The 115,343-nt window shown below is 54.5% G+C and carries 109 protein-coding genes, 2 tRNA genes and 3 pseudogenes (1 of these 114 running past the window's edge); 56 read left to right on the forward strand and 58 right to left on the reverse strand.

The genetic code is table 11. The features are described 5' to 3' along the window. Positions 1-325: 325 nt before the first annotated feature. Positions 326-1,201, reverse strand: a complete 876-nt coding sequence (locus WH277_RS11415; RefSeq protein WP_133845739.1) for a LysR substrate-binding domain-containing protein — start codon at positions 1,199-1,201, stop codon at positions 326-328. Positions 1,202-1,408: 207 nt separating this feature from the next. Between WH277_RS11415 and WH277_RS11420 the strand changes: the two genes are divergently transcribed. The 7 genes from WH277_RS11420 (at position 1,409) to WH277_RS11450 (ending at position 7,547) form a co-directional block, all read left to right on the forward strand. Next, entirely contained in the window at positions 1,409-2,113 is a 705-nt protein-coding gene (locus tag WH277_RS11420; protein WP_133845738.1) for a hypothetical protein, read from the forward strand. Positions 2,114-2,166: 53 nt separating this feature from the next. Continuing rightward, positions 2,167-2,565 carry an NUDIX hydrolase gene (locus WH277_RS11425; protein ID WP_212815877.1) on the forward strand — a complete coding sequence of 133 codons (399 nt, stop codon included), beginning with the start codon at positions 2,167-2,169 and terminating at the stop codon, positions 2,563-2,565. After that, positions 2,565-3,440 (forward strand): DUF6024 family protein, encoded by an 876-nt coding sequence (locus WH277_RS11430; RefSeq protein ID WP_133845736.1) that lies wholly within the window; start codon positions 2,565-2,567, stop codon positions 3,438-3,440. Before WH277_RS11425 ends, WH277_RS11430 begins: the two co-directional genes overlap by 1 nt. Next, positions 3,437-4,339, forward strand: a complete 903-nt coding sequence (locus WH277_RS11435; RefSeq protein ID WP_133845735.1) for a DMT family transporter — start codon at positions 3,437-3,439, stop codon at positions 4,337-4,339. Before WH277_RS11430 ends, WH277_RS11435 begins: the two co-directional genes overlap by 4 nt. A 93-nt stretch (positions 4,340-4,432) precedes the next feature. Beyond that, a complete protein-coding gene (gene adk, locus WH277_RS11440) occupies positions 4,433-5,077 on the forward strand; it encodes an adenylate kinase (protein WP_133845734.1) in 645 nt (214 codons plus the stop codon). A 116-nt stretch (positions 5,078-5,193) separates the two neighbouring features. Further along, positions 5,194-6,153, forward strand: a complete 960-nt coding sequence (hemH, locus tag WH277_RS11445) for a ferrochelatase (RefSeq protein ID WP_339505689.1) — start codon at positions 5,194-5,196, stop codon at positions 6,151-6,153. A gap of 89 nt (positions 6,154-6,242) precedes the next feature. After that, a complete protein-coding gene (locus WH277_RS11450) occupies positions 6,243-7,547 on the forward strand; it encodes an inosine/guanosine kinase (RefSeq protein ID WP_339506339.1) in 1,305 nt (434 codons plus the stop codon). A gap of 134 nt (positions 7,548-7,681) precedes the next feature. On the opposite strand, the gene ybaL is transcribed toward WH277_RS11450, so the two are convergent. Together ybaL and WH277_RS11460 are read right to left on the reverse strand one after the other, a co-directional pair. Continuing rightward, positions 7,682-9,364 (reverse strand): YbaL family putative K(+) efflux transporter, encoded by a 1,683-nt coding sequence (ybaL, locus tag WH277_RS11455; protein ID WP_133845732.1) that lies wholly within the window; start codon positions 9,362-9,364, stop codon positions 7,682-7,684. Positions 9,365-9,699: 335 nt separating this feature from the next. Further along, positions 9,700-10,899 (reverse strand): MFS transporter, encoded by a 1,200-nt coding sequence (locus WH277_RS11460; protein ID WP_339505690.1) that lies wholly within the window; start codon positions 10,897-10,899, stop codon positions 9,700-9,702. A 191-nt stretch (positions 10,900-11,090) separates the two neighbouring features. Here WH277_RS11460 and ushA point away from each other — a divergent pair, with 191 nt between their 5' ends. Next, positions 11,091-12,854, forward strand: coding sequence for a bifunctional UDP-sugar hydrolase/5'-nucleotidase UshA (gene ushA, locus WH277_RS11465; RefSeq protein WP_421504859.1), 1,764 nt, complete (start codon positions 11,091-11,093; stop codon positions 12,852-12,854). An 87-nt stretch (positions 12,855-12,941) separates the two neighbouring features. On the opposite strand, the gene WH277_RS11470 is transcribed toward ushA, so the two are convergent. Further along, the gene (locus WH277_RS11470) at positions 12,942-13,391 is read right to left on the reverse strand and encodes a multidrug/biocide efflux PACE transporter (RefSeq protein ID WP_159337503.1); all 450 of its coding nucleotides are present in this window, start codon (positions 13,389-13,391) and stop codon (positions 12,942-12,944) included. 88 nt (positions 13,392-13,479) lie between these two features. On the opposite strand from WH277_RS11470, the gene WH277_RS11475 reads away from it, so the two are divergent. Next, positions 13,480-14,346: a LysR family transcriptional regulator gene (locus WH277_RS11475; protein ID WP_133845728.1), complete on the forward strand. Its 867-nt coding sequence runs from the start codon at positions 13,480-13,482 to the stop codon at positions 14,344-14,346. Positions 14,347-14,353: 7 nt separating this feature from the next. Here the strand turns inward: WH277_RS11475 and ybaK are convergent, their stop codons facing one another. From ybaK to copA, 3 genes are all read right to left on the reverse strand, one after another. Beyond that, positions 14,354-14,836 carry a Cys-tRNA(Pro)/Cys-tRNA(Cys) deacylase YbaK gene (ybaK, locus tag WH277_RS11480; RefSeq protein WP_133845727.1) on the reverse strand — a complete coding sequence of 161 codons (483 nt, stop codon included), beginning with the start codon at positions 14,834-14,836 and terminating at the stop codon, positions 14,354-14,356. A 178-nt stretch (positions 14,837-15,014) separates the two neighbouring features. After that, the gene (locus tag WH277_RS11485; protein WP_133845726.1) at positions 15,015-15,818 is read right to left on the reverse strand and encodes a TraB/GumN family protein; all 804 of its coding nucleotides are present in this window, start codon (positions 15,816-15,818) and stop codon (positions 15,015-15,017) included. Between the two features lie 87 nt (positions 15,819-15,905). Continuing rightward, positions 15,906-18,428 (reverse strand): copper-exporting P-type ATPase CopA, encoded by a 2,523-nt coding sequence (copA, locus tag WH277_RS11490; protein ID WP_339505691.1) that lies wholly within the window; start codon positions 18,426-18,428, stop codon positions 15,906-15,908. Between the two features lie 219 nt (positions 18,429-18,647). Between copA and WH277_RS11495 the strand changes: the two genes are divergently transcribed. Then, positions 18,648-19,283, forward strand: coding sequence for an OB-fold-containig protein (locus WH277_RS11495; RefSeq protein WP_133845724.1), 636 nt, complete (start codon positions 18,648-18,650; stop codon positions 19,281-19,283). A 38-nt stretch (positions 19,284-19,321) separates the two neighbouring features. Beyond that, the gene (locus tag WH277_RS11500) at positions 19,322-21,100 is read left to right on the forward strand and encodes a flotillin family protein (RefSeq protein ID WP_212813835.1); all 1,779 of its coding nucleotides are present in this window, start codon (positions 19,322-19,324) and stop codon (positions 21,098-21,100) included. A 34-nt stretch (positions 21,101-21,134) separates the two neighbouring features. Here the strand turns inward: WH277_RS11500 and WH277_RS11505 are convergent, their stop codons facing one another. After that, positions 21,135-21,614 (reverse strand): DUF2938 domain-containing protein, encoded by a 480-nt coding sequence (locus WH277_RS11505; protein WP_339505693.1) that lies wholly within the window; start codon positions 21,612-21,614, stop codon positions 21,135-21,137. Positions 21,615-21,800: 186 nt separating this feature from the next. Between WH277_RS11505 and cueR the strand changes: the two genes are divergently transcribed. Then, positions 21,801-22,211: a Cu(I)-responsive transcriptional regulator gene (gene cueR, locus WH277_RS11510; protein ID WP_133845721.1), complete on the forward strand. Its 411-nt coding sequence runs from the start codon at positions 21,801-21,803 to the stop codon at positions 22,209-22,211. On the opposite strand, the gene WH277_RS11515 is transcribed toward cueR, so the two are convergent. The 9 genes from WH277_RS11515 to tesA form a co-directional block, all read right to left on the reverse strand. Further along, a complete protein-coding gene (locus tag WH277_RS11515; protein ID WP_133845720.1) occupies positions 22,208-22,660 on the reverse strand; it encodes an NfeD family protein in 453 nt (150 codons plus the stop codon). The two genes, cueR and WH277_RS11515, sit on opposite strands and share 4 nt — an antisense overlap. Next, a complete protein-coding gene (locus tag WH277_RS11520; protein ID WP_133845719.1) occupies positions 22,657-23,574 on the reverse strand; it encodes an SPFH domain-containing protein in 918 nt (305 codons plus the stop codon). Before WH277_RS11520 ends, WH277_RS11515 begins: the two co-directional genes overlap by 4 nt. 177 nt (positions 23,575-23,751) lie before the next feature. Beyond that, positions 23,752-24,615, reverse strand: coding sequence for a hypothetical protein (locus tag WH277_RS11525; RefSeq protein WP_339505696.1), 864 nt, complete (start codon positions 24,613-24,615; stop codon positions 23,752-23,754). A 122-nt stretch (positions 24,616-24,737) separates the two neighbouring features. Further along, positions 24,738-24,983, reverse strand: a complete 246-nt coding sequence (locus tag WH277_RS11530; protein WP_133845717.1) for a hypothetical protein — start codon at positions 24,981-24,983, stop codon at positions 24,738-24,740. After that, positions 24,980-25,249, reverse strand: a complete 270-nt coding sequence (locus tag WH277_RS11535; RefSeq protein WP_159337498.1) for a hypothetical protein — start codon at positions 25,247-25,249, stop codon at positions 24,980-24,982. Before WH277_RS11535 ends, WH277_RS11530 begins: the two co-directional genes overlap by 4 nt. Positions 25,250-25,322: 73 nt before the next feature. Then, entirely contained in the window at positions 25,323-26,288 is a 966-nt protein-coding gene (locus WH277_RS11540) for a hypothetical protein (RefSeq protein WP_339505697.1), read from the reverse strand. A 512-nt stretch (positions 26,289-26,800) separates the two neighbouring features. Then, positions 26,801-27,658: a co-chaperone YbbN gene (locus tag WH277_RS11545; protein WP_133845714.1), complete on the reverse strand. Its 858-nt coding sequence runs from the start codon at positions 27,656-27,658 to the stop codon at positions 26,801-26,803. Positions 27,659-27,727: 69 nt separating this feature from the next. Beyond that, entirely contained in the window at positions 27,728-28,498 is a 771-nt protein-coding gene (locus WH277_RS11550; protein ID WP_159337495.1) for an SDR family oxidoreductase, read from the reverse strand. Positions 28,499-28,529: 31 nt separating this feature from the next. Then, positions 28,530-29,153 (reverse strand): multifunctional acyl-CoA thioesterase I/protease I/lysophospholipase L1, encoded by a 624-nt coding sequence (gene tesA / locus WH277_RS11555; RefSeq protein ID WP_133845712.1) that lies wholly within the window; start codon positions 29,151-29,153, stop codon positions 28,530-28,532. Between tesA and ybbA the strand changes: the two genes are divergently transcribed. Together ybbA and ybbP are read left to right on the forward strand one after the other, a co-directional pair. Next, entirely contained in the window at positions 29,124-29,810 is a 687-nt protein-coding gene (ybbA, locus tag WH277_RS11560) for a putative ABC transporter ATP-binding protein YbbA (RefSeq protein ID WP_339505698.1), read from the forward strand. The two genes, tesA and ybbA, sit on opposite strands and share 30 nt — an antisense overlap. Further along, on the forward strand, positions 29,807-32,224 hold the full coding sequence (ybbP, locus tag WH277_RS11565; protein ID WP_159337493.1) for a putative ABC transporter permease subunit YbbP: 2,418 nt from the start codon (positions 29,807-29,809) through the stop codon (positions 32,222-32,224). The genes ybbA and ybbP overlap by 4 nt, the downstream gene beginning before the upstream one ends. 41 nt (positions 32,225-32,265) lie before the next feature. Here the strand turns inward: ybbP and WH277_RS11570 are convergent, their stop codons facing one another. From WH277_RS11570 to ppiB, 5 genes are all read right to left on the reverse strand, one after another. Continuing rightward, positions 32,266-33,018, reverse strand: coding sequence for a helix-turn-helix transcriptional regulator (locus tag WH277_RS11570; RefSeq protein WP_339505699.1), 753 nt, complete (start codon positions 33,016-33,018; stop codon positions 32,266-32,268). 364 nt (positions 33,019-33,382) lie between these two features. Next, positions 33,383-34,450, reverse strand: coding sequence for a 5-(carboxyamino)imidazole ribonucleotide synthase (gene purK, locus WH277_RS11575; protein ID WP_339505700.1), 1,068 nt, complete (start codon positions 34,448-34,450; stop codon positions 33,383-33,385). Continuing rightward, positions 34,447-34,956: a 5-(carboxyamino)imidazole ribonucleotide mutase gene (gene purE / locus WH277_RS11580; RefSeq protein ID WP_159337488.1), complete on the reverse strand. Its 510-nt coding sequence runs from the start codon at positions 34,954-34,956 to the stop codon at positions 34,447-34,449. Before purE ends, purK begins: the two co-directional genes overlap by 4 nt. Before the next feature lie 148 nt (positions 34,957-35,104). Further along, a complete protein-coding gene (gene lpxH / locus WH277_RS11585; RefSeq protein WP_133845706.1) occupies positions 35,105-35,821 on the reverse strand; it encodes a UDP-2,3-diacylglucosamine diphosphatase in 717 nt (238 codons plus the stop codon). A gap of 2 nt (positions 35,822-35,823) precedes the next feature. Beyond that, positions 35,824-36,315 (reverse strand): peptidylprolyl isomerase B, encoded by a 492-nt coding sequence (gene ppiB / locus WH277_RS11590; protein WP_133845705.1) that lies wholly within the window; start codon positions 36,313-36,315, stop codon positions 35,824-35,826. A gap of 344 nt (positions 36,316-36,659) precedes the next feature. Here ppiB and cysS point away from each other — a divergent pair, with 344 nt between their 5' ends. Next, positions 36,660-38,048 carry a cysteine--tRNA ligase gene (gene cysS / locus WH277_RS11595; RefSeq protein ID WP_339505701.1) on the forward strand — a complete coding sequence of 463 codons (1,389 nt, stop codon included), beginning with the start codon at positions 36,660-36,662 and terminating at the stop codon, positions 38,046-38,048. An 85-nt stretch (positions 38,049-38,133) separates the two neighbouring features. Here the strand turns inward: cysS and ybcJ are convergent, their stop codons facing one another. Continuing rightward, positions 38,134-38,346, reverse strand: coding sequence for a ribosome-associated protein YbcJ (gene ybcJ / locus WH277_RS11600; protein ID WP_133845703.1), 213 nt, complete (start codon positions 38,344-38,346; stop codon positions 38,134-38,136). Continuing rightward, positions 38,346-39,212 (reverse strand): annotated as a pseudogene (gene folD, locus WH277_RS11605) (bifunctional methylenetetrahydrofolate dehydrogenase/methenyltetrahydrofolate cyclohydrolase FolD). The gene ybcJ and the pseudogene folD overlap by 1 nt, the downstream one beginning before the upstream one ends. A gap of 244 nt (positions 39,213-39,456) precedes the next feature. On the opposite strand from folD, the gene WH277_RS11610 reads away from it, so the two are divergent. Both WH277_RS11610 and WH277_RS11615 read left to right on the forward strand, forming a co-directional pair. Beyond that, entirely contained in the window at positions 39,457-39,774 is a 318-nt protein-coding gene (locus tag WH277_RS11610; RefSeq protein ID WP_133845700.1) for a hypothetical protein, read from the forward strand. A 234-nt stretch (positions 39,775-40,008) separates the two neighbouring features. After that, positions 40,009-40,085, forward strand: a tRNA-Arg gene (locus WH277_RS11615). 15 nt (positions 40,086-40,100) lie between these two features. Here WH277_RS11615 and WH277_RS11620 read toward each other — a convergent pair. The 4 genes and pseudogenes from WH277_RS11620 to WH277_RS11635 all read right to left on the reverse strand — a co-directional run. After that, a pseudogene (locus WH277_RS11620) lies at positions 40,101-40,335 on the reverse strand (integrase); the annotation flags it as partial. Between the two features lie 52 nt (positions 40,336-40,387). Next, entirely contained in the window at positions 40,388-40,702 is a 315-nt protein-coding gene (locus WH277_RS11625) for a hypothetical protein (protein WP_339505702.1), read from the reverse strand. Positions 40,703-40,913: 211 nt separating this feature from the next. Continuing rightward, positions 40,914-41,249, reverse strand: a complete 336-nt coding sequence (locus WH277_RS11630) for a DUF1294 domain-containing protein (RefSeq protein WP_133845698.1) — start codon at positions 41,247-41,249, stop codon at positions 40,914-40,916. A gap of 136 nt (positions 41,250-41,385) precedes the next feature. Beyond that, positions 41,386-43,104: pseudogene (locus WH277_RS11635) on the reverse strand (flagellar biosynthesis protein FlhA); the annotation flags it as partial. 160 nt (positions 43,105-43,264) lie between these two features. Here WH277_RS11635 and WH277_RS11640 point away from each other — a divergent pair. Together WH277_RS11640 and WH277_RS11645 are read left to right on the forward strand one after the other, a co-directional pair. Continuing rightward, positions 43,265-43,855, forward strand: a complete 591-nt coding sequence (locus WH277_RS11640; RefSeq protein ID WP_159337485.1) for an OmpA family protein — start codon at positions 43,265-43,267, stop codon at positions 43,853-43,855. Positions 43,856-44,029: 174 nt separating this feature from the next. Then, a complete protein-coding gene (locus WH277_RS11645; RefSeq protein WP_339505704.1) occupies positions 44,030-44,758 on the forward strand; it encodes a YoaK family protein in 729 nt (242 codons plus the stop codon). A 68-nt stretch (positions 44,759-44,826) separates the two neighbouring features. On the opposite strand, the gene WH277_RS11650 is transcribed toward WH277_RS11645, so the two are convergent. From WH277_RS11650 to WH277_RS11665, 4 genes are read right to left on the reverse strand one after another with little or no spacing between them, the layout of a single operon-like run. Beyond that, entirely contained in the window at positions 44,827-45,516 is a 690-nt protein-coding gene (locus WH277_RS11650) for an amino acid ABC transporter permease (protein ID WP_159337483.1), read from the reverse strand. Then, a complete protein-coding gene (locus tag WH277_RS11655; protein WP_133845693.1) occupies positions 45,506-46,291 on the reverse strand; it encodes an amino acid ABC transporter permease in 786 nt (261 codons plus the stop codon). The genes WH277_RS11650 and WH277_RS11655 overlap by 11 nt, the downstream gene beginning before the upstream one ends. Continuing rightward, complete coding sequence (locus tag WH277_RS11660; RefSeq protein ID WP_133845692.1) at positions 46,288-47,118, reverse strand: amino acid ABC transporter ATP-binding protein; 831 nt, start codon at positions 47,116-47,118, stop codon at positions 46,288-46,290. The genes WH277_RS11655 and WH277_RS11660 overlap by 4 nt, the downstream gene beginning before the upstream one ends. A gap of 17 nt (positions 47,119-47,135) precedes the next feature. Next, entirely contained in the window at positions 47,136-47,978 is an 843-nt protein-coding gene (locus tag WH277_RS11665) for an ABC transporter substrate-binding protein (RefSeq protein ID WP_159337480.1), read from the reverse strand. A 283-nt stretch (positions 47,979-48,261) separates the two neighbouring features. Between WH277_RS11665 and WH277_RS11670 the strand changes: the two genes are divergently transcribed. Continuing rightward, positions 48,262-48,558, forward strand: coding sequence for a hypothetical protein (locus tag WH277_RS11670; protein ID WP_159337479.1), 297 nt, complete (start codon positions 48,262-48,264; stop codon positions 48,556-48,558). Positions 48,559-48,613: 55 nt separating this feature from the next. Here the strand turns inward: WH277_RS11670 and WH277_RS11675 are convergent. The 6 genes from WH277_RS11675 to WH277_RS11700 all read right to left on the reverse strand — a co-directional run bounded on the left by WH277_RS11675 (position 48,614) and on the right by WH277_RS11700 (position 55,722). Next, positions 48,614-48,687: transfer RNA gene (locus tag WH277_RS11675), tRNA-Gly, on the reverse strand. A 142-nt stretch (positions 48,688-48,829) separates the two neighbouring features. After that, entirely contained in the window at positions 48,830-49,591 is a 762-nt protein-coding gene (locus WH277_RS11680; protein WP_197931284.1) for a hypothetical protein, read from the reverse strand. Then, positions 49,554-51,074 carry a dGTP triphosphohydrolase gene (gene dgt, locus WH277_RS11685; protein WP_242462146.1) on the reverse strand — a complete coding sequence of 507 codons (1,521 nt, stop codon included), beginning with the start codon at positions 51,072-51,074 and terminating at the stop codon, positions 49,554-49,556. The genes WH277_RS11680 and dgt overlap by 38 nt, the downstream gene beginning before the upstream one ends. A 572-nt stretch (positions 51,075-51,646) precedes the next feature. Then, on the reverse strand, positions 51,647-52,672 hold the full coding sequence (locus tag WH277_RS11690) for a sensor domain-containing diguanylate cyclase (RefSeq protein WP_133845688.1): 1,026 nt from the start codon (positions 52,670-52,672) through the stop codon (positions 51,647-51,649). A gap of 240 nt (positions 52,673-52,912) precedes the next feature. Then, the gene (locus tag WH277_RS11695; protein ID WP_133845687.1) at positions 52,913-54,532 is read right to left on the reverse strand and encodes a methyl-accepting chemotaxis protein; all 1,620 of its coding nucleotides are present in this window, start codon (positions 54,530-54,532) and stop codon (positions 52,913-52,915) included. Positions 54,533-54,648: 116 nt separating this feature from the next. Next, positions 54,649-55,722: an alpha/beta fold hydrolase gene (locus WH277_RS11700; protein WP_339505705.1), complete on the reverse strand. Its 1,074-nt coding sequence runs from the start codon at positions 55,720-55,722 to the stop codon at positions 54,649-54,651. A 330-nt stretch (positions 55,723-56,052) separates the two neighbouring features. On the opposite strand from WH277_RS11700, the gene WH277_RS11705 reads away from it, so the two are divergent. Then, entirely contained in the window at positions 56,053-56,388 is a 336-nt protein-coding gene (locus WH277_RS11705) for a cupin domain-containing protein (protein ID WP_339505706.1), read from the forward strand. Here the strand turns inward: WH277_RS11705 and WH277_RS11710 are convergent. The 7 genes from WH277_RS11710 to WH277_RS11740 form a co-directional block, all read right to left on the reverse strand. Beyond that, positions 56,361-57,032, reverse strand: a complete 672-nt coding sequence (locus WH277_RS11710; RefSeq protein WP_339505707.1) for an SDR family oxidoreductase — start codon at positions 57,030-57,032, stop codon at positions 56,361-56,363. The genes WH277_RS11705 and WH277_RS11710 overlap by 28 nt on opposite strands. A gap of 126 nt (positions 57,033-57,158) precedes the next feature. Next, a complete protein-coding gene (locus WH277_RS11715) occupies positions 57,159-57,662 on the reverse strand; it encodes a protein disulfide oxidoreductase (protein ID WP_339505708.1) in 504 nt (167 codons plus the stop codon). Next, on the reverse strand, positions 57,659-58,378 hold the full coding sequence (locus WH277_RS11720) for a DsbA family protein (protein WP_339505709.1): 720 nt from the start codon (positions 58,376-58,378) through the stop codon (positions 57,659-57,661). The genes WH277_RS11715 and WH277_RS11720 overlap by 4 nt, the downstream gene beginning before the upstream one ends. After that, positions 58,375-60,405 carry a protein-disulfide reductase DsbD family protein gene (locus WH277_RS11725; protein ID WP_339505710.1) on the reverse strand — a complete coding sequence of 677 codons (2,031 nt, stop codon included), beginning with the start codon at positions 60,403-60,405 and terminating at the stop codon, positions 58,375-58,377. Before WH277_RS11725 ends, WH277_RS11720 begins: the two co-directional genes overlap by 4 nt. A gap of 45 nt (positions 60,406-60,450) precedes the next feature. Continuing rightward, positions 60,451-60,813: a copper resistance protein gene (locus WH277_RS11730; RefSeq protein WP_133845680.1), complete on the reverse strand. Its 363-nt coding sequence runs from the start codon at positions 60,811-60,813 to the stop codon at positions 60,451-60,453. A gap of 89 nt (positions 60,814-60,902) precedes the next feature. Further along, entirely contained in the window at positions 60,903-62,291 is a 1,389-nt protein-coding gene (locus WH277_RS11735) for an amidohydrolase family protein (protein WP_339505711.1), read from the reverse strand. After that, positions 62,284-62,925: an ankyrin repeat domain-containing protein gene (locus WH277_RS11740; protein ID WP_133845678.1), complete on the reverse strand. Its 642-nt coding sequence runs from the start codon at positions 62,923-62,925 to the stop codon at positions 62,284-62,286. The genes WH277_RS11735 and WH277_RS11740 overlap by 8 nt, the downstream gene beginning before the upstream one ends. 146 nt (positions 62,926-63,071) lie before the next feature. On the opposite strand from WH277_RS11740, the gene WH277_RS11745 reads away from it, so the two are divergent. The 3 genes from WH277_RS11745 to WH277_RS11755 all read left to right on the forward strand — a co-directional run bounded on the left by WH277_RS11745 (position 63,072) and on the right by WH277_RS11755 (position 64,965). After that, complete coding sequence (locus WH277_RS11745) at positions 63,072-64,013, forward strand: LysR family transcriptional regulator (protein ID WP_167864109.1); 942 nt, start codon at positions 63,072-63,074, stop codon at positions 64,011-64,013. Beyond that, the gene (gene ymcF, locus WH277_RS28705; protein WP_420361215.1) at positions 63,961-64,233 is read left to right on the forward strand and encodes a cold shock small protein YmcF; all 273 of its coding nucleotides are present in this window, start codon (positions 63,961-63,963) and stop codon (positions 64,231-64,233) included. Before WH277_RS11745 ends, ymcF begins: the two co-directional genes overlap by 53 nt. A gap of 84 nt (positions 64,234-64,317) precedes the next feature. Next, the gene (locus tag WH277_RS11755) at positions 64,318-64,965 is read left to right on the forward strand and encodes an SMI1/KNR4 family protein (RefSeq protein ID WP_212813857.1); all 648 of its coding nucleotides are present in this window, start codon (positions 64,318-64,320) and stop codon (positions 64,963-64,965) included. Between the two features lie 2 nt (positions 64,966-64,967). Here the strand turns inward: WH277_RS11755 and WH277_RS11760 are convergent, their stop codons facing one another. Continuing rightward, positions 64,968-65,066 carry a YoaK family small membrane protein gene (locus tag WH277_RS11760; RefSeq protein WP_227535840.1) on the reverse strand — a complete coding sequence of 33 codons (99 nt, stop codon included), beginning with the start codon at positions 65,064-65,066 and terminating at the stop codon, positions 64,968-64,970. Between the two features lie 168 nt (positions 65,067-65,234). Between WH277_RS11760 and WH277_RS11765 the strand changes: the two genes are divergently transcribed. The 14 genes from WH277_RS11765 to WH277_RS11830 all read left to right on the forward strand — a co-directional run bounded on the left by WH277_RS11765 (position 65,235) and on the right by WH277_RS11830 (position 81,399). Further along, positions 65,235-66,248, forward strand: a complete 1,014-nt coding sequence (locus WH277_RS11765; protein WP_133845675.1) for a LacI family DNA-binding transcriptional regulator — start codon at positions 65,235-65,237, stop codon at positions 66,246-66,248. 355 nt (positions 66,249-66,603) lie between these two features. Further along, positions 66,604-67,329 carry a gluconate 2-dehydrogenase subunit 3 family protein gene (locus WH277_RS11770; RefSeq protein ID WP_159337470.1) on the forward strand — a complete coding sequence of 242 codons (726 nt, stop codon included), beginning with the start codon at positions 66,604-66,606 and terminating at the stop codon, positions 67,327-67,329. Between the two features lie 171 nt (positions 67,330-67,500). After that, complete coding sequence (locus tag WH277_RS11775) at positions 67,501-69,270, forward strand: GMC family oxidoreductase (RefSeq protein ID WP_339505712.1); 1,770 nt, start codon at positions 67,501-67,503, stop codon at positions 69,268-69,270. Between the two features lie 4 nt (positions 69,271-69,274). Continuing rightward, complete coding sequence (locus WH277_RS11780) at positions 69,275-70,534, forward strand: c-type cytochrome (protein ID WP_339505713.1); 1,260 nt, start codon at positions 69,275-69,277, stop codon at positions 70,532-70,534. A gap of 213 nt (positions 70,535-70,747) precedes the next feature. Beyond that, the gene (locus tag WH277_RS11785; protein ID WP_339505714.1) at positions 70,748-71,812 is read left to right on the forward strand and encodes a hypothetical protein; all 1,065 of its coding nucleotides are present in this window, start codon (positions 70,748-70,750) and stop codon (positions 71,810-71,812) included. Between the two features lie 23 nt (positions 71,813-71,835). Continuing rightward, complete coding sequence (locus tag WH277_RS11790; RefSeq protein WP_339505715.1) at positions 71,836-72,267, forward strand: OsmC family protein; 432 nt, start codon at positions 71,836-71,838, stop codon at positions 72,265-72,267. A 168-nt stretch (positions 72,268-72,435) separates the two neighbouring features. Next, complete coding sequence (locus WH277_RS11795; RefSeq protein ID WP_133845669.1) at positions 72,436-72,888, forward strand: RcnB family protein; 453 nt, start codon at positions 72,436-72,438, stop codon at positions 72,886-72,888. Between the two features lie 245 nt (positions 72,889-73,133). Then, positions 73,134-73,502 (forward strand): DUF1640 domain-containing protein, encoded by a 369-nt coding sequence (locus WH277_RS11800; protein ID WP_212815912.1) that lies wholly within the window; start codon positions 73,134-73,136, stop codon positions 73,500-73,502. A gap of 141 nt (positions 73,503-73,643) precedes the next feature. Then, a complete protein-coding gene (locus WH277_RS11805; protein ID WP_212815913.1) occupies positions 73,644-74,546 on the forward strand; it encodes a homocysteine S-methyltransferase family protein in 903 nt (300 codons plus the stop codon). A gap of 62 nt (positions 74,547-74,608) precedes the next feature. After that, the gene (locus tag WH277_RS11810; RefSeq protein WP_339505716.1) at positions 74,609-76,153 is read left to right on the forward strand and encodes an ABC transporter substrate-binding protein; all 1,545 of its coding nucleotides are present in this window, start codon (positions 74,609-74,611) and stop codon (positions 76,151-76,153) included. Between the two features lie 6 nt (positions 76,154-76,159). Next, on the forward strand, positions 76,160-77,149 hold the full coding sequence (locus WH277_RS11815) for an ABC transporter permease (protein ID WP_133845665.1): 990 nt from the start codon (positions 76,160-76,162) through the stop codon (positions 77,147-77,149). Positions 77,150-77,219: 70 nt separating this feature from the next. After that, positions 77,220-78,029 (forward strand): ABC transporter permease, encoded by an 810-nt coding sequence (locus WH277_RS11820; RefSeq protein ID WP_133845664.1) that lies wholly within the window; start codon positions 77,220-77,222, stop codon positions 78,027-78,029. A 3-nt stretch (positions 78,030-78,032) separates the two neighbouring features. Further along, positions 78,033-79,625, forward strand: coding sequence for an ABC transporter ATP-binding protein (locus WH277_RS11825; protein WP_339505717.1), 1,593 nt, complete (start codon positions 78,033-78,035; stop codon positions 79,623-79,625). Between the two features lie 118 nt (positions 79,626-79,743). Further along, positions 79,744-81,399 carry a methyl-accepting chemotaxis protein gene (locus WH277_RS11830; protein ID WP_339505718.1) on the forward strand — a complete coding sequence of 552 codons (1,656 nt, stop codon included), beginning with the start codon at positions 79,744-79,746 and terminating at the stop codon, positions 81,397-81,399. Between the two features lie 253 nt (positions 81,400-81,652). Here the strand turns inward: WH277_RS11830 and WH277_RS11835 are convergent, their stop codons facing one another. The 3 genes from WH277_RS11835 to WH277_RS11845 form a co-directional block, all read right to left on the reverse strand. Continuing rightward, positions 81,653-82,072 carry an RcnB family protein gene (locus WH277_RS11835; protein ID WP_133845661.1) on the reverse strand — a complete coding sequence of 140 codons (420 nt, stop codon included), beginning with the start codon at positions 82,070-82,072 and terminating at the stop codon, positions 81,653-81,655. 164 nt (positions 82,073-82,236) lie between these two features. After that, positions 82,237-83,379 carry an iron-containing alcohol dehydrogenase gene (locus WH277_RS11840; protein WP_133845660.1) on the reverse strand — a complete coding sequence of 381 codons (1,143 nt, stop codon included), beginning with the start codon at positions 83,377-83,379 and terminating at the stop codon, positions 82,237-82,239. A gap of 19 nt (positions 83,380-83,398) precedes the next feature. Next, the gene (locus WH277_RS11845; RefSeq protein ID WP_133845659.1) at positions 83,399-83,779 is read right to left on the reverse strand and encodes a hypothetical protein; all 381 of its coding nucleotides are present in this window, start codon (positions 83,777-83,779) and stop codon (positions 83,399-83,401) included. Positions 83,780-84,296: 517 nt separating this feature from the next. Between WH277_RS11845 and pqqU the strand changes: the two genes are divergently transcribed. Together pqqU and WH277_RS11855 are read left to right on the forward strand one after the other, a co-directional pair. Next, entirely contained in the window at positions 84,297-86,405 is a 2,109-nt protein-coding gene (gene pqqU / locus WH277_RS11850) for a TonB-dependent receptor PqqU (protein WP_425268930.1), read from the forward strand. Between the two features lie 156 nt (positions 86,406-86,561). Next, positions 86,562-88,943 (forward strand): glucose/quinate/shikimate family membrane-bound PQQ-dependent dehydrogenase, encoded by a 2,382-nt coding sequence (locus WH277_RS11855; RefSeq protein WP_339505719.1) that lies wholly within the window; start codon positions 86,562-86,564, stop codon positions 88,941-88,943. A gap of 281 nt (positions 88,944-89,224) precedes the next feature. Here WH277_RS11855 and WH277_RS11860 read toward each other — a convergent pair whose 3' ends face one another. The 3 genes from WH277_RS11860 to WH277_RS11870 form a co-directional block, all read right to left on the reverse strand. Continuing rightward, positions 89,225-89,689, reverse strand: a complete 465-nt coding sequence (locus tag WH277_RS11860; protein ID WP_133845657.1) for a pyridoxamine 5-phosphate oxidase — start codon at positions 89,687-89,689, stop codon at positions 89,225-89,227. A gap of 19 nt (positions 89,690-89,708) precedes the next feature. Further along, complete coding sequence (locus WH277_RS11865) at positions 89,709-90,713, reverse strand: LacI family DNA-binding transcriptional regulator (protein WP_234472221.1); 1,005 nt, start codon at positions 90,711-90,713, stop codon at positions 89,709-89,711. A gap of 87 nt (positions 90,714-90,800) precedes the next feature. Then, the gene (locus tag WH277_RS11870) at positions 90,801-91,331 is read right to left on the reverse strand and encodes a D-lyxose/D-mannose family sugar isomerase (RefSeq protein ID WP_339505720.1); all 531 of its coding nucleotides are present in this window, start codon (positions 91,329-91,331) and stop codon (positions 90,801-90,803) included. Positions 91,332-91,552: 221 nt separating this feature from the next. On the opposite strand from WH277_RS11870, the gene WH277_RS11875 reads away from it, so the two are divergent. The 14 genes from WH277_RS11875 (at position 91,553) to fetB (ending at position 106,980) form a co-directional block, all read left to right on the forward strand. Further along, on the forward strand, positions 91,553-92,587 hold the full coding sequence (locus WH277_RS11875) for an NAD(P)-dependent alcohol dehydrogenase (RefSeq protein WP_159337457.1): 1,035 nt from the start codon (positions 91,553-91,555) through the stop codon (positions 92,585-92,587). 3 nt (positions 92,588-92,590) lie between these two features. Continuing rightward, positions 92,591-94,105: a xylulokinase gene (gene xylB / locus WH277_RS11880; protein WP_167864122.1), complete on the forward strand. Its 1,515-nt coding sequence runs from the start codon at positions 92,591-92,593 to the stop codon at positions 94,103-94,105. Next, positions 94,102-95,607, forward strand: a complete 1,506-nt coding sequence (locus WH277_RS11885) for a sugar ABC transporter ATP-binding protein (RefSeq protein ID WP_133845653.1) — start codon at positions 94,102-94,104, stop codon at positions 95,605-95,607. Before xylB ends, WH277_RS11885 begins: the two co-directional genes overlap by 4 nt. Before the next feature lie 90 nt (positions 95,608-95,697). Beyond that, positions 95,698-96,675 (forward strand): ABC transporter permease, encoded by a 978-nt coding sequence (locus tag WH277_RS11890; RefSeq protein WP_374760155.1) that lies wholly within the window; start codon positions 95,698-95,700, stop codon positions 96,673-96,675. A 97-nt stretch (positions 96,676-96,772) separates the two neighbouring features. After that, entirely contained in the window at positions 96,773-97,729 is a 957-nt protein-coding gene (locus WH277_RS11895) for a substrate-binding domain-containing protein (protein ID WP_407647798.1), read from the forward strand. Between the two features lie 434 nt (positions 97,730-98,163). After that, entirely contained in the window at positions 98,164-99,303 is a 1,140-nt protein-coding gene (gene arnB, locus WH277_RS11900; RefSeq protein ID WP_159337453.1) for a UDP-4-amino-4-deoxy-L-arabinose aminotransferase, read from the forward strand. 3 nt (positions 99,304-99,306) lie between these two features. Beyond that, positions 99,307-100,284 carry an undecaprenyl-phosphate 4-deoxy-4-formamido-L-arabinose transferase gene (gene arnC / locus WH277_RS11905; protein ID WP_133845649.1) on the forward strand — a complete coding sequence of 326 codons (978 nt, stop codon included), beginning with the start codon at positions 99,307-99,309 and terminating at the stop codon, positions 100,282-100,284. After that, positions 100,281-102,263: a bifunctional UDP-4-amino-4-deoxy-L-arabinose formyltransferase/UDP-glucuronic acid oxidase ArnA gene (gene arnA / locus WH277_RS11910; RefSeq protein WP_339505721.1), complete on the forward strand. Its 1,983-nt coding sequence runs from the start codon at positions 100,281-100,283 to the stop codon at positions 102,261-102,263. Before arnC ends, arnA begins: the two co-directional genes overlap by 4 nt. After that, a complete protein-coding gene (arnD, locus tag WH277_RS11915; protein WP_339505722.1) occupies positions 102,260-103,153 on the forward strand; it encodes a 4-deoxy-4-formamido-L-arabinose-phosphoundecaprenol deformylase in 894 nt (297 codons plus the stop codon). The genes arnA and arnD overlap by 4 nt, the downstream gene beginning before the upstream one ends. 6 nt (positions 103,154-103,159) lie before the next feature. Continuing rightward, positions 103,160-104,821: a lipid IV(A) 4-amino-4-deoxy-L-arabinosyltransferase gene (gene arnT / locus WH277_RS11920; RefSeq protein ID WP_133845645.1), complete on the forward strand. Its 1,662-nt coding sequence runs from the start codon at positions 103,160-103,162 to the stop codon at positions 104,819-104,821. Then, positions 104,818-105,141 carry a 4-amino-4-deoxy-L-arabinose-phosphoundecaprenol flippase subunit ArnE gene (gene arnE, locus WH277_RS11925; protein ID WP_159337450.1) on the forward strand — a complete coding sequence of 108 codons (324 nt, stop codon included), beginning with the start codon at positions 104,818-104,820 and terminating at the stop codon, positions 105,139-105,141. The genes arnT and arnE overlap by 4 nt, the downstream gene beginning before the upstream one ends. Then, complete coding sequence (arnF, locus tag WH277_RS11930) at positions 105,141-105,527, forward strand: 4-amino-4-deoxy-L-arabinose-phosphoundecaprenol flippase subunit ArnF (protein WP_133845642.1); 387 nt, start codon at positions 105,141-105,143, stop codon at positions 105,525-105,527. The genes arnE and arnF overlap by 1 nt, the downstream gene beginning before the upstream one ends. A gap of 42 nt (positions 105,528-105,569) precedes the next feature. Further along, the gene (gene fetA, locus WH277_RS11935) at positions 105,570-106,235 is read left to right on the forward strand and encodes an iron efflux ABC transporter ATP-binding subunit FetA (RefSeq protein WP_133845640.1); all 666 of its coding nucleotides are present in this window, start codon (positions 105,570-105,572) and stop codon (positions 106,233-106,235) included. Then, a complete protein-coding gene (fetB, locus tag WH277_RS11940; protein ID WP_133845638.1) occupies positions 106,222-106,980 on the forward strand; it encodes an iron efflux ABC transporter permease subunit FetB in 759 nt (252 codons plus the stop codon). Before fetA ends, fetB begins: the two co-directional genes overlap by 14 nt. A gap of 74 nt (positions 106,981-107,054) precedes the next feature. Here fetB and WH277_RS11945 read toward each other — a convergent pair whose 3' ends face one another. The 5 genes from WH277_RS11945 to WH277_RS11965 form a co-directional block, all read right to left on the reverse strand. Continuing rightward, on the reverse strand, positions 107,055-108,302 hold the full coding sequence (locus WH277_RS11945) for a carbohydrate porin (RefSeq protein ID WP_339505724.1): 1,248 nt from the start codon (positions 108,300-108,302) through the stop codon (positions 107,055-107,057). Between the two features lie 157 nt (positions 108,303-108,459). Beyond that, a complete protein-coding gene (locus WH277_RS11950) occupies positions 108,460-108,807 on the reverse strand; it encodes a carbohydrate porin (protein ID WP_339505725.1) in 348 nt (115 codons plus the stop codon). Positions 108,808-108,962: 155 nt separating this feature from the next. Then, positions 108,963-109,217 carry a CsbD family protein gene (locus WH277_RS11955; protein ID WP_133845634.1) on the reverse strand — a complete coding sequence of 85 codons (255 nt, stop codon included), beginning with the start codon at positions 109,215-109,217 and terminating at the stop codon, positions 108,963-108,965. Between the two features lie 205 nt (positions 109,218-109,422). Next, positions 109,423-110,430, reverse strand: coding sequence for a cytochrome d ubiquinol oxidase subunit II (gene cydB, locus WH277_RS11960; protein ID WP_133845632.1), 1,008 nt, complete (start codon positions 110,428-110,430; stop codon positions 109,423-109,425). Between the two features lies 1 nt (position 110,431). Continuing rightward, positions 110,432-111,856: a cytochrome ubiquinol oxidase subunit I gene (locus WH277_RS11965; protein WP_133845630.1), complete on the reverse strand. Its 1,425-nt coding sequence runs from the start codon at positions 111,854-111,856 to the stop codon at positions 110,432-110,434. A gap of 754 nt (positions 111,857-112,610) precedes the next feature. On the opposite strand from WH277_RS11965, the gene WH277_RS11970 reads away from it, so the two are divergent. Then, positions 112,611-113,234 (forward strand): LysE family translocator, encoded by a 624-nt coding sequence (locus WH277_RS11970; RefSeq protein WP_339505726.1) that lies wholly within the window; start codon positions 112,611-112,613, stop codon positions 113,232-113,234. A 25-nt stretch (positions 113,235-113,259) separates the two neighbouring features. Here the strand turns inward: WH277_RS11970 and WH277_RS11975 are convergent, their stop codons facing one another. After that, on the reverse strand, positions 113,260-114,348 hold the full coding sequence (locus tag WH277_RS11975) for a malate/lactate/ureidoglycolate dehydrogenase (protein ID WP_339505727.1): 1,089 nt from the start codon (positions 114,346-114,348) through the stop codon (positions 113,260-113,262). A 239-nt stretch (positions 114,349-114,587) separates the two neighbouring features. Here WH277_RS11975 and WH277_RS11980 point away from each other — a divergent pair, with 239 nt between their 5' ends. Further along, positions 114,588-115,343, forward strand: the 5' portion of a protein-coding gene (locus WH277_RS11980; protein WP_238337072.1) for a hypothetical protein. It continues 354 nt past the right edge of the window; only the first 756 of its 1,110 coding nucleotides appear in the window; the start codon lies at positions 114,588-114,590; the stop codon falls past the right edge of the window.

Here is a 115,343-nt window from a genome sequence, read left to right on the forward strand (position 1 = left end):
TTTCGGAGTAAATATTGTCATTACGGCTCGCAAAAAAACGGGCGAGGCATGCCTCACCCCTACGATATACCGCGATGCTGTATCGGGCGAGGCATGCCTCACCCCTACGATATACCGCGATGCTGTATCGGGCGAGGCATGCCTCACCCCTACGATATACCGCGATGCTGTATCGGGCGAGGCGTGCCTCACCCCTACGCTATGCTGCGATGTTGTCTCGGGCGAGGCGTGCGTTAAGCCGCAATAATCTGTAGGGGTCGGCCCCCCCCCCCCCGGCCGGATGTTGTTGATGATTTTTGTAGGGGTCAGGCATGCCTGACCCGTTTTATCCCGCGATCGACGCCTCTTCTAACAACCACCGCCGAAACAACTCAATCTCAGCTTCTTCTTTACGGGCGGTTTTGACCATCATCCATGTCGCGCGATCCACCTCTGCAAACCCCAGCGGAGCAATCAAAGACCCGTCACGTATCTCTTTTTTGACCAGAATCTGCGGGGTCATAATAATTCCCATTCCGTTACGTGCCGCCTGAATCGCCAGCGTCAGATTATCGAAATGACGTCCCGCCCAAAAATCGCCTCTTGCCCCGGTTTTCTTTGCCCACTCCGCCCAGGCATGCAGTTTGGTATCGGCATGTAGCAGTGGCAGAGTGGAAAAATCTGTCTCGTAGGTAAAGCGATGACTGAACTTCGGGGCGCATACCGGACCAATATAGTCGACGGTAATCAGCGTGGCGGTAATATCCTCCTGCAACGGCTGCTCGTGGCTGACAATCAGCACATCGGTATGCTCGCTGCGCACCCGCTCAATATCAACATGGGTCTGAAAGGTGAGGGCAATATCGCTGTGCCGTTCTGAGAAACGACTGATACGCGGGATCAGCCACTGTGCCAGAAAGCTGGGGGCACAGGAGATGGTCAGGCTGTGCAAATTGCGTGCGCGAATTTTCTCACAGGTCAATTCGATCTCGCGAAAGGTCTGTATGCAACACACTTTTAGCCGTTCGCCATCCGGGGTCAACTGCACCCGTCCGTTCACCCGTAAAAATAACGGTTTGCCTAGCCACTCTTCTAACTGTTTGATTTGGTGGCTAACAGCGCTGTGCGTCACGTTTAGCGATTGCGCCGCCAGGCTGAAGCTTTGATGCTGTGCTGCCTGATGAAAGTAGCGCAGGGCACGCAGTGAAGGAAGGCCAGACATAATCATACCTTGTTAGAAAAAATAACAAGGAGTGTCTGTTTATATCATTTTCAAGTCCAGCATAATTTCCCTACTCTGGCTTCCAGGTCGGGGTGCTGTCCTGTCAGCCACCAGCAAACGCCCCCTTCTGGTTTCTCTCGTTACACAGCCGTATTTTCCCCTTGTCAGCCCACGATTACATTCATCATCAATGCGAAGGAAAGGAAAATGACAAATCAGCATTCTGTAAAAACACAGCTCGTCATGTTTACCGGCGGTCGTGATAGCACCCTGGCAGCGTGTTATCTGATGTTACAGGGTATCCCTGTACACCTCTGGTCAGGAAACAGCGGATGTTCACTGCATCGTGGCATTTTGTCGCACCGTGTTGATGAATTGAAAAGCCGGTTTGGCGACTTAGTCGTCGCCCATACCATTGCCGATATCAGCGGTGCTTTCCGTTCAATTGCGATTGAACACCTGGAAAGTGACATTCTGAAATATCGTAAAAACCTGGTGCTGCTGGGAGAGAAACTGGCAATCCATGCCCATCTGGTCGATTTCTGCCACCGCAACGACATTAACACCATTAATGATGGCATCACCCATTATCAGATGGAATTCCCGGAGCAGCGTCAGGTCGCGAAAACCTTCCTGATGGAGATGATGGCGCAGTACGACATCAACTACCAGTCGCCGATTTATGAGTTTGCTCAGTCAGCGGATGACGTGAAATACCGCCTGCTGCAGCTGGGTATTTCGACCAAATCGCTGGAAGGGATCAGCATTTTCGCCGACAGCTTCTCGACGCCGAATGATGATGTGATCCTCGCTTATCTGCATGACAAAGCGCCACTGGCACACAACATCGTTCGTTTCCTGTCAGGTGAAACCCTGATGACGCCTGTGCTGAAAACCAGCGCTGCTGCCTGAATCTGAACGTCAGAGGTGGCGTAGCCTGCGGGTTACGTCACCCGGAGTCTGAGATGAAAATAATCGTTAAATGCGCGGCCATTATTATTTATCAGCGTTCGCTGTTATTGACCCGTAAACGCGGCACCGAGATTTTTATCTCCCCCGGCGGTAAGCCACATGCGGGAGAAGACCATCTGAGTTGCCTGAAGCGTGAGCTTCAGGAAGAGCTGGGTGTGCAGATTAAAGGCTTCCGGCCTTTTGGCCTGTTTCATGGTCAGGCCGAATTTGAAGCCATGGCGATAGAGAACCATGTCTACCACGTTGAAATCGACGGGCAGCCGCGCGCAGGCAACGAAATCGAAGAGATTGCCTGGGTGAATTATCGCAGGCCCCCCTGTGAAATCGCGGTTGGATCGATCTTCCGTGACAACGTTATGCCACTGCTTTTCCAGCAAGAGTTGATAAATTAATGGACGCATCCTCACTTTCCCCTCAGTTACAGCAGATCCATGGCGATCGGTTTTATAAGCGAGTTTCTATGCTGAAAGATGAACTCCGGGAAGAGTTAACCCGCATATATCAGCTGCAAGAGTACGATCTGTTTTTTGTTCAGTCGGTTCGCGTTGGACTGGTGATCTTATCGCATCTGTTTCATAAGCAGGAAACCACGCTGTGCCTGGCCAAACATGCGCACTATCAGCCCATCACTGAGCTGTTTAGCCCTCCGGCCTCACATTTTACCGAGCCTGGCAGCGTGCGTATCATTACTCACGTCAATCCGTATACCGGTGAACTCAACAGTCTAAAAAACAGTAAAGGTAAAGGCGTAGTGGATGCCTCGCACAGTTTTGCCACCAACCGCCACGGTGAGCTGATTGCGGACAGTTCCATTTTTGTCGCCCCTCTCCATAAACATGCCTCGTTAACCATCGGTCTGGCGATTATTGCCCTGCGTCCCGAGGACTTTAGTACCCTGATGCGCAGTGAGTTGCGTTTGTTTGAAGAGTCCACCTCGTCGGCAAAACCACTGGAAGAAGCACTGCAAAACATCCGTAGCACCCAATGGCAGCCGTATAACGTGGCGCAGGTTGGGCCTGTGCAGCTGAACGATGTCGCAGGTATGGATTTCACCTCAATCAGTGCACCGGATTTGCCCTTTAGCTGTTTCCCGGTACCTGCGCTCAGCGAGAGTCTGCAACAGCAGGTGAAAGCAGCAGGGGCCAGCTATTTCCCTCATGCCAAAACCCTGCGTTTGTCGTGCTGGGTAAGGGGTGACGGCAGTGAGCCTGTCGATATGACGGAACAGGTAGAAAACAAACTGAGCACCCTGTGGGAGGCAAAATGAAAAGTACCTTTGCCGTGAATGGCAATATGATTGGCATCATGGGCGGTGTGATTCTCAGTACGGATTCGGTGTTTATCCGCATGATGGGCATTGAAAATTCCTGGCTGATTGTGGCCCTGCGCGGCCTTTGCATGTGGGGTGTCTGCCTGCTGATGTGGGCCTTTTGGCGCCAGAGCCGCTCCACTCTTGGCACGCCGTGGCTGACCAAAGACAATGTGCTGTCGGCGCTGTTTTTTTGCATCGCTTCCGCCTGCTTCGTTAATGCACTGAACCGGGGCAATGTGGCCACGGTACTGGTGATTATCTCTTCAACGCCGTTTATTTCGGCCCTGATTACCCGGCTGTTCTTCAAAGTGGCTATCGATCGCAGCGTGATGCTGGCATCACTGGCGGGCATTGTTGGCGTGGTGATTGTGATGTCAGGCCGTGGTCTGGGCCATAATGGCATCGCCAATGTTTATGCGCTGGGCACGGCAGTCTCTATGGCACTGGCGTTTATCTTTACCTCACGCGTTAGTGGTGGCTCGGCGGGTTTACCGTCATTGGGGGCGGTGCTGGCATCGGTGTTGATTGTGCTGTGGCCGGACTCAAACATGGTCGATAGTCTGAAAGTGTTGTCGGCTGCGCAATATGGGTGGGTGATCGCGGAAGGGGCGTTAATTATGCCGCTGGCGATGGGGTTAATCACGTTATCCACGCGTTTTGTCTCTCCGGCCAATGCCGGGCTGTTTTTACTGCTTGAAACTGCGCTGGCGCCATTGTGGATGTTTCTATTTATGGACGAAATCCCAACAATTCAGGCAGTTATTGGTGGTGCGATTATTATCGTTGCGGTGATTTCTCAAACGCTGTATGCCCGCCGACAGGTATCGCTACAACGTTACGCGGATGCAGGATAACCGCGCCCTTCCTTGTGGATAGCGGGCCAAAATGGTATGTTCTTGCCCTCAGATAAAGTGATCAATTAAGCGATTCGCAAGGGGATTTACGCAATGCGTATTATTCTGCTCGGAGCTCCGGGTGCAGGTAAAGGGACTCAGGCTCAGTTCATTATGGAGAAATACGGTATTCCGCAGATCTCTACGGGTGACATGCTACGCGCCGCTGTTAAAGCGGGCTCGGAGTTGGGTCAGAAAGCCAAACAGATTATGGACGACGGTAAACTGGTGACTGACGAACTGGTTATCGCGCTGGTCAAAGAGCGTATTGCTCAGGAAGACTGCCGTAATGGTTTCCTGCTGGATGGCTTCCCGCGCACCATTCCTCAGGCTGATGCCATGAAGGAAGCGGGCATTAAAGTTGACAACGTGCTGGAATTCGCCGTCCCTGACGAACTGATCGTTGATCGCATCGTCGGTCGCCGTGTCCATGCGCCGTCTGGTCGTGTCTACCACGTCACCTACAATCCGCCAAAAGTGGAAGGTAAAGACGATGTGACCGGTGAAGAACTGACCATCCGTAAAGATGACCAGGAAGCGACCGTACGTAAACGTCTGGTGGAATACCATGAGATGACGGCTCCGCTGATTGCTTACTACAGCAAAGAAGCGGCCGAAGGTAACACGGCTTACCACAAGATCGACGGCACCCGTAAAGTGGCTGAAGTTAGCGCAGAGCTGGCCAAAATCCTCGGTTAGTGCTTTTTGAGCCAGGGATAACCTGGCTCAATGACAGCAATTGGTTTATCCCCCGCTTTTTTCCGCTAGAATAAGTCTCGTTTTCATCTCCGACGATGCCGTAAAAAGGAATAACAATGAGGCAAGATAAGCTTGGCGTATTACTGGTTAACTTAGGCACACCTGATGCCCCAACGACACCTGCCGTAAAACGTTATCTTAAACAGTTCCTTAGCGATAGACGAGTGGTCGATACCCCGCGCTGGTTGTGGTGGCCGATCCTGAATATTGGCATTCTGCCGCTGCGCTCTCCGCGAGTAGCAAAACTGTATGCTTCCGTCTGGATGGACGAAGGTTCTCCGCTGATGGTTTACAGTCAGCGTCAGAAAGCAGCGCTGGCCGCGCGGTTGGATATGCCGGTGGAGCTGGGGATGAGCTATGGCAATCCGAGCCTGAAAAGTGCTATCGATAGTCTGATGCAGCAAGGGGTGAATCGCCTTATTGTCCTTCCGCTCTATCCGCAGTTCTCCTGTTCGACCGTCGCGGCGGTATGGGATGGTATTACCGACGTGTTCGCCGGTTACCGCAGCCTGCCAACCGTGCAGTTTATCCGTGATTATGCGGAACATCCGGCCTATATTGCTGCCTTGAAAGCCTCGGTAGAACGCTCTTTTGCCCAGCACGGCAAGCCTGACCTGCTGGTCACCTCGTTCCACGGTATCCCGCAACGCTTCGCCGATGAAGGTGATGATTATCCCGAGCGTTGCTATGACACCTTTAACGCGCTTACGGCCTCACTGGGGCTGGGCAGCAGCGAAGCGATGCTGACGTTCCAGTCACGTTTTGGACGTGAGCCGTGGCTGATGCCTTATACCGATGAAACCATGAAATCCCTGCCCGCCAAAGGCGTGAAGCATGTGCAGATTATGAGCCCGGGCTTTTCATCTGACTGCCTGGAGACGCTGGAGGAGATTAACGGTGAGAACCGTGAGATCTTCCTCCATGCGGGGGGGACGCGTTTTGAATACATTCCGGCGCTGAATGATGATGAAGCTCATATCACCATGATGCTGGAGCTGGTCAACCAGTACCGCTAAAACAGGGGAGGCCATGTCCTCCTCTGTGATCGTCACAGAGCGCAATTGTGCTATGATTGCGCTCTGAGCCCCTTCTGTAGCCTGCAATGATGAAATTACCCGGTAAACGTAAATCCAAACATTATTTCCCCGTCAGTGCGCGTGATCCCTTACTACAGCCGGTTCAACCGGAAAACGATGCGGCCAACAGCTGGATTGTCGGTATTGATCAGATTCTCGTCGATATTGAAGCCAAAGTGGATGATGGCTTTGTGGCGCGTTATGGCCTGAGCCTTGGGCATTCGCTGGTGATTGAGGATGATGTGGCCGAGGCGCTGTATGCCGAGCTGGTTGATAATAACCTGATCACCCATCAGTTTGCCGGTGGCACAATTGGCAATACGCTGCACAACTATTCGGTACTGGCGGATGACCGCTCGGTGCTTCTGGGCGTGATGTGTAATAACGTGCAGATTGGCGGTTACGCTTACCGTTATCTGTGTAATACCTCCAGCCGAACCGATTTGAACTATTTGCAGGGTGTGGACGGGGCGATCGGCCGTTGTTTCACGCTTATCGGCGATAACGGTGAGCGTACCTTCGCCATCAGCCCGGGGATGATGAACCAGTTGCGCCCACAAAGCATTCCCGAAGAGGTGATTGCCGGAGCATCTGCACTGGTGCTGACCTCTTATCTGGTGCGCTGCAAGCCTGGCGAGCCGATGCCGGAAGCGACCATGCAGGCCATCCACTGGGCAAAGAAACATAACGTCCCGGTGGTGCTGACGTTGGGAACCAAGTATGTGATTGCCGATAATCCGCAGTTCTGGCGTGATTTCCTGCGTGATCATGTCTCTGTGGTGGCCATGAATGAAGATGAAGCTTTCGAGCTGACCGGTGAACGCGATCCGTTGCAGGCGGCGAATAGTGCCCTCGACTGGGTGGATCTGGTGCTGTGTACTGCCGGACCAAACGGCCTGTATATGGCGGCCTTTACTGAGGAATCTGGTAAGCGTACCACGCAGCATCCGCTGTTGCCGGGGGCGATCCCGGAGTTTAACCAGTATGAGTTCAGCCGCGCCATGCGCCATCAGGACTGCACCCAGCCGCTGCGTATTTTTTCCCATATCGCACCTTATATGGGCGGGCCGGAAAAGATCATGAATACCAATGGTGCCGGGGATGGCGCACTGGCGGCGCTGCTGCACGATATTACCGCCAACAACTTCCACCGTTCGAATGTGCCGAACTCCAGCAAGCATGGACGGAGTTACCTCACCTACTCCTCGCTGGCACAGGTATGTAAATACGCTAACCGGGTAAGCTATCAGGTGCTGAACCAGCATGCACCGCGCTTAACCCGTGGGTTGCCGGAGCGGGAAGACAGTCTGGAAGAGTCATACTGGGAACGATAGGGCAGGGAAAAACCAAACGGCTGAAAACGCATTTCGTCGGGTGCCAATCATCGGCAGGGGGCGACCGGAAAAAAGGGTCGCACCCGACAATACTCTGTAGGGGCCGATCTTCTACATCGATCGGCCCGTAGTATTTAAATAGGGCATTCCGCCGGGGTTTCTACCGGGCTCAACAGCAGCAAATTCAGCATACTGTTGGCAATTTCCCGCTCGCCCATCACCACACGGTCTGCGCCACGCTCCATAATATAATCCACCTCGTCGTCATAATGCGCACGGGCGATAATCTCAATATTCGGGCGCGTTTCGCGAGCAGCAATGACAATCTCTCCGGCTTCATAACCGTTAGGAATGGTCAGCAACAGCCAGCGTGCACAGTCCAGACGCGCCAGCTCCATAATATCGCCACGCGCGGCATTGCCCAGTACCGCTTTGATCCCTTGCTCACGCAACGCCTCGACGCGTGGACGGCTGTTCTCCACTACCACAATCGGAATACCGGCTTCCATCAGGCGGCTGCCCAGCAGGCTGCCTACGCGACCAAAACCGACAATCACCGCGTGATTGCACAAATCCACCGGGATCTGCTTCTCTTCTTCGATGGCTTCTTCCATCGTCTGTTCTTCAATGGTCTCAGTCTTTTTCAGGTAGCGTTCCAGCAGCACAAACAGAATCGGATTCAGCATAATCGACAGAATTGCCCCTGCCAGCACCAGATTGCGCCCGCTGTCCGGCAGCAGATTCAGGGAGATACCCAGGCCGGCAAGAATAAAGGCGAATTCACCGATCTGCGCCAGGCTGACGGAGATGGTCAGCGCGGTGCGCTTGGAGTGACCGAACAGCATCACCAGGAACAGCGCCACTAATGACTTGCCTAAGACGATAATCGCCAGCGCACCCAGCACCGCCAGTGGCTGCTGGATCAGGATCATTGGGTCAAACAACATGCCAACGGACACGAAGAACAGCACGGCGAAAGCATCACGCAGCGGCAACGTATCGTGCGCGGCCCGGTGGCTCAGCTCCGATTCGTTCAGCACCATACCGGCAAAGAAAGCCCCAAGTGCAAAGGAGACATCAAAGAACTCGACGGCACCGAAGGCAATACCCAGCGCCAGCGCCAGCACGGAAAGAGTGAACAGTTCGCGTGAACCGGTCGCAGCACTGCGCGCAAGGATCCACGGCACCACGCGTTTTCCCACCACCATCATCAGCACCATAAACGCCGCCACCTTGCCGATGGTAATCAGCAGGTCGAACAGCACCATCGTGACGCTGGCTTTACCTTCTTCAAACAGCCCGGCAATCGCAGGCAGCAGCACCAGTGCCAGCACCATCATTAGGTCTTCCACGATCAGCCAGCCGATAGCAATCTGCCCGCGCTGACTGTCAATTAACTGTCGCTCTTCCAACGCACGCAGCAGCACCACGGTACTGGCGGTTGAAAGGCAGAGTCCGAATACCAGACCCGTCATCATTGGCCACCCCAGTGCCCACGACAGCCCCATGCCTAACAGTGTGGCAGCGGCGATTTGTGCAATGGCACCCGGGATGGCGATGGACTTTACAGCCATCAGATCTTTCAGGGAGAAGTGCAGACCCACACCGAACATCAGCAGGATCACACCCAGTTCGGCCAGTTCCGGTGCCAGATTGGTATCAGCAACAAAACCTGGGGTAAAGGGCCCGGCGAGCACGCCAGCTAACAGATAACCGACAAGAGGAGAGATGCGCAGGCGATTAGCCAGCATACCGAAGAGGAAGGCCAGAACTAAGCCTCCTACAATGGTGGTGATAAGCGGGGTGGTGTGGTGCATGCCTGTCTCCTTTTGTGTGCATACTCAAGAGACTTCAAGTTGTAACGACGTTGGCAGTGCCGGCTCACAGGACTGACTATGCTCCAGGAGACCCGCAGGCTTGCCGTTTTTCAGCAACTTAAATTATCCAGAGTGTAAATGTGTCCAGTTGTAAGTTTTCAGTGTATGGCATATTACAGGATGACGCTTGTCATTATTGGTTATAACGGCAAAAAATCTGAATCATTGAGAGAAAGTTCGCACAGAGTGCGATTTTAGACAGTTATCAGTGTGCAGGTCAGACGTTACAAGCCGGTGACCCGGTGCCAATTGCATTGATTCGCACCGGGATGGGACTATTTATGTCGGTTATCAGGCAGGAAAGCCGTCAGAATTCCAAGAAGTGGCAGATAAGCGCAGATTTGATAGACCAGTTCAATGCCCTGATGATCGGCGACCACACCCAATACGGCGGCACCCAGCCCACCCATGCCAAAGGAAAAACCGAAAAATAGCCCGGAAACCATACCGATACGGCCCGGCATCAATTCCTGGGCGTAGACCATAATGGCGTAAAACGCCGACGCCAGTACAAAGCCAATCACGACTGACAGCGCACCGGTCCACCACAAGTTGGCATAAGGTAACATCAACGTGAAGGGGGCAACGCCAAGAATAGACACCCAAATCACTCTTTTTCGACCGATTTTATCGCCAATCGGGCCGCCAATGACCGTGCCCGCCGCGACGGCAAACAGGAAGATAAACAGATGTAGCTGGGCATTCTGCACGGAAAGCCCGAATTTATGCATCAGATAGAAGGTGTAGTAGCTGCTCAGGCTGGTGAGATAGAAATATTTTGAGAAAACCAGCACCAGCAAAATCGTGATGGCAAAGGCCACCTGACGACGAGGCAGCAGGCTCACTGCCGGGGCAGTCTGACTTTTGGCAACGCGGTTCTGGTTCTGATACCAGCGGCTAATCTGCAACAGTACGACAATCCCCAGCAGGGCGGCCAGCGAGAACCAGGCGACATTACCGCGACCATAAGGGGCGATAATCAATGCAGCCAGCAGCGGCCCAAGAGAACTGCCAAAGTTACCGCCTACCTGAAACAGTGACTGTGCAAGCCCATGGCGTCCACCGGAGGCCATTCTTGCCACGCGCGAAGATTCTGGATGGAACACCGAGGAGCCAGTGCCAACCAGCGCTGCTGCCACCAGGATCATCGGGAAAGTACTGGCCATCGACAGCAGCACCAGCCCACAAAGGGTGAATCCCATACCCACAGGCAACGACCAGGGTTGCGGGTGTTTATCGGTAAAGTGGCCAATCAGTGGCTGTAGCAGCGAGGCTGTCATCTGATAGGTCAGGGTGATCATACCGATCTGCACAAAACTCAGCGAAAAGTCTTCGCGTAACAGAGGATAAATCGCCAGAATCAACGACTGAATCATATCATTAAGCAAATGGGCAACGCTGATCGCGCCAAGTATGCCAAATGAGGTACGCCGGACCGGCGTCTTTGAAGAGGAAAGGGTGTGTTCGCTTGCCATTAAGTTAACCTGTCATTGTCTTGTGTTTTTATAGGGTGCAGAAAGCCCTTAGCTTGCTAATAACATAAGGTACAGTAATTATCTTTTAGCGTTAAGCCTGCGGCATAATCATACCCGTCAAATATTTTGGGTATCAGCCATTCATTTTCTGTTGTCAGAGTTGTTCAACAAGGAGGGTCACAGTGCCATTATTGAAAAGAAGTTTCGCCAGCGTTCTGACGGTGGCGTTATTAAGCACCCCATTGATGGCCCAGGCGTGGGTGAAAGACCGGACTTATAAGTTCACGGTGCTTCACACCAACGATCATCACGGGCGTTTCTGGAATAACGAACAGGGCGAATATGGCCTGGCGGCGCAAAAAACCATGATGGACCAGATCCGTTATGACGTGCAGGCGCACGGCGGTGCTGTCCTGATCCTCTCGGGCGGTGACATTAATACCGGCGTGCCGGAATCTGATTTGCAGGACGCGGAACCCGATTTTCGCGGGATGAATCTGATTGGCTATGACGCAATGGCGATTGGAAACCATGAGTTCGATAATCCGCTCTCCGTGCTGCGTCAGCAGCAGAAATGGGCTAAATTCCCGCTGCTCTCCGCCAATATTTATCAGAAAAGCACCGGAAAGCGGCTGTTCCAGCCTTACGCCCTGTTTAACCGTATGGGGCTGAAAATTGCCGTTATTGGCCTCACCACCGACGATACGGCGAAAATCGGCAACCCGGAAAACTTTACCGACATCCTGTTCCATAAACCGGCAACCGAAGCAAAAGCGGTGGTCGAACAGCTGCGGGCGAAAGAGAAGCCCGATGTGATTATCGCGGCCACACATATGGGCCATTACGACAACGGTCATCACGGATCGAATGCGCCGGGTGATGTGGAAATGGCGCGTGAACTGCCAGCCGGTTACCTCGATATGATCGTGGGAGGGCACTCGCAGGATCCGGTGTGCATGGCGAAAGAGAATGTGAAGCAGGCTGACTATGTGCCCGGAACACCCTGTACGCCCGATCGCCAGAACGGTACCTGGATTGTCCAGGCTCACGAGTGGGGGAAATACATCGGCCGTGCGGACTTCACCTTCCTGAACGGCAAGCTGACGCTGGATCACTATGAGCTGGTGCCGATTAACCTGAAGCATAAAGTGAAGAATGCTGACGGCAGCACCACCTGGGTCAATTACACCCCCGAGATCGCGAAAAACCCGGCCATGCAAAAACTGCTGACTCCGTTCCAGAAAAAGGGTGAGGCGCAACTGGGCGTGAAAATCGGCAGTGTTAACGGACGGCTGGAGGGCGATCGCAGCAAAGTGCGTTTTGTGCAGACCAGCATGGCGCGTCTGATTCTGGAAGGACAGATCGAACGGACCAAAGCTGACTTTGCCATCATGAGCGGCGGCGGTGTGCGTGACTCGATTGAGGGCGGTGCCATCACTTATAAAGATGTCCTGAAAGTGCAGCCTTTTGGTAATACGCTGGTGTATGTCGATATGAAAGGCAGCGAAGTTGAGAAGTATCTCGCAGTAGTGGCCAATAAACAGGTTGATTCAGGTGCCTATGCACAGTTTGCGCGCGTCAGCCTGACGGCAGACGGCACCGGCGTCAGTAACATCCTCATCAACGGTAAACCGCTGGAAGCGGATAAAACCTATCGCATGGCCACCCTGAGTTTTAATGCCACGGGTGGTGATGGTTATCCGCTGGTGGATAAGCTGCCTGGCTATGTGAATACCGGTTTTGTGGATGCCGAAGTGCTGAAACAGTACATCCAGAGTCACTCTCCGCTCGATGTGGCAAAGTATCAGCCTGCCGGGGAAATTGTCTATCAGAAAGCAGAAGCTAAAGCAGAAGCGAAATCAGAAGAGAAGGCACCGGAGAAAGCAGCGGAAAGTGAGAAACCGGCAGACCCTAAACAGTGGCGTCCGGCGAAACTGGATACGGCGAAGCAATAACGGTGTTACCCATGGGGTCGACTATTTTTCTGGTCGACCCCAGCAACTTTTCCGATCGACCCCAGCAACAACGCCTGCACAGTGCCATTAACCATGTTTGTTCACTGGCTGTGGCTGGTGTGAATTCACTATGCGCTCACGGACTTTGTCATAGACCCAGTTATACGCCATGGTGTAGGGCAGGAAGAACAGGAAGAAGGCGATTTCAATGATCAACGCCTGCCACAGACTGATACCCAACATCCAGGCTGCCAGTGGCAGACCGATCAGAATAAAGCCGCCCTCAAAGCCCAGTGCATGCAGAATACGTAGGCCGATACCGCGAGTCACTTTTTCGCGCGGCCACAGACGATCAAATCCGGCGTTATAAATCATGTTCCATATCATCGCTACCGTCGACAGCATGATGGCCAGCGCACCCATCTGAAACAGGGGTTTATCCATAATCCACGCGGCTAAAGGTGACACCAGTGCAATCGCCAGCACTTCGAAACCTGCGGCATGGAAAAAACGTTCTTTTAGCGTACGACCAGACATACATCCTCCTTAATTTTCTATGGACGCTATTTTCCACGTTTTATTTGCTAAGATAAAATGACTATCCATCGATAAAAGCGATACATCTTTGCGTTACTCACCGGAATCACTGGAAGCTTTTGTGCAAACCGTGGAAAGCGGATCCTTCTCGGCGGCGGCGCGTGCGCTGCGCAAAAGCCAGTCAACCATCAGTACGGCGATAGCGAATCTTGAAAACGATCTGGGCTTTACACTGTTCAGCCGTGAGCTACGTAACCCGGTATTGACTGAAAACGGGCAGCGTGCGCTGGCGCAGGTCAAAGAGATCCTCAATGCATCAGCAAAATTGGACGAGCTGGCTATTCGGCTTTCCGGCGAAATAGAGCCCTGTCTGCGGCTGGCGATCTCCGATTTCTGGCAGGCTGATTATCATGAGTCACTGCTACAACGCTTTGATAGTCGCTATCCGGATATCGAATTCGAATGCATGATTGCCGAAGATGCCGACGTAATTGATCTGTTAAACAGCCAGCGAGCCCATATCGGCGTGGTGCGGGTGCAGGAGCATTATCCGTCGGACATTTGCGTGAAACGCCTGCAAGTAGAAGCGCAGATGGCGATTTTTCTCCATCAGGATCATCCGCTGGCGCAGCAGGATAAGGTGACTGAGCAGGAGCTGAAAGGGCTGCGCCAGCTTCGGCTAAATACCTGGGTGGAGCGCACGCCTGCGCCGACCGGAAAAGTGTGGCTGGCGCAGTCTTATCTGTTGTTGCTGGAAATGGCTGAACAGGGATTCGGCTGGAGTATTCTGCCGCGCTGGCTGACCCAGCAGTTTGGTCACCAGACACTGCGTGAACTGCCGGTGGACGGCTGGCCGCAGAGTATTCAGGTTGATGTGATCTGGTCACGCCGTACGCCACCCGGCCCTGCAGGGCGCTGGATGATCGATCAGTTGCTGGCCCAGCGCTCTGCGTAAAGCCGCGTTAATCGCCGCGTTTGGCGATATCGGCAAAGCTGGCATTAAGCAGTTGCGCCAGATCCTGCGGCTTCAGTTCAATATCCAGCCCGCGCTTGCCGCCGGAGACGAAGATCGTAGCAAACGGCTGCGCAAGGTGGTCAATCACCGTTGGCAGGCGCTTTTTTTGCCCTAAAGGACTGATGCCGCCAAGTAAATAACCCGTGCTGCGCTGGGCAAACAATGGGTCAGCCATCTCGACCTTTTTCGCTCCCAGCGCTTTGGCGACTTTCTTTAAATCGAGCTGCCCGGCCACCGGCGTCACCGCCACGGCCAGCGTTTTATTATCGCCATTCAGCGCGACCAGCAGGGTTTTATACACCTGATCCGCATCGAGATTCAGCTTGCGTACTGCTTCGTCTCCGAAGTGGGTTTCGCTGCTGTCATGCTCATAAGAATGCAGCGTAAAGGCGACTTTTTGCTTTTCCAGCAGTTTTACCGCAGGTGTCATAGTCACTAACCTTCTGTCGTATTTTCCATGAACGAGTGAACAATTGATGAACAAAAATGCTGGCGAAATATTACGCTTTGAGCGACAATCTTGCCCGCGTCAGCGTAACCGCTGAGACGATAACAAAAATCATAAATATGTCCTTATTGACGGGCCGATAGAGATATCGGCCTTTTTTTTATCGCTGAATCAGCAGACCTGGCAGATTTCCCTCGCCGTAAAGGTGCAGGGCACCCACCGCAACCACATAGCGCCCGGGTGGCAGCTGGCGTAAAAACTGGCACCACTGTTGATTACGCTGATGCATTAACAGGTCATTCAGACTGCTGCTGAACGTGCTGGGCAAGGCCAGTTTTCCGATGCTGCCCGGTGGGGCTTCCAGCCACCAGCTCACCATGGTTTGCAGCAGGCGTGCATTGGTTTGCCAGTGCTGTAGCGTATCTTCGAGTAACGGCAGGCCGTTGTCCGGCAGCGATTTCAGCAGTGCCAGCTGGGTTTCCGGCCCTTCCAGCTCAATCACTTTTTTCTGCCGTTCACGCGCCGCCTGCAGCAGTTGATAGTCGATACCGCAGTCGGCGCGTAGCCCAAGACGTTGCGCCTGTTGCGCCTGAAGCATGAGCGCCACCTGCCAGGCGGGCAGCGTATCGACGCGCTCCGGGTCGATGCTTAACTCTTCACAGCGGCGTTGCAGTTGCGGCCACTGCTCCGCGGAGAGCCGTTCAGCCAGCGGCGGACAACTCTCACTTTCACTGAAGGGGGATGCCCCGCCGGTGATATCCGCTTCAACAATCAGAGCATCGGCCTGCTGTAGCCGTTCATACAGCACCGCTGGCAGGGGCATCATATTGCGGGTACCCATATGAATGCTGCCCACCAGATGCAGATGTCGCTGACCCAACGTGATATCGAGGGCCGGGTAGCGGTAACTTACCGACCACAGCCTGCGCCACAACATCTGAAATCTGTGCAAAAGATTTGCCATCGTTTTCTGCCTCATGCTGTCAATCACACTATGCTAGCGTGATAAGTCGCTGACGGACAGGGCAAAACGCAGCACTCATTAGCCGACTTACGATTGCGGCGGGCGGTAGCGGATCAGACGATTAGCATTACTCACCACGGTAATCGATGAAAGTGCCATCGCCGCGCCCGCCACCACGGGACTGAGCAGGGTCCCCGTCAGGGGATACAGCACCCCGGCCGCAATCGGGATGCCACAAGCGTTATAAATAAATGCCCCAAGCAGATTTTGTTTCATATTGCGAAGCGTCGCCTGGGAAATCGCCAGAGCATCGGCCACCGCATTCAGGTCCTGACGCATCAACGTAATCGCCGCAGTCTCGATGGCCACATCGCTGCCGCCACCCATTGCGATCCCCACATCAGCCTGCGCAAGGGCCGGAGCATCATTTATGCCATCACCAATCATCGCCACCTGCTGGCCCTGTTGTTGCAGGGCGCGGATCGCATCGGCTTTGCCTTCCGGCAACACCCCGGCAATCACACGATCGATACCGGCTTCACGCGCAATGGCATTGGCCGTAATGGCGTTATCGCCTGTCAGCATCACCAGCTGATAACCGCGTTTATGCAGTCTTTGTAGCGCACTGACGCTCTCTTTACGCAGAGGGTCACGGATGGCAAACAGGGCGACAATTTCCCCTCCGGCTGCCAGCAGTACTGGGGTAGCGCCGCTTGCTGCCTGCTGTTCCACCTGCCCGGTGATCGCCCCGGTCGCGATTTTCTGCTGCGCCATCAGCGGTGGATTACCCAGCAGCAGCGGAGTGCCAGCGAGTATGCCGCTGACCCCCAGCCCCGGTATTGTACGAAATTGCTCAATCTCGGGCAGCGTCGCCAGAGCGGCGTACTCAATGATGGCGCGTGCCAGCGGATGGCTCGAACCCTGCTCCAGGGCCGCAGCCTGACGCAGCACGGTCTGCCGGTCAGCCCCGTTAAACAGCAGGACTTCAACGACACGCGGCGCACCTTCGGTCAGGGTGCCTGTTTTATCAAAGACTAAGGTGCTCAGGGTGCTGGCACGTTGCAGGGCATCGGCATCACGCACCAGGACACCAAACTCGGCGGCACGACCAACGCCAGCAATAATCGACATCGGTGTAGCCAGCCCGAGTGCGCAAGGGCAGGCGATGATCAGTACGGTAGTGGCAATCACCAGGGTGTAGACCATCTGCGGTGCGGGGCCGACCAGATACCAGACAGCAGCGCTGAACAGGGCTATCGCCACCACCAGCGGGACAAACACCGCTGAAATTTTATCCGCCAGTTGGCCGATTTCCGGCTTACTGCTTTGCGCCTGGCGTAATAACTGAATAAACCGCGACAGGGTGGTGTTCTTGCCGATGGCGGTGGCACTGAACAGCACGCTGCCGTCCTGCAATACCGTCCCGGCATGCAGCGCATCACCCGATGACTTCTGCTGAGGGGTGGCTTCGCCGGTCAGCATGGCTTCATCCAGCCAGGCTTCGCCGCGCAGGATCGTGCCGTCGACCGGTATCCGATCGCCGGTGGTGACGCGCAGCGTCATCCCCAACTGCACGTCACTCAGCGGCAGGATCTGCTCACCGTTTTTCGTGACAACACGCGCTGTGGGCGGGGTCAGATCCAGCAATTTTTCCAGCGCTTTTGACGAGCGTTGGCGAGCGCGCTGCTCCAGCATATGGCCGAGATTAATCAGACCGATAATCATCGCACTGGCTTCGTAATAAAGATGGCGTGCCGCCATCGGAAACAGATCGGGCCACAGATTCACGGTGATGGAGTAAAGCCAGGCGGCGGCAGTACCCAGTGCGACCAGCGTATCCATGGTGGCGCTAAGGTTCAGCAGGCTGCGCCATGCGCTGCGGTAAAAATGCCCCCCGGCGATGATCATGACCAGCAGGGTCAGTACGCCCACCACCAGCCATCCACTGCGGTTGTCGGCGGTCAGCATCATATTGTCGCCGATCATTCCCCATCCCATCAGCGGGATACCCAGCGCCAGCGCCAGGATCGCCTGCCAGCGAAAACGTTTTACCGCAGACTGCGCGGTTTGCTGCTGTTTTTCCCGACGTTTCACGTCATCTTCAATGATTTCCGCACCATATCCTGCGCGGCTCACGGCCTCGATGAGTGCGGCGGGGGAAGCCGAACCCAGCACCAGCGCGCTGCGTTCGGCAAGGTTAACCCGCGCCTGGCTGACGCCAGCGACATTTTGCAGCGCACTCTGTACGCGGCTAACGCAGCTGGCGCAGCTCATGCCGTCAATCAACAGCTGGTAGCTGTCGGGATCGGAAGCGGGAGTCGTTGCCGGAAGCTCTGGCAGGGACGCTGTCAGCGCTTCCGGCTGAGGTTCTGATTCTGTCAGCGTATCAGGCTTTGGGTGAGAAGCCCCTTCTGGCAGGCTGGCGTGATAACCCACCTGTTCGATGGCGGCAATCAGCGCATCGGCGCTGGCATCACCGGTAATGCGGGCTTCCGTCACCGTGACGTCCGCCTGCTCCACGTCGTCACGCTGTTCCAGCGCTTCTTTAACCCGTTTAACACAGTGGCCGCAGGTCAGTCCGTCCAGCGCCAGTAACGTGGTGTGTGTCATGATTTTCTCCTGAGTGAATATGTCACCGAAGCTCAGGTTAAACCTTCCCGCAAGGGTAAGGTCAAGCCAGTGTAACGATATTTATCCCCAGGCCTGAGGGCATAAATAACCGGATTTACATCTGGATCTGCCTTTCCCGAGCACGTAAACTGTTTCAGCTTATTACTCAGGCGCAGCGTCACCTTTAGCCGGGTATTATCAGACAGGGAGGCGTCTGCAATGAATTTTATATTACTACCTGAAAATGCCATTTTTCTTATCACCTTCGCGTTGATCCTGTTATTTGGTCTGGTGGAAATTCTTGCCATTATATTTGGCATGAGTGTTTTCTCACATACTGATACCCTGCTGTCGCCGCATATTCATGCCGGTGAGTCTTTATTTTCTCAGGGGCTGGACTGGTTAAATATTGGCAAAGTCCCTTTATTCATTCTGTTTATTCTCTTGCTGTCCTGCTTTTCTATCAGCGGAATGGTTTTACAGTGGGCACTGCTGTACGCGCTGGGCAAACCTCTTCCTGGCGGGCTGGTGGCGTTACCAGCGGGCGTAATCTCTGTGCTTTTCGTGCGAAAAATAAGCGCCGTCCTTGCGCGTTTTTTACCACAATACGAAAGCAGCGCACTGTCTGAAGAGAGTTTTATTGGCTGTATGGCGACCGTGGTGGGAGGAACGGCCAGCATGGGGCATCCTGCCCAGTGTCGGCTGGTCGATAAGTTTCAGCAAACGCATTATTTACGCGTACAGCCAGACAGCGAGGATGACATTTTCTCCCCTGGCGAGACCATTATCATTACGGCGCGTCTCACCTCATCTTTATTCGAAGGGATGTCTCATCCCTGGTCTGAACATCGGTAACACTGCCTCACACGTCTATTTTTAACTAAGGGATTGTAATGGAAGAAGTGACAAACATTGATAGTTGGTATTTCTGGGGTGAAATTGCATTAGCCGTTTTTGTCGTCCTTATTATTGTGGGGATTATATTCTCCCGGCTGTATAAAAAAGCCTCTGCGGAACAATCCTTTGTCAGAACTGGTCTGGGAGGACTAAAAGTGGTTCTTAGCGGCGGTTCCATTGTTCTGCCGGTATTTCATGAAATTATTCTGATTAACATGAATACGCTAAAACTGGAGGTGAGCCGTTCTAAAGTGGACAGCCTGATCACCAAAGATCGTATGCGTGTTGATGTCGTTGTCGCGTTTTTTGTGCGGGTAAAACCGACGGTGGAAGGTATTTCAACCGCGGCTCAGACGCTGGGGCAACGGACTTTATCCCCTGAGGATCTGCGCATCCTGGTGGAAGATAAATTTGTTGATGCGCTGCGTTCGACCGCGTCACAGATGACGATGCAGGATTTGCAGGATACCCGTGAAAAATTTGTCCAGGGGGTACAAAACACGGTGGCGGAAGATCTGAGCAAAAATGGTCTTGAGCTGGAAAGCGTTTCTCTGACCAATTTTAACCAGACCTCGAAGGAGTTTTTCGATCCGAATAACGCCTTTGACGCCGAGGGTCTGACCAAGCTGACGCAGGAAACGGAGCGCAGACGCCGGGAACGCAACGAAGTTGAGCAGGATGTTGAAGTTGCCGTGCGTGAAAAAAACCGTGATGCCCTGGCGCGCAAGCTGGAAATTGAACAGCAGGAATCTTTCATGTCTTTAGATCAGGAACAGCAGATCAAGACACGCAGCGCCGAACAGTCCTCGAAAATTGCGACCTATGAGGCCGAACGTCGCCGTGAAGCAGAGCAGAGCCGGATCATGTCCGAACGTCAGATCCAGGAAGCGGAAATTGAAAGTAAGCAGGTGCTGAAAACCCGCGAAGTGGAAGCCAGCCGGGACGTTCAGGTCAAAGAGATTGAACAAACCCGTGTCACTGAAATTGCACAGCAGGATAAAGCCATTGCGATTGCGGCAAAATCTGAACAGCAATCTCAGGCCCAGGCGCAGGCTAACCTTGCGCTGTCAGAAGCCGTGAAAGCCGAACAAAACGTGGTGACCACCCGTGAAACCGCGGAGGCCGATCGTGCCAAACAGGTTGCCCTGATCGAGGCCACTCAGGACGCTGAAACCAAAGCGGTACAGTTAACCCTGAGTGCCCGTGCAGAGAAAGAAGCCGCAGAATTGCAGGCGGCGGCCATTATTCAGCTGGCAGAAGCAACGCGCAGAAAAGGCCTGGCGGAAGCGGAAGCCCAGCGTGCGCTGAATGATGCCGTTAATATGCTCTCCAGCGACCAGACCAGCCTGAAATTTAAACTTGCTCTGCTACAGGCGCTGCCAGCGGTTATTGAAAAATCCGTGGAGCCGATGAAAGCCATTGAAGGCATCAAAATCATCCAGGTGGATGGTTTAAATCGCACCTCAGGTGGGGCTTCCTCGGGGACTGCCACGATGGCCGGGGGAAATCTGGCGGAACAGGCGCTGTCTGCTGCACTCTCTTATCGTGCCCATGCGCCCATTCTGGACTCATTGCTGAAGGAAGTGGGGCTGGCGGGAGGATCGCTCAACGATCTGACGGCGGGACTAGTAGCGCCCCAGGCGAGTGACAGCGATCAACCCGCAGCAAACGATGAGGCACCTTCTTCGCCTGCCAGTGCGGAGGTTGCCGTTCCAGTGGCTTCCTCACCCCCCGTCGAATCACTGACATCCGCGAAATTTACCCCCCTTATCTGACCTCAATCCTCCTGGTCACCCACCAGGGGGATTGTTAACTCTGACTCATCAGTAATGCTGTCAGCCAGATGCCAATGCCAAAGGAGGTATGGGCGACCAGGCTGCGCCAGCGTACGATCCAGGGGGCAGGGGTGTTGGCCGCCGCAAAGCCGAAGCCAAACGCAGGCTGCATCAGGCAATACGGTGCGACTACGCTGACTATCCCCATCAGCAACGCGGGCAGGAATGTTGGCGCCGACAGCCATTGTGGGCCGACGAGGACAATCAGCAGCACAGAGAACATTATCCCCGTCAAGTAGTGTGCTCCCCAGCCGACGGCCACTTCACCCCTGACCGGAGTGGCTTGCAAAATGGTGCAGTGGCTAAACGTCCCATGACGCATATGCCCCAGCCAGCGCCCGACCAGCCGATAGTCCAGAGAGGGGATTTTGAATAACTGCTTTTGCAGTAATGCCCAGAGATCCATTACCAGTGTTGCGCCGGTTCCCAACAAAACAGCTTGCCCTGCCAGCATTAAACTCTCCTGCATCGTGCCGTCCTCTTCACGTGTTTATTTTGTCGACTGTCTGTGATTGGCATGCAGGATGTCAAAGTAAACGGCAGCAACCTGTACCAAAGTAGAGGGGACGAAGACCTGTTGTTTGACTGAGACAGAAAATTGGATTAGTTATGGATCCTGCTTAAGCCGCCCGGAGGAATAATGAATATCAGCGACGTGGCAAAGAAAACCGGATTAACCAGCAAAGCGATCCGTTTTTATGAAGAGAAAGGGCTGGTGACGCCGCCGCTGCGCACGGAAAATGGCTATCGCAGCTACAGTGCCAAACACCTGGAGGAGCTGACGCTGCTGCGCCAGGCCCGCCAGGTCGGATTTAATCTGGATGAGTGCCGCGAGATGGTCGGCCTGTTTAACGATCCTGAACGCCACAGCGCCGATGTGAAGGCGAGGACGCTCAGCAAAGTGCGGGAGATCGAAGTTCATATCAGTGAACTCCAGCTAATGCGCCAGAAGTTGCTCGATCTCGCCGCCAGTTGCCCGGGCGATGACAGCGCCGAGTGCCCGATCATTAATCACCTGGCCGGATGCTGTCACAGCGCTAAGCAGGGTTAAACCCCACGACGGACAACGCGTAGCGTGATCCCTTCGACCGCTACCACGGTGATCTGGGTTCCGGCGGGCAAATCTTCCTCTGCCTGGACGCGCCAGTTACCATCACCAATACGCACATGCCCGAAGCCATTGACCAGCCCGGCATCCAGCGTCAGCTGGCGGCCAATCATCTGCTGACCCCGCTGATTCAACGTCGAAGGAGGATTTCGGCGGTCGCGGTGCTTAAGCCAGCGATACCACCACAGTGCAGCGAGAATGGTCAGTACGGCAAAACTCAGCCCCTGCCACTCCCATGGCATGGGCACCAGCCATACCAGCAGGCTGACCAGCACGGCAGCAACGCCGCTCCACAGCAGATAACCACTGGCACCCAGCATCTCCGCCGCCAGCAGCAGGCCGCCGAAGGTCAGCCATAGCCACCACGGGTTAGCGAGCAGTTCATCGATCATCGGCGGTTACGCTCCGCTTTGCTTTCGCCCAGCAATTCGCTGATCCCGGCAATAGATCCCATCAGGCTGCTGGCTTCCAGCGGCATCATCACCACTTTACTGTTGCTGGAGGAGCCGATGTTTTGCAGGGCATCAGTATATTTCTGCGCTACAAAGTAGTTAATCGCCTGAATATCCCCGGCGGCAATGGCTTCAGATACCATTTTTGTTGCCTGCGCTTCGGCTTCAGCACTACGTTCGCGCGCTTCCGCAGCAAGGAATGCAGACTGACGTTCACCTTCTGCTTTCAGGATCTGCGACTGTTTTTCCCCTTCAGCACGCAGGATCGCGGCCTGGCGAACCCCTTCCGCTTCCAGAATATCGGCACGCTTGGTTCGTTCGGCTTTCATCTGGGCGTTCATCGAGGCGATCAGTTCAGCCGGTGGGCGAACATCGCGGATCTCAATACGGGTAATTTTGATGCCCCATGGGTTGGTCGCTTCATCGACAATATGCAGCAGGCGGGTATTGATGTTGTCACGTTGCGACAGCATTTCATCCAGTTCCATCGATCCCAGCACGGTACGCATGTTGGTCATCGTCAGGTTGATGATTGCCAGCTCAAGATTGCTGACCTCATAGGCGGCGCGTGCCGGGTCAACCACCTGAATAAAGCACACGGCATCAATGGTGACGCTGGCGTTATCTTTAGAGATGATCTCCTGCGAGGGGATATCCAGCACTTGTTCCATCATATTGATTTTACGGCCCACGCGATCCATAAACGGGATCACCAGATTCAGGCCGGGCTGGAGTGTATTGGTATAGCGGCCGAAGCGTTCAACGGTCCACTGAAAACCTTGTGGGACGATTTTGATACCTGACCAGACGAGGATCAGGGCCAGAATGATAATGACGGGAATCACAGCCAACATAAAAATAACCTCCAGATTGTTATTATTCATCACTTTACTGGGCGACCCTTTAGCCCGAACGCCCCTTCGACACTCGAATCCGTCCACCAGAGCACAGCGCTACCGGGTTGCACCTTATCTGATGATATTGTAACACCCATGACAGCGCCATCCTGCTGTTGTTGGTATTGTTAGCGCTTAACTCTTTTGTCTGGTGAACTGGAAAGAGAAATCAGCAATGTAGCTGCCTTCGGCCTGTGCGATCGCTTTTGACAATGCCTGGTAATAGGGCTCAAGCCCAATCGCTTCAATCTCCGCAATTTTGTCGCGAATAGGGGCGCAGAACAGGGCCGGATTGCCTGCGGCCTGGCGCTTATTGTTGACGGGCAACTCGTTGGTCACTGCTTTCATCGCGGTACGCAGTGCCTGGCGATAGCTGCCTGGCACGTTATTCACATTCTCAGATGCCGTCAAAACGTTGAGGGTGGGGAACTCATCTGCCATTACCGCAGACTTAAGCCTGTCAAAGAATTGCTGAAACAGCTGGAATGACCCCAGATCGGTGACTTTGGGTTTGGTTGATTTACCGTTGGTGTTTCCCACCGTCCTGGTGGCTTCCTGATGAGGTGAGGTTGTCTTGTGCAGTTGAAGGTCAAAAAGGTAATCCGCGTGCTTTCTGCGCTCCTGCAGATCCGGGAACTTCTCATTGAAGGCTTTGATGAACTCAGGAGCAGGCAGATCGGCCAGCGCATGATTATCCAGCCAGTCGGACCGCGCAAACAGGGCTGGCTTAATAAACCAGGCGGGGACAGGTTCAGAGAAACGTACCGACTGACCTTTGCGGTCAAATTCGACGAACTCTGCGCCTTTATCGAAGGCGAAGCAGCAATGTTTAAAACTGATAATCGTGTCATTAATGATCAGCGCATCTTTGACAAATTTTGCCACCTCGGCACTCATCACAAATGCTGTTTTTTTGTCACTATCACGAAGGACATAGTTCAAATCGGCCACTGACTTCACGCCAGGCTCAAGATCAAACTCAAAGAAAATATGTGACATATTATTAACTTCCTGTTTCCCGGGGGAAGTCATAATATCATATCTTCGAGTGTGAAAGTCAGCGGCCTGTGAGCGAAGAACAGGGCAACGCAATGCAGAGACTTTTTAACAGACTGCCTTCGTTAAAATCCGATTTTAAGGTCAATTCCGGTGCTGTCACGTTTCATCGTGAGCTTTGCATCATCCCGGGCAACAACGCTGACCACCACAGACTTCAGATCATCCATACTCAACGTCATCAGACGGGCATTCAGCAACAGAATCGTCCTTAACATTTCATCCCCGAACTCTGATGAGATGTGATCCATCATCCGGTGATGTTTCTCAACGTTTACCTTGTCTTCAATCGGCTGTGAAAATCGGGTCATTGCGTTACCCCATGGGATAATTTCGTTAATGTTGCCTGACAGGCCCGAACAGAGACCATCTGTCGTTCAAGCAATTCCGCATAATTAATCTGTTCTGCAGCAGACCCTCGCTCCAGTTTTATCGTAAGCGAGAGTGCGTGGCTCGCTGCCTGTGAAAGTTGCAGGCAGGCTGAAAGATGTTCTTTTCGATACTGTTCGCTGTCCGAGAGCGCCTTAAGCAAGATCGAACGCGCTTCTGCAATCAGCGCCAGGTGTTCCGGTATCATTTGAGTCACTCCCCATTGTCGTTTCGAAAGGGGTCAGGTGATGACCTGACCCATTGGAAAAGCCTGTGCACTTTTAATGGAAGTGCGAATGACCACCGAAACCTTCGGAGCGCGAGTTGTCATGGCCGTAACCGTGACCACCAAAAGCGGCACTGTGCGCATTATCGCCACCGCGATTGCCAGAACCACCGTGTGAAGCGTGGCCGCCCTGACCTCCGGCGTTACCTTTGCCGGTAGCGAACGTGATTTTCGAGACGGAGATGGGTTTATTTAAGATGACTGAGGGCATCGACTGGACGGGTGTTTTGACACCGATGTTCACTGCCGGGCTCAGGGGCGCCATTGGCTGGCGGGCCATTCCGGACATTTTAATGGCCTGCTGATCCCGTACTGCCTGCTGCGCATCGAAGTTAGCAATGGCGGCATCACGCGCAATCCGGGCGTGATCCACCATTTTCTGCTGCTGCATCTGTTGACCCAGTTTATCAGCAGTGGCATTGCGGTTATAGGCTGCCGCCTCTTTGGCTCTTCTGTCTGCATCAGCCTGACGGGCATCCGCCAGCGCCACTGCCATATCTGAGTTTTTCCGCTGGTTCGGGCCAATTGCCGCTAAAGAAGGGGTCAGGGTCGCCATTGGCTGGCGGGCCATTGCGCCCCGCAAACGGTCATCATGGCTGACGCGTTCCTTACTCTGGGCAACCGTATTTGCCAAGTCGGCCGCCTTAGCATCGGTTTGCTGCTGTTGTACCTGATTGCGATACGTTGTTCCGTTGACTTCTCTCTGCGCAGCCCGACGGTCGGCACGGATCTTGTCACCTTGCATTGCTAAAGAGTCATTGAAAGATCCATCGGCGTTAAAGCGACCTGTTCCATCATTGCTGTCCGTTTCGTTGTAATGTGCCAGATTGTCTTTTTCTTGCTCCTGCAACTGATGCAGAGTTGATACTGCATCATTAAAGGCGTGGGACTGATCTTCAGCAGACGTATTAAAAGAGGAGAGAAGGGCCAGGGCAGTAAGCGCGATCATCGTGCGTTTCATGATTTTTCCAGTAGATATGAAGGGTTAATAACGTTGCGATACCAGAATTCTGACACTGAACACGCAGATTTAACTGTCATTATCCTTTTGACTTTGTTGTGACTTTTTGTTCTGTGGTGCGTCACTTTTTGTGACTTCGCTATGTGAGTAATGCTAGTCTTGTTGTTGTCTCTTTTAATTGACTTTAGTCAATATTTTGACGGTATTTTTAATTTCTCATAAGTCTTTATAGTGAGTGTTTGATTTTGTTAGTCTTTGGTTAGTCTTTTTGGCGTCAGCGGTGCAGGCCATTCTTCACGGGGAAGGTGAGTCAAGGTCAGTTCATGGCAGGGTAAATAGCGTGACTCAAAAATCAGGCCCAGGTATCCGTTTTAACAGAGATATATTTTCTTTCAGACTGGATTAAGACTAATGATGGTGGGGAGTGCTACAGAGTACGAGCAGAGGAAGGGGGAGCCGGGATGTTATTGATATACAGCAGGCCGATGGGTGTGCCACCGGCCTGCTGTGTTTTAGTAGAGCAGAGAGTAGAGCTGACGACGGTATTTCGCCGCCAGCGCATCGCCGGTACCCAACGCGGCGAGAATGTCCTGCAAAATTTTACGCGCCTGACCGTTGGCCGCGGCGAGATCTTTCTTCAGATGAGAGAACAGCAGTTCCAGCGCTTCTTCGTTGCGCCCGACCTGGTGGTATTGTAATGCCAGCTGGGTAGCCAGTTCGGCATTGTCCGGATCAGCGTCGATCTGCTGTTGCAGTTGCTGGATTTCGGGTGTGTCCGCCGCCTGCTTCAGCAGCTCGATCTGTGCTACCAGACCCTGGTAGCGCGTATCCTGATCCTGCAAAGGCACCACTTTCAGTACCGCTTCGGCCTCTTCGCTGCGGGTCAGCCCGATCAGTACTTCGGCAAGCAGGAAACCGATGTCGCTGCGCTGGTTGCTCAGTGCCCACGCATCTTTCAGCAGCGGCAGAGCCTCAATCAGTTTGCCTTCGTCCATCAGCTGCATCGCCTGCTGGGCTTTCAGCTCCTCTTCTTTCGGCAGCACTTTCTCTAAAAGGGCACGCACGGCTTCTTCCGGCTGCGGCCCCTGGAAACCGTCGACCGGCTGACCATTCTGGAACAGGTAGACCGTCGGGATGGAACGCAGTCCAAACTGCTGCGCAACCGCTGGTTCCGCGTCACAGTCCAGCCTTGCCAGAACAAACTGCCCGGCATACTCCTGCGCCAGACGATCCAGCAGCGGCGTCAGATGCTGACAGTGCTGGCTGCGTTCTGACCAGAAGTAAAACAGCACCGGGATTTGCATCGACTGTTCCAGCGTCTGTTGCAGGTTGGCTTCATTAATTTCGACAATAGCAGCTTGTGGTGACATGAATTCGTCTCTTTTCACGTAAGTTTCTTACTGTATTGGGGCGAGGGGCGATGCTTCAAGGCCCGGCGACTAATTCTGGCGTAAAAACCGATCCATCATCCAGCCTGGCAGCAAACGGCGCAACAGCGTAATGACATGGGTCACCATCGTCACAGGATAGCGCAAACGTGGGTGGCGGCTCTCCAGCGCATGCCGCAGTTTCGGCAGAATCGCCTCCGGCGGCAGCGTAAAGCGGGCGGCGATCCCGGGATTTTTCACCGGTTTATCCTGCTGCGCCTGCCGGACGTTATCGGTAAAGCGGGTATGAATTGGCCCTGGTTCAATCAGGCTGACGCGCACACCGCTGCTGTGCAGCTCCATCCGCAGGGCATCAGACCAGGCCTCCAGCGCGTATTTACTGGCGGCATAGGCACCACGCCCTGGTGTTGAGATCAGTCCCATCACCGAACTGGTATTCACAATGCGCCCGCTGGCGGCGATCAGCGCAGGCAGCAGCAGTATAGTGAGCTGGTGGGTACCGAACAGATTGGTGGCGAACTGCTGTTCTAGCTGCTGACGGGAGACCGACTGCAAGGGGCCATAAACGCCGAAGCCTCCGTTATTAAACAGGCCTGCCAGGCGGCCATCACACAGCGCAAGGATCTCCCCGGCGGCATGCTCGACGCTGGTGGCGTCATCCAGGTCCAGCAAGACACCGCTAAAACCCAGTTCGTTCATGCGTTCGACATCCTGCGGTTTACGGCAGGCCGCGATAACATGGTAGCCACGGCGCAGCAGATCGTTGGCTGCCACCAGGCCAATACCGCTGGAACTGCCCGTAATAACAATACTTTTTTGCATAACTTTACCTGTCACGGCACTCAGAGCCGGGTCACTCATGCTTAACTAGGGGAGCCAGGTTTTTGGCCATCAGGTCGGCAATAAACGGTTGGGCCGCAGGGTTAGGATGAATGCCATCGTCCTGCATCCATTCCGGTTTCAGATAAACCTGTTCCATAAAGAACGGCAGCAGCGGAATGGCGTGTTCCTGAGCCAGTTTGGGGTAGATAGCCGCAAAGGATTCGGTATAACGCTTGCCGTAGTTTGGCGGTATACGTATTTGCATCAGAATCGGCTGCGCTTTGGCGGCCAGCGCCAGTTTAATCGCCTGATCCAGGTCCTGCTCCACCTGCTGTGGGGCAAAACCGCGTAATGCATCATTACCACCCAGTTCAATCAGTACCCAGCGCGGCTGATGTTGTTTCAGCAGTGCAGGAAGACGAGCCAGCCCCTGCGTCGCGGTGTCACCGCTTATGCTACCGTTAATAATGGTGGGGGATTTTTTCCATTTATCATTGAGTAACGCAGGCCATGCAGCACTGGCAGACATGCGGTAACCGGCGCTCAGACTGTCGCCGAGTACCAGCAGCGTATCTGCCGCCGTTGCGCGCAGCGTCATAAAAGCCAATAAGAACAGGAAAGGGTAATGCCAGCGGAAAACATTCTTGAAGTTCATCGTCTTAGTAAGTCCGTCGGTCAGGGTGAGCATCAGCTTTCCATCCTTACCGGAGTTGAGCTGGTTGTCAAACCGGCTGAGACCCTCGCCCTGATCGGTGAATCGGGATCGGGTAAGTCGACGCTGCTCGGAATTTTGGCCGGGCTGGACGACGGCAGCGAAGGAGAGGTGATGATGCTCGGCCAGCCGCTGCACAAGATGAACGAGGAGCAGCGGGCTGAATTACGGGCGAAGAATGTCGGCTTTGTTTTCCAGTCGTTCATGCTGGTGCCGACCCTGAATGCTCAGGAAAATGTACAACTTCCGGCGCTGTTGCGCGGTGAAAGCGATCGTCAGAGCCGTGAGCAGGCAGCCGCACTGCTGGCGCAACTTGGGCTGGGCGAGCGTCTTACCCATCTTCCCGCTCAGCTTTCTGGCGGAGAGCAGCAGCGCGTGGCGCTGGCCCGCGCCTTTAACGGTCGACCGGCCCTGCTGTTTGCCGATGAACCGACCGGTAACCTTGATCGCAAAACGGGCGATCGTATTGCCGACCTGCTGTTTACGATGAACCGTGATTATGCCACCACGCTGATCCTCGTCACTCATGATGAACAGCTGGCGGCGCGCTGCGATCGTCGGCTGCGGCTGCGTGATGGCAAGCTGTGGGAGGAAGCATGATTTGGCGCTGGTTCTGGCGTGAGTGGAAATCGCCCTCGCTGCTGATTGTCTGGCTGGCGTTAACACTGGCGGTGGCCTGCGTGCTGGCGTTGGGCTCACTCAGTGACCGTATGGAAAAAGGCTTAAGCCAGCAGAGCCGTGACTTTATGGCGGGTGACCGCACGCTGCGCAGCAGCAAAGCCGTGCCTGATGAATGGCTGGCGCAGGCGCGTGCTGACGGATTGCAGGTAGGGCGTCAGCTCAGCTTTATGACCATGACGTTTGCCGGAGAGACCCCGCAGCTGGCGTCGGTAAAGGCGGTGGACGATCTCTATCCGATGTTCGGCCAGCTGACGACCGCACCCGTCGGGCTGAAACCCGCAGCGGGTACCGTGCTGGCCGCACCACGCCTGCTGGCATTGCTGGAGCGTAAAGCCGGGGACCAACTCGACGTGGGGGATACCACTCTGCGTATTGGGGGGGAAGTGATCCAGGAGCCGGATGCGGGCTTTAACCCGTTCCAGACCGCACCGCGTCTGCTGATGAACCTGGCCGATGTGGAGAAAACCGGGGCTATCCAGCCCGGCAGCCGCATCACCTGGCGCTATAAATTCTCCGGCACTCCGGCGCAACTGGCGCGTTATGACCGTTATATCGAAGCGCGGCTGACGCCCGACCAGCGCTGGATCAGCGTGGAAAACAGTGAGGATGCGCTGGGGAAATCCATGCAGCGCGCCCAGCAATTCCTGCTGCTGTCAGCACTGCTAACGCTGATGCTGGCGATTGCCGCCGTGGCCGTGGCGATGAGCCATTACTGTCGCAGCCGCTACGATCTGGTGGCGGTACTGAAAACGCTCGGGGCTAACCGCACGGCACTGCGTAAATTGATTATCGGCCAGTGGCTGGCAGTGCTGCTGTTGGCGGCGGTGGTGGGCAGTGCCATTGGGCTGGGCTTTGAAGCACTGCTGCTGCGGATGCTGCGTCCGGTGTTGCCGGGTGAGCTTCCGGCCGCCAGTGCCTGGCCGTGGTTGTGGGCAGTGGGATCGCTGTTTGTCATCTCCCTGCTGGTCGGGTTACGCCCTTACCGCTTACTGCTGGCGACCCAACCGCTGCGCGTCCTGCGCCGCGATGCCGTGGCGAATATCTGGCCGCTGAAGCTGTATCTGCCTGCGATGGCGGTGGTAGTGATTGGCCTGCTGGCTCTGCTGGTGGGGGGCAGCAAACTGTTGTGGGCGCTGGTGGCAGGTATTGTGCTGTTGTCGCTGCTGCTGGGTGCCATTGGCTGGGGCGGCCTGCTGCTGCTGCGCCGTCTGACGTTGCGTAACCTGGCCTTTCGTCTGGCGGTGAACCGGCTGCTGCGTCAGCCCTGGACCACGCTCAGCCAGCTGGCGGCGTTTTCGCTGTCGTTTATGTTGCTGGCATTGCTGCTGGTGATGCGTGGCGATCTGCTGGATCGCTGGCAGCAGCAACTGCCGCCGGGTAGCCCGAATTACTTCCTGTTAAATATTACCGAGCCGCAGGTGCCGCAGGTGCAGGCCTTCCTGCAACAGCATCAGGTGAAGGCAGAAACCTTCTATCCGGTAGCGCGAGTACGTCTGACCGGGATCAATCAACAGCCTGCCGATCCGGCGCAGGATGAATCCCTGAACCGCGAGCTGAACCTGACCTGGCTGAAGGATCTGCCGGATCACAACCCGATGACAGCGGGAAGCTGGCCGCCAAAAAATGGGGAGGTCTCCATTGAGCAGGAGCTGGCAAATCGTCTGGGCGTGAAGCTGGGGGATACGCTGACCTTTACCGGTGATACTCAGGAGTTCAGTGCAAAAATCAGCAGTATGCGCAAAGTCGACTGGGAAAGCCTGAAGCCGAATTTCTTCTTTATTTTCCCTCCGGGCGCGCTTGATGGACAGCCGCAAACGTGGCTGACCAGCTTCCGTATGGATAATGACAACGCCACGCTGGCACAGCTTAATCGTCAGTTCCCGACGCTCAGTCTGCTGGATATTGGCAGCATTCTGAAGCAGATAGGGCAGGTGCTGGCGCAGGTCAGCCAGGCGCTGGAGATTATGGTGATCCTCGTGACCGCCTGCGGCGTGCTGCTGTTACTGGCACAAATTCAGGTGGGTATGCGTCAGCGACGTCAGGAACTGGTGGTCTACCGTACGCTGGGTGCCAGTAAAAAACTGCTGCGCGGTACGTTGTGGTGCGAGTTTGCGCTACTTGGCGTGGTGTCCGGTGTTGCAGCGGCTATTGGTGCCGAAGCGGCGCTGTGGGGGTTGCAACGCAAAGTGTTCGACTTCCCGTGGCAGCCTGATTTCGTGCTATGGCTGGTACTGCCGCTGACCGGCGCGCTGCTGCTCTCATTGTGCGGCGGCTGGTTGGGCGTGCGCTTGCTGAAAGGGAAAGCGCTGTTCAGAGGGTATTACGCAGGATAGTGAAAGGAGGCCGGTGAAAGCCGGCCTGTTTACTGTTGACCTTAGTTATTACCCTCTTTGTCAGGGAATACAGGGCGGATAAGTTTCATCTCTACGCCAAGACGGATGGCATGCTTTGCGTTGTTAACGCCTAATTTTTTCACGGCGTTGGCAATATGATATTTCACTGTTGTCAGTTTTACCCCGGTAATAATCGCTATTTCTTGATAGGATTTCCCTACGCTGACCCAATATATGATCTCATTTTCACGATGGGAAAATATATTTCTGTTATTCATCTTTTCGAAATCACTATCAATCTGTTGTTTCTGATACAGGTATGTTGTTTTCTCATGGGTTAACATCAACAGAAGCTGAAGTTTACTTTTGTTATTCAGGATAATCTCTTCGATGTCATTGTTATATTCATTCTCTGAGAAAAGCGAAAGCATAACCAGGTTATTGTATTGATCGTGGAGTACAAAAGTGTAGCCATTAATAATGTCATGATTTCGGGCCATGTCAAAAAAGCTGAGTGACTTGATGCCCTGACTGAGTAGGAAGTTTTCATCCCATGAAAAAGGTGTAATGCGGTGTAATGCCGTGATGACAACCGGATCAATAAACTGAAAGTTGTTTTTTTTGTAGATGCGGAACCATTCCTGCCGATTGGAAATAATAGAAACATCGGCAGGATTGCTTTTGCTCATGATCGCGTAAACATATTTTATTTTAGTGAAGCTCGATAGCTCTTTTTCAAGATGGCGCTTTATAATGGAATTGATAGTGGTGTTGCTAAAGAAGTTATCACGCATATGCTACTCTCCCTGTACGATTATTCATCCTTAATCTATTGTAAAGACATTACCATGGCCGTTGTTATTTGGCTAATTTTGGCGTGGCGAAGAGTGAGTGTTTCATTAAATGTGGGAAATAAATAAAAATAAAGGGAACCCTGTAAATGGGTTCCCTGGTGTGGATGAAGTATACGGCTAAATACTGAAAAGGGACTGGTATGTATTATTTTTGTAGCAGGGAGAATAGACCATAAGCGCCGGGAATGTAGCTGTACTTTAGTACAGTCAGGCACTCGCCATTTTCAGGATTTAGCATTTATTGATGGGACAGGCGGGTGCAAGGGCTGACCTTCTGTTTCAGTCAGCCCGTAAGGCAAAGGGATTAATCCAGCTTCTCAACCGCCCAGGCAATCCCGCTGGCGTACTCTTCCGGCAGCAGCGGCACCAGCGCGTTCAGCGCATGGCTGAGGGCCTGCGGGTTGACGTCGGACAGATTCAGGTGGCCCACTTTACGCCCGGCACGCACTTCCTTCTCATACCAGTGCAGGTGCACCAGCGGCTGCTCAAGCCACGCCAGATTGACGTCGGTGCCAATCAGGTTGACCATCACCGACGGCGTGCTGACGACAGGCGTTGGCAGTGGAAGATCCAGGATAGCCCGCAGATGCAGCTCAAACTGGCTGATCGATGCACCGTTCTGCGTCCAGTGACCGCTGTTGTGAACACGTGGCGCCAGCTCGTTGATCAGCAAACCCTCCGGTACCACGAAACACTCCATCGCCATCACGCCGACGTAGTTCAGTTCGTTCATGATGGCGGAGAGCATACGCTCGGCCTGCTGCTGATGCTGCGCATCCACATCCGGCAACACTACGCTGGTGCGCAGAATACCGTCCTGATGCAAGTTATGCGTCAGCGGATAGAACACCGTGCGGCCATCGTGGCCACGTGCGCCGACCAGCGACATTTCACCAGAGAAGTTAATTCCCTGCTCAACAATACACTCGCCGTAGCAATCAGCAGGCAGTGATGCGGTTTCATCTGCACGCAGGCGCCACTGGCCACGTCCGTCATAGCCGCCGGTGCGGCGCTTAACGATGGCAAGGGAACCGAGTGTGGTGAACACCTGCGCCCACTCATCTGCACTGGAGAGCAACTGCCACGGCGCGGTTGCCAGACCCAGTCGGTCCAGCAGTTGCTTCTGGGTCAGACGGTCGGCAAGCAGCGGGAAGATATCGCGGTTCACAAAGGCGTTATGGCTGGCCAGTTCACGGGTTAATGCCGTTTCAGGCCAGCGCTCGATTTCGGCAGTGATCACGCTCTGCGCAATGGGCAGGGAGTCGGGTTCCGCATCCAGGCCCACCGGATAGACGGCAATGCCCAGCGGCTCACCCGCCTGGCGCAGCATCCGTCCCAGCTGACCGTTACCTAATACACAGACCGGCTTCATGCATCCACCCGTGGGTCCGGGTTATTCAGCACTTCATCGGTCTGGGTCTGGCGCCAGTGATTCAGGCGGCCTGCCAGTTCGGCATCATGCAGCGCGAGGATCTGTGCGGCCAGCAGGGCGGCATTGGCGGCACCGGCTTTGCCAATCGCCAGCGTGCCCACAGGAATGCCGCGTGGCATCTGCACAATAGAATACAGGCTGTCGACACCGCTCAGTGCGGCACTCTGCACGGGCACGCCCAGTACCGGAACCAGCGTTTTTGCTGCCAGCATACCCGGCAAGTGCGCCGCGCCGCCTGCACCTGCGATAATCACCTGATAGCCATTATCCGCTGCCTGTTCGGCAAAACTGAACAGTTTGTCCGGCGTGCGGTGTGCAGACACCACTTCGCAGTGAAACGGAACATCAAGGCTGGTGAGAATTTCCGCGGTAAATTGCATGGTTGCCCAGTCACTTTTGGAACCCATAACAATAGCAATGCGGGCCGGTGCGGCGTTGGATGACATGCGGGTCTGACTCCTGTGATTGTGATACTTCACCTGAATGGCGCTGTAGGCTTACCAGGTGGGAAGGGCACAGAGAATATCACGACTGAGCGGCAAGGAAAACGGTTGCGTGGCGCGAAATAGCGGCGGGTTTCGCCAGGTTTTTGAATCAGAACGGGAAGGAAATCAGGCTTATTTCATCGCTACTGACTTTGATCATCGAGCCTTCTTCATGCCAGGCCCCCAGAACCAGGCGTTCAGCCGCTTTCCCGTTGATCAGCAGAGGATGCACTGCAGGGCGATGAGTATGACCGTGGATCAGCCACTGAACCTGATGGCGGGCCATCACGTTCACAACAGCCTGGGGATTCACATCCATGATCGACTGGGATTTACTGCTGTTAGCTTCGCGGCTTCCGGCGCGCATTTTCAGCGCGATACGCTGGCGCACAAACAGGGGAAGGGCGAGGAACAGCGTCTGTAACCAACGTTGTTGTACTTTGGCACGAAAGCGCAGATAGCCTTCGTCATCAGTACACAGCGTGTCACCGTGCATGATCAGCACCTGTCTGCCATACAGATCCAGCACCTGCTCTTCCGGCAGCAGCGTCATACCGCAGGCTGTTGCAAAGCGCTTGCCCACCAGGAAGTCACGATTGCCGTGAATAAAGTAGCAAGGGATAGCCAACTGGCGCAGAGCCGTCGCGACCTCCGCATGCAGCGGATTCGGGTCGTCATCGCCAATCCAGGCTTCAAACAGGTCACCGAGAATGTACAGCGCGTCAGCATGCTGTGCTTCACGGCGTAAAAAATGCAGAAAACCGGCAGTGATTGCCGGTTCTTCAGTACACAGATGGAGATCTGCGATAAACAGCGTGTGCGACATTATTAGCTGACGGTGACTTTCTGGATGATCACGTCGTCTTTTGGTACGTCCTGGTGCATGCCGCTGCGGCCGGTAGACACGGCTTTGATTTTCTCAACAACGTCCATACCTTCAACCACTTCAGCGAACACGCAGTAACCGAAGCCCTGCAGGCTTTCATCACGGAAGTTCAGGAAGTCGTTGTCAGCCACGTTGATGAAGAACTGGGCGGTAGCAGAGTGTGGCGCCTGGGTACGAGCCATTGCCAGGGTGCCTTTGGTGTTCTTCAGGCCATTGCTGGCTTCGTTGCGGATCTCGTCTTTGGTGTCTTTCTGCTTCATGCCCGGTTCAAAACCACCGCCCTGGATCATAAAACCGTTGATCACACGGTGGAAGATGGTGTTGTCGTAAAAACCTTCGCTGCAATATTCAAGGAAGTTTTTAACGGTAGCCGGAGCTTTATCATCGAAAGTCTTGATGACGATATCGCCATGATTAGTCTGGAAAGTGACCATATTCTCATCCTGTCAGGGTTGGAGTATTTAACATTGGGCGCCGGAAGCTGAGACTCACGTCTGTTCCGTGCGACAGATGGCTCTTATATCACAAAATGTGATGGCTCGTCAGCCTCCCCCTTCATTCTTCACGTTGCAGATGCGTTGGCTGCATCCACTTACCCCGGTCACATAGTTATCTATTGTTCCCGGGGATAAGCGTCCTTGCCGCCTTCCTGCAACATGAATTATTTTGGGGGGCTCACTCTCGTTGGCATTAGCGTGGCGCTAACGTGAAGAATACGGCAGAATAAAGCATTAACTCTTCATCGCTAATCCCGCACACGCTAAAACGGAATGTCTCAATGCTAAAGATTTTCAATACCCTGAGTCGTCAAAAAGAGGAATTTAAACCTATCCATGCCGGTAAAATCGGTATGTACGTGTGTGGCATTACCGTTTACGACCTCTGTCATATCGGACACGGCAGAACCTTTGCGGCATTTGATGTGGTCGCTCGTTACCTGCGTTACAGCGGCTATGAGCTTAACTATGTGCGTAACATCACCGATATTGATGACAAGATCATCAAACGTGCGAATGAAAACGGTGAGACCATTGAGCAACTGACCAATCGTATGATTGCCGAGATGCACAAGGATTTCGCCGCGCTGAATATCCTGCCGCCGGACCTGGAACCGCGTGCGACACGCCATATTCCTGAGATCATTGAGCTGGTCAGCAAACTGATCGCGCGTGAACATGCTTATGTGGCCAGCAACGGCGACGTGATGTTCTCCGTCGACAGCGATCCTAACTACGGTTCGTTATCACGCCAGGATCTGGAACAGCTCCAGGCCGGTGCGCGTGTTGAAGTGGCTCTTGACGTTAAACGCAACCCGATGGACTTCGTGCTGTGGAAAATGTCGAAAGCGGACGAACCCGGCTGGGAATCTCCATGGGGAATGGGCCGTCCGGGCTGGCACATTGAGTGCTCGGCGATGAACTGCAAACAGCTGGGTGAGCACTTTGACATCCATGGCGGCGGTTCTGACCTGATGTTCCCGCATCACGAAAACGAAATTGCCCAGTCTACCTGTGCCCACGATGGCCCGTATGTGAATGTCTGGATGCACTCCGGCATGGTGATGATTGATCGCGAGAAGATGTCCAAATCGCTGAACAACTTCTTTACCGTGCGTGATGTGCTGGAGCATTACGATGCGGAAACCGTGCGTTACTTCCTGATGTCCGGCCACTATCGTAGCCAGCTGAACTATGGCGAAGATAACCTGAATCAGGCACGTTCCGCGCTGGAGCGCCTCTATATTGCTATCCGTAACACCGACGCCAGCGCTGAAGTAGCGGGTGGGGAAGAGTTCGAAGCCCGCTTCCGCGCCGCAATGGACGATGACTTCAATACGCCGGAAGCCTACTCGGCGCTGTTTGACCTGGCGCGTGAAGTCAACCGCCTGAAAGACACCGATAAAGCAGCGGCGAACGGCCTGGCTGCGCGCTTGCGTACTTTGGCTGGCGTGCTGGGCCTGCTGGAGCAGGACCCGGAGCAGTTCCTGCAAAGCGGTGTGAACATCAATGATGAAGAAGTGGCGCAGATTGAAGCGCTGATCCAGATGCGTATTGATGCTCGTGCGGCAAAGAACTGGGCGCAGGCCGATGTGGCACGCAACAAGCTCAATGAGATGGGCATCGTGCTGGAAGATGCCGCAGGCGGCACCAGCTGGCGCCGTAAGTAATCTGCCGACGGGCCGCCGGCCCGTTGCGGATGCAGCATAAAAAACGGCGACCCGCGGGTCGCCTTTTTATTTCACAGCCGGAAAGTCAGGCCGTCACGGTAACGCTTTCACCGTCAAACTCAACCTTCTGACCCGCCACAATTTTGCAGCGCTTACGGGTTTCCTTGACGCCATTTACCGTCACATGACCGCCAGAGATCATGATTTTCGCCATTGCGCCGCTTTCTACCCAGCCTTCCAGTTTCATCAGGTCGCACAGGTCGACATGGGGATGATCGCCCAGAGAGAAGTTTGCCATTATGCTGTTGCTCCATTGTCATTGTTTTCGCAGGCCTGCAGGGTGTTCTGGATCAGGGTGGCAACCGTCATCGGCCCCACGCCGCCCGGCACGGGCGTAATGTAAGAGGCACGCTCAGATGCCACATCAAACTCCACGTCACCCACCACTTTGCCGCTTTCCAGACGGTTAATGCCGACATCAATCACGATCGCACCTGGCTTGATCCACTCACCGGGGATAAAGCCAGGTTTACCCACGGCAACCACCAGCAAATCGGCATGTTCGATATGGTGACGCAGATTTTTGGTGAAACGGTGGGTCACGGTGGTGGTGCAACCGGCCAGCAGCAGTTCCATACTCATCGGACGGCCAACAATGTTGGAAGCACCGACGACAACGGCATTCAGGCCGAAGGTATCAATGTTATAGCGCTCAAGCAGCGTAACAATACCGCGCGGCGTGCACGGGCGCAGTTTCGGTGCGCGCTGACACAGGCGGCCCACGTTGTACGGGTGGAAGCCATCGACGTCTTTTTATGGCGCGATGTGCTCCAGGACTTTCACGTTGTCGATGCCTGCAGGCAACGGAAGCTGCACCAGAATGCCGTCGATTTCTGCGTCGTTATTCAGTTTGGTAATCAGGTCGAGCAGTTCCGCTTCGCTGGTGGTGGCGGGAAGGTCGTAAGAACGTGAGAGGAAACCGACCTCTTCGCAGGCACGGCGCTTGCTGCCAACATAAATCTGCGAAGCCGGGTTTTCGCCCACCAAAACCACGGCCAGACCAGGCGCACGTTTACCTGCTGCGAGACGTTGCTGAACACGTTCTGCAACCTCTTGTCGCACCTGCTGCGCAATCGTTTTACCGTCAATAATTTTTGCTGCCATCAGAGAGGGGATCCATCTGTTTTGAGTTAAATCGGGGATTGCGCCTATTTTGTCAGAAGCGCGCCCCGCTGTCAGGCAGAGATTCAATCGTTGAGGTGCATTCGTCCAGCGACAGAGGTGTTCCACTAAGCCACAACCACACTTACCGGGTCATTCCCGGTTTATTCCTAAATCTTTCTGGTACTGACTGTGCCAGGATGACGTTGTAACACGGCAAATCATCTAAAAAGAGAAAGAGGGAATAATGAAAAAGACTATTATTGCACTGTCTGCTTTGCTGCTGGCTTCTCCGGTTTTCGCCGCAACGACCACCGATAACACCGTTGCTGAAGCGCATAAAGGTGCCGATACCGCCAAAGAGAAGCTGCATAAGTCCCAGAATGAGGGGGCTGAGATGAAGCTGAAGGCCAAACATGCTGCAGAAGGTGAGAGCAACTCAACCAGCAGCAAGATTTCTGAAGGCAGCCAAAAGGCCTGGAACAAAACCAAAGAAGGCACCGAAAAAGGCTGGGATAAAACCAAGCAGGGTGCAGAAGAGCTGAAAAACAAAGCGACCAACTAAGGCGCTCTGTTCAGTCACTCAGAAGATAAGCCCACCGTCAGGTGGGTTTTTTTATGGGCGCCTTATTGCTTCTGCCTCTGTGGCGACAGACAAAACGCATACCGCTTACTCTGATTGCCTGCTCGTTATGAGATAAAGCTTAGATACTGTTCATAACTTCAGCATTAGGGAGCACCAGGCGGTAAAAACGTTGACTCAGCAGGATCCCACCGTATAATTCGACGCAATCACAATGCGCCCTTAGCTCAGTTGGATAGAGCACCGGCCTTCTAAGCCGTAGGTCACAGGTTCGAATCCTGTAGGGCGTACCAATATTTTTCAATGACTTAGGCTGTTCTCAAGCCTGCCTGATTCTCTCCCTGTGTCGTATTTGCGTCGTCATGCGCCAAAAGTACGTCAATTTTTCGTGCACATTCGCCGGTGGTTCGGCTTCAGTTGAACATATCTCCGCACCATTGACTCTCAGCCCTCCATTTCCAGCAACACAGAAAGCCGAACTCCAGACTGAAAAAGCTAACCTGCCCACGTGTATCTCAAGTCTTGAAACCTGAAGCCTGCAATGTCTGATCTTTTCCGTGCACCGCGTCATGCAACTCACTAAAGCCATTGCAAATTATTTAGCGTCATATTCTTCACGCTTTTGCTTCAGGTAGGCAGATAGCCAGGAGAGGAAGTCGATCAAGGTAGGAGGATAATCAGCGCAGTCACCATGCCGTTTTTCAGTGATGATATTCATTGCCGTTACGGCGAGATCATTTGTTGGGAATTCTTTTAAAAACTGATCAATCTCACTGACCAGTGCATCATCAATACCGCCAAAATATTCAATTGAAGAATTCACTACTTCTGGGTAATTCTCTCCATAAGCATCAGCGTCATCACCCAGGAAAACAGAAAAGTACGTTTTAATGTTTTTATAATGATTCATGTTATTTGATTCTCGGGTTAGCCGTGAGAATGTACCAGGGTTTTCTATTATATTGTTTTTGACGATAAAAATAGTAACTTAGTTGTTTAAAAATTCGCTGACTAGCTAAACCCAAGTTAGCGGGGTGTCACGTCATATTCTTAAGCATATTTTGGCTGATCGAAGTCAGGTTCTGGTCCGTCAGTTCCACTTATATCTGTCAGCCACAACCTCACCTTGTACAGAACAGGTACAACGCCGCCAGCGCCATAATATTCACTATCACACTGATGAAGAAGTACGTTTTAAACGGTTGTTTTTGCGTTTTATGGCGAAAGAGTTGTTGGCCGAGAATGGCGCCAGGCCAGCCACCGACAACACCCAATATCAGCAAGGTGGACTCAGGGACTCTGCGCCAGGCTTTACGGGCCGCCATTTTGTCCATGCCATAAACCATCAGCGTCAGCGCGCTGGCGAGCAGGGCCCACGTTATAAAGGGATGTAGAGAGAACGCACTGCCCGCAGCAGCCAGAATCAGAATAAAATAACAAAAGCGATTGAGGGTCATACCATTAGCCACTGCGGCACTCAGCCAGAAAAGAGGTGCACTATACCCGATTCAGGTCTTCGGGTCGTGGACGGCTGAGTGCCTGATACAACGAACACAGCATGATGGGAAAAGCCCATACAGCCTCTTTTCTTCCTCAGCTCACCGTACCGACAATACGTAAATCCACTTCATCAGGCACTTCGTTATAGGAAAGTATATGCAGACCGGCAGCAAACAGGCGGCTGTAGCGGGCGATGAGTGGGCGCAGCTGTGGCGTCACCAACAGCACTGACGTCAGATTCTGTGCTTTCAACTGCTCCAGCACCACTGGCAGCGTCGATTGCAGTTGGGTGAGAATATTGGGGTCCACCGGGAAGCTGTCCAGACTCACTTTTCCGGCCTGTTGTGCCTGGTTCAGTGAACCCAGCAGCAGGTTCTCCAGCTGGTTATCCAGCGTATAGGCGGAGAGCGGTTTACTGTCTGGCGCGATAGCCGCCACCATTGCCCGGCGCAGCGCAAAGCGCACGTCGGAGGCCAGCAGAATGGCATCTTTGGTGACCGCAGCGCTCTCAACCAGCGTTGTGGCAATGGTGGCGATGTCCTTCAGCGACACCTGATCCTGTAGCAGCAGGCGATAAACCTTCAACTGCTGGCTGAAATTCAGCGCACTGTTCAGATCGTCTGCCAGTTTAGGGGCCACGCCAGCCAGGCGCAGGTTCAGCTGAGTAATATCGTCATAGTTAAACAGTTCGGGTAAATGTTCACGTGTTACCCGGTTAATATGTGTGGCGATGACACTGGCACAGTCAACCACTTGATAGCCCAGGTTCAGCGCCTGCGGCTTCATGTCCGGGGTGATCCAGGTGACAGCCATACCGTACGCCGGATCGGTATCCAGAACCCCATCTATTTCACCGTACTGTTCTGCGCCGGGGATGGCCATCAGACGATCGGGATGCACTTCACCGACCGCCGTGCGGACGCCATTCACCTTAATGGCATACTGTGCGGGCTTCAGACGGAAATCTTCGCGGATAGAGATTTCCGGCAGGAGTACCCCACTGGTTTCCGAGACAACCTGGCGTACCCCACGCACGCGCTGGGTCAGTAAGTTGCCTTTCGCTTTATCGACCAGCGTGACCAGTTTATAACCGAGGTTCAGCCCCAGTGGTTCAATCATGGGAATGCTCTGCCAGCAGATATTAATACTGTCGCTGTCTTCCAGTGCGTTGCTTAATGCCGCCATATCTTGCTCATGTCTGGCGGGTTTCTCAACCTGTCGGCTTTGACGCCAGGCCGTAAACAGCAGTAACGCGGTAAAGACCAGGAAGACCAGATGTGGCATCCCTGGAACCACGGCCAGCACAAACATCACAAAGGCAGCGGTATAAAGGGTACCGGGTTTCGCCAGCAGCTGACGTTGAATGTCATCCGAAATACCCGCACTGTCATCGTCGCTGACGCGGGTGACGATAATGGCGGCGGCGGTCGCCAGCAGCAGGGAAGGGATCTGCGCCACCAGACCATCACCGATAGTGAGGAGAACGTACTGATCGAAGGCATGTCCGGCATCCAGATTATATTTGAAGATACCGATCAGAATACCGCCGACCACGTTGATCAGCAGGATCATAATCCCGGCTATCGCATCGCCGCGTACAAACTTGGAGGCACCGTCCATGGCACCGTAGAAGTCGGCCTCACTGGCAACGTCTTTGCGGCGTGCTCGCGCCTGTTCCTGCGTAATCAACCCGGCATTCATATCCGCATCGATCGCCATCTGCTTGCCGGGCAGGGCGTCCAGGGTGAAACGTGCCGAGACTTCGGAAATACGCTCCGCCCCCTTGGTCACCACCACGAAGTTGATCGTCAGTTCCGTATCGAAAGAGGAGCGAAGGGAAATTGTTGCCCATCTGAACGGTGTGTCTATTTTTGATGGCGGGGCCTTCAGTCCTGTCAACGATCCCGCTTCTGGCGGAGGCCCTCTGCCACTCATCTCTTCTGTACCTGCTATGGCTGATGCAGAGAGAGAATTGGACGCGCAGACCCCCCCTCAGCCTGAGGCGCTGGAAACCGTCTTGTCGCGTTCGGATCAGGAGTTAAATGAACTTAGCGAGGCCATTGCACGCATCACCGCGGAATTAAACGCACAGGGAAATTTGTCGCTGGAAAAAGTGCCGCAGGGGCTGCGCATTTTGCTGCAGGATGATGAAGACCGGATGATGTTCCCGCGCGGTAGTGCAAAGATAACGCCTTTCTTTACTCGCTTGTTGAGTGAACTGGCACCGGTATTCAATCGTATTGATAACCAGGTGATCATCAACGGACACACGGATTCAGCGACCTATCCTGAGAGCGCGGGATATAACAACTGGAATCTGTCCGGTGACCGTGCACTGGCCGCCAGAAGTGTATTAGAAAAAGGTGGCCTTGAAATACAGCGGGTCATTCAGGTTAACGCGATGGCCGATCGCATGCTGCTGGTCCCTGACGATCCCCTGTCTGCACGCAATCGGCGCATTGAAATTATGGTTCTGACCCAGGCTGCTTCCGACACGTTATATCAATTTTACGGTCAGCATGGCGTAAAAGTGGTGAAGCCAATAGTTGATCGCCTGCATTAGTTTTCACATGCTTCTTCGATCCCCGCATGGGGTAATCGGGTGGTATTGTGCCCACTTTTTTGCTGACCTGGCATCGTTCCTGCCAGACATTGATTCAGACGCTGTCTGGCCCCTTGTTTGTCACGACAAACAAGGGGATCATTCATCATCCCGCATTTGACCTGAGTTCGCTAAATGTTAATCACCACCGATGCAGCAAGGACGTTTAATACGGACAGCCGTCTTGCCTGCACCCTGGCCGCCGTCGCCGGGGCGCTGAACACCGCCGCTTTTGAAAGTGTGGGTTTTTTTGCCGCCAATATGACAGGGAACATCTCTTCACTGTCCGATCACCTGGCGAAAATCAACTTCAGTGCAGGCGTCTTCTTTCTGGCTATCGTATTACTGTTTATCGCGGGATCCGTGTGCTCAACGCTGATCATTAATGCGGGCCGCAGGCGGGGCATCAGTACCATCTATGCGGTAAATATCTTTATTGAAGGCCTGGCTCTGATGGCGCTGGGGGCAGCAGAGATCGGACTGACGCTGGCCTCTCCGGGCGCGTTGCTGGTCCTCAGCCTGAGTTTCCTGATGGGGCTGCAGAATGCGGTGGTGACACGCATTTCCAACGCGCGTGTCAGAACAACGCATGTGTCGGGAACGGCAACGGATATCGGCATCGAGCTGGCGATGCTGTTTGATGTTCTGCGGCGTAAAGAGTCACCTCAGAATGCCCCTCTCTATATGGAACGCCTGCGTCTGCATTTTTATACGGTGATGGCATTTCTTATCGGCGGTGTGGCCGGTATCTGGCTATTCCACTGGCTGGGGTATTTTTTCCTGATAGTTATCGGCATGGGGCTTCTCTTACTGGCGATGAACACGATGTTCAGCAAACGGCTGTCGCCGGCACAGGGCAGTTAACCTGCGCTGTGCCGTCAGACAACGGGCCGTCACACCCTGATCCTGGCGGCCCGTTTTGCAGGCGCTTATCAGCGAGCCAGACGCCGCCGTGTTAATCCCTTTCCTGCCAGATAGGCCAGCGCACTGCACAGCAGATAATAGATGACGCCAACAAACAGAAAGATCTCTGCAGGGTAGATCTGCACCCGATTGTTAACCTGTCCGGCAACCGTTGTGAGTTCAGGGACGTTCACAATAAATGCCAGCGATGTGTCCTTCAGCAGCGAAATCAGTAACCCCAGGTATGAGGGCAGCAGATTTGGCCACGCCTGCGGCAGAAGAATCACGGTGAGGATTTTTATTTTACTGAAGCCTGACGCAACTCCTGCTTCTGTCTGCCCGGCGGGCAGAGATTCCAGCCCGGCCAGCGTTGAGTGCATGACCGCCGCTGAGGTAAACCATGCCAGCGCAATAATCACCGTCAGCGGGCCGGGGATTGAACCGCCAAACACCACCGGCAGCAGAAAGTAGAGCCAGAAAATAACAAAAATCAGCGGGATGCCTCGGATAAAGGAGGCCCAGAGAAACAGCGCTCTGCGCGTCCAGCCGCCGTAGCGCCAGGCCAGCGTAGCCATCAGCACACCCAGCAACAGCGCCAGAAAACCGGCAGAGACGGCCATAATTAACGTCAGTAATACGCCGCCCGGTTCACCTTCCGCCACTCTTCCCCACAGCATGTAGCCAGCATTATCGTGCAGTACTGAGTAGTCAAATTCCATCTTTTGAACGCTCCGACAGGGCGGGTTCCACCCGTTTTGGTTGATGGCGCGGCGGGCGTTTAGGGCCGATCACGGTTAACAGTCCACCCAAAATAAGGCCAAGTAACAGATACAGTGCGGTGCCCACCGCAAAGCCTTCAAAGGCGTGCGCGTTGTAGCTTTCAATACGGCTGACCTGATAGGTCAGTTCGGAAAAGCCAATACCGGTTGCCAGCGAGGAGAGCTTCATCAGGTTCAGATATTGCCCGGCGACAGGTTGCCAGGCATTGGTCAGCGCCTGGGGCAACAAAATGTCCCACAGCAGCGTCCAGCGGCTGAAGCCTTGTGAAATCGCTGCCTCGCGCTGGCCTTTTGGCACGGAGTTGAGCCCGGCCTGAACCTCTTCCACTAAAAATGCCGCCGTGAACAGCCCCAGCCCCCAGACAACGCAGAGAAACTCCGGCGTCAGCCAGCTGATATCGCCAGGAAACGTTGCCCAGGGATGAATATCCCCGATGTAAAAACGCCAGTTCTGCGGCAGCGCGCCCCAGGCGGCGAAATACCAGAACAACAGCTGTACCAGCAGCGGTGTATTACGAAACAGGGAAACAAATACCGACACCGCGCCCTGGGCGATCCGCGATGGGCTCAGACGCATGGCCAGCAGCAGCACCACCAACAGTGTGCTGAACAGGCTGGCAATCAGACTGACGTAAAAGGTGGTTAAAAAACCGGAGATAATCCATTGCAGAGGCTGCCCGGTCAGCACGCCTGCCCAGTCGGGCTGCCAGTTCACAGGCCCACCTGCGATTCTGGATGCAGTGGGAACAACACTTTCTGCAGAAAACGCTTGGCGCGCGGGTGGTTGGGACGGGTAAAGAAATCTTCCGGTTTGGCCTGCTCCAGAATTTCACCGCCGTCCATAAAGATCACCCGGTCAGCGATTTCGCGGGCAAAGCTCATTTCATGGGTCACCACAATCATCGTGATACCGCTGCGTGCCAGTTCGCGCATCACCAGCAGCACCTCTCCGATCATCTCCGGGTCAAGTGCCGAGGTCGGTTCATCAAACAGAATGATGTTCGGGTCAGTCGCCAGCGCCCGGGCAATCGCCACGCGCTGCTGCTGGCCGCCGGAGAGCTGCTCAGGATAATGCTGTGCTTTATCGGCCAGGCCGACGCGCGTCAGTAAGGCCAACGCTTTTGCCCGTGCCTCCGTTTTCTTCCAGCCGTGTACTTTGATCAGCGCCAGGCTGACATTGTCCTGTGCGGTCAGATGGGCGTAGAGGTTGAACTGCTGAAACACAAAACCAATATGTGTTCTCAGTTGCTGAAGTGCTGCCCCTTTCAGTCCACGCGTTGGCTTACCGTCAATCAGGATCTCGCCATCGCTCACGGTTTCCAGCTGGTTAATCAGGCGGATCAGCGTCGACTTACCGGAACCTGACGGGCCACAAACGGCAACGACTTCACCGCTGGTTACGCTGAGATCGACCGTGGTGATCACCTGATGGTGACCAAACGACTTACTGACCTGGCGGAATTCGACGGCGGTACTTTGTCCCGGCGATGAATGTGAAAAAACCGCAGACGCCGCTGCGGTTGATACATTTTCTTGCTGCATGTGTGATACCTGGCTGATTATTTTGCTTCGATTTTGAATAACCGGGGTTGTGGCGATTTAGTTTGCGGGCCAAACCAGGTGTCGTAGATGCTCACCGCCTGACCGTTTTTCTCCAGGTTCAACAGTTCGTCATTGACCACTTTCAGCAGGCTGGCTTCGCCTTTTTTCACCCCTACGCCGATCTCTTCCTTGCTCAGTAACTCAGGCAGTACTTTGTATTTGGCTTTATCCGGTGCACCGTCCAGCAGGCCAGCGAGAATGGTGCTGTCCTGAGTAATTGCCTGCACGTTGCCATTACGCAGGGCAGACAGCGCCAGTGGGATATCGTCATACGACAGCACGCGTGACTGCGGGAAACGGTTATGCAGTTCCTGTTCGCCGGTGGTGCCTTTTACGGCACCAATGCGTGCCGTCGCGTAGCCATCCAGTTTATCCGGTGAACTGACGGGCACCAGGAACTGCTGTCCGGTGACAAAGTAAGGCACTGAGAAATCGATCACTTTTGCACGCTCAGGCGTGATAGTGATATCGGCCACAATCAGGTCCGCTTTACCTGACTGCAACAGGGGGATGCGGTTTGCCGGGTTGGTCGGTACCAGTTGCAGCTTCACGCCCAGGGTTTTTGCCAGAGCTTTCGCGAAGTCGACGTCATAACCGACGATTTCGTGGGTTTTGGCATCCACTGAACCAAACGGCGGATTGGCGTCAAAGGTGGCGACTTTCACCACGCCGGCTTTTTTGATATCCGCCAGCTGGTCAGCATGCACGGCAAAAGTGGTGATGCTGGTCAGTGCCAGCAGCAGTGCAGCAGAAAGGCGGGTTTTATGGAATGAGCGGTTGTTGCGTGTCGCCATAATCATAGTTTTTCCTTATGTATAGTCCGAAAGGGGGAATGACCCCGTTTTCCTGAAGGCAGGTGATAGTTATTATTTTCTTTTAGGATTGATAGCGTTACATAAAGGAAAAATGACGGCTACAAACAAAAAGGTCTATCACCTGCTAAATTATGCATAAGTAAAATATCTGTATTGCGTGGGTTGCTCCGGTGTTGGCAGGACGTTAGCGGCAGTGAGTGACTATTCAGGAGGTTTTTAATGTAGTTTAGAGGGCAGCAGAATAAACCTAACGGCAAAGGTGCCAGAAATGAACAGAAAAGTAATGTGGTGCCTGACGCTGGCGCTGCTCACCGGATGCACCGCCTCTGTAGGGCAGAACTTTGATGATACCCAGTTGGCAAAAATCCATCATGACGTGACCACAAAGCAGGAACTGATCACATGGTTTGGTCAGCCCTCTTCAGACACACCTTTCCCGCAGGGGCAGAGCATTCTGATGTGGACCTGGAGCCAGGCAAAAACCGGAACGACGACCGAAGGCAGAACGCTGACGATTCAGCTACAAAATGACAAGGTCAAAAACTATACGGTCAGTAAAACCTGAATGTGTTCATGGTTGCGTTGTTAACGGGCTGAGGCAAAGCGAAGAGGGGAAGAACTGGAGCGGCCAACGGGAATCGAACCCGTGTCATCAGCTTGGGAAGCTGAGGTAATACCATTATACGATGGCCGCAGAGCGGGAGGGATACTACCACAGGTCTGGCTGGAAATGTTGAGTCATATCAAAGATAAATCGCTGGGATAATCATTCTTCAGCCGGAAGGTTGTTTTTTCCCGGAAAAAACGCTGTACGGGTCAATTGAAACTTGGGAGTGCTACGTTGGATTGATGTTGACCCTGAGATCGGATTCCGGGTTGGCTAGACGCAAACTCTGCAACAATTGATTAATTTGAGCAGCGGTAAAGGAATTAGTGTGGTAATGCGTCATTTCATAATGCATCAAAGCATCGAAATTATATGTATAAAGTCGCTGATGTAAGAATGTACACAGTTCTGGTCCCAGCACCTCTACCCGTTTGGAATAGATAGTACGCAGAATTTTAATCAAAGAACCTGACTCATTGGGGGTCTGGCTCAGTACCAATTCCAGGCGTCGTTCATGAAGATCGTCCAGGTAGTTTTCCGGGCTGATCACCTCTCTACTGTGGATGTCATAAAGAATGGCGTCCCATGTCATAAGTGTTGTTTTAAACAGACTGTGCGCGCCTTCAAGAGGAATAATATTTTCTTTAAAGGCCCAGGTATCTGACAGGCACCACACATCAAAATCCATATCGTGATAGTGAAAGCGTATACCTCCTAGCTTAGTACAGGTGAGGTTTTGGACATCGATGGTTGAAAGAACACGTAACAAGTCCTCGTGGTTACTGTCGACCACGATATCGATATCGGAAGTGAAACCTTTGTGACCAAAAAGCCCTATGTCGCGGATCATTCCACCGAAGATCCATGCACGATTGTGTTCGGCCAGCGTGTCAATCAACACTCTGGCCGCCTTTCCTTCATAACCGGAAAGGAAAAAATCGTCGATACGGCGTTTAAGATGCTGTTGGTTTTTGACGACTTTCATATTCATAGAGTGATTTTAACTCATCATGAAGATCCATCAAATAGCTGTCGGTCATCCCTGCAATAGCATCAGTCAGCAACTGTGCTTCTTTGTACAATCCTGGTAACGTATTGTTCGGATCTTCAAAGATTCGCCTGTAGTTTTCTGAAATGCGACCATAAGCGTAACGCCCAAATGGCGTCTCTGAGAGATGCGTAGGTTGGGGTGTGAAACCAGACTCACTTTTTGCCCGCTCTTTTTCCTCCTGAGTAGCCGCTCGGGTTTTATGTCCATGGATCCCCACCCATAGCATATCCATTAAGCCCTGAATATAGTTTGACCCTTTCAGCTCAAGTTCCAGAACAGAACGGTGGCGGTAGCCGCGAGTTTTATCGAATTCTTTTAATGCATCACAGAGCTCGGCACCGCGACTTATTCCCATTAAGTCCTTGATGTCGCATTCGTCACGGAGAAGTGACTGGTGATGATCATGGAAAGCATCGACAGCGGCATTGATCAGGGAGCTCGTTGCGTTAACCCGGAACATTTGCATGCTCATATCATTGAGTTCAGCAGGAGAAAGATCGCTTCCCTTTGTTTTCCATCCCTGATTTTTTTCCTCTGTTTTTTTAATAACGGACTTAATTTCCTCATCGTCACTTTTATCCCAACATTGCAGGAAATTAATCAGATCATGGTAGGAGGCCAGGCCTTTTTTCACTGTATCCTCTGCATCCAGAACGGAATAGGCAATATCATCACAGGCTTCCATAATATAGGTGAGCGGATGGCGTAGCCCTTCACTCAATCCGGTTCTTTCCCAGACTTCACTGACAACGTCAGATTCTGAATAGAAGAAACCTTGTTTTTTCCACGGTGTTTTTTTCCTGGTATAAGAAGATTGTGGATACTTAATTAAGGCCGCTAGCGTGGCGTAGGTCAGATTAAGCCCATACTGGTCGTTGAGAATTTGCAATTTGGTGACCAGACGAAACGTTTGTGAATTGCCATCAAACTTGAAGAAGTCATCATAGATTTGTGGGTTGTCCTCTTTCTTGACCAGATGTGTCAGATGTCGAGTAAACCAGGAACGCATTGCTGCTTCCCCCTGATGGCCATAGGGTGGATTACCCAAATCATGGGCTAGCCCAATGGCTGCAAGGAGAGCCGGGACATCACGTTCCACACAGATGTCCTCCAAGTGACCAAAAATTTCTTTTTTCAGGTCAAACGCCAGCCTTATCCCTATCCCTCGGGCAAAGTTAGCCACTTCATGTGAATGTGTTAAACGGGTACGAACACTGTCATTACGGTCCAGGGGGAAAACCTGTGTTTTATCTGCCAGCCGACGAGTTGGAGCAGAAAAAAGGAGGCGGTCGTAATCACGTTCAATTTCCTGACGTCCTTTGCTTAAAGATAAGGTGTCAGCTTGAGCATGAGATGGATTGCTTTTTTCTTTTTCTTTATCTTTACGGCGTGCAGTACAGAGAAGATTTTGCCATTTCATCATCACATCCTTGATGTTTATATGGAAGGTGAAACTATCAAATACAATGAAAGTGGTCTATTTTTTTGGTGAGTGACGGTGGTAATTGTAATGATGCGCACATTTATATGTAACGGCGTTATGATATTTCACTATGGTGGCAGTGTGAGTGGTGTGTTATTTTATTGCGAATGGAATATAATAAACAACAAAAACAAAAAAACCGACTTCATCTGTCGGCTAAATTTTGCAGATACTCAAGTATTATGCCATCAGGTTTACCTGGTTGCCGTCGTCGACATTTCTGTCTCTCCAGCAACCCCCCGACTTCAATTTAATCGGCAGGGCGGTAAAATACTTTAGCAAAAAACATGAGTATTGCTGTTCATGCCTCATCCCTTGAGGGCTAGAACCATACATACGTTGCCAGACAGTATGCCAGTGTCAGTGACAGCAGAATCAGCTCTGCAGGTTTAATCAGGTACATGACAGGTCCGTACAATTCAGGATGAGTGCTACTTACATCGGTCTCTTTCACTGAAACTTTAGGGATACCTGCCCGGAAATCGGCAAGTTCAGGCAATGTATAGGGTCTGCTAAAGCGACTGGCCACAGACCTGACGCTGTTTGCGGCGCCCTTTATCTTCGTACATGGCGGCATCCGCATCGCGCACGGCGCTGTCCGGGGTGCTGAGCGATGGGTCCACGTGAATGATGCCGATGCTGGCACCAGCATAGTCTATCCTTGTGCCCGAGAGATGATAGCGTCCGCTCAACAGTGCCGAAATACGGTTTTTGAATGTCGTCGCGGCTGCGGTCTGAGCATCTGAGGCATCAAGGGTGGCAATAATAAATTCGTCCCCCCCCAGGCGTCCCAGAACGTCATCCTCGTGCACCAACTCTTTCAAGCGCTCGCCGATGGCCTGCAAAAATTCATCACCGGTTTTGTGCCCGTAACGGTCATTAATCTGCTTGAATCCATCAAGATCGATAAAGGCCATCATCAGATGATGTGTATCGTTACGCGCGTGTGCAAACAGCTTTGGCAGGTTGGCAAACACTGCCCGTCGGTTTGGCAGGCCCGTGAGCTCATCGGTGTGGCTCACTGCCGTAAGCGCAGCGTTGGCTTCCTGCAGCTCTTCCAGCAGCTGTTCTTTACGAATGTACTGGGAAATCAGCTCGGCAAAGAGCTGAAGCACCTGTTCAGCGCGATCTGACAGTTCCCGAGACTCTGAGCTTGCTGCGCATAGCGTGCCATAAATCGCGCCGTCACCCAGCCACACCGGGGTACTGACATAAGTGGTGATCCCCAGCGCTTTCGCGGCTTCGGAATCCCCCCAGACTGCCGGAACATCGCAGGTATAACTGCGGCCCTCGTCCAGAGCGCGTTTACACAGGGTATCTTCCCAGGGAACAGACAGCCCTTCAGGGATCTGCATTGCTTCGCTGTTGCGCGCATAAACGATGTGTTGCTTGATACCGTCTGCATCAATATGGGTCAGGTAGGTGGACTCCATATCCGTGACCAGCTCCAGCATCTCTAGCAGCTGGCGTACAAAACCTTCGAGCGTTTTTTCCGATCCAAGCGCCGTTGAAATGCGCTCAATCAAATTTTCCTTCATAGGTCAGTTTCCCGGACATGGTGTTGATATTCAAAAAGAGAAAGTGAGGCGTCAAAACAATGTTGTTCGTTATAATTTTTAGTTTTAGGAGCGTATATAAATGTGCTCCGGCCGCTCCGGCCTTGTGTCACTGAGTTTATCATCGGACTGAAAAGAAAAACATTGAGGGGAGAATGCAAATTGAGTAGTTGGGAATAATCTTATGGGTAAAAGGGCCGTCATCATCCGGCCCATCTGAGTTTATCGCAGGTTAACTAACGCCATATCTTGTGGCCCTTTAAACAGGTCGTTTTCCAGCGTGGTTTTCTCATCCTCGACCTGGAAGCGGGTGACCGACTGCTGCAAATTCACCACCTGCTGTTGCAGGGAGCTGGCTGCCGTTGCCACCTCAGAGACCAGTGAGGCATTCTGTTGTGTCACGCCGTCCATCTGATGAATGGCAATATTAATCTGCGAGATACCGCGCGTCTGCTCCCCGGAAGCCAGCATCACTTCATCCATGATGTCCACCACTTCTTTCACGTCGACCATCACTTCATTCATGGTGTTGCCTGCCGTTTTCACCAGCCCGACGCCCTGTTCAATACGGCTGAGAGAGTTATCGATCATCGAACCGATCTCTTTCGCCGCCGTTGCGCTACGCTGGGCCAGTACTCGTACTTCAGAGGCGACGACCGCAAAACCGCGACCGGCTTCGCCTGCACGTGCCGCTTCTACTGCGGCGTTGAGCGCCAGCAGGTTGGTCTGGAATGCAATGCCATCAATCACGCCGACGATATCACCGATTTTGGCCGAACTGTGTTCGATGGCACTCATAGTCGACACGACATCAGAGACAACGCTGGCACCGCGTGAAGCCGATGCTGAGGCTTTTTGCGCCAGTTCGTTTGCTTTGCGGGTGTTGTCCTCATTGTTTTTAACCGTCGCCATGATTTGTTCCATGCTCGACGCGGTTTCATCCAGCGAGGCGGCTTGCTGTTCGGTGCGGCTGGAAAGATCGATATTGCCGGAAGCAATCTCCTCTACGCCCGCGCCAATCGCATCGGTACCGTTACGCACGACAAGCACCATATTTTCCAGTCCGTCACGCATACGCTGAACGGCGGCAAACAGATGGGCGATCTCATTTTTTCCGCTGGCATCAATACGCGCACGTAAATCGCCTTCAGCAATGCGGTCAAACACGGTAACGGCATTGTTGAGTGGTTTCACTACCAGGTTGGTCATCACTGACCAGGCCAGTCCGGCCAACAGCAGGGCACAGGCGATAGCGCAGTAGAGGATGAACTGCATAGTGCTCACCCGATCGCTGGAGTCTTCATACGCCACATCAATGCTTGAGAGCTTAAAGGCGACCAGCGCTTTTGAGGCTTTATCAAAGGCGGCATAGAGTGCCGTCGACTTCCCGGCGCGCTGGCGATAGTCGTCAAGATTACCCGCTTCCAGCGCGGAAAACGCCGGGTCAATAAAGGTTTTCATCAGGGTATCGCGTGCGGCAGCCATTTCTGTGGCAATCACCTGCTCTTCTTCTGATTGCGGATATTTCAGATAGTCCTGCCATTTCGCCCCGGCACTGTCTACTTTACCTCTGGCTCGTTCTAAGGCGACTTTGGCTTTCTCGGTGTCGCCATTGACCATCAGTGATTCATACAGACGCAAATCTAATCGTCCACGCAGCAGCAGCTCGGAACTTTCATTCAGTGCAACCAGCCCTGGCAGCACTTCGGTATCCACGCGGGCAAAGGATTTATTGCCAGACTGCACCGCAACTAATCCCAGAATACCGACAAAAAGTAATAATGCGGCTAATGAAAAAATCATCATGCTCAGTGCGGTACGGATCTTTATTTTACGAAACATAGCGTATTCCCTGTTGCCGGTTTGATAATGAGTAAAAAGAGTGGTGTCGTAAATAAAGGCATAATAAAAATAAAAGACTGGAGGCGACATGGGTCACTTCCGGTCAGGTACGGCTGTTAATTATTAGCGTGTTCCCTGGTGCTGGCTAAAAATGACTTCAGTTTCTCGTTATAAAATTTTGCAGACATCATGGTGCCATGCCCGCTGGTCTCTGCACTGGCCGGAATAAGCCACAGCTCGGCCTTTTTAATCTTGTTTAATTCGCGGCTCAGCGTGCCGGTTTCCACCGGATTACGTTCATCATCTGCCGAATTAATGATCAGCATGGGGGCGGTGATACGGTTTAATGCAGGTTGCGCATTATAATTCGCTGACGAGCCCCAGATATAAATAAAGTCGTTGGCGTCAGCGGTCAGCGGGGCGGCCAGGCGGTCGTCAACCAGCTTATCGGCCAGCGCACGCGTTGGTGCTTTATGCTGCCAGGCCAGTGTGCCGCCAGTGGTGGCAATACTGAACATAATGCTGGCTGTTTTCAGCGCAGGGGGCTGCTGACGGTAATTGCCCTCAGCCCAGGCGGGATCGCCCTTGATGGACTCAATTAACATACGGCGCATCATCCAGTTACGACCGGACAGCTCTGCAGGCTGCGAAGCCATGGGCACCAGGGCATCCATCATGCCAGGGTATTTTTCACCCCAAAGCCAGGTTTGCATGCCCCCCATCGAATACCCCATGACCAGACGTAAATGGGAAATGCCCAGCCCTTCTTTGATTAAACGATATTGCGCGGTGACCATATCGTTATAATCGTAGTGCGGAAACGCCATACGCAAACCGTCGGACGGCTTGGATGATTTTCCGGACCCAATACTTTCCGGCATGATAATAAAATATTTGCTGATATCCAGTGCCTGGCCTGCACCAAATAATTCGCCGCCAAATCCCTCGGCTAATAGTGCTTTTATTGGCTGGTTAGTTCCGTGAAGTAATAATACAGCAGGTTTACTACTGTCGCCCAGCGTGTAGTAATGAATGCGCAGGTCTTTCAGCTTCTCACCGCTGTTAAAGGTGAATTCCGGTGCAACCCAGTCAGCTTCTTTCGGTGATAACACCGTGCTGACTGCCTGTGTTAAAGGTGACAGGCTTAACAGAATAATGCCTGTTAATCCTGATACGATACGGTTAGCCATAAAACAACTCATCGGTAAGCAAGGAGTATTGGATGGCCGATGTTAATGTCAATTGAGATAAATCCCAATAAACATAAACATCATCAATGATAAAAACAGATTATGTTCTGATTGTTGCTGTTTACACGAGATGTTTTCCAGCTAATTTTTATTACGTTAACACATCGGATATTCCACTTTAGTCTTCCCTGAATATTTCTTTAGTCACGCTTTCATCTTACTGTCATTTCACTGTCACTAACTGCCGTGTGGAAAAGCTTAGTGAAATATCTTTGTTCCTGCTGCGCGAAATTTCGGGTATCTCTGTCTGTCACCCGACAGGAGGATGGTATGTTTCAGGCAGCATCATTATTAACCGGGGCCGCAGCGCTGCCGGATGTGTGGCGTTCTGCCATTATCAGCAAGATTGGCCAGGCGAATGTGAAACTGATCCGCATGGGCGGAGAGGGGATACCGGATGAAGTGCATGAGCATTTTGCCGAGCTACTGGTGGTGATTGACGGGCAGATGGATCTGGCGATTGACGGGCAGATCGTGGCGCTGAAAAGCGGGGACTATTTTGTGATACCGCCGGGCAGCCCTCATCGGGTACTGCCGGCAGCAGCGGCACATTACTGCTGGTCGATGCCGATAAGGCCTTACCAGGCGAGTAGTTTTCCGCTGTAATCAATGTAGTGGTGCCCGCCTTTGCCACGCCAGGCGACCAGCTGATCGGCAATGCCACCCGCGCTTTGCGCCACCGTCAGTGGGGCATTTGTCCCACCCATATCGGTTTGCACCCAGCCCGGGTGAACGCAGAGCAGCGTCTGGCCCTGGGCATCCGTCTTCGCCGACAACCCGCGTGCCAGCATATTTAACGCGCCTTTGCTGGCCGCATACAATGGATACGTTGCGTCAGGATTCTCATTCAGACTGGCGAGCTGCGAGGTCATCAGTGCCAGAATGCCGCTGCGGGGTTTGACCTGTGGTAGCAGCGCTTCAGTGCAGCGCAGCGGCGAGAAGGTGTTGGTCATAAACAGCGCCATCAGCTCTTCGTCGCGGGTACGCGACAGCGTTTGATGCTCCGGTCCATAGACGCCTGCGTTAATAAACACCACATCAAACTGCTGGCCAGCCAACTCCGCCACCAGCGCTTCTCTCTGATCCGCCAGGTTAATATCCAGCGTTAGCCAGTGGATGGACGCCGCACTGTCCGGCGTGTCCTTGCGCGTCGTGGCGGTAACCTGCCAGCCGCGATCGGCCAGAGTCGTTGCCAGCCCGAAACCGATGCCGCGCGAAGCGCCAATAATCAAAGCCTGTGGGGTTGTCATGAGAATGCCTTATGTCATGTCGGAAGCGTAGGGATCGTGCGGAAAAGCATAGCAAAAATTCAAGCTGTCAGGTGATTGCCTGTGCTAAGTGAGGCGGACAAGCGAATGCTCATCCACCTCTGACGGTCAGCTCAGGCCCGCCCACCACAGCCGCAGCTGCATGCCCCAGCCACTGGTATAACCGGTAGTGGTGCTCACCACCTTGCCTTTATCAATAATCACCAGCGTTGGGGTCACGCTGATATGCCAGTTGGCAGACAGTTTGCCTTCCGGGTCATTCACCAGCGGCATGTGATACTGCTTTGCTTGTAAATAGCGCTGCACCTTGTCATTTTCACCGGAACGTAGCGCAATGCCGATAACGTTGCGGCCTTGCTGTGCCATATCAGCCACCGTTGGCGTGGTAAAGCGACAGACACCGCACCAGCTGGCCCAGAAATAGACCAGCAGCGGGCGCTGCTGGCTTAACGCCTTTAGCGTGACCTCCTGCCCGTCGAGGGTAAGCAGTGGCTGGTCAGCAAAGGCCAGCGGTGCCTTTGGCGCGCGCCAGCTGTCCATCACCCACATCCCCCCGGCCAGCAGCAGCGCCAGTACCAGTATCTCACGTGCCCAACGTTTCAGGCGGTTCATGGCGTTTGCGCCAGCTGCTGTTTCACCAGACGCTCCAGCTCTTCATACGACACGGCGCCAGGCAGCAGACGGTTACCTATCAGCGTAGCTGGCGTGCCTTCAATGCCCAGATGCTGTGCCAGCTTCAGGTTGGTATTCACCGTCTCCAGGCTCTGTTTATCCGGTTGCGTTATCGTCACGCCCAGCTTTTTCTCTGCGGCCTGAATACTGGCGTCATCATGGTTGCCTTTCTTTGCCATCAGACGCTGGTGCAGTGCCAGCCAGCGATCCGGCTGCTGTTGCCACAGCGTCAGTACTTCGCGCGCAGCGGTCATCGAGCTTTCGGCACGGTATGGCAGCGGTTTGATGATCACGGCAACGTCCGGGTACTGCTGCACAATTTTTTCCAGCAGCAGATCGAACTGTTTACAGTAAGGGCAGTTGTAGTCGGTAAACGATACCAGCGTCAGCTTCGCATTCTTTGCACCGAGGCGCGGCGATCCGGCATCGTCATACAGTGCCGCCTTGTTCTGTTCAATCACCTGGCCAGTCACATTGGCCAGCTGCGCCTGTGCCTGTTTATCGTAAGCATTGGCGGCTTCAGCCAGAATCTGTGGATTTTCCACCAGTGTTTCGCGGATCAGTTGCTTAATCCGTGCCTCCTGCTCCGGGGTAAACGGGGCCGCAGCCCACAGCGGTGTAGCAACCAGTAACAGGGCAATCAGAGATTTTTTCATTGTTCAATTCCTTTGGCATTATTCAAGGTTTTCAGCAGGGTGGCACGGTCAAGCAGCGGGGAAAGCACCACGCCCTGGGGAGCACCCGGTCCATAAATTTGATTAAACGGCACGGCCACGCTGCCGCGCTGTTGCAGGAAATGGGTGATCGTTTCAGACGGACGACTCCAGTCACCGCGCAGGGTCACCACATCATCTGCTAATAGCGCCTGCTGCACATCATCGCGCAGCAATACGTTGTATTTATTGGCTTTACAGGTCACGCACCAGTCGGCAGTGACATCAATAAACACCCGTTTTTTCGCGCCCAGAGCCTGGCGGATCGCCTGTTCTGTCAGCGGCTGCCAGGTAAGCCGATCCTGCATTCTGTGCTGATCTGATGTCGCGCTGAATGTACCCGCCAGCAACACGCCACCGGCCACCAGCAACAGCACTACCGTGACCAGTGCCGCCCGCCGGAGGCCGAACTGTTTCACCAGTGTGACGAGCAATACCAGTACGATCGCGGTCGCAACAGCCAGTGTGGCGAGCAGGCCAATATGATTCACCAGCAGGCTGATCAACCAGAAACAGGAGGCCAGCATCAGCATTCCCAGGGCGATACGTACTCCATTCATCCAGCGCCCGGGGCGTGGCAGCTTCAGCGCCAGGGCGGGCCAGGCGGCAATCAGCAACCAGGGCAGGCTCATGCCGATGCCGAGGGCGGCAAACATCACCCACAGCAGTGGCAGCGGTGCCGCCAGGGCAAATGCCACCGCAGTACCGAGGAAGGGAGCTGAACACGGGGTGGCCAGCAGCGTGGCAAATGCACCCTGCCAGAAATGCTCGCCAGGACCACGGCCAGAGTACGTTGCCAGACGGGTATTCAGGCCTGATGGCAGGCGCAGATAGAGCAGGCCAAACAGGTTGGCGCTGAACAGCAGGGTCACCAGTACCATGAAGCCAATAAACCACGGATTCTGGAACTGAATACCCCAGCCCAGGGCGTGATTACCCAGACGAAGTACCGTCATCAGCAGCGCCAGCACCATAAACGAGGTGATAATTCCGGCACTGGAGGCGATAAACTGGAGTCGCACGTTGCGGCGGTCGCGCTGTGGCGTATTAACAATGCTGCCGAGTTTCATGCCCAACACCGGCAGTACGCAAGGCATCAGGTTGAGAATAAAGCCTCCCAGCAGTGCCGTCAGCAGCATCTGCCACAGCGGCAACACCGGGGAGCGCTGTCCCCATCCTTCATCAACCAACAGGGTAATCTGTTGCGCCAGGCCGTTATCCGCCAGTACCAGAGACAGGTTCTTTCCGGTGATATCGGGTGCGTTGTCACCCCATTCATCGCTGACCGGCACGCGGGCTATCAGCATTGAACCTCTGAGGGTAAAGCGTGGTTCGCCAAAGCTGGCACCCTCCAGCCCGTCAAGGAACAGCGCAGGCTGCTGCCAGCCGTCCTGACGTTCGGCAACAATCTGTAGCTCTCCCTGTTGATAACCCGCGACGAGGGTGTCAGCAAGGCCGCGTTCAATCGGTACGCCGCCCATCGCCTGGGCATAATCATGTTCAAACGACGCATCAACAGATGACGTCATATCAATAGTGAACGGATAGTCGGTGAGGATGCAGACGTTGCTACAGGTGGAGAGCGTCAGCGTTCCGACCAGACTTTTCGGGGCCGGGCCGGACAGTTCAATCGGCAGCGTAACGCGCTGATGATAACCCTGAGTGGTGATCCCCGCGACGTTAAAACGTTGCGGCAAAGGCCAGAACCAGTGTGCCTGGGTTACGGCATTCTGCCAGCGAATGGTCGGGGCAATCCCGCCTTCACCCGGCGATCGCCAGTAGGTTTTCCATCCATCCTGTAACTGAATATCCAGCAAGATGCGAGTGCGGTCGGCCTGTGAGGCATCGGCACGCAGGCGAACCTGAGCGTGACTGTTTTGGGGGTTTTGCAGCCAGCCACTGTCAGCGGCCTGCAATGCGGGCAGCCAGAATAGCAGCAGGAGAGCAAAGCTCCTGATAAGCGTAAACATGTTATTTCTCCGTAAATGATTAAAAGACACCGGTGGAACGGTGTGTCATTCGCGGAAATTACAGTTAATCAGATGGATACGGAGTAGCGGCGCACGACAGGGGCGTGCCGGAGGAAAAATCAATGGGAGAAGACAGCACAGTGCCAGTACTAACAGGAGAATGACCGTGGCAGGCAGGACGCTGTCGAACAGCAGCGGGGCAGCCAGCAGCAGCGTTTTGGCGCTGAGTTCACAAGGGGTTATCGACGCGTCATCTGCGTTGTCCGGGGCGGTATTGCTGAGGCTGAACGACGTGGTTGGAGGCATTTGCAGGGCGTGCAGGCTTGCCATGCGCTGTGCCATACAGACCAGTATGACCAGGCAGGCGAGCGCCAGAAAGCCCATTGCGATGCGTTGTCGTGTTGCCATTACCCGCCCCATTTGAAAAGAGCGACCATCTTAATCAAACGGTCGCGTTTAACAATGGTTACGCATGTAAACTTTTGTCTACCGGGGGATTACACCTTATTGAGCGTGCTCCAGACCAAACTCCCCTGATGGAAGGTGGCGGTGCGTGGTGAAATGCGCGCCACCGCTTCTGCCGAACAGGAGGCATCGACCAGCACAAAACTGGCCTCGTCCTGTTCCACGGGCCAGACGCGCTCGCCTTTATCATTTAGCGGCAGGCGGTTCCCGGTAGCAATTGCCAGCGCGCGCGACAGCGCCAGTTCACCCGGGCGCACATAGAGCTGAGCGTACAGGTTGGCTTTCTCCAGCATGTCGCCCAGGCCATAGGGCGACCAGTGGTCGATCACGCTATCGGTGCCGGTCATCACAAAAACACCGTTATCCTGAAGCTGTTTCAGCGGCATATGCAGCGTGCCAATCGGCACCGTTGAGGCGATGCTGATCTGCTGCGCGGCCAGACGCTGTGCGGTCTCTTCTACCTGCTGTGGTGTGAGGGTGGCCAGTGCAAATGCGTGGCTGATCGTGACTTTGCCCTTCAGCTGCGGCGTTTTTTCCACCCGGTCAATCATATAATTGATGGCGGCCACCCCGGCCGGGCTGGTTTCATGCAGATGGATATCCACGCCTTTGCCATAGTCGACGGCGATCTGAAACATCGTGTCGAGGGATTTTTCCATATCGCCATCAACGCTGGTGGGATCCAGCCCGCCGACGTAGTGCGCTCCGGCCTGCATCGCTTCGCGCATCAGTCGTTCAGATTTTGACAGCAGCAACCCGTGCTGGGGAAAGGCGACGATCTCGCAGGTAAAACCGGAACGACGGCGTTCCAGTACCGCCATCAGGTTTTCCAGATTTTTCAGTCCGGAAACCGGCTCGATATTGCAGTGACTCCGCGCCACGCTGGAACCTTTTGATTGCAGCAGGTCGATCAGTTTACCCGCCCGCTCCTGTGTGTGGGGTGCCAGCTCTGGCAGCAGGCGATGCTCCAGTGCAATCATCTGTTTAATGGTGGTCCCTGCCGGGCGTGACTGCACGCGCCACGGGCCACCATAGAAGGTCTTATCCAGATGGATATGCATATCGCGCATGGCGGGCAGCAGCAGTTTTCCTCCGGCATCGACCCGCGTCAGGCTGGCATCCGGGCGTACCGCGTTAGCACGTACAGCAATGATCTTGCCGTTATTGATTTCCAGGCAGTGCAACGCGGTGCGGGTGGCAACCACTTCCCCCTCCTGGTAGTGAAAGCCGGTTTCCAGTAGTACGTTATCAAGGTAATAGTGGCGGGCGCCAACGGTGGTCATGGGCGTTTCCTGTTCGGTGAAGACAGACGATCCGGCGGCAATGGCAAGCGGGGGGCCTGCACTGAGGATGGCGCAGGCACCGAGCATTTTACTGCCGTGGCTGAGAAAGGTACGACGCTGCTGATCGGGCTTATTCATCACGGGCTCCTGCATGGATTAACTGTATAGCAATGGCGTCATAACCCAGTGAACGCGCCAGTTGCAGAGGGGTTTTACCGTACTTATCCGTCAGGTGCGGGCTGGCACCGTTATCCAGTAATAGCTGAACGATCTCCTGCTGCTTTGCGCCACCGTCATTCAGCAGGATGGCTTCGAGCAGCGGTGTCCAGCCGAGGAAATTAGTGTGGTTGACGTTGATGGTGGTGCGGGACAGTAACTCGCGCACGATCTCAACATGGCCTTTTTCGCTGGCGGGCGTCAGGCCAATGCCGCCAAAGCGTGTCACCCGGGTGAGGTCGGGTGCCGCAGGCAGCAGCAGGCGCAGCAGAGTGAGATCGTTATTCAGGCAGGCGAGCAAAAACGGATTCAAACAGGTATCGTCCTGCTGATTAATATCGGCGCCCGCCTCGATCAACCAGGCGACACAGGCATAGTGCTGGTGCTGTGCCGCCAGCGTGATGGCGCTGGTGCGCTGCGCGGTGGTGACGTTGAGATCCACGCCCTGATCCCGACACTGCTGCAAGATATCCTGCTCGCCCTGTTGGGCAGCACGGAGGAAGCGTGCCTGTAGTGTGTCGTTGGAGGTGGAAAAGTCAGGATGTGCAAATGACATACAGGTTCCCGGATAAGCAAGTGATGGTCCAGGAAACGACAATAGCAGCCAGTGAAAGACGGTGATATCCGTGTAAAAATAATTCACCTGAAAGGCATTTCTTGTTGAATAATAATCAATGAAACCGGAACACGAGGGAATGTGCGATGAACTCCATTTTTAGTGAAGAGAATTTGCAGGTGTTTGTCACCGTGGTGCAGTGTGCCAGCTTCAGTAAGGCGGCGATTGAGCTGGGGGTCACCACTTCAGCGGTCAGCTACACCATTAAACGCATTGAAACCGGGCTGGGGGTTCCGCTGTTTGTGCGCCATCCCCGCCGGATTGAACTGACGGAGTCCGGCGACTACTTTTATCGTAAGGCGCTGACGCTACTTAACGATTTCGGTGCCATTCAATACGGTGTCGATGCTATCGCCCAGGGCGTAGAGGCCAGGGTGCGTATTTGCATCAACCATCTGTTGTATACCCCGCATCACACTGCCCGGCTGCTACAGCTGCTGAAAAAGCAGTTCCCCACCTGTCAGGTGACGGTCACTCAGGAAGTGTATAACGGCGTCTGGGATGCGTTTATCCATCACCAGGCAACGCTGGCGATGGGGGCACCGGATGTGCCGCTGGACAGGGATGGCATTGACTGTCTTGATATCGGCTATGTGCACTGGCAGTTTGCGATCGCGCCCCATCATCCGCTGGCCGCATTGCCTCAGCCCATCAGTGAAGGTCAGATGCGGCGCTATACCAATATTATGGTGGCCGACACGGCACAGATGCTGAATCAGCGTGTTGGCTGGCTGCTGCACGGGCAGGAGGCGGTTCTGGTGCCTGATTTCAACACCAAATGTCAGTGTCAGATTCTGGGGGAGGGCATTGGCTTTCTGCCGGACTATATTGTGCGCGACGCCGGGGAGAAGCTGGTAACGCGTGAGGTGATGAACCCGCGTCAGGATTCGCGGCTGCTGTTGGCTATCCGCCAGCCCGCCAGCGGACAGGTCGCATTGTGGATAAAACAGCAGTTTGCCCCAGATGGCGTGCTGAGTGAGCTCTATCAGGATTTACTGCATCGCGAAGATAAAACAGACGGAATGTAAAAACTGTGTTAACGTCTTGCCCGTACCAATAAAAATTTCTCTTAAAATAAAAATATGTAGGTCTATTATCCAAAATATTAAATATCAGTGTCCGTCTTGTCACGGATGTCAGTACCGCTTCTCGCCTTTCAGTATCACCGCAAAAAATCCCCATGGTGCCAACTGTATTTTCTGTAAATCCCAGATGGTTTGTCTGCCTGCCACTGCGATACAGAACTAAACCCGTCGAGCGTTTTCCCCTGGCCTGTTGTTGATGTTAACCTTAGCGGCTTATCACTGTTAAATGTCGACATCTCAGGGCCGTATGATGACTACCTCAACCGCAAAACTTCTCTCTCTCTGTAGTGACAGCCTGGCTGCCGCCCCACAGGACATGCACTTCAGCGCCACGGTTAATCCCGCGCTGCTCGAAGAACTGCGTCAACTGCTGGCGATTAAAAACGGCTGCTATGGTTTTGTTTCTGCGCTGCATATCTTTCCCTGGCAGGCAACGGAGAGTGAACCTGGCCTGCAACAGTGGAACCAGCCTGATCTGTGGATTTCGGCGTTTCAGGATATGGCGCTGGATGCGCTGTTCTTTGCTGAAGATATCTTTGGCGTGCAGTTTTGTCTGCGGCAGGACGGGGTGTTCAGCTTTGAGCCGGAAACCGGCGAATTCACCTGGCTGGCGGCAAGTCTGGAGCACTGGAGTGCCCTGATTCTGGAAGAGTACTCAGTGTTAACGGGTTATCCGCTGGCGCTGGACTGGCAGGATCAGCACGGGGCATTACCGGCGGGTTATCGCCTGGTGCCGAAAACACCGTTTATTGTTGGCGGTGAGTTCGTGCCGGATAACCTCCAGGCGGTACGTAGTGAAGATGCCATGCGTACCCGCGCGCAGTTTGCCGTGCAGATCAGGGATCTTCCTGAAGGCACGCGCATTGCCGTCAGCCCGTCAGATCCGGAAAGCTGATCTCAGCTTCCCGGCATTGCCGCGCCGGAGGCGATAAACCACACCAGAAACGCCATCGCAGCAACAAAAATCAGGCCAGGGGCAATTGCTCTTTTATTCACGGCATAACACCTTTCACAATGGGATCGGGGGAAAGCCGGGAGCCAGGCTTTCGGGCGGCGCTGAGTGTAACATAGTCAGCCCGCCCTCAGGCATGTTGTTCAGCCCTGTTTCACTGTGCGGTTTTGTGGCAAAATGATAGCGCAAACATTTTAGTTATCGGATGCCAGATGGAAAATCCTGACCCTGCCACGGTAAAAACCCCTACGCTTGAGGATGTTGCCCGTGTCGCGGGATTATCTCCGATGACCGTCAGCCGTGCCATTAACAAACCGCAGGTGGTACGGCCTGCCACCGTTGCCAGGGTGATGGAAGCGATTCAGATCACCGGCTATATCCCCAATATGCTGGCAGGGGGGCTGGCGTCCAAACGTAGCCGCCTGATTGCCGTAGTGATTCCGCAAATTAACAACAGTATGTTTGTCGATACCGTACAGGCGATCAGCGATCGTCTGGCCTTGCGTGGCTACCATATGCTGCTGTGTGTCACCGGATACTCTCCGGACAGCGAAGCGTCTATTGTTGCCACCATCCTTTCGCGCCGCCCCGACGGCATGATACTGACCGGCATTCATCACAGTCCTGAACTGCGCAAAACCATTCTCAATATTGGCCTGCCGGTGGTGGAAATCTGGGATCTCACGCCAACGCCGCTGGACATGCTGGTCGGGTTTTCTCATGAAAAAGTCGGCACCCAACTGGGTCACTACTGTCTGCAACAGGGCTACCTGAGCCTGGGTCTGGTGTGGGCCGGCGATCGTCGCGCCAGGCAGCGGCGTAAAGGGCTATCCGATGTGATGCAGGGGCTGCCAGGAAGCCGTATTCGCGGGGTCAATGCCCCGGTGCCAACGTCGCTCGGTGCCGGTCGACAGGGTTTGCATCAGTTACTTGCTCAGGGGGATAAGTTCGATGCGATTATCTGCAGTTCTGACACCTTAGCGCAGGGCGTGATCATGGAGGCTGAAGCACGTGGGCTGAGTGTACCGGATCAGCTTGCTGTTATCGGCTTTGGCGATTTAGCGTTCGCCGCGGCCAACCGGCCCGCGATCACGACAGTAGCTATCGACAGGGTAAAAATGGGTGAAGATGCCGCGATGCTGCTGGCTAATAAAATAGAAGGCGTCATGCCCGCAGAGGCGGTGGTCGATTTAGGGTTCACTATGGTGGTTCGTGACTCCGGTTAACGTCTGGCAGGCAGTGTTACGCTGGAATGAAACAATCATTATATGACTTTATTTTGTGTGGGTATTATTTCCCACTGTAATCAAATAAGCGCCGTTTTACGGCTTTTTTTTCTTTTACTATCCCTGAATTTCCGATAAATCCCCGGCTTTAATCCCTTCTCTTCATAATGGCATTGTTATGAAATGTTAGAAGAAACACTTCATCTTAAGTTTAAATATCACCACTTCAATTGTTACATTTTGACACTTTTGTATCGTTAACATTGCGGCAATGTAAACAGATAAAAACAGTTCTTTAACCTTAATGACACGTGCTCCATCGGTGTCTTTTTCTGAGTGTGTGAGAGTCGTCAAAATGCTCCTTCAAAAAGAAACTACCCGCCGTAAGTTTTTACTCGGGTCGCTGTTGGCATTGCCGTTAGGTGAGATGGTCTTTAAAGGCCTGACCGCCGCACAGGCAGCCGAGATGGCAGCGCCGGAACTGGCAGATTATCAGCCAATCTTTTTCAGTCAGGATGAATGGCAGTTTATTCTTGCCGCCTGTGACTGTTTGATCCCTGCCGGAGGCAAAGGCAAAGCGCCGGGCGCGCTGGAAACCAATGTGCCGATCTTTATCGATCAACAGATGCATGGCGATCTCGGTGATGAGATCTATATGAAAGGGCCGTTTGATACCAAAGCGCCTGCCACCATGGGTTACCAGATCCCGTTCCGCCCGCAGCAGATCTATAAAACCGGTATCAAACTGGCTAACCAGTGGTGCCAGCAGACCCACCAGAAACCCTTCCATCAGTTGTCATCGCAGGATAAAGACAGCGTTCTTACCCAACTGCAAAAAAACGATATCCACTTCGCTGAGCTGGGCGAAGCCGACCTGAAAGCCTCTCAGTTCTTCAGCGGGCTGCTGTCCGATGCCAAACACGGCTATCTCTCCGATCCAATGTACGGCGGCAATAAAGGGATGAAAGCGTGGATTGCTATCGGCTTCCCGGGCGCCCGTGCCAGTTATCTGGAATGGGTGAAGCAGCACAACATTCCCTATCCACTTGGCCCGGTCAGCATCAAGGGCGAACGCGCCTGAGTTCACTGAGACTTTTTTCGTATTTTTGTAAATGACACCCAAAATATTTCGTGTTGCAGGAAGGCGGCAATTGAATGAATCCCTGGGAGCTTACTGAAGTAAGTGACCAGGGTGAATGAAGGCAGCCAACGCATCTGCGGCGCGAAAAATGAAGGGTTGAAAGGGTTGAATATGTCACAAATTAATAAAGAAGAAGTCGACGTTGTCGTTGTCGGCCTGGGATGGGCTGGCTCGCTGATGAGCATTGAGCTGGCGATGGCCGGGCTGAAAGTGCGGGCGCTGGAGCGCGGAGCCGATCGCGGTTACGAAGAGTTTGCCTACCCCAAGCCAGCCGATGAATATGCCTACGCCGTGCGTAACAAAGTGATGGCCACGCCAGCAGAAGCGGCGGTGACGGTGCGTTACAACATGAGCCAGACCGCGCTGCCAACGCGCAAATGGGGCGCTTTTTGCCCGGGTAACGGCGTGGGCGGTTCGGGTTTGCACTGGACGGCGGTATTGATCCGTCCGACACCGACCGATCTTAAACTGAAAACCTATGCTGACCAGGCCTACGGACCGGGCGTGTTGCAGGACGATATGCGCATTATGGACTTCCCGTTCAGTTGGGAAGAGATCGAACCCTATTACGAGAAGTTTGAGATGATCTGCGGCCAGTCCGGTTTAACCGGCAACCTGCGCGGGCAGATCCTCGAAGGGGGCGATCCGTTCGAAGGCCCGCGTGCTAATCCGTTCCCGCTGCCGCCGCTGGATGACACGCTGAACAACACAATGTTTGTTAAGGCGGCGAAGAAGCTGGGGTATCACCCGTTCCCCAACCCGTCAGCCTGCGTTTCCCGTGCCTGGACTAACCCGTACGGTAACCAGATTGCGCCGTGTAATTACTGCGGTTATTGCAGTAAATACCCGTGCCTGAACTACTCTAAGGCCTCACCGCAGACGGCGGTGATGGATGCACTGAAGCGCATGTATAACTTCTCCTACGAAGTCCACGCCAACGTGATGAAAGTGGTGCTGCATGATGATAAGAAAACCGCGAAAGGGGTGATCTACATCGATAAAGACGGCAATGAATGCTTCCAGCCTGCAAAGATTGTAGTGCTGAGCAGCTTCCAGTTTTGCAATGTCCGCCTGATGCTGCTCTCCGGCATCGGCCAGCCTTATAACCCGCTGACGGAAGAGGGCGTGATTGGACGTAACTACGCTTTCCTCAGCAACGGCGGTGCCACGCTGTTCTTCAAAGATAAAAACTTCAATCCGTTCGCTACGGCGGGGGCCACAGGGCAGATGTTTAACGACATCTCACCGGGCAACTTTGATGGCCCGGGGCTGGGGTTCATCGGCGGAGCCAAGATCCACAGTTCACAGGCCACCGGTACGCCGATCAGTACCGCACTGCCAAAAGGGACACCGGCCTGGGGCGCAGGCTGGAAAGAAGGGATGGAAGAGTGGTACGGCCACTCGATGAAAATCAGCATCACCACCACCTGCATGTCGTATCGCGATATCTACCTCGATCTCGATCCGAACTACACCGATGACTACGGCTATCCGCTGCTGCGTATGACGTTCGACTGGAAACAGAACGAGCTGAAATTACAGCAGCACCTGAAAGGCATCGTCAGCAACATTACTAAAGAGCTTAACCCGGACAGTTACAGCGAAAGCTTCCTGCCGATGGATGCCCACTTTGACCTGACCAAATACGTCTCCACCCATAACGTTGGTGGCGCGGTGATGGGCGATAACCCGAAAACCTCGGCGCTGAACAAGTACCTGCAGAGCTGGGATGTGCATAACGTCTTTGTGCCGGGCGGCAATGCTTTCCCGCAGAACTTCCAGGCGAATCCGACCGATACCATCGGGGCGATCACGCTGATGGCGGCGCAGGCGATCAAAGAGATTTACCTGAAAAACCCCGGCCCGATGGTGCAGGCATAAGGAGATGACGATGATCAATTTCAAACGTTTACTGCTTGCGAATGCCGTCCTGCTGGCAGGTACTTTTGCTTCACTGGCCCAGGCCGATGACAGTCTGGTGAAACAGGGCGAATATATTTCCCGGCTTGGCGACTGCGGTGCCTGCCACACTATTCCGGGTAAACCGGCGTTCTCCGGTGGGCTGGCGATTGAGTCGAACCTCGGGACGATTTACTCCACCAACATCACCCCGGATAAAGCGCACGGTATCGGCAATTACAGTGAGCAGCAGTTCTCGGACGCGGTACGTAAAGGCGTGCTGCCTGACGGGACGCGTCTCTATCCGGCGATGCCTTATCCGGCTTACGCAAAAATCACCGACGCGGATATGCATGCGCTGTACACGTACTTTATGCAGGGAGTGAAAGCGAGTGACGAGCAGCCGCCAGAAACCGATCTCAGCTTCCCGTTCAGCCAGCGCTGGGGCATGCGTTTCTGGAACTGGGCTTTTGCCAGCGATAAGCCCTTCCAGCCGATTGGCGGCACAACAGCAGAAGTGAATCGCGGTGCGTATCTGGTCGAAAGCCTCGGCCACTGCGGCAGCTGCCATACGCCGCGTGGGTTGGCGATGAATGAGAAAGCGCTCGACAGCAGCGACAGTACATTCCTCTCCGGCGGTAGCCTGAACGGCTGGGAAGTGCCTTCTCTGCGCGGTCTGCCGCGCTGGAGCGAGCAGGAAACCGTCGAATATCTGGCGACCGGGCGTAACGATAAAGCAGCGGTAGGCGGTGAGATGACCTCGGTGATCGAGCACAGCACGTCGTGGATGACCGAAGCGGATCTGAAAGCCATCAGCGCCTATCTGAAGTTTATTGGCGGTAATCCGGCAGCACCCGCGGCGGCAAGTACGACAGTCAGTGCTACGGAAGCGAAACTGACCGCGGCGAAGAACCTCACCCCAGGTGAGCGTCTCTATCTGGATAACTGTGGTGCCTGCCACTTTGTCACCGGTAAGGGCGCACCACGTATCTTCCCTGAGCTGGATCAGGCGACTATCGTCAATGCTGGCGACCCGACCGGGCTGATCCACACCATCCTGGCCGGGGCACAGCAGCCCTCTACGGCAAAAGCCCCCTCCACGCTGGTAATGGCAGGCTTTGCCGGCCGCCTGAGCGATGATGAGGTGGCGCAACTGGCGACCTTTATTCGTCAGGGCTGGAGTAATAAGGCGGATGCGGTGAGCGCGGATCAAGTCAAAGAGGTCAGGGAGAGTCTGAAAAAATAGCGTGAAGTAAGCGCTTCAACATCCCCTTTATTCTCTTGCCTGACAGGCCGACCTTCAGTGATGGTCGGCCTGTGATCGTGATCTGCCCCCTCGAACAAAATCCTTGCACCCCCTCCACGAACATTGCACGATAAAGCGAAATAACAATCATTATCACCAGTAACTTACCCTCACTTATCCCCGGATAACGGGCGGTCACGCACAGGAACGACAATGACAACGCTCAACAATAGCCTCATCCCCGACTGGCAGTGTGCCGGAGAAGCTGCCGCGGCGCAGTTGCCTGACAGCCAGCGGCGTGCGTCGCTGGCTGCTTTTCTCGCCGAAAGTGAAAGTCTGGCACCGCTACTGATGTTACAAACCCTGCAACGCCTGGGATTTTGTGATGCAGGAAGCTGGCACATTGCATCACGCAGCCAGCAGCTGCGGATTGCGGATTGCTACAGCGAACTGCTCCAACACTGGCATCAGGTGCTGGAAGAGGAGGGGATGCTGGAATGTGAGGATGAGCGCTGGTCGCTGGCAGACTGCGCTCCTGCTGAGATGCGGCTGGAACAGGGAATTGATGACGCCCGGCATCGCCTGCGTCAGTTGATGGCCTGGCTTGACGATGCTGAACCGCTGGCCGAGGCGTTGTTCAGCCAGCATGAATGCATCGATGACTGGCTGCGTACGCCTTCTCTGGCTTTGCAGCCAGCCAGCCTGACAGGCCTGCATCAGTTACATCACCATGCGGGGATTATTGATGATTACTTTACCGGGATCATCGCCAGCGTGCTGCCCTGCCTGCTGGATGCGTGCGATACACCCCGCTTATTGACGCTGGGTGCGTGCGCTGCCATTGACGATCTCGCTGGTGCAGTATGGATAGCGGCTGAACCCGGGCAGTCCCTCAACAGCCAATTGCCACAGGATGCCCGGCATGATGCCGTCCTTGCCAGCGATCTGCTGGTGCAGCCTGACGCCGCCCGTCGCCTGTCGGAACTGCATACCTGGCTGAAAGCGAATGCGACGTTAATTCTGGTGGAAAATACCGGTGAGCATCTGCTGCATCGTGTCACGCCTGCGGCCGTGCAGGCGCTGGCGTATGGGCAACCCGCTTTCCGCGGGGGGAGCGGTGCGGAAGCGCACTGTCATCAGGTGCTGCAACAGTCTGGATTTGAATTACTTCAGGTGTGGCCGCAGGCGGCATCACCCATGGCATTCTGCGGACAGCGCCTGCTGGTGGCGCGCCGCTGTGCCGTCGTTCCCGGTGAAAGCGTCTATACTGGTAGCTGATGTTAAATAACCGGAGGATAACAATGACCATTCATAAGAAAGGACAGGCGCACTGGGAAGGCAATATCAAGCAGGGGAAAGGCACCGTCTCAACCGAAAGTGGGGCGTTAAGCCAACAGCCTTATGGTTTCAATACACGCTTTGAAGGTAAAGCGGGGACCAACCCCGAAGAGCTGATTGGGGCCGCACATGCTGCCTGTTTCTCCATGGCGCTATCGCTGATGCTGGGCGATGCGGGCCACACACCTGAAAGCATTGATACCACCGCTGATGTCTCCCTGGACAAAGTGGAGGGCGGTTTTGCCATCACCAAAGTGGCCCTGCAAAGCAAGGTGAAGCTTCCCGGTATTGAGAAAGCCGCTTTTGATACGATTATTCAGCAGGTAAAAGCGGGTTGCCCGGTGTCAAAACTGCTCAGTGCTGAGATTACCCTCGACTATCAGCTGGAAAATTAAGCCTGAACCCGAGGTTCTCACCGCGTGAAGGTAAGGAATCTGTTAAGGCTGTGAAAAAAACACGCTAATTAGCGCCGTTTAGGAGTTCGTGAGATAGGGAAGTGTTGTGGTATCCCCGATATTGATGTTGCGGCAGTTCGCAGGTCGTGAGCAACTGAGGATATCAAGATGAAAAAAACAACACTGACTTTGATGATTAGTCTTTTCACAGCAAGCAGCCTTTTCTCCACCCTGTCCCATGCAGAGGGGCCGGGCAACGGCCCTGATCAACAGTGGCATCAGGATCGCGGGCGCGACAACCGCGGAGACGACCGTCGTGGTGGCGGCGATCATGATAACTATCGCGGCCATGACGATCGGGGTCATGGCGATCGTGGCCGGGGTGGCCCTGATGAGCGTGACCATTTTGCCTGGAACGGCCATGATTTCCGTCGTGGTCATCCTGCTCCCGAGCGCTTTCGCGGGGATGATTACCGCGTTGATGACTGGCACCATCGTGGCCTGTATGAACCGCCACGCGGCGAACACTGGGCCTATGTTGACGGTAATTATGTGTTGATTGCGGCAGCCACCGGGGTGATCACCTCGATCATTCTCGGCAATGTTTTAGGCCATCGTTAACCTACCGCTGTCGGTGGCACCCGCCACCGACAATTAACCTTCCCCCCTCTTATCCTGATTGCTTACTTTAAACCGTAACTTATTCATTTAATTCGTGTTTATATTTTTCTCGTTGCATGGCGTTACATTCCATTTTCCCGGCGCAGGCCGCAAAATATCCCCTCATCTGGCTTGTTATCGCTCCCTGACTTCACTTATTATTGGCCCTGTTAGTATGAAAAACATTCATATCAGGGAGAAAAAGAATGGATACTCGTGTAGGAAAACTGGAAGGACATGTCGGTAATTTACAGAAGGATGTTGGCTTGCTACAGCAAGATGTTGGTCTGTTAAAGCACGATGTCAGCCGACTTAAAGACGATGTGCACGTCCTGAAAGAGGATGTCAGTGAACTGAAGAAGGATGTCGGCACGCTGAAAATCGATGTGGCGGTAATTAAGTCCAACTATGCCACCAGGGAGGATATTATGCGGCTTGATAAAAAGATCGACCTTAAAATGGAAAGTCTGCGAACCGAACTGCATCAGTCACTGGCACTGCAAACTAAGTGGTTTGCCTCCACGCAGCTTGGACTGCTTGCTCTGGGCCTTGGGCTGGCAAAACTGCTGTTTTAATTCTTCATTGCTCATCATTTATCTGCGTACTTGCCTCTGTGTACTTAACACTCCTGAATTTAAGCTTATAGACGTCTGGACATGTAGCCATCAATTTATGTAGCATGCAGAGATTAGAAAATTCTGAATGGGAACAGGCCAATGACGCAGCATATAAAGATTCTGGACGGAGGAATGGGGCGCGAACTGGCCCGGGTGGGCGCACCATTCCGTCAACCTGAATGGTCGGCACTGGCCCTGTATGAAGCCCCTGAGCGCGTGCGCGAAGTGCACGACAGCTATATTGCTGCCGGGGCAGGCACCATCACCACCAACAGCTATGCGGTTGTTCCTTTCCATATTGGTGACGAACGCTTTGCCGCTGATGCTCAGCGCCTGGCCACCCTGGCAGGGCAACTGGCCCGTCAGGCCGCCGATGCCGCAGTGCATCCGGTACAGGTTGCAGGCAGCTTACCTCCGGCCCTGGGATCCTACCGTCCCGATCTGTTTAACGCGCCGCGTGCGCTGGAGATCCATCGCGTGCTGGTCAACGCCCAGGCGCCTTATGTGGATATCTGGCTGGGTGAAACCATCAGTTCGATTGCCGAAGCCGAGGCTATTCACGAAGCGATATCCGGTCAGCCCCAGCCTTTATGGCTGTCATTCAGTCTGCACGACGATCCTGACCAGCCGCAGGCCGACAGTACATTGCGTTCAGGGGAAAGCGTCTCCGCCGCCGTCACCCGAGCGGTCGAGCTGGGGGCGGCCAACGTCCTGTTTAACTGTAGCCACCCGGAAGTGATGATTTCTGCTGTACAGCAGGCGGCGGCGACCCTGAAACGCCTTGGCTCCCCGGCGGGTATTGGCGTTTATGCCAATGCGTTTGAGCACGGCAGCAACGGTGGCGGGGCGAACGAAGGTCTGAGTGGTTTACGTAAAGACACTCACCCGGAAGGCTATCTGCACTGGGCACAGGAGTGGGTGGGCGCGGGTGCTACGCTGGTGGGGGGCTGCTGCGGGATTGGCCCTGAACATATTCAGCGTCTGGCCTCTGCGCTGAAGTAAATACGCTATTCTTTACCGCTTCGGCGGAAAAAAATAATAAAAAACCAGGAAAAAACAACATCATGAATCGTCGCGACTTTATCAAAACTACCGGTGCGCTCTCCGTTGCGGCGGCCTGTTCCGGTCTGCCATTACAATCGCTGTGGGCGGCTGAAACCGCACCGGCCACCCCCAAAAAAGGGGGGCATCTGATTGTCGGTATGGATAACGCTTCCAGCACTGACCGCATCGATCCGGCATTCTGGTTTGAATCCTATATGTATTTTGTCGGTTCACAGCTGTTTAACTGCCTGGCCGAAGTGGATGAGCAGGGCAAAATCACCCCTTCACTGGCGGAAAGCTGGGAAACCCACGATGGCAGCAAAACCTGGGTGTTGAATATCCGTAAAGGGGTCCAGTTCCACGATGGCCGCACGCTGACGGCGAAAGACGTGGTCTATTCACTGAATCATCACCGTGATGAGAAATCGAGCTCATCGGTCAAAGGCTATCTGGAGCCGGTCGTCTCGTTGGAGGCTACCTCACCTGACCAGGTGACCATCAAGCTGAAAGAACCCAATGTGGAGTTTATTGCGCTGCTGAGCGATGTCCATTTTGCCATCACCGCAGAAAACGAGAACTTTGATAAAGGCATCGGGACGGGCGCGTTCATCCTGGAAAGCTTTAAGCCTGGCGTGCGCACGCTGGTGAAGCGTAATCCAAACCACTGGAACCCGGCGCGCGGTCACGTTGACTCCGTTGAAACACTGGCAATGAATGACTCCACGGCACGAGTGGCGGCCCTTGCCAGCGGTTCTGCGCACATCATCAACCGTGTGAATCCGCGCATTGTTGATCGCCTGAAAAACATGCCGACTATTCAGCTGCTGCGCTCACGCGACAGCCAGATTTTCACTTTCCCGGGCCTGGCAACTGCAGCTCCCTTTAACACCCTGGATGGCCGCCTGGCGCTGAAATACGCCATCGACCGCGAACAGATCATTAAAACCGTGCTGGGTGGCTACGGTACTGTTGCGAACGATAACCCGATTTTCCCGTCCAGCCCGTACTTTGCTAAAGACATTCCGCAGCGTCCGTATGACCCGGAAAAGGCGAAATATCACTGGCAGAAAAGTGGCTTCAGCGGTCCGCTGGTGTTGTCGGTGGCTGAAGCTGGCTTCCCGGGTGCGGTCGATGCTGGCCAGCTGTATCAGAACTCGGCTGAACGTGCTGGCATTCCGCTGAAAGTGGAACGCGTGCCGGACGATGCCTTCTGGGATAACGTCTGGATGAAGAAACCTTTTGTTTCGTCCAACTGGTCGCTGCGCCCGACGGCCGATGCGCTGCTGTCGCTGGTGTTCACCAGCAATGCCCCGTGGAACGAGTCGCAGTGGAAAGAGCCCGCGTTTGACCAGTTAGTCACTGCTACGCGTGGTGAGCAAGATGAGCAGAAGCGCCGTCAGATCTATCATGACATTCAGGTGATGCTGGTGGAGAAGGGCAGTGAAATTATCCCTCTGTACGCCGATGCGCTTGATGCATCCAGTACCAAAGTGAAGGGCTTTGTTGCTATCCCTGGTTTTACCATGAGCGGTAACCGTGCCGCTGAAAAAGTGTGGTTTGCATAACAGCGAATGAGTCATTTTAGTGAACGTCGGGGGAAGGGTCACTTTCCCCTGTTAAAACTGACGGCCCTGCGTTTGCTGGCCGGTGTGGTGATGCTGCTGGTGGTATCGATACTGATTTTTGCCGGCATCCAGTTGCTGCCGGGCAGTGCCGCCACGGCGATCCTCGGTCAAACGGCCACGCCACAGGCGGTGGCTGCACTCAATCAACAGCTGGGGCTGGATCAGCCTGCGCTGGGCCGCTATCTGGCCTGGTTGGGCGGCGTGCTGCACGGCGATTTTGGTCACAGCTTTACCAGCCGTGAAGCGATCGCCCCGGTGCTGCTTGATCGTCTGGCCAATACCCTGTCACTGGCCTTTTTCACCGCCATTGTCGCGGTGCCGCTGGCACTGACGATTGGCTTTATCTCCGCGCGCTACCAGGGAAGCTGGATCGATCGGCTGCTGAATCTGTTTACTCGCGCTGCCGTTTCGCTGCCGGAATTTTTCTCCGGCTATCTGCTGATCCTGATCTTCTCTATCACCCTGTTCTGGTTGCCGAGTAACAGCAGTATTGCTGATGATATGCCGCTGGGCGATCGCCTGCTGGCCATTGCTTTGCCGTGTATGACGCTGATCTTCGCCATTCTCGGGCATATGAGCAACATGACGCGTGCTGCGCTGGTCAGTGCGCAGAATGCCGCGTATGTCGATACCGCCCTGATGAAGGGGTTATCGCCCTCCGCCATTCTGTTCCGTCATGTGTTACCGAACGCCTGGGGGCCCATCATTAACGTGATTGTGCTGAACCTGGCCTGGCTGATGGTCGGTGTGGTCATTGTTGAAAACGTCTTCGTTTACCCTGGTCTCGGCCAGTACATGGTGGACAGTATCAGTAAGCGTGATATCCCGGTTATCCAGGACTGTGCACTGCTGCTGGCGGGTATTTATATCCTGCTGAATCTGCTGGCCGATGTTGTCGCCCTGCTGGCAAACCCGCGCCTGCGCCACAGTCGCTAACGAATAGTCATGCTATACACCCTGACAGCACTGATTGAGGCTGGCAGGGTTTTACAAGGAACTGATGTGGATGTTTAGGCTGAAACTTGCTGTGTTGCCCGGTGCCATCGGGCTGGTGTTGTTTGTACTGGTGGCACTTCTGGCTCCGTGGCTGGCACCGTATGCGCCCGGCGACGTGGTGGGCAGCGCCTGGAGTGGCGTGACGCCGGAAAACTGGCTGGGCACCGATAACCTCGGGCGCGATCTTCTCTCTCGTCTGATCTGGGGTACCCGTACTTCACTGAGCGTCAGCGCGGTGGCTACGCTGCTGGCCTTTGCCATCGGCACCTTCCTCGGTTTTATTGCGGGCTATTACCGTGGCTGGGTCGATCAAGTGATCTCGCGCGTTAATGATATTTTGATGGCGATCCCAACGCTGATTTTAGCCCTGGTTGTGCTGGCGATGCTGCCAAAAACCATTCCGGTGATCGTGGCGGTGCTGGGCATCCTCGAATCAACCCGTGTGCTGCGCGTATCACGTTCGCTGGCGCTGGATATCGCGGCACAGGAATTTATTGAAGTCGCACGTTTGCGCGGCGAACGGCTGGGCTGGGTATTGTGGCGTGAGATCCTGCCCAATGCCTTTACCACGCTGATTGCGGAATTTGCCCTGCGCTTTATCTTCATTCTTTTATTCCTGTCGGCACTCTCTTTCCTGGGCTTAGGGATCCAGCCGCCAACTGCCGACTGGGGTGGCCTGGCGCGTGATAATAAAGATGGCATCCTGTTTGGCGTCTGGGCGGCACTGATCCCCGGCGCGGCAATTGCCCTGCTGGCACTGGCATTAAACAGTGTTGCTGACTGGCTGTTAAGCCAGCATAGCCGTAGCTGGCAGGAGTAGAAGATGAGTGAACAACCGCTGTTAAGCGTGAATAAACTGCGGGTGACCGCGGGAGATGCCGTCCTGGTTGACGATATCTCCTTTACCCTGCGCAAAGGAGAAGTGCTGGGATTAATTGGTGAATCAGGTGCCGGGAAATCGACCATCGGCCAGGCCGTTTTGGGGCATTTTCGCCACGGAATGACCCTGAGCGGTGGGCGAATCCAGTTTGCCGGGCAGGAACTGACCGCACTATCGGAACGCCAGTGGCGCAAAGTCCGCGGGGTGAAAATTGCCTACGTGGCGCAGTCGGCCAGCGCCGCTTTCAACCCGGCGAAGAAAATCGGTGAACAGGTGATTGAAAGCACGCTTCGTCACCGGGTGATGAACCGACAGGCTGCCATTCGCCGCGCGATTGAGATCTTCGCCCAGCTACAACTGCCGCAGCCGGAGGTGTTTTTCCACCGTTACCCGCATCAGGTGTCCGGTGGGCAGCTTCAGCGGGCGATGATTGCGATGGCGATCTGCGCCGGGCCGGAACTGATTGTGTTTGATGAGCCGACCACGGCGCTGGACGTGACCACTCAGCTGGAAGTGCTCAAGGCGATTCAGCAGGTTATTCGTCAGACCGGCGTTGCGGCACTATATATCAGCCACGATCTGGCGGTGGTTGCCCAGCTCAGCCAGCGCATTATGGTCCTGCGCCACGGCCGTGAAGTGGAAAGCGGTGAGACGGTCTCGCTGCTGACGCCGCCCGCGCAGGACTACACCCGCGACCTGTTGCACAGTCACGGTGAACCGCATCAGCCGCGCAGCGCGACATTGCCGCTGTTGAGCCTGCGCGATATCAGCATTGGCTATCATGGCGACCCGGTACTGCACGCGGTCTCGCTCACGGTCGGACGGGGACGCACGCTGGCGCTGATCGGCGAGTCTGGCGCGGGTAAATCAACCCTCGGCCGGGCAGTATGTGGCCTGGTGGCACCCTCAGAAGGGGATATCACCTTTAACGGTCAGCGGCTGCCTCCACAGCTGCGCCAGCGCTCGCGTCAGCAGATGCAAACCATCCAGATGATTCATCAGCATCCCGATACGGCGCTTAACCCCCGTCTGACGATTGGTCTGCAAATTGAACGTGCCATGGTCTGTCTGACGTCGCTGACGGCACAGCAGCGCCAGGCCCGGGTGGTGGAACTGCTGGAGAAAGTCGGCCTGTCGCCACTGCTGGCCGCGCGCTACCCCCATTCGCTGTCCGGCGGGCAGAAACAGCGTGTTTGCATCGCACGGGCGCTGGCGGTAGAGCCGGAGCTGATTGTCTGTGATGAACCCACCTCGGCGCTTGATCCGCTGGTGGGACGTGAGGTACTGGCGCTGTTGAAAAAACTGCAACAGGAAACCGGCGTTTCACTGCTGTTTATCACCCACGACCTGCATGTGGTCAGAGCCGTAGCCGACGAAGTCATGGTGTTACGTTATGGCAGCGTGGTGCGTCAGGGACGTCTGGAGCAGGTATTCACCGCACCGCTGGATGATTATACCGCGCAGTTGCTGCGGGCAGTGCCGGAAATGCGCCCCGGCTGGCTGGAGGAAGCCAGCGTGCCTGTAACCCAAATGTAAAAATAAAATGTAAACCAACGGTAAATGAATAAAGTTACGCCGCTGGTTTACCGATAACCCTGTGCTGATGGACGACAAAGATCGTCCAATTTATCTGTAAACACACCGGGGATATCGCATGACCATAACTAAACGGCTGTTCTTGATTTTCACCTTACTGGCGCTGTCATTAATCGCGCTGTCGGCGTATTCCCTCTCAGCGTTAAGCGGTTTCCAGTCCCGTTTTGAATTTGTGCAGGTTAACGCCATTCCCAGTATTAAAGACCTCGACAAAACAATCGGTGCTGCCAGCGAACTGCGTCTGGCGTTGTATGAACATCAGAGTGAAAATAACGACAGCAAGCAGCCCCCCATTGAAACTAAAATAGACCAGATTGTTGGCCAGCTAAAAACGCTGACCGACTACTACATGGCCAATGACATTTCTAACGATACCGACCGCAGCATGACTCAGGATGCACTGAATACCATTACGGCAATTCAGGCCGCGCTTCCTGAGTTTATTACTGCTTCCCGTGCCCATGATGATGCGCGCGCATTGCCGCTGTTACAGGGTGAAAACGGCGTGGGTGCAGCGGTTCGTAAGCTGGCAAACGGTTTACAGGCACAGATTCAGCTCAACATCGATGCCAGTAATGAGCTGCGTCGTGAGAACACGGAGATCTACGGTAAGGTCTTCTGGGGCATGCTGATTTTTGCCACGGCGGCGATTGTTGTGTTGGGCCTGCTGGCGGTGAAAACCATCTTCAGCGTGCGTAACAGCCTGAACGGGATGCAGAACCTGATGGTGTCGGTCAGCGAGACGCTGGATCTCAGCCAGCAGGCAGATGCCTCGCGTAATGATGAGATCGGTAAAACCGCTGCGGCCTTTAACAGCCTGATGGCGCGTGTTTCTGGCGTGCTTGGCTCTGTGACCTCTTCCGCTCAGTCTGTCAGTTCCGCATCCACCCAGATTGCGGCCGGCAACGAAGATCTTTCTGCGCGTACCGAAGAACAGGCTGCCTCACTGGAGCAAACCTCCGCCAGCATCAGCACCCTGAACGATACGGTCAAACAGAGCGCCGAAAATGCCCGTCAGGCCAGCTCGCTTGCCAGCACCGCTAACGATCTGTCAGTCCACAGTGGGAATGCCGTTACTGCGATGGTCGGCACGATGGATAAAATCAAAATCAGCTCCAGTAAAATTTCTGACATTACCGGATTGATTGAAGGCATTGCTTTCCAGACCAACATCCTGGCGCTGAATGCGGCGGTAGAAGCGGCACGTGCTGGTGAGCAGGGGCGTGGTTTTGCCGTGGTCGCGAGCGAAGTACGTAATCTGGCACAGCGTTCATCGACCGCTGCCCGCGAGATTAAAGATCTGATTGTCACCTCCGCGCAGCTGGTGGAGAGTGGCGCAGTGCAGGCGGCCGATGTCGGTGAGAATATGGCTAAGGTGCAGGGGTCAATTCGTCAGGTGGCGGATATTGTCGGTGAAATGGCTGCGGCGACCTCTGAGCAGAGTCAGGGCATCGAACAGGTGCATCTGGCGATTGGTCAGATGGATACCGTGACCCAGCAGAACGCCGCGCTGGTTGAAGAAGCGTCGGCGGCATCGCAGTCGTTGCAGGAGCAGGCATCGACCCTGAGCCAACTGGTATCGGCATTCAGGTTGCAGGCCGATCGCCGTGTTCCGGTCGAAACTCATCAGAAGAAAGTACCGGCCATTGCGCCCGCCGCGCGTTTAGCGAAACCTGCGGCGGCAGCTGTGGATGATAACTGGAGTTCTTTCTAAGCGTTGATGGAAAGGGTCGGGCATGCCCGACCCCTACCGGGAGGCGGTATTTGTAGGATCGGGGATACCCGACCCCTGGCGGGAGGGGGTATTTGGGGGGGCGGGCCCCCCCCCCACCCCTGGCGGGAGGCGGTATTTGTAGGATCGGGGATACCCGACCCCTGGCGGGAGGCGGTATTTGTAGGATCGGGTATACCCGTCCCCTGGCGGGAGCCGGTATTTGTAGGGGCGAGGCACGCCTCGCCCGCTGTTATTACTGGTGTGCAATCACCGAGGCAATTACGCCCGTCGCCACCGCAATCAAGACATAATTGCCGTCAACGTTCATCCAGCGATGACCGGATGGCGGCGATTTCAATCCGCGTTTTTTCCAGTCACTGACCTGATACCCTTTCCCCCGATACTGCTGCGGCAGGGCGTGGCCCCGGCGGAAGTCAGGCTTCTGCTGATGCTCTGCCTGCTGGTGACTACGCTGTTGATGCTGCGATGTATGCTGGGGCCGTGCGTCATGACCTTGTTGCGGGCTTTTCTGCTGTTGTTGATGCTGTGGCTGCTGTGGATGTTTGACCGGCTGCTGCTGGTCTGGGCCATTACCGGGACCCTGAGCAAAGGCACTCAGACTGCTGCTGGCACAAATCATGACCGAGAGGGCAATCGTGGCGATCTTTTTCATCTTATTATTCCTTGCGATTGAATCAATGTTCAGACAGAAGGAATGTGGCGTCTGGCGGGCGGTTGAACAAGGGTAAAAGTCTGAAGTCGCCGGGTTTAACGGAATCTTTAAACTTCCTTAACGCAATGCCGGGCACCTCTCCACAGTGTGCCCGGCATCCGTGCTTAATCTGCGCCCGGGTAGGCCTGCTCCAGCAGCCAGCGCTGTTGTTCCACGCTGTAGGTCACCAGGCTGTTTTTGCTGTTAGAACGGGCCAGAACCCAGTCGATCTCTTGTTTGTTCAGGGCGGGAGGAGATTGCCAGAACGGGTGAATCGCGTTATCGGTCAGCCAACTGGCCAGCCGTCTTGCCGTTGCCCCTTCTCCCAGCGGGAACAGGGCCGCACCCAGCTGCTGCATCAGGGCGATCTGCTGCGGATGTTCGCTCTCATTCAGCAGATGCAGGAACGGCAGCAGCAGGCGACCGCACACTTCCCCATGATGGAAATCCCTGATAGCACCCAGCTCTCCGGCGATACCGTGGATCACGCCCAGCCCGGCCATGCTCAGGCTCTGCCCGCCGAGCCATGACGCCATCATCATCTGTTCACGCGCCTCATTACCAGCTTCATCCTCCTGATTAAGCGCCGCCCAGCCGCGCATAAAGGCCCGCATCCCACTGATGGCGGTCTGTTGGGTAAAGGCATTGCCGTTCTGGGAGAGATAAGCCTCAAACAGGTGCGTAAAGGCATCGATACCGCAGCAGGCCAGCACATGATCTGACGCACCGCGCAGCAGGTCTGGGTCGAGGATCGCTATTTGCGGCACAAAGTTAGCGTGGCGTAATGACGCTTTGACGTTGAGCTTATTTTTGTCGGTGATCACGGCATTTTGCGTCACTTCGCTGCCCGTTCCCGCCGTAGTGGGGATCGCAATCAGCGGAAGTGTGGCACCACTCACGGCGGTATCGCCGACTTTTTCCAGATAGCGCAGGGTATTAAGCGGATGCTGGCTGAGTGCGGCAACCGCTTTGGCAGCATCCAGCACGCTGCCGCCGCCAATAGCGACCACGCGTTTAGCCTTATCACGCCAGCGTGCCACCCAGGCATCGATCTCATCAGGGGAAGCTTCATGACTGACGATTTCCACGCCGCACAGCAGGGGCTCCAGCTGGGGTTGAAGCTGTTGCCAGGCGCTGCCGTTAAGAAACGAACGGCCACAGAACAGCAGCGTGGGCAATAGCGGATCGTTCAGCAGCGGGACCAGTTGTTGCAGGCTACCGCGGCCAAAAAAAGTGTGTCGGTTAGTAATCAATTGACGCGTGGACATCGGCAGAAGTTCTCGCAGGTTAAGGGCAGGTAAAGGTGATCGCCTGGTCTTTCGGGGCGTTAATAATCGCGAAACGATGATCGGAAATACGCTGTGCCAGCCAGCCATCCGGCGTGGTGGCTGAGGGAATATAGAGCTGGCGATCGTTGGACTGTAGTGGCCCGCTGTCGAGCCTGAGGTCTGGCAACTCAACGGAGAATGAGCTGAAGCGGTCAATAATCATCGCCTGGGTGGCCCCCTGCGGTTGCCCGGTCAAGGTTTGTATCTCCCCGGGACACGACTGACCTTTATAGTCTGAGGAGCACGCAGCAAGCAGAAAGACCAGCGAAGGCAACAGTATACGGATGGCACGCTGCGGTGAAGGGAGAGAGGGCAACAGCCAGTGTCCTGAATTCGGCATAGTACATCCTGTTAGTGGCGGTTCCACATTGGGTGTGATGCGACTGATTATAGCCCGGCCCGATAATAACGTCATTGTAGAGTCATGCTTCTCTGGATAGTTAGTGTTCACTATCGCTGTGTAGCATAAGATTCAATAACCCTCTATTTTGTAACGTTAAAATGAATCAATTCAGCCAAAACGTTAACAATAGTTCGCAAGCAAATTAATGAGTGCTACAATCGCCACCGTTTTGTGACATGCATCACATAAGTGCTGGCAGGGACGCGTAACTGCCGTACAGAAAAAGACGTCAGCGCGTAACAGGGAAGCGTTCTTTGTCGATGAACTGAGCAAACCTGACCAGGGGTTATATACTTTTGACGAGGTTGCCTGGTGAAGACAAAGCCGTGTACGTCAGGGAACGTCGGGCGCTTACCGGGCTGGGCCGGGTAAGACTTTTAGCATTATTTTTACTTATCGAATAATTCCAGTGAATAATAAAACCTCTGCTTACTTTCTGACGCCTCTGTTTCTGATGACGCCTGCTGCTGTCAGCTATGCACAAACGTCTACCGATGCCGCCCCTGTTCAGGGACAGGAATCGTCCCTGATGGTGATTAAACAGCGCACGGGCCTGTCCGAACTGGATACCCCGGCAGCGGTCAGCGTGGTGGACGGCGACGAGCTGCGCCGTGCCAGCGCTCAGGTGAACCTTTCCGAAAACCTTGGCGGCGTGCCGGGGCTGCAAATTCAGAATCGCCAGAACTATGCTCAGGATCTGCAACTGTCCGTGCGCGGCTTCGGCAGCCGTTCCATGTACGGTGTGCGCGGCGTGCGGCTGTATGTTGATGGCATTCCCGCCACCATGCCGGATGGGCAGGGGCAGACGTCGAACATTGATATTAACTCGGTGGGCAAGGTGGAAGTGCTGCGTGGGCCTTATTCTGCGCTGTACGGCAATGCGTCCGGCGGCGTGGTGAATATTGACAGCGAAACGGGCAGCCAGCCCACCACGCTGGAAGCGGGCACTTACTTCGGCAGCTACGGCTCATGGCGTAACAGCGTCAAAGCCAGCGGCGCCACCGGTGATGGCACCCAGGCGGGGGACGTGAATTACACGATTTCCGGTTCGCGCTTTACCACCCACGGCTTCCGCGACCACAGCGGTACGCAGAAAAGCCTCGGTAACGGTAAGCTCGGCGTGCGTCTTGATGATGTCAGTACCCTGACGCTGATGTTTAACAGCGTCTCCGTGGATGCTAACGATCCCGGTGGTCTGACGGAAGAAGAATATAAAGCCAATCCGCGCCAGTCGCCGCGTGGCGATAACTTTAATACCCGTAAGAGCCTCGACCAGACTCAGGTCGGCCTGCGTTATCAGCGTGAGATGAGTGAAAACGACCAACTGACGCTGACCACCTGGCACGGCGAGCGCCACACTACGCAGTATCAGTCGATCCCTTATGGTACTCAGCAGCTCGCTACCTATCCGGGCGGCGTCATTGTGCTGGAGCGTAAATATCAGGGAGTGGATACCCGCTGGAAGCACGACGGTCAGCTCGGCTCTGTACCGGTGACGCTGATTGGCGGCCTCGACTATGAAACCATGACCGAACGCCGTCAGGGCTTCCAGAACTACAATACGGTCAACGGGGTTAACCAGTTCGGTGAGAAGGGCGATCAACGCCGCAACGAAAAAAACACCATGTGGAACCTCGATCCCTATCTGCAAACCAGCTGGCAGCTGACGCCAAAGTGGACGCTGGATGCCGGGTTGCGCTACAGCACGGTGAACTTTGATTCCACCGACTACTATATAACCAGTGTTAACGGTGATGACAGCGGCAGCGCGCGCTATCACAAGCTGCTGCCGATGGGCTCGGTGAACTATGCGGTGACCGATGCATGGAATCTTTATGCTTCTGCCGGGCGTGGTTTCGAAACCCCGACGATTAATGAGCTTTCTTACCGTTCGACTTCCGGTACGCAGACCGGTCTGAACCTGGGGCTGAAACCCGCGACCAGCGACACCGTTGAACTGGGCAGTAAAACCCGCATCGGTTATGGCCTGCTGACCGCCGCTGTGTTCCAGACCAATACCGATAACGAGCTGGTGGTCGACAGCAGCTCCGGTGGTCGTGCGGTGTACAAAAATGCCGGAGAAACGCGCCGTCGTGGCCTGGAGCTGGGCTTTGACCAGCAGTTCGCGATGGACTGGCACCTGAAGCTGGCGTGGACATTGCTGGATGCCACGTACCGCAATGAAACCTGTAATGCGACAGGTACAAGCTGTACCCCTGCGGGTAACCGCCTGCCCGGTATTGCGCGCAATATGGGCTACGCTTCACTGGCGTATGCACCGGAAAGCGGCTGGCATGCCGGTGCCGATATTCGTTATATGAGTGACATTCAGGCCAATGATGCGAACGATGCGCAGGCACCGTCCTACGCCGTGACCAGCCTAAACAGTGGCTACCGTTTCAACTGGAGCCAGTGGTCGCTGGACCTGTTTGGCCGCGTCGATAACCTGTTCGACCGTGAGTACGTCGGCTCCGTTATCGTGAATGAAGGCAATAACCGCTACTACGAACCTGCACCGGGGCGTAACTGGGGCGGCGGTGCCACCATGACGTATCAGTTCTGAGTATTTCGCCGAAGACAATACGGCAATGAATCCAGTAATGGCCTGCTGAAGCGCCTGCAGTGGCGGGCCAACGACACCGTATGGATAGGAAGTATAAAACTAAAAGATTGGGCTCTCGCTTAATCGATGACTTTAAATTTTGGTAAGGTTCAAACTATGCAAAGTAAAGCATCAAGAATACTGATCCTGTTAACAGCGATTTTCGCCACTCTGAGTGGTCTGTATCTGTTAATTGGCGGTATCTGGTTGGCTAAACTGGGTGGCTCGCTCTACTACATCATCGCTGGTGTGGTTCTGCTGATCACAGCTTTTATGCTGTATCGCCGCCGTGGCGCAGCGCTGCTGTTCTACGCACTCTTTCTGCTGGCGACCACTATCTGGTCACTGTGGGAAGTGGGTTCCGACTTCTGGGCGCTGACACCGCGTCTGGACGTCACCTTCTTCCTCGGCCTGTGGATGGTGCTGCCGTTCATCTGGCGTGGCCTGGGTTCAACGGGTACATTCCCTCGCGTGGCACTTTCAGCCGTGCTGGTGTTTGTGGTCGCGGTGCTGGCTTACTCGGTGTTTAACGACCCGCAGGAAATCAACGGCACGCTGAGCCAGGATCAGGCCGCGGCGGCCCCGGCTGACGACGGTATTCCGGCAGGTGACTGGCCGGCTTATGGCCGTACGCAGGGCGGTACGCGTTACTCCCCGCTGAAGCAGGTTAACGACACTAACGTTGATAAGCTGCAGGAAGCCTGGACCTTCCAGACCGGCGACCTGAAAACACCTAACGATCCGGGTGAGATCACCAACGAAGTCACGCCAATCAAAATCGGCGATGCTTTGTATCTGTGTACTGCGCACCAGCAGCTGTTTGCTCTGGATGCGGCGACGGGTAAGCAGAAGTGGAAGTTTGATCCGAAGATGAAGACGGACCCGACGTTCCAGCATGTGACCTGTCGTGGTGTGTCTTACTACCAGACGCCAGAAGCCGCAGCGACCCCGGCCGGAACTCAGCCTGCGCTGTGCTCACGCCGCGTGTTACTGCCGGTCAATGACGGTAGTCTGTATGCGCTGGACGCTGAAACCGGCGCTCTGTGCCCGGAATTCGGCGACAACGGTAAGCTGAACCTGCAGAGCAATCTGCCTTACAACAAAGTGGGTTCTTACGAACCAACGTCACCGCCCATCATCACCAGCACCACTATTGTGATGGCCGGTGCGGTCACCGATAACTACTCAACCAAAGAGCCGTCCGGTGTGATCCGTGGTTTCGATGTCAACACAGGTAAACTGCTGTGGGCCTTCGATACCGGCGCGAAAGATCCAAACGTGATTGCGGAAGGCGAGCAGCACTACACGCCGAACTCTCCGAACTCATGGGCTCCGGCGTCTTACGATGCCAAACTGGACCTGGTTTACCTGCCAATTGGTGTTTCGACCCCTGATATCTGGGGCGGTCACCGTACCCCGGAAATGGAGCGTTTCGCCACGGGTATGCTGGCACTGAATGCCACCACCGGTAAGCTGGCCTGGTTCTATCAGACGGTTCACCACGATCTGTGGGATATGGACGTTCCGGCACAGCCAACGCTGGCTGATATCAACGACAAAGACGGTAACAAGGTTCCGGTCATCTACATTCCGACCAAAACCGGTGACATCTTTGTGCTGAACCGTACCAACGGTAAGCCTGTTGTTCCGGCACCGGAAATGAAGGTTCCGGGTGGCGCAGCCAAGGGCGATCACGTTTCCCCTACGCAGCCTTACTCTGAACTGAGCTTCCGCCCGAAAGCCCAGCTGGCCGGGAAAGATATGTGGGGTGCCACTATCTACGATCAGCTGATTTGTCGTGTGATGTTCCACCAGTTACGTTATGAAGGTCCGTTCACTCCGCCATCTGAGCAGGGAACTCTGGTGTTCCCGGGTAACCTCGGTATGTTCGAGTGGGGCGGTATTGCCGTGGATACCGATCGTCAGGTTGCGGTCACGAATCCAATGGCGCTGCCGTTTGTTTCCCGTCTGATCCCACGTGGTCCGGGTAACCCGAATGAGCCGGATGAGAATGATAAGGGCGGTACCGGTACTGAGTCCGGCGTTCAGCCACAGTACGGCTTGCCGTACGGCGTGACGCTGAATCCGTTCCTGTCTCCGCTGGGCTTCCCATGCAAACAGCCTTCATGGGGCTACATCTCTGCGGTTGACCTGAAAACCAACGATATCGTGTGGAAAAAACGTATCGGCACCGTGCGCGACAGCTCACCGGTTCCGCTGCCGTTTAAAATGGGTATGCCAATGCTGGGCGCGCCGGTGACGACGGCCGGTAACGTGTTCTTCATTGCTGCCACCGCCGATAACTACCTGCGTGCATTCAACGTCTCTAACGGCAAACAGCTGTGGGAAGCGCGTCTGCCAGCGGGTGGCCAGGCGACACCAATGACCTATGAAGTGAACGGTAAGCAGTATGTGCTGATCGTTGCGGGTGGCCACGGTTCGTTCGGCACCAAGCTGGGTGATTATGTGAAAGCTTATGCGCTGCCTGACAGCAAATAACGGCGGTTAACCTCGGGCGAGGCATGCCTCGCCCCTACGAATGATGCAAAGCAAGATCGCTCTTCGTAGGGGCCGGGTATGTCCGGTCTGTTTGACTCGTACCGACGACAATCCTGTAGGGGTCAGGCATGCTTCGCCCCTACGAATGATGCAAAGCAAGATCGCTCTTCGTAGGGGCCGGGTATGTCCGGCCTGTTTGACTCGTACCGACGACAATCCTGTAGGGGTCAGGCATGCCTGACCCGCAAAGCAAAAGGGCGACTGTGAAGTCGCCCTTTTTTTTATGCCAGCGTTTTCAGCGCCGTAATCTGTTCCCGCCAGCGGGCCAGCGCCGCTACTTCATCGTTCAGACTGAACGTTAACCCACTGGTCACCGTGGCATAAGGTGCCCGATGGGCGATCACCTGCTTAACCTCAGCGCTGAATACCGCCAGTTTAAGATCGGTCAGCGTTTCCGGGCGTGCCTCTGCCAGTGCCTGAATCTCCACCACCGCATCATTGAGCACCAGTGCCAGCGTGATCCTGCCATCCCGCTTCAGATTGCGCGTGGTGGTGGAGTCTGGCCAGATGGCAAACAGCAGCTCATTCGGGGAGCAGGCAATGATTTCCCCCAGGCTCAGCTGTGCCGCATAGGGCCAGCCATTTTCACCCACGCTGGACAGACGAATCGCCTGATACCGATGGCTTTCAGGTATTGAGCCGTCAAGCAGGGTCAGCAGAGCAGGCGGCAGTGTAGGGTTGTTCATCAGTCGTTCCTTCAGTTGATTAGGGTACGACCATTTTACCACGAACAATCACTTTACCCGGTTTGACTTCACTTTCGGTGGCCCGGCGGACCGCCAGATTGATCACCTGCCAGGCCATCTCATGCAAATCATGGGCAATACACGGGAAGTGGAAGCCGTAAATCGGTGCATGTGAGATCTCATCAATACTGAACAGCGAAACGTCCTGCATTGGGCTCAGCTGATGATCGATGCAGGATTTAATGATCCCCTGCGATATCTGGTTATTACAGCCGACGAAATAGTCCGGTGGGGCGTGGTGGTCAAGATATTCACTGGTGACTCTGGCGGCGACGTCCATCAAAAAATCGGCGTACAGGACCTCGAAGCTGGCGATTTTACCCTGCAAGGCCGCGCTCAGACCGGTCACGCGCTCGCGTGCCACGTTGGAGTCCTGCGGCCCGGAAACCACCACCACACGTTGCGCCTGCTGTTCCAGCAGATAACGGCCCGCCTGCAGGCCGCAGTCAAGATTATCGATATAGACCCCGCTACAGGCACTGGCATCCAGTTCTCTATCGACCAGAATCACCGGGATATTCAGCGCTTCCAGCCGGTGCAGATAAGCGGGATGGTAGTTGCAGTCTGACGAGATTACCGACAGGACGATGGCATCAACGTTATAGCCGATCAGCTTATCGATGATACGGTTCTCATGCTCCTGCGACTCCCGCGAATCAAAAATCAGCGTATCGTACCCCGCTTTTTCCGCTTCCAGCGTCATCAACCGGGTCAGCCCCCCGAAAAACGGGTTGTTCATATCCGGATTAACAATACCGATGGTTTTACTGTCACGCGCACGCAGATTACGCGCTGCGGTGTTCACCACGTAGCCCATCTCTGTGGCGGTGGCCAGCACCCGTTTCAGGGTGTCCGGATGCACTTTTTCCGGATGGGTAAAGGCGCGGGAAACGGTGATTTTGCTGACGTTTGCTTCTGCTGCCACGCTTGAGAGCGTGGCTTTAACTTTCCGGCCTGACGGCAAGGTGAACTCCTGGATATCAAATCATTTTGTACCATTGATGTATCATGACAGATCCCCAGACATGATGCGAATCAATCCGCTACAGGCTCAGACGAGGCGGTTAACGCGCGGATCAGTAAACACATCAAGGTCATCACGGCTTTCCGAAGAGAATTCCGACACCACTGCACCCTGCTTGCCGGCCTGGAACCAGTGGCGGGTGTTGGGGGCAATGGTGTACTGCTCGCCAGGCCGCAGCAAAATAAAGTGCTGTGCGGTATACCACTGTTCCGCCCCTTCCGGTAGCTGGCAGGTGCCGTTATTCAGGGTCAGGCTCTCATCATCAACAAATAACCACACCTCGCCCCATCGACAGCGGAACGTCTCCTGTTTACCCGGTGTGCCGTTAAACGGCGGGTGCAGATGCTCCGGACAGGTCTGGTGTGGAAACAGTACCAGCTCCTTGGCGCAGTAGCGCGGGCTGTTGATATAGGTGAGCAGTTGCAGGCCGGAGAGGGGGTAGTCTGGCAGGCCAAAGGTGGCGATCTCGATCTGCTGCTCCTCAGCCGCGGTGAGCAATATCGACGCTTCCTGCAGGTAGTGAAGGGTCTGGCTGATGGCCTGTTGATGTGCGCTCATGATGATCCTCTAATGATTGTGTTGTTATCGATATCATTTTTTGTGTGAGTGTTTTTGATCTTTATCGCTTGTCTGATGCCATTATTGCCCCGTTTTTTCTCCCTGAGTTACAAAAATGCTAAAATTTTAACCGTGCTCACACATTTATCACGGCGTTTCTTTTACTATCGGCGTCATATTGATGTTAACGGTATCATTTTATTATCAACAGGGAGTCATCCATGAAAGCATTGGTACTGCAGCAGGCAGGTAAAATTGCCATCGAGGATCGGGAGTTCAGCGAACATCTGGGCGATACCGATGTGCAGATCAAAATTCACTCTGTGGGTATCTGCGGCAGTGACGTTCACTATTATCAACACGGTCGCATCGGGCCGTTTGTGGTTAACGCTCCGATGGTGCTGGGCCATGAAGCCTCCGGTGTCGTGATGGCGGTGGGGAGTGCTGTTCGGCATGTGCAGCCTGGCGATCGTGTGTGTATGGAGCCAGGTATTCCGGATATGCAGTCGGCACAGTCGCGCGCCGGGATCTACAACCTTGACCCGGCCGTGCGTTTCTGGGCAACACCGCCGGTTCACGGCTGCCTGCGTGAAACGGTGATCCACCCAGCGGCCTTTACCTTCAAACTGCCGGATAACGTCAGCTTTGCCGAAGGCGCCATGGTGGAACCGTTGGCGATCGGCATGCATGCGGCGACCAAAGCCGCGATCAAACCCGGCGATATTGCGCTGGTGATCGGTGCCGGGCCGATTGGCGTGGTCACTGCCCTGGCTGCTCTGGCGGGCGGTTGCTCGGATGTCATTATCTGTGACCTGTTCGACGAAAAACTGCAGGTGGCGGCCAACTATACCGGCCTGCATGCGGTGAACAGTAAAGGCGATGCTCTGGCACAAAAAGTGGCGCAGCTGACCAGTGGCAACGGCGTTGATGTGGTGTTTGAGTGCAGCGGGGCCAAACCGGCCATCGCCAGCATCAGCCAGCATATTGCACCGGGGGGAACTGCCGTGCTGGTCGGTATGCCGGTGGATGCCGCGCCGATGGATATTGTTGCCGCTCAGGCTAAAGAAGTGACCTTTAAGACCATTTTCCGCTACGCCAATATGTATCCGCGTACCCTGCGCCTGCTGAGTTCCGGCAAGCTGCGGGTGCAGCCGCTGATCACCCAGACCTATAAATTTGCCGACAGTGTGGCCGCCTTTGAACGCGCAGCCGCAGGCAACCCGACCGATATCAAAATCATGCTGGAAATGGAGTAAGTCATGGCGCTGTATGCGGGCATTGACTGTGGTACGCAAGGCACCAAGGTGGTGATTGTTGATGACCAGCACGGCACTATTCTCGGGAGCGGCAGTGCACCCCACGCGCTGATCAGCGACGCATCCGGCAGGCGTGAGCAGCAGGCTGAATGGTGGATTACGGCGTTGAAAGAGGCTTTTCACCAGGCCGTGGCAGCAGCGGGTATCGACCCGGCGCAGATCGCTGCGCTGGCGGTTTCCGGGCAGCAGCATGGTTTTGTGGCGCTGGATGAGGCGGGAGAGGTGTTACATACGGTTAAGCTGTGGTGTGACACCAGCACTGCCGAAGAAAATGCCTGGCTGCTGGCGCAGTTAGGGGGAGAGGAGGGATCGCTGGCGCAGTTAGGGCTCACCCTGGCCACCGGCTATACCGCCTCGAAAATCTTATGGTTCCGTCAGCAGCACCCGGAACTGTGGCAGCGGCTGGCGACCATGCTGCTACCGCATGATTATCTGAATTTTTGGCTGACCGGTGAACGGCGCGCAGAGTATGGCGATGCCTCGGGTAGCGGATTGTTTGATATTCGCCAGCGCTGCTGGGATCGCCGCACCGTCGAGCTGATTGATAACAGCGGGCGTTTATGGCGTGCGCTGCCGCCACTGGTGTCGGCAGAACAACCTGTTGGCATCGTGTGCGAACGTGCTATTCAGGCGCTGGGGCTGCGTGCCGGTACACTGGTTGCCAGCGGCGGCGGCGACAATATGATGGCGGCCATCGGCACTGGCAATATCCAGCCGGGCATGCTGACCATGAGTCTCGGCACCTCCGGGACGTTGTTCTCCTGCGCTGACAGCCCGGTGGTGGCGGATTCGGCGATGATCGCCGGTTTTTGCTCCAGCAGTAATGGCTGGTTGCCGCTGATCTGCACCATGAATGTGACCTCGGCCAGTACCGCGGTACAGAACCTGCTGCAACAGGATGTGGTGGCGTTTAATCGTGCGCTGGAAGAAGCGGAACCCGGGGCAGGCGGCATGCTGATGCTGCCGTTCTTTAACGGCGAACGTGTGCCGGAGCTGCCCGGAGCCCGGGCCAGTCTGTACAACCTCGACAGTAATAATTTCACCCCGGCCAACCTCTGCCTGGCGGTGGTGGAAGGGGCGACTTACGGTCTGCGTTATGGACTGGATCTGTTTCGCCAGCAGGGCATTGAGGTCAGTGAAATCCGCCTCACCGGGGGCGGAGCCAACAGCCCGCGCTGGCGGCAGATTGTTGCCGATGTGATGAACTGCCCCGTGGTCTGCCCGCAGGAGAAAGAGAGCGCGGCGTTGGGCGCCGCGATCCAGGCTATCTGGTGCCACCGTCTGGCGTCGGGCAGCCCTCAGCCTGCCGCCGCACTGCTGGCCCGGCTGTGCCAGCAGTTTGTACAGTTGGATGAGAGCACCCGTGCCCGGCCAGACGCTGAACGGCAGCGCCGCTATGCTGACCTTTATCAGCGCTATCTGCATCGGTTGCAGAAAGAATATGAGGTGACGTTATGAGTCAGTTAGCAGATGAATCCCAGGCTGCCATGCTGCTGGAAGTCAGCGGGGTGAAAAAGAGCTTCGGGCCGGTGGTGGCGCTGAAAAATGCAGAGTTCTGTCTGCGTCGTGGTTCGATCCATGCGCTGTGTGGCGGTAACGGTGCCGGGAAGTCGACCTTTCTCAGCATCTTAATGGGCTTTATTCAGCCGGACAGCGGCGACATCTTTATCAATGGAAAGCGCTGCGAATTCTCCCACCCGAAAGAAGCGCTTGCCGCAGGGATCGCTATTGTGCAGCAGGAGCTGAGCACTATTGCTGACCTGACGGTGGCGGAGAATATCTGGCTGGGTCGGGAGCCACGCCGCTTTGGTTTTGTCGATTTTGGCCGGATGAACCGACAAACGGCGGAGCTGCTGGCTGACCTGCATTTTACCCTGTCGCCAACAGAAAAAATGCGCAACCTCAGCGTGGCTGAACAGCAGTTGGTCGAGATTGCTAAAGCCCTGTCACACGCCAACGCCGATATCATCATTATGGATGAACCGACCTCGGCCATCGGTGAAGAGGACGTGCAGAAGATCTTCCAGGCCATCACCCGGCTGGCGGAGAAAGGCAAAGGGATTATTTATGTTTCTCACCGCCTGGCAGAAATTTTCCAGATTGCCGACAGCTATACCATCTTCCGTGACGGCAGCTATATCCATGAAGGGCTGCTGGGCGATATCACTCGTGAACAGTTGATTGAGCACATTATTGGCGGCGAATTTGACAGTGAATTTGCCAAGTTCAACCAGCCAGGTGAAGAAGTGATGATGCAGGTGAATAACCTGTGCTGGGGCAAGAAGGTGCGCGATATCAGCCTGACGCTGAGGCGCGGTGAGATCCTCGGGATCTACGGGTTGGTGGGTTCCGGGCGCAGCGAATTTCTCGATCTGATCTTTGGAATCGAACATGCGCACAGCGGCACCATTCAACTGGGGGAGAAGATCCTCGGGCGGCATTCGCCCAGAGAGGCTATCGACAGTGGGATTGCCTATGTCACTGAAGATCGGAAAGAAACCGGGTTGGTGCTATGCCGTTCGGTGAATGAGAACATTAATATCGCCTCGTTTCCCGCCATCAGCCGCGCCGGGTTTATCAGTGACAGCAAAGAGCGCCAGCGTACCCGTGAGATGATTGCGCGTTTTAATGTGAAAACCCCCGATGGCGACCAGCTGGTGGGCAATCTCAGCGGGGGTAATCAGCAAAAAGTGGTGCTGGGGCGCTGGGCGCTGCTGGAACCTCAGGTGATGCTGCTGGATGAGCCGACGCGCGGGATTGATGTGGGAGCCAAAAAAGAGATCTACCGTTTTATGTCGGAATTCGCGCTCAAGGATCGCGGCATTATTATGGTGTCCTCCGAACTGTCAGAAATTATTGGAATGAGCGACCGTATATTAGTCTTTAAAGATGGCGCGCTGGCCGGAGAACTGTCGGCTGAAAATGCCACCCAGGCTGAATTAATGAAGCTGGCGGTGTAATAATCTTTTTATAACGAGAGAGTAATTGTAATGAATTCGACATCTTCTCTGACTCCAGGGCTGTCTTTCTTTACGCGTAATAAACGCCGGATGCATAAATACGGCATTATTATCGCCTTTTTTGTGCTGTGCCTGATTGTCACCGTAATTGGTGAAGTGCAGGTCGCGAACGGTGCGTGGAGCAGTAATTATTTTCTCAGTCATGAAAATACGCTGATTGTATTACGCCAGGTGTCTATTAATGGCATTCTCGCCATCGGAATGACCTTTGTTATTATTACCGCCGGGGTGGATCTGTCGGTCGGCTCTGTTCTGGCGCTAAGCGGCATTGTCGCGGCGCGCTTTGCCACCACCAACAGCGGGCTGGCCATCGGTGATACGGCACATGCGGTCATTATGCCGTTAATCGTCGCGCTGGGGATCGGCATTGTCTGTGGCCTGCTGAACGGTACGATTCTGGCTCGCTACCGCCTGCAACCGTTTATTGTCACCATGGGAATGCTGTCGGCAGCGCGTGGCCTGGCACTGCTGACCACCGATGGTAATCCGGTATCACAGCTAAACCCTGACTTTCGCGCCCTGGGTAACGGGTATCTGCTGGGCATCCCGCTACCGGTGATTATTTTTATCGTGTTGTTTGCACTGGCCTGGATACTGCTGAATAAAACGCTGTTTGGCCGCTATGTCTATGCCGTCGGGGGGAATCAAAAAAGTGCCCGCACCTCCGGGATCAGCGTGGTGAAAATCAAAGTGCTGGTCTACACCCTGTGTGCCGCGCTGGCGGGGATTGCTGGCCTTATCCTGACGGCACGCACCGGCTCGGCGCAGACCAATGCCGGGGCTGCCTATGAGCTGGATGCGATAGCGGCAGTGGTGATTGGTGGCACCAGTATGGCGGGCGGCGTGGGTACGCTGGTCGGCACGCTGTTCGGTATTTTAATTATTGGCGTCATGAATAATGGCCTGGATCTGCTGGGCGTTCAGTCTTATTACCAGCAGATTATTAAAGGGGCATTAATTGTGGTGGCAGTGTTGCTTGACCCATCACGTAAACAACAACGCGATTAATCATATTTTCCTGATGACATAAAAATATCACCCTACATAACCAGGAGTTTTCATGAATAAGTTGACTAAAATAGCGTTGCTGACGTCCGGTCTGTTAATGGGCAGCAGCGTGATTGCCCAGGCCGCACCGATTAAAATAGCGGTACTGATGTACGGTATGAAAGCTGAATTTGTACAGCTGATGGAAAAAGCAGGTAAAGAACACCCGGCAGTAAAAAGCGGCGAAGTACAGCTGACGGTGTATGACGGCCGTTACGATCCGCTGGTACAGAATAATCAGGCAGAAACCGCCATTCAGACCCATGTTGATGCCATCATCATCAACCCGATGGACTATGAAGCCAATATTGACGTGGTGACAATGGCCAACGAAGCCAAAATTCCGGTGGTGGTGACCAATGCGCGACTGAATACCGACAAAATGACCTCTGAGGTGGTATCCGATGACGTGCTGGGTGGCTATCTGGAAGCGAAGGCCGTGCTGAAAAAAATCAACTGCAAAGGCAACGTGGTGATTATTGAAGGGCCGAAGGGCGGCAGCGGCGAGATCCAGCGCGGTCAGGGTAACGATAAAGCCATTGCCGAATGTGGCGCCGGGAATGTGAAGGTGCTGGAGCGCAAAACCGCAAACTGGTCACGTGCTGAAGCGCTACCGCTGATGGAGAACTGGCTGCAGAAGCACCGGGGCCAGATTAACGGCGTGATCGCGCAGAATGATGAAATGGCGCTGGGTGCCATTGAAGCGATAAAAGGAGCCAATCTGAATGTGAAAGATTTTGCTATCGCCGGGGTAGACGGTGTGTCTGACGCTATCCGCGCGGTGCAGGCGGGTGAGATGGTGTCCATCTTGCAGGATGCCCACGCACAGATGCAGGGTTCGATTGATGTCGCGGTGCGTGCGGTGAAAGGGGAGAGTTACCAGCCGCAGTCCACTATCTGGAAACAGTACGCCGATAAGATGGCGTGGGATGATGGCAAAGCAAAACGCTACTCCGTACCCTGGACGGAAGTGACTTCGGATAATGCTACCCAGCTGCTGGATGCGCGTAAATAATACCGCTTCGGGTCACCGGCCTTGTGCCGCTGGCCCACTATCATTTCTGTATATCCCAATATGTTTTGCAACAAAATAATGAAATTTTTTTTATATTTTAGGTTTTTCCTAAGCGAATAAGTACACAACCCCTTTTATAGCTAAACCATCCATCAACCAGACTGATTTAATCTTTCCTCAGTTGGCTTCTCTTAATCTTCCCCTAAGTATTTTCATTTAAGCTCCATATATCCGGATGTTGCTATGCTTTTTTGCTCGCTTTTGACGCTGCATGGCAATGATTGGCGTTTTATTGTTCAAATGAGACGGGGGGGCATAACGACCAGTAGAATGAAAAATAGGCAGTGATTCGTTCAGGGGTGAGAGAGGGGAATCGCAGCCTCTGCTATCCTCACTCATCATTCGTGGTGTTAATTGTTTAATGGATGTAATCAATGACAGACTTTTTGCCTTTCTCTCGTCCGGCAATGGGTGCGGAAGAACTGGCCGCCGTCGCCGAGGTGTTGCGTTCAGGATGGATCACCACCGGCCCCAAAAATCAGCAGCTTGAACAGGCTTTCTGCCAGCTTACCGGGAATCGTCACGCGATTGCCGTCAGCTCGGCAACGGCCGGGATGCACGTCACGCTAATGGCACTGGGAATAGGGCCGGGTGATGAAGTGATCACCCCCTCGCTGACCTGGGTTTCAACGCTGAATATGATCGTTCTGCTGGGGGCGACTCCGGTGATGATCGACGTGGACCGCGATACGCTGATGGTGACACCGGCGTTGATTGAGGCGGCCATCACCCCACGGACCAAAGCCATTATTCCGGTACATTATGCCGGAGCACCGGTTGATATCGATGCCATTCGCACGCTGGCTGAACAGCGGGGGATTGCGGTTATCGAGGATGCGGCCCATGCAGCAGGTACTCACTATCGCGGGCAGCATGTGGGTCGCCGCGGTACGGCAATTTTCTCATTTCACGCGATTAAAAATATGAGCTGTGCCGAAGGCGGGCTGGTGGTTACCGATGATGATGCCCTGGCGGATCGCGTGCGCAGTCTGAAATTCCACGGGCTGGGTGTCGATGCCTTTGATCGTCAGACCCACGGTCGTGCGCCGCAGGCCGAAGTGATCATGCCCGGCTTCAAATATAACCTCGCCGATATCAATGCGGCGATTGCGCTGGTGCAGTTGGACAAGCTGACAGCCAACAACGCCCGACGTGAGCAAATTGCGTTGCGTTACCTCGAGGAGCTTTCCGATACCCCGTTCCTGCCTCTGACACAACCTGACTGGCCCCATCACCACGCCTGGCACCTGTTTATCCTGCGCGTTGACCCTGAGCTGTGCGGTATCAGCCGCGATGAACTCATGCAGGCGCTGAAGGAGCAGGGTATCGGCAGCGGGCTTCACTTCCGGGCGGCGCATACGCAGAAATATTATCGTGAACGCTTCCCTCACCTGTCCCTGCCGCAGACCGAATGGAACTCAGAGCGTATCTGCTCGATTCCCCTGTTTCCGGGAATGACTGACGACGATGGCCGCCGCGTGATTGTGGCACTGCGTAAGCTGGCAAAGAGATAAGAGATGACAGAACAACCGATCAACAAACTCTCCGTTGTGATCCCGGTCTACAACGAGCAGGAAAGCCTGCCCGAACTGCTCCGCCGTACGGAGGCTGCCTGCGCGCAACTGGCTATCGATTATGAAATTTTACTGGTCGATGACGGCAGCAGCGATGCGTCGGCCGAGATGCTCACTGCCGCCGCAGAGGCACCGGATAGCCATATTGTGGCGGTGTTGCTGAACCGTAACTACGGCCAACATTCGGCGATCATGGCCGGCTTCAGCCATGTTAGCGGTGACCTGATTATCACGCTTGATGCCGACCTGCAAAACCCCCCTGAAGAGATCCCGCGCCTGGTGGAAACGGCCCGGAAGGGCTACGACGTGGTGGGCACCGTGCGGCAAAACCGTCAGGACAGCTGGTTCCGTAAGCGTGCTTCACGCCTGATCAATCATCTGATTCAACGCACCACGGGTAAAGCAATGGGTGACTACGGTTGCATGCTGCGAGCCTACCGACGTCATATTGTCGATGCCATGCTGCACTGCCATGAGCGCAGTACTTTTATCCCTATTCTGGCGAACACCTTTGCCCGGCGGGCCACAGAGATCCCGGTGCTGCACGCCGAACGCGAATTTGGCGATTCCAAATATAGCCTGATGCGCCTGATCAACCTGATGTATGACCTGATCACCTGCCTGACAACCACGCCACTGCGGCTGTTAAGCGTGTTTGGCAGCGTGATTGCGTTGGCGGGTTTTGCAATTTCCCTGCTGCTGATTGGACTGCGCCTGTTCCTTGGCCCGCAGTGGGCAGCAGAAGGGGTATTTATGCTGTTTGCCGTGCTGTTCATTTTTGTCGGCGCACAGTTTATTGGCATGGGGCTGCTTGGCGAGTATATCGGGCGTATCTACAACGATGTGCGCGCCCGTCCCCGTTATTTTATTCAGCGCGTTGTTAGCCGCGACGCCAACTCCACACAGGATAAATCATCATGAAAGCCGTAGTTTTTGCCTACCATGATATGGGCTGCACCGGGATCCGGGCGCTGGCTGAAGCGGGTTTTGACATCTGCGCGATTTTTACCCACGCGGATCATCCCGGCGAGAATCACTTCTTCGGGTCCGTCGCACGTACCGCCGCGCAGTTGGGTGTGCCGGTTTATGCGCCGGAGGAGGTTAACCATCCTCTGTGGATTGACCGCATCCGCGAGATGAAACCTGACGTGATTTTCTCATTCCACTACCGCCAGATGCTGAGCGACGAGATCCTCGCCTGTGCGCCAGTGGGGGCGTTTAATCTGCATGCCTCATTGTTGCCGAAGTATCGTGGCCGCGCGCCACTGAACTGGGTGCTGGTTGACGGTGAAGAAGAAACCGGTGTCACGCTGCATCGCATGGTGAAACGCGCCGATGCCGGGGCGATTATCGCCTGTGAGAAGGTGGCGATTGCGGCGGAAGATACTGCGCTGACGCTGCATTATAAAGTGTGTGAGAGTGCGAAACAGCTGCTGATGCGCAGCCTGCCAGACATTCTGCGTGGCAGTTTTATTGCCGTCGAACAGGATGAACGCAAAGCCACCTATGTCGGACGACGGACCCCGGAAGACGGACGCATCGACTGGCAGCAGCCAGTGCAACGTACCCATAACCTGGTACGTGCGGTCACCGATCCCTGGCCGGGGGCGTTCAGCTATGTGGGGGCCGCGAAGTTTATCATCTGGCAGTCCAAAATCTGCCACAACTGGCCGGTGACAAAGCCCGGTACGGTACTTTCCGTTTCGCCATTTGTGGTCGCCTGCGCAGAGGGTGCGTTGGAAGTGGTAACCGGGCAAAGCGAGAGCGGTGTCTACATGCAGGGCAGTCAACTGGCGCAAACCCTTGGGCTGGTGGCCGGTGCCCTGCTGCATAACCAGCCGGTGGTAGCGGCAAAACGCAGAACCCGTGTACTGATCCTTGGTGTCAATGGCTTTATCGGTAACCACCTGACTGAGCGCCTGCTGGCCGATGATCATTTCGAAATTTTCGGGCTGGACATTGGCTCTGATGCCATCAGCCGCTTCGTGGGCCATGAGCGTTTTCATTTTGTCGAAGGGGATATCAGTATTCACTCGGAGTGGATCGAGTACCACATTAAGAAATGTGATGTGGTATTACCCCTGGTGGCGATTGCCACACCGATCGAATACACCCGCAACCCGCTGCGCGTGTTTGAACTGGATTTTGAAGAAAATCTGAAGATCATTCGCGATTGTGTGAAGTACAAAAAGCGCATTATTTTCCCCTCCACCTCGGAGGTCTATGGCATGTGTACGGATGACACTTTCGATGAAGATCACTCGAATCTGGTGGTCGGGCCGATCAATAAACAGCGCTGGATCTATTCCGTCTCGAAACAGTTACTGGATCGGGTGATCTGGGCTTATGGAGAAAAAGAGGGGTTGCGGTTTACGCTGTTCCGGCCTTTCAACTGGATGGGACCGCGCCTGGATAACCTTAACGCGGCACGTATCGGCAGCTCGCGTGCCATTACTCAGTTGATCCTGAATCTGGTGGAAGGATCGCCGATTAAGTTGATTGACGGCGGGCGGCAGAAGCGCTGCTTTACCGATATCCGTGACGGCATTGAAGCGCTGTTCCTGATTATCGAGAATAAGCAGCAGAACTGCGATGGTCAGATTATCAATATCGGTAACCCGGATAACGAAGCCAGTATTAAAGAGCTGGCCGAACAGCTGCTGGCCAGTTTTGAACGGCACCCGCTGCGTCACCAATTCCCGCCATTTGCCGGTTTTCGCGAGGTGGAAAGTAGCAGCTATTATGGCAAGGGATATCAGGATGTGGAGCACCGTAAACCGTCGATCCGTAATGCGAAGCGTCTGCTGAACTGGCAGCCGGAGGTGGCGATGAACTACACCATTGATGCCACGCTCGACTTCTTCCTGCAAACCGTTGAACAGGGCGAGATTGTCGAATGATCAATGTGGGTTTACGCATTGATGTGGATACCTGGCGCGGCACCCGGGACGGTGTGCCGCGCCTGCTCTCCATTCTTGAACGTCAGCAAACCCGCGCCAGCTTTTTCTTCAGCGTTGGGCCGGATAATATGGGCCGCCATTTATGGCGGCTGCTAAAACCGCGCTTTCTGTGGAAGATGCTGAGGTCAAACGCGGCTTCACTCTACGGCTGGGACATTCTGCTGGCGGGTACAGCCTGGCCCGGACGACGTATCGGCCAGGGGCTGGCCGATACGATCCGTCAGGCAAGCTTGCAGCATGAAACAGGGATGCACGCCTGGGATCATTTTGCCTGGCAGACCTGGGCGGGCGTATGGCCTGCAGGGAAGCTGAGTGAAGAGGTCCGCCGGGGCGTTGAGGCACTCAGCGAACTGACCGGGCAACCCGTAACCTGTTCAGCCGCAGCGGGCTGGCGTGCCGATGGCCGTGTCCTCACCGCTAAACAGGCTTTTGACTTTCGTTATAACAGCGACTGTCGGGGCACAGAGCCTTTCCGGCCAATACTGCCAGATGGGCGGCTGGGAACCGTGCAAATCCCGGTGACGTTACCGACGTGGGACGAAGTGGCAGGGACGCGTGTCGATCCTGCGCACTACAACGCGTTCATCCTTGATGAGATCGCTCGCCAGCAGGGCGTGCCGGTTTACACCATCCATGCGGAAGCGGAAGGGATCGTGCTGGCGGACAAATTTGATGCACTGCTGACGGAGGCGCGACAGCGGGGGATTCGTTTCTGTCCATTGGGCGAGCTGCTGCCGCAGGACCTCTCGCAACTGCCGACAGGCAAAGTGATTCGGGGTAGCTTCCCCGGCCGTGAAGGTTGGCTGGGATGCCAGCAACTCGCTGAGTGATTGTGGATGAAATACACCCGTTATGCATTATTACTGCCCCTGTTGTATGCACTCTATTACCTGCTCCCTCTTGAGTTCCGGGCGCTGTGGCAGCCGGATGAAGTTCGCTATGCGGAGATCAGCCGTGAAATGCTGGTCAGTGGGAACTGGGTGGTGCCGCACTTTCTTGACCTGCGCTATTTTGAGAAGCCGATCGCCGGGTACTGGATCAATAACCTCAGTCAGTGGATCTTTGGCGGCAATAACTTCTCCGTGCGTTTTGGCTCAGTGCTTTCTGTGTCACTCAGTGCATTACTGATTTACTGGCTGGCGTTTTGTCTGTGGCGTAAGCGTGCGACGGCGCTGTTGTCTGCGGTGATCTTCCTCACCTGCATGTTGGTCTATTGCATCGGGACTTATGCGGTGCTGGACCCGATGATCACGCTATGGCTGACGGCTGCGATGTGCAGCTTCTGGCTGGTTGGGCAGGGGGGGAGCCGGCGGCAGAAAACAGCGGGTTGGTTACTGCTGGGGCTGGCCTGTGGTATGGGGTTTATGACCAAAGGCTTTCTGGCGCTGGCGGTTCCGGTGGTGGCAATTGTGCCGTGGATGGTCTGGCAGCGCCGAGTGAAAGAGCTGATGTTATGGGGACCGCTGGCCTTGCTCAGCGCGGCGCTGATCTCGGCACCCTGGGCCATCAGCATTGCCCGACAGGAACCCGACTTTTGGCATTATTTCTTCTGGGTGGAGCATATTCAGCGCTTTGCTGAGAATGATGCTCAACACAAAGCACCGTTCTGGTATTACATTCCGGTACTGATTGCCGGGGCACTGCCGTGGCTTGGTCTACTGCCGGGGGCGCTACATCGGGCCTGGCGGGAACGGCAGGGCGCTGTGGGTTCCGCTTATTTACTCGGTTGGGTGGTGATGCCGCTGCTGTTTTTCAGTGTGGCGAAAGGCAAACTGCCGACCTATATCCTGCCCTGTTTTGCACCGCTGGCGATGCTGCTGGCCCATCATGCGATGGCACTCTCCGCCGCGGGGCGACGCGGGCTGAAAGCCAACGGCGTGATCAATCTGGTGGTGGGGATTGTGCTGCTGCTGGCGATGGTGCTGATCGTGGCCCCCTGGGGCCTGCTCAGGCAGCCGGTGTATGCCCGACATGAGGTGATTAAAGTACTGCTGGGGGCGACAGCATTTCTCTTTTGGGCACTGGTGGGCGCGGCCAGCCTGGTGGAGGGCGCGAAGCACTGGCGGCTGGCGGCGCTGTGTCCGTTGGGGCTGGCGCTGGTGGTGGGGGCGGCGATCCCCGATAAAGTGATCAATTCCAAACAGCCGCAGCCGTTTATTGCCGATTTCAGCCGGGATTTGCAGCAGAGCCGCTTTGTGCTGTCGAACAATATTGGTACGGCATCGGCGCTGGCCTGGGAACTGAAGCGCAGCGATATTTTATTATTAGACCAACCGGGTGAGCTGGCCTACGGTTTGGGCTATGCCGATGGTGCCGATCGTCTTATTTCTACTGCGGATTTTGCGCAGTGGCTGAGCGCGCATCGGCGTGAAGGTAATGTATCGTTGATGATGAAATTAGCCTCTGAGGACAACAAGGTGGATGAGCGTATCCCTGCACCTGACCGTCTCTACCAGCAAGGGCGGATGCTGTTTTATCTCTATCGGCAGCAGCCGTGAATATGCTGCTGATTGTCCTGGCCAGCCTGCTGAGCTGTGGCGGGCAGTTGTGCCAGAAGCAGGCGACGGTGCGTGAGGGTCGCCGTCATTTTCTGGTGTGGCTGACGGCAAGCATATTGCTGCTGGGGATGGCGCTGCTGGTGTGGCTGCGTGTGTTGCAGACTGTGCCGGTGGGGGTCGCTTACCCCATGCTGAGTCTTAACTTTATTTTTGTGACCTTAGCCGCGCGCTGGCTGTGGCAGGAAGCGATTTCATGGCGTCATGGACTGGGCATTGTGCTGATTGTGGCCGGCGTGGCGGTGATGGGGAGCTATACCTGATGGGCCTGCTGTATGCTTTTTGCAGTGTGCTGCTGATCAGTGCTGCGCAGTTGATGATGAAGTGGGCGATGGTACAGCTTCCCGCTATCGATCAGCTCGCGCTATTCAGCGCGGCGCTGCTCAGCGTCTCTTTACCCACGCTGGTGCTCTCCGGCGGGCTGCTGGCCTACGCTCTGTCGATGATGTGCTGGTTACTGGCCTTACAGCGTCTGCCGCTGAGCCGGGTTTATCCGCTGTTGAGTCTGAGTTATCTGCTGGTATGGACGGCAGCACTGTGGTTGCCTGGGATGAATGAAATTTTTCTCTGGGGCAAGCTGGTGGGCGCGGCACTGATCCTCGTCGGGCTGCTATTGATATTCTGGCCGGGGAAAAAGGCCCACAGATAATGCTATCATCGCGCGATTCATTACACAGAGTCTGTTAAAAACATGAACCCTTCACTCCCCCTCCTGCAGGTCAGGGAGGTCTCGTTTGTGCGTCAGGGTAAAACGCTGTTGTCGCCCGTGTCCTTTGAGCTTCACAAGGGCGAATTCCTCTGGCTGACGGGGCCGTCCGGGGCAGGTAAAAGTACCCTGCTGAAAATTATTGCTTCTCTGCTTGATGCGTCCGGCGGTGAAGTGAGGTTTAACGGTCAGCCGATTATTGAGTTGAAACCCGAACAGTATCGCCAGCGTGTATCCTACGTGTTTCAGACCCCCCAGCTGTTTGGCCGTTCGGTGTATGACAATCTCTCTCTGCCCTATCAGATCCGCCAGCAGCCCGTAGATCGCCAGCATCTCGGCGACGAGCTGGAGAGATTGGGGCTGCCACCCGCAATGCTGGATACCTCAATTGATCAACTCTCCGGTGGGGAAAAACAGCGTGTGGCGCTGCTGCGCAATGTACAGTTTCGCCCGGATATCCTGCTACTGGACGAAATCAGTAGCGCGCTGGATGACGCGAATAAACGGAGGGTGACGAAGTTGATCGACCAGCAGGTCGCGCAAGGAAGTGCGGCGATCTGGATCAGTCACGACAGCGTAGAAACAGATGATGGCAGACGGCGGATCCGGCTGTCGCCCGCAGCAACGGAGGGCCAGTATGAACCAGCATAATATTACCAATGAGTCACTGGCCCTGGCCTTAATGCTGGTGGTGATTGCACTGCTGGTCAGCAGCAAGGAGCGGCTGGGGCTGGAAAAAGACATCATCTGGAGCGTGGCGCGCGCCATTGTGCAGTTGGTGATTGTTGGCTATGTGCTCAAGTATATTTTCGATCTGAACAATCAGTGGCTGACCGTGTTGATGGTGCTGTTTATCTGCGTGAATGCCGCGTTGAATGCCAAAAAGCGCAGCCGCGCTATCGACAGAGGCTTTCTGATTTCGTTTATTGCCATCACCTCGGGTACTACGCTGACGCTGACCATTTTGCTGCTCAGTGGCGCGATTGAGTTTATGCCCATGCAGGTGATCCCGATCTCGGGAATGATTGCGGGCAATGCGATGGTGGCGGTGGGGTTATGCTTCAGTAATCTGAATCAGCGGTTTAGTGATAATCGCCAGAAGGTAGAGGAGATGCTGAGTCTGGGAGCGAGTGCAAAGCGGGCATCGACGTCTATCGTGCGCGACAGCATACGCGCAGCCATGATCCCCACGGTCGATGCAGCAAAAACGGTTGGTCTGGTGAGTTTACCGGGCATGATGTCCGGTCTGATTTTTGCCGGTATTGATCCGGTAAAAGCCATTAAGTATCAGATTATGGTGACCTTTATGTTGCTCGGCACCGCAAGCCTGTCGACCATCATTGCAGGTTATCTGGCGGCCCGCCGTTTTTATACCGCACGCGTGCAGTTGAAATAATCGTTGGCACCCGTCATGGCCGACCATTTTTTCCGGTCGGCCATGACATTTCTATGCCGGCAGTGTCGCTGACATCAGAAATTCACATTGGCGCTCAGGCCACCTATAAACGCGTCTTTAACCCCACTGACCGCGCCGGGAGAGGCGACATATTGCAGATTAGGGCGCAGGTTCAGCCAGTTAGTGGCGTGGACGTTATAGTAAACTTCGTAGTTCCATTCGGAGCCGTGCTGAACGGGCAGATACGTCGGGCTGTTATAACGGGACTCGCCGTTGTATTGATTGGTTTCGTGCTGCATTTTACCGTAGTCACTGTTGACGTGAATACGCGCGGCCCCGACACCTATCTCATCCTGCGCACGTGCCGCAAAGGGTCCTTTCCAGGTGAAGGATACCGCCTGGTAATGATCGGTTTTCGAGGTTTTATGATCGTTCATCACCGCCTGTACGGTTAAGCCCAGGCCCCGGTTGACATCACCGTCGGTTGCAGTTAACTGCTGTTGCAGCAGCACATAACCACCATAGGCTTTCGCCTGGCCGCCGTAGCCGCCATTATGGTAGCTGGCGTATTTATCCCCGTTAACCGAGGAGTAGTAGCCACCGATACGGTAGTTCCCCGGCAGCTTGTTGGCACCCAGCAGGGGTGTCCAGCCAAATTCAAAGGGGACCAGGTTACCCAGGCTCGGGCTGCCGTCGAGGTAGAAGCCGTTACCGCGATCGTAGTTATTACGGTTCTGGTTATAAAAGCCCACCTGGAAGAACATGTCGTCCGGCAGGTTCAGTTTTACGCGACCGCCCCATTGTGAGACCGGCCAGTTAAACCAGCGGTCTCCGCGCCAGTTACCCGGCTGACCGCTGCCAAAGGCCAGGTTCTGGAATTTGCTGTCGAATGCATCAAAGTCTTCACCCGTGGTCACGCGACCGGCTTTGATTTCAACCCGATGATCAAAGAAACCCTTGTTTACCCAAAATTGGGTCAGACGCCAGGTCTGCCCACGCCCCCAGACTTCTTCCACTGAGGACAAGCCGCCTGTCCGCGGATCGTTGATGTGCTGGGTCAGGTCGCGACCGTTCCGGCTGGTCACCGTGAACTGGACCTGTGTGTCATCCCAGTTGAGGAGTTTTTCCAGATTGAGAGTGGTGCCGAAGGCCCACTGATCGGTATAACGGGCAGTGGTGGAGGTGTTATACCCTCCGGCGAGATTACTGGCCGACTCCATGGTGTAGTTGACCTGGAAATCGGCACCTTCCCTTTTTAATTCGCTGCGATAGCCGTCCCAGTCGCCAAACAGATAATCCGAATCCAGACTGAGAGGGCGCATTTCTGCCCCTGCGGGGGCCGAAGCCCATAACAGTGCGCTTCCGCACATCATCAGCATGGCATGTTTACTCGTCCATTGAAAAACACCGTAATGATTCATTTATCTCTCCTTGTTATGAATAATCGTCTTGCCAACAAGCATTTTGGGCATCCAGGCGTCAGAAATTAATACCCGCGCCGAGTCCGCCCACAAACAGATGTGAATTTTGGCTCACAGCACCAGGCTTGGTGCTGGATTGCAGGTTAGGCCGCAGTATCAAGTGAGGCGTTAAGCGGTAGTTGTAATAGAGGTTGTAATTAAATCCGTCGCCCCGCATCAGCGGTTGCGGTTGATTATCGCGATATTCTTCAGGAATGGCCGGCGTATCTGCCTGAGGGGAAATAATTTCTGTTGATGGTGGCGGCGGCTGATGCAGATAAAAACGTTCTGGCAGGGCAGATGCGTTAGCCACCATGAACAGCGTGGCAATACCGAGACACTGTTTAAGACAGGCTATTCTTTCCATGAGTTCACCTCTTATTATGATTATCTAATCGGTTTTTTAGCCCGATGAAGTACATCACAATGTGGTTAACCCGTTTCGCTATTAAGTGCTCTGGAGAGCGCCCATAAAAAAACGCCCACGAGGGGCGTTCAGAGTGTGATCAGGTCAGATCGAGCTTAGCGGCGGCCAAAAATCTTGGCGGCCAGGAAGCCTACACCGGCGGCAATCGCCAGTGAAACCAGGGGGGAATCCTGGGTTTTACTTTTCACGCAGTCCAGCGCATCATCCACGGCGTAAGAGGCTTTTGCTGCCTGCTGACGCACTTTTCCTCTGAATTCATGCTCCGGCGAGTCTACGGCTTTACCAAACTCTTCCTGCCCTTTGCCGACGGCTTCTTGCGCTTTATCGTTCGCTTTATCAAACAGACTCATTGTGCCTCCTTTTGATGGCATGATTTCCTGAAACGACTTTAAGCGTAGTTCATCTGTCGCGCTTTGCCGGAGCACTTATGTGTAAAAATATGAATGAAGGTGCCAGATACTGACAAAAAAGAGGGCAGATCAACGATCTGCCCTCTTTTGTCGGGAGCGTTAAGCTCCCGTGCTGCCAGTGATATTCTGCATAAGACTCAGGGTATCAATGGTAGCCTTCGTCCGGCTTGATCTTGCCGCGGAACACATAGTAGCTCCAGAAGGTATAGACCAGAATCACCGGAATAATCAGCAGACCACCGACTAACATAAAGCCCTGACTCTGCGGCGGGGAGGCCGCATCCCAGATGGTGATGGAAGGGGGAATGATATACGGCCAGATACTGATACCCAGTCCGGTAAAGCCCAGGAATACCAGCGCCAGGGTCAGCAGGAATGGCGTGTAGTGCGCGTGGCGTTGCAGTGCGCGCCACAGTGCCCAGGATGCCGCCATAACCAGTAAAGGAACCGGTAAAAACCAGAACAGGTTAGGCAGGGTGAACCAGCGTTGCATAATGCTGGTATGTGCCAGCGGTGTCCAGATGCTGACGATGGCCATCACGACCAGCAGGCCGATCAGCAGCGGTTTGGTCAGCGCCGTCATTTTCCTGTGCAGTTCATTCTCGGTCTTCATGATAAGCCATGTGCTACCCAGCAGGGCATAGGCCAGAACCAGACCAACACCGCAGAACAGCGTAAACGGCGTCAACCATGCCAGTGCCGGACCGCTGTACGTACGGTTGGTCACTTCAAAGCCGTTGATAAACGCGCCCAACACCACACCCTGACTGAAGGTTGCCACGTAAGAACCGCCGATAAACGCTTTATCCCAGAACGGACGGTGTTCTTCCGTTGCTTTAAAACGGAACTCAAACGCCACGCCACGGAAAATAAGACCGATCAGCATGATGGTGAGCGGGGCCGCCAGGGCGCTGGTGATCACCGCGTAGGCCAGCGGGAAAGCACCGAACAGTGCAGCCCCCCCGAGGATCAGCCAGGTTTCGTTGCCATCCCATACCGGGGCAACGGTGTTAACCATCATATCGCGCTCAATCGGATCTTTATTGAACGGGAACAGGATACCGATACCCAGATCGAAACCATCCATGATGATATACATCAGGGTGGCGAAGATGATGATAGTAAACCAGATAATTGAGAGATCGATGCCCACCTTACTTCTCCTCCTGCGGCGAATGTAATTTTTCCTGCACCGCAGACAGCGGGCGAGACGGAGTATGTGATGTGCCTGGGCCGCCTTCTGGCGTATGGTCACCTTCACCGGCCTGCGGGCCTTTCTTAATCAGGTTCGCCAGATAGCTGTAGCCGACGCCAAAGACGGCGCAGTACACCAGCAGGAATGCGATCAGGCTGATGCTCATTTGCAGCGTGCTGTGCAGCGATACGGCATCACGCGTGCGCAGCAGGCCATAAATAACCCACGGCTGACGGCCAATTTCGGTGGTAATCCAACCCGCCACCAGAGCAATCAGACCGGAAGGCCCCATCAACAGGACAAACCACAGGAAAGGACGAGAAGTATACAGGCGCTGACCGCGACGCATCCACAGGCTGACAACACCCAGCAAAATCATCAGCATACCCAGCGCAACCATCACGCGAAACGACCAGAACACCACGGTGGAGTTAGGACGATCTTCTTTCGGGAAGCTTTTCAGTGCCGGTACCTGTTTATCCAGGCTGTGGGTCAGGATCAGGCTACCGAGGTAAGGAATCTCCAGCGCGTACTTGGTACGCTCTTCTTTCATATCCGGGATGCCGAACAGGATCAGCGGGGTCGCTTCTCCCGGAGGATTCTCCCAGTGACCTTCAATCGCCGCGATTTTTGCAGGCTGATGTTCCAGCGTATTCAGGCCGTGGGCATCGCCAATCATTGCCTGAATCGGCGAGACGATCAGTGCCATCCACAGAGACATCGACAGCATTTTACGCACCGCTGGCGTATCGTTTTTACGCAGCAGATGCCATGCGGCAGAGGCACCCACAAAGAAGGCAGTCACCAGGAAAGCGGCGACGGACATATGCAGCAGGCGATAAGGGAAGGACGGGTTGAAGATAATTTTGAACCAGTCCACCGGTATCACAATGCCGTTTTCCAGCGCGTAACCTTGCGGCGTCTGCATCCAGCTATTGGAGGCCAGGATCCAGAAGGTGGAGATAATCGTGCCCAGCGCGACCATACAGGTCGCGAAGAAGTGCAGGCCACGGCTGACACGGTTCCAGCCAAACAGCATCACCCCGAGGAAGCCAGCTTCAAGGAAGAATGCGGTAAGCACTTCGTAGGTCAGGAGCGGGCCGGTAATACTGCCTGCAAACTGCGAAAATCCTGCCCAGTTGGTCCCAAACTGATAGGCCATCACCAGACCCGATACCACCCCCATACCGAAGTTAACGGCAAAGATTTTTGACCAAAAATGATAAAGGTCGCGATAGACCTCATTTTTGCTTTTCAGCCACAGACCTTCGAGCACGGCGAGAAAACTGGCCAGGCCAATGGTGATGGCGGGAAAGAGAATGTGGAAGGCTACGGTGAAACCAAACTGTATCCTCGCCAGATGGAACGCATCTAATCCGAACATTGCTTACCTCGATCTAACATGAACAACTGCCTTTTATTTTTTTACCCACGGTTAACAAATAGGTGACATATAGCAAAAAAGAAAATGTGTCAGCCGGGGGACTTCTCATCGGAGATTTGATCCTAAGACCAAAGCAGGTGAAGAAGTAGCAACAGTAATAGTGAACTGGCCTATAACAGTAACGATTATTACGAGTAATTGTTTCGTCAACAGGTTAAATCAACGGAAGATAATGTTAATGCAGGATAGAAGAATGATGCTCATATGTGAAAATGCTGTATCTTTCTGTCGTAAAAGCATTTTTTTCGTTGGTGCGTCGGCGGGGTTCGTCAGGTGACTATCGTTATTCTGCGTTGAAAACCTCTGGTGAGGCGTACATCCAATATAGCTAACAGGGCTATAAAAAAGGATGTTTACGCATCATTATTATAATAACCCTATAGTTTTTCATGACTTATGAATAATATGTAGATTTAATGTTATTATTTGGTTCTATTAATTTTAAATGACCTTTTCCCACTATTTGGATTGGCTTATCAATCCCTCTGCGTGACCAATCGTCTCTCTCCTCCCTGTAAATGTTAAGGGTGTAATACACATAAATATGTAAATTGAATTATTTAGTTACAAATTTCTGGCGTTTTTATCGCCGATCGTTGCGGCGAATCAAGAAATCGTCTGAATAATGATGCTTGTGGTGAGTGGGTGCAGTGCGTGCTATAACCAAAAAAACGTTGTCAGCCTCGGGAGTCAAATGGATACCTTTATGATGTTGTTACCCGTATATGTTGCCTATCTGCTGGGCACGGCCAGCCCTGGCCCGAGCAATATGGCGATTATGGGTGTCGCGATGCGCCAGGGGCGCCGCCCGGCATTGATGCTGGCGGCGGGTGTGATCACGGGGTCACTGTGCTGGGCGCTGCTGGTTGCGACCGGTTTATCCACGCTGCTACTGGCTTACGCTCAGGCTATTGTGGTGATCAAAGTGGTGGGGGGCTTCTATTTGCTTTTGCTGGCGTGGAAAGCGGCACGGAGTGCTGCCCGTCGTGGGGAAGGCAGCGTTGTACCGCTGGCGGCAGGGGGGGCAGCCGCTTCCCTCTACCGCCGTGGTTTGCTGCTGCATCTGGGAAATCCAAAGGCGATTCTGGTGTGGACGGCGATAATGTCATTGGGGATTCACCCGTATGCGGCCCCTTCCGTACTGCCGTTGATTGTCGGTGGCTGTGCGTTACTGGGGATAATGGTGTTCAGCAGCTACGCGCTGTTGTTCTCCACCCCGGCGATGAGCCGGGGGTATCAGAAATGCCGCCGCAGTATTGAAGGCATTTTCGCGCTTTTTTTCACGGCGGCGGGCGTGAAGCTGCTGTTTTCACGTTAACCGTACGCCGGGCCTCCGGCGTGCCTTATGCCTGAGGCTGATAACCGGCCAGTTCACTGTCCGGCATTCCGGCATCACGCGCCGCCTGACAAATCTGCTGCCAGCTATTGGCATCAATCGGAATACCGTGCAGGCGGCGTTCGGCGCGCTGTGCTTCCTCCCACTCACCCGGGATCAGGATTGCATTGTCACCCGCCTGCGGTGAGGCTTTCGTCCAGGCAATAAAGGCTTCCGCTTCCTGCTGCATGTCCGGTGCGTCAAATGCTGCCGGGTCAAGTACTACGGTGGTCATGCAGTTAAAGATAGCGTCACTGGTATTTTTCAGTGACTGTGGGTGGGTCGTTTGGCCACCGGAAAGCGCCCCGCCGAGGATTTCGCACATCACCGCCAGCGCATAGCCTTTATGCAGGCCAAAGGCCAGAAGGGAACCAAATGGCGCTTCATGCATCACCGCAGGGTCAATGTCCGGCTTCCCTTGATGATCGATCAGATAGCCAGGCGGGACGTTGACACCTTTATTCCAGGCAACGCGGGTTTTACCGTAAGCAATGCCGCTGGTGGCGAAATCAAGCAGCAGCGGTGGCTGGCCGGGGCGCGGGAAGATGGCGCAAAATGGGATGGTCCCGAAGCGGCGGTCACTGCCGTTAAACGGCGCAACCATCGGATCGCCAACAACGTTGACGAAATGAAAGGAGATAAAACCGGCGCGTGCGCACTGCTCCGCCCAGTGACCAATGCGCCCAATATGGTGCGAGTTCCGCAATGCGATGGCACACATTCCCAGCTTCTGGGTACGTGCAATCGCCAGATCCATCGCTTCAGCGGCCATCACCTGGCCAAAGCCCTGGCCGCCGTCGACGGTGAGCACCGCCCCGGCGTCTTTAGCGATCCTGAGCTGCTGGTTCTGCTGTAGATGTCCCTGGGATTTTGAGAGCATATAACTTGGGATCATCCCAACGCCGTGAGAATCATGCCCGGCAAGGTTCGCTGCCACCAAATGCTCGGCGACGCGTTGCGCTTCCTGCTTGCTGCTGCCTGCGTGCTGCCACAGACTCTGCACCATCTGCTGTAAAATAGTGTGATTAATGTAAATGTCACCCTGAATCTGGTTCATTTTTTTTCCTTAAAATAATGAAGGTTACTGCTTATTTTTAAACGAATAATTGGTTTTTGTCCGTTTAATTTTTCTGCACGCCAGGCTTCTTTTTCGATGAATATCGCGACATCCCTGTTCGATATATTGCTAATTTCATCGGTTGCTAAGTATACTATTGCATTGATATGTATTGACTTTTTTAACTAAAGCCAAATTTTCTTTGCTCGGACAGACGCCGCCTGGGGTAAAACAGCCGTATGGAAAGTGAACACACAGAACCCACCAGCACTAACAGTATTCCTTTACTGGATCTGTCTGCGATTTCGCGCGAGATGCTGCTGCTGGGTAAACGGCTGGCAGATACCAAATATAAGATTGATATGCTGGGGAAAGTCGGCTGGGGTGAGCTGACGGCTAACCTGCACGGTCTGGAAGCTAGTGGCGAATGGAATGGCCCGGACGATGCGCTGACTTTTTTCAGTAAGATTTTTCCCTTTGCGATCCTGCCTTCAGAAACTGAGCCGATGGGGATCTATCAGGTGCCAACCGAGCGGGTGATTGGCCGAAGCTGGCGCTGGTGGCCCGATCACCTTAGTGGTAACAGCGAAGAGAAATTGCGTGAGCATCTGAACGGCCCCAATGCTGCCGAGAGTACCTCTTACTATTTTATTTCCGCACTGGCTGTACTGTTGGCGGTACAGGGACAGAGCAGGGTGAATTATTGCCGACAACGGCATATTCCGCTTATTACGGCGCGGGTAACGTATCTTTCCTACCCGCCCGCTGACCGTTTCAAGCTCTACCATGTTACCCGTGGCAACACCCGGCAGAGCTGGATAGTGCTGAATGATCGCTATTTACAGGCGATTCAGTGGCCGCGTATTACGCTGCCGGCACTGAGCAGTTATGGAGTGCATAGCGCCGTCTGGCCTCAGACGTTTCCCTCCACGGAACGAATTTTCGACGAGTTACATCATCCTCAACCCGCCGAGGATTTTGTCGCACCCTGCGTG

The organism is Erwinia sp. MYb416, assembly GCF_037479575.1.
In the GTDB taxonomy this organism is placed as follows: Bacteria; Pseudomonadota; Gammaproteobacteria; order Enterobacterales; family Enterobacteriaceae; genus Erwinia; species Erwinia rhapontici.

Bases quoted from the DNA above. Each gene is read 5' to 3' on its own strand.
- WH277_RS11800 (WP_212815912.1), top strand. From the start codon at position 73,134: ATGGATACTCGTGTAGGAAAACTGGAAGGACATGTCGGTAATTTACAG.
- WH277_RS11735 (WP_339505711.1), bottom strand. From the start codon at position 62,291: ATGAATAAGCCCGATCAGCAGCGTCGTACCTTTCTCAGCCACGGCAGT.
- WH277_RS11505 (WP_339505693.1), bottom strand. From the start codon at position 21,614: ATGCTGGCAGGGCAAGCTGTTTTGTTGGGAACCGGCGCAACACTGGTA.
- WH277_RS11875 (WP_159337457.1), top strand. From the start codon at position 91,553: ATGAAAGCATTGGTACTGCAGCAGGCAGGTAAAATTGCCATCGAGGAT.
- WH277_RS11450 (WP_339506339.1), top strand. From the start codon at position 6,243: ATGAAATTACCCGGTAAACGTAAATCCAAACATTATTTCCCCGTCAGT.
- WH277_RS11680 (WP_197931284.1), bottom strand. From the start codon at position 49,591: ATGAATATGAAAGTCGTCAAAAACCAACAGCATCTTAAACGCCGTATC.
- WH277_RS11525 (WP_339505696.1), bottom strand. From the start codon at position 24,615: ATGTCACATATTTTCTTTGAGTTTGATCTTGAGCCTGGCGTGAAGTCA.
- WH277_RS11425 (WP_212815877.1), top strand. From the start codon at position 2,167: ATGAAAATAATCGTTAAATGCGCGGCCATTATTATTTATCAGCGTTCG.
- WH277_RS11530 (WP_133845717.1), bottom strand. From the start codon at position 24,983: ATGACCCGATTTTCACAGCCGATTGAAGACAAGGTAAACGTTGAGAAA.
- cysS (WP_339505701.1), top strand. From the start codon at position 36,660: ATGCTAAAGATTTTCAATACCCTGAGTCGTCAAAAAGAGGAATTTAAA.
- WH277_RS11870 (WP_339505720.1), bottom strand. From the start codon at position 91,331: ATGAGCGCACATCAACAGGCCATCAGCCAGACCCTTCACTACCTGCAG.
- WH277_RS11695 (WP_133845687.1), bottom strand. From the start codon at position 54,532: ATGTTTCGTAAAATAAAGATCCGTACCGCACTGAGCATGATGATTTTT.
- purE (WP_159337488.1), bottom strand. From the start codon at position 34,956: ATGTCATCCAACGCCGCACCGGCCCGCATTGCTATTGTTATGGGTTCC.
- WH277_RS11720 (WP_339505709.1), bottom strand. From the start codon at position 58,378: ATGAAAAAATCTCTGATTGCCCTGTTACTGGTTGCTACACCGCTGTGG.
- purK (WP_339505700.1), bottom strand. From the start codon at position 34,450: ATGAAGCCGGTCTGTGTATTAGGTAACGGTCAGCTGGGACGGATGCTG.
- WH277_RS11710 (WP_339505707.1), bottom strand. From the start codon at position 57,032: ATGACAACCCCACAGGCTTTGATTATTGGCGCTTCGCGCGGCATCGGT.
- arnT (WP_133845645.1), top strand. From the start codon at position 103,160: ATGAAATACACCCGTTATGCATTATTACTGCCCCTGTTGTATGCACTC.
- WH277_RS11520 (WP_133845719.1), bottom strand. From the start codon at position 23,574: ATGTTGGCTGTGATTCCCGTCATTATCATTCTGGCCCTGATCCTCGTC.
- WH277_RS11895 (WP_407647798.1), top strand. From the start codon at position 96,773: ATGGGCAGCAGCGTGATTGCCCAGGCCGCACCGATTAAAATAGCGGTA.
- ybcJ (WP_133845703.1), bottom strand. From the start codon at position 38,346: ATGGCAAACTTCTCTCTGGGCGATCATCCCCATGTCGACCTGTGCGAC.
- WH277_RS11770 (WP_159337470.1), top strand. From the start codon at position 66,604: ATGCTCCTTCAAAAAGAAACTACCCGCCGTAAGTTTTTACTCGGGTCG.
- WH277_RS11795 (WP_133845669.1), top strand. From the start codon at position 72,436: ATGAAAAAAACAACACTGACTTTGATGATTAGTCTTTTCACAGCAAGC.
- WH277_RS11820 (WP_133845664.1), top strand. From the start codon at position 77,220: ATGTTTAGGCTGAAACTTGCTGTGTTGCCCGGTGCCATCGGGCTGGTG.
- WH277_RS11765 (WP_133845675.1), top strand. From the start codon at position 65,235: ATGGAAAATCCTGACCCTGCCACGGTAAAAACCCCTACGCTTGAGGAT.
- WH277_RS11535 (WP_159337498.1), bottom strand. From the start codon at position 25,249: ATGATACCGGAACACCTGGCGCTGATTGCAGAAGCGCGTTCGATCTTG.
- arnD (WP_339505722.1), top strand. From the start codon at position 102,260: ATGATCAATGTGGGTTTACGCATTGATGTGGATACCTGGCGCGGCACC.
- WH277_RS11670 (WP_159337479.1), top strand. From the start codon at position 48,262: ATGAACAGAAAAGTAATGTGGTGCCTGACGCTGGCGCTGCTCACCGGA.
- WH277_RS11840 (WP_133845660.1), bottom strand. From the start codon at position 83,379: ATGTCCACGCGTCAATTGATTACTAACCGACACACTTTTTTTGGCCGC.
- fetB (WP_133845638.1), top strand. From the start codon at position 106,222: ATGAACCAGCATAATATTACCAATGAGTCACTGGCCCTGGCCTTAATG.
- arnC (WP_133845649.1), top strand. From the start codon at position 99,307: ATGACAGAACAACCGATCAACAAACTCTCCGTTGTGATCCCGGTCTAC.
- WH277_RS11740 (WP_133845678.1), bottom strand. From the start codon at position 62,925: ATGTCATTTGCACATCCTGACTTTTCCACCTCCAACGACACACTACAG.
- WH277_RS11885 (WP_133845653.1), top strand. From the start codon at position 94,102: ATGAGTCAGTTAGCAGATGAATCCCAGGCTGCCATGCTGCTGGAAGTC.
- WH277_RS11805 (WP_212815913.1), top strand. From the start codon at position 73,644: ATGACGCAGCATATAAAGATTCTGGACGGAGGAATGGGGCGCGAACTG.
- WH277_RS11745 (WP_167864109.1), top strand. From the start codon at position 63,072: ATGAACTCCATTTTTAGTGAAGAGAATTTGCAGGTGTTTGTCACCGTG.
- cueR (WP_133845721.1), top strand. From the start codon at position 21,801: ATGAATATCAGCGACGTGGCAAAGAAAACCGGATTAACCAGCAAAGCG.
- WH277_RS11650 (WP_159337483.1), bottom strand. From the start codon at position 45,516: ATGGAATTTGACTACTCAGTACTGCACGATAATGCTGGCTACATGCTG.
- WH277_RS11970 (WP_339505726.1), top strand. From the start codon at position 112,611: ATGGATACCTTTATGATGTTGTTACCCGTATATGTTGCCTATCTGCTG.
- dgt (WP_242462146.1), bottom strand. From the start codon at position 51,074: ATGATGAAATGGCAAAATCTTCTCTGTACTGCACGCCGTAAAGATAAA.
- hemH (WP_339505689.1), top strand. From the start codon at position 5,194: ATGAGGCAAGATAAGCTTGGCGTATTACTGGTTAACTTAGGCACACCT.
- WH277_RS11725 (WP_339505710.1), bottom strand. From the start codon at position 60,405: ATGTTTACGCTTATCAGGAGCTTTGCTCTCCTGCTGCTATTCTGGCTG.
- WH277_RS11860 (WP_133845657.1), bottom strand. From the start codon at position 89,689: ATGAACAACCCTACACTGCCGCCTGCTCTGCTGACCCTGCTTGACGGC.
- WH277_RS11665 (WP_159337480.1), bottom strand. From the start codon at position 47,978: ATGATTATGGCGACACGCAACAACCGCTCATTCCATAAAACCCGCCTT.
- tesA (WP_133845712.1), bottom strand. From the start codon at position 29,153: ATGAACTTCAAGAATGTTTTCCGCTGGCATTACCCTTTCCTGTTCTTA.
- WH277_RS11845 (WP_133845659.1), bottom strand. From the start codon at position 83,779: ATGCCGAATTCAGGACACTGGCTGTTGCCCTCTCTCCCTTCACCGCAG.
- WH277_RS11420 (WP_133845738.1), top strand. From the start codon at position 1,409: ATGACAAATCAGCATTCTGTAAAAACACAGCTCGTCATGTTTACCGGC.
- WH277_RS11495 (WP_133845724.1), top strand. From the start codon at position 18,648: ATGAATTTTATATTACTACCTGAAAATGCCATTTTTCTTATCACCTTC.
- WH277_RS11705 (WP_339505706.1), top strand. From the start codon at position 56,053: ATGTTTCAGGCAGCATCATTATTAACCGGGGCCGCAGCGCTGCCGGAT.
- WH277_RS11830 (WP_339505718.1), top strand. From the start codon at position 79,744: ATGACCATAACTAAACGGCTGTTCTTGATTTTCACCTTACTGGCGCTG.
- WH277_RS11825 (WP_339505717.1), top strand. From the start codon at position 78,033: ATGAGTGAACAACCGCTGTTAAGCGTGAATAAACTGCGGGTGACCGCG.
- WH277_RS11950 (WP_339505725.1), bottom strand. From the start codon at position 108,807: ATGGAAAGAATAGCCTGTCTTAAACAGTGTCTCGGTATTGCCACGCTG.
- WH277_RS11890 (WP_374760155.1), top strand. From the start codon at position 95,698: ATGCATAAATACGGCATTATTATCGCCTTTTTTGTGCTGTGCCTGATT.
- fetA (WP_133845640.1), top strand. From the start codon at position 105,570: ATGAACCCTTCACTCCCCCTCCTGCAGGTCAGGGAGGTCTCGTTTGTG.
- WH277_RS11485 (WP_133845726.1), bottom strand. From the start codon at position 15,818: ATGGCAAATCTTTTGCACAGATTTCAGATGTTGTGGCGCAGGCTGTGG.
- arnF (WP_133845642.1), top strand. From the start codon at position 105,141: ATGGGCCTGCTGTATGCTTTTTGCAGTGTGCTGCTGATCAGTGCTGCG.
- WH277_RS11785 (WP_339505714.1), top strand. From the start codon at position 70,748: ATGACAACGCTCAACAATAGCCTCATCCCCGACTGGCAGTGTGCCGGA.
- ybbA (WP_339505698.1), top strand. From the start codon at position 29,124: ATGCCAGCGGAAAACATTCTTGAAGTTCATCGTCTTAGTAAGTCCGTC.
- WH277_RS11625 (WP_339505702.1), bottom strand. From the start codon at position 40,702: ATGAATCATTATAAAAACATTAAAACGTACTTTTCTGTTTTCCTGGGT.
- WH277_RS11610 (WP_133845700.1), top strand. From the start codon at position 39,457: ATGAAAAAGACTATTATTGCACTGTCTGCTTTGCTGCTGGCTTCTCCG.
- WH277_RS11810 (WP_339505716.1), top strand. From the start codon at position 74,609: ATGAATCGTCGCGACTTTATCAAAACTACCGGTGCGCTCTCCGTTGCG.
- WH277_RS11975 (WP_339505727.1), bottom strand. From the start codon at position 114,348: ATGAACCAGATTCAGGGTGACATTTACATTAATCACACTATTTTACAG.
- xylB (WP_167864122.1), top strand. From the start codon at position 92,591: ATGGCGCTGTATGCGGGCATTGACTGTGGTACGCAAGGCACCAAGGTG.
- WH277_RS11690 (WP_133845688.1), bottom strand. From the start codon at position 52,672: ATGAAGGAAAATTTGATTGAGCGCATTTCAACGGCGCTTGGATCGGAA.
- adk (WP_133845734.1), top strand. From the start codon at position 4,433: ATGCGTATTATTCTGCTCGGAGCTCCGGGTGCAGGTAAAGGGACTCAG.
- ppiB (WP_133845705.1), bottom strand. From the start codon at position 36,315: ATGGTCACTTTCCAGACTAATCATGGCGATATCGTCATCAAGACTTTC.
- ybaK (WP_133845727.1), bottom strand. From the start codon at position 14,836: ATGACACCTGCGGTAAAACTGCTGGAAAAGCAAAAAGTCGCCTTTACG.
- WH277_RS11780 (WP_339505713.1), top strand. From the start codon at position 69,275: ATGACGATGATCAATTTCAAACGTTTACTGCTTGCGAATGCCGTCCTG.
- WH277_RS11460 (WP_339505690.1), bottom strand. From the start codon at position 10,899: ATGGCAAGCGAACACACCCTTTCCTCTTCAAAGACGCCGGTCCGGCGT.
- copA (WP_339505691.1), bottom strand. From the start codon at position 18,428: ATGACACACACCACGTTACTGGCGCTGGACGGACTGACCTGCGGCCAC.
- WH277_RS11755 (WP_212813857.1), top strand. From the start codon at position 64,318: ATGATGACTACCTCAACCGCAAAACTTCTCTCTCTCTGTAGTGACAGC.
- WH277_RS11415 (WP_133845739.1), bottom strand. From the start codon at position 1,201: ATGTCTGGCCTTCCTTCACTGCGTGCCCTGCGCTACTTTCATCAGGCA.
- WH277_RS11515 (WP_133845720.1), bottom strand. From the start codon at position 22,660: ATGATCGATGAACTGCTCGCTAACCCGTGGTGGCTATGGCTGACCTTC.
- WH277_RS11730 (WP_133845680.1), bottom strand. From the start codon at position 60,813: ATGGCAACACGACAACGCATCGCAATGGGCTTTCTGGCGCTCGCCTGC.
- WH277_RS11700 (WP_339505705.1), bottom strand. From the start codon at position 55,722: ATGGCTAACCGTATCGTATCAGGATTAACAGGCATTATTCTGTTAAGC.
- WH277_RS11540 (WP_339505697.1), bottom strand. From the start codon at position 26,288: ATGAAACGCACGATGATCGCGCTTACTGCCCTGGCCCTTCTCTCCTCT.
- WH277_RS11955 (WP_133845634.1), bottom strand. From the start codon at position 109,217: ATGAGTCTGTTTGATAAAGCGAACGATAAAGCGCAAGAAGCCGTCGGC.
- pqqU (WP_425268930.1), top strand. From the start codon at position 84,297: ATGACGCCTGCTGCTGTCAGCTATGCACAAACGTCTACCGATGCCGCC.
- lpxH (WP_133845706.1), bottom strand. From the start codon at position 35,821: ATGTCGCACACGCTGTTTATCGCAGATCTCCATCTGTGTACTGAAGAA.
- WH277_RS11630 (WP_133845698.1), bottom strand. From the start codon at position 41,249: ATGACCCTCAATCGCTTTTGTTATTTTATTCTGATTCTGGCTGCTGCG.
- WH277_RS11470 (WP_159337503.1), bottom strand. From the start codon at position 13,391: ATGTCTGGTCGTACGCTAAAAGAACGTTTTTTCCATGCCGCAGGTTTC.
- WH277_RS11835 (WP_133845661.1), bottom strand. From the start codon at position 82,072: ATGAAAAAGATCGCCACGATTGCCCTCTCGGTCATGATTTGTGCCAGC.
- WH277_RS11815 (WP_133845665.1), top strand. From the start codon at position 76,160: ATGAGTCATTTTAGTGAACGTCGGGGGAAGGGTCACTTTCCCCTGTTA.
- WH277_RS11790 (WP_339505715.1), top strand. From the start codon at position 71,836: ATGACCATTCATAAGAAAGGACAGGCGCACTGGGAAGGCAATATCAAG.
- arnA (WP_339505721.1), top strand. From the start codon at position 100,281: ATGAAAGCCGTAGTTTTTGCCTACCATGATATGGGCTGCACCGGGATC.
- WH277_RS11715 (WP_339505708.1), bottom strand. From the start codon at position 57,662: ATGAACCGCCTGAAACGTTGGGCACGTGAGATACTGGTACTGGCGCTG.
- ybaL (WP_133845732.1), bottom strand. From the start codon at position 9,364: ATGCACCACACCACCCCGCTTATCACCACCATTGTAGGAGGCTTAGTT.
- WH277_RS11945 (WP_339505724.1), bottom strand. From the start codon at position 108,302: ATGCGCCCTCTCAGTCTGGATTCGGATTATCTGTTTGGCGACTGGGAC.
- WH277_RS11965 (WP_133845630.1), bottom strand. From the start codon at position 111,856: ATGTTCGGATTAGATGCGTTCCATCTGGCGAGGATACAGTTTGGTTTC.
- WH277_RS11430 (WP_133845736.1), top strand. From the start codon at position 2,565: ATGGACGCATCCTCACTTTCCCCTCAGTTACAGCAGATCCATGGCGAT.
- WH277_RS11855 (WP_339505719.1), top strand. From the start codon at position 86,562: ATGCAAAGTAAAGCATCAAGAATACTGATCCTGTTAACAGCGATTTTC.
- WH277_RS11435 (WP_133845735.1), top strand. From the start codon at position 3,437: ATGAAAAGTACCTTTGCCGTGAATGGCAATATGATTGGCATCATGGGC.
- arnB (WP_159337453.1), top strand. From the start codon at position 98,164: ATGACAGACTTTTTGCCTTTCTCTCGTCCGGCAATGGGTGCGGAAGAA.
- WH277_RS11545 (WP_133845714.1), bottom strand. From the start codon at position 27,658: ATGTCACCACAAGCTGCTATTGTCGAAATTAATGAAGCCAACCTGCAA.
- WH277_RS11775 (WP_339505712.1), top strand. From the start codon at position 67,501: ATGTCACAAATTAATAAAGAAGAAGTCGACGTTGTCGTTGTCGGCCTG.
- WH277_RS11645 (WP_339505704.1), top strand. From the start codon at position 44,030: ATGTTAATCACCACCGATGCAGCAAGGACGTTTAATACGGACAGCCGT.
- WH277_RS11570 (WP_339505699.1), bottom strand. From the start codon at position 33,018: ATGCGTGATAACTTCTTTAGCAACACCACTATCAATTCCATTATAAAG.
- WH277_RS11550 (WP_159337495.1), bottom strand. From the start codon at position 28,498: ATGCAAAAAAGTATTGTTATTACGGGCAGTTCCAGCGGTATTGGCCTG.
- WH277_RS11660 (WP_133845692.1), bottom strand. From the start codon at position 47,118: ATGCAGCAAGAAAATGTATCAACCGCAGCGGCGTCTGCGGTTTTTTCA.
- ybbP (WP_159337493.1), top strand. From the start codon at position 29,807: ATGATTTGGCGCTGGTTCTGGCGTGAGTGGAAATCGCCCTCGCTGCTG.
- WH277_RS11500 (WP_212813835.1), top strand. From the start codon at position 19,322: ATGGAAGAAGTGACAAACATTGATAGTTGGTATTTCTGGGGTGAAATT.